Below are 115343 nucleotides of genomic sequence, written 5' to 3' on the forward strand. Positions count from 1 at the left end.
ATCCATGAGCACCGTCGATCTGATCCGGCACGTCAAGCTGTCCACTGCCCGCCTTCCCCTCGTTGTCCCCATCAGCGATGCCAAAGTCTTTACCGGCCGGCAGAAGCCCATGACCGAGGTGGTGTTCCTGTTCGCCGAAATCACCACGGAACTGGGCCACTCGGGCATCGGCTTCAGCTACTCCAAGCGCGCCGGCGGTCCCGCCCAGTACGCGCACGCCAAAGAGGTTGCCGAGGGCCTCATCGGCGAAGACCCCAATGACATCGCAAAGATCTACACCAAGCTGCTCTGGGCGGGTGCCTCGGTGGGCCGCTCCGGCGTCGCCACCCAGGCCCTCGCCGCCGTCGACATCGCTTTGTACGACCTCAAGGCCAAGCGCGCGGGACTGCCGCTGGCAAAGTTCCTGGGTTCCTACCGCGACTCAGTGCGGACCTACAACACCTCCGGCGGTTTCCTGAACGCCACCCTCGAGGAGGTAAAGGCACGTGCCACGCAGTCCATCGAAGAGGGTATCGGCGGCATCAAGATCAAGGTGGGCCTCCCGGACAGCAAGGAGGACCTGCGCCGCGTCGCGGGCATTAGGGAACACATCGGCTGGGACGTTCCGCTCATGGTCGATGCCAACCAGCAGTGGGACCGGGCCACCGCACTCCGGATGGGCCGCCGCCTGGAGGAGTTCGACCTCGTCTGGATCGAGGAACCGCTCGATGCCTACGACTTCGAGGGCCACGCCCACCTGGCGCAGGTCCTGGACACCCCCATCGCCACCGGGGAGATGCTTGCCTCGGTCGCAGAGCACAAGGGCCTCATCGCCGCGAATGGCTGTGACATCATCCAGCCGGACGCCCCGCGCGTGGGGGGCATCACCCAGTTCCTCCGCCTCGCGGCCCTTGCGGACGAACGGGGGCTGGGTTTGGCCCCGCACTTCGCCATGGAAATCCACCTCCACCTGGCCGCTGCCTACCCGCGCGAGCCCTGGGTGGAACACTTCGACTGGTTGGACCCCCTGTTCAACGAGCGCCTCGAAACCAAGGACGGCCGGATGATCGTTCCGGACCGCCCCGGCCTGGGCGTTACCCTCAGCGACCAGGCCCGCGCCTGGACCACGGAGAGTGTGGAGTTCGGCGCGTAATCTTGTGCCATGAGCCGGAACCTCACCGCGGACCTCGCCGCTGACCTTCGCAACCGCATTGTCGACGGCGTGATCCAGCCGGGCGAGAAACTGCCCAGCGAGAACACGCTGATCAGCGACTTTGGCGTCAGCCGTACCGTGGTGCGGGCAGCCCTCACCCGGCTCCAGGCCGAGGGACTCGTCGAGACCGAACGCGGCCGCGGCAGCTTCGCCCTCACTCCCCCCACGGACGGGGCCCAGGCAGTGCCGGGTGCCCGTCCTGTGGCCACCACCGAGGACAGGCTGCAGCTTCTGGCGTTCCGCCTGGGCGTGGAAACGGAGGCGGCGGCGCTGGCGGCGCGGAACCGCACCGACAGGCAGCTGCGGGCCGTGGGCACTGCGCTGGAAGCCTTCACCGAAAGCGCCGGCCACCCGGCGCATGCCATGAAGTCGGATTTCGAGTTCCACCGGGCCGTAGCGGCAGCATCCGGCAACCCCTATTACTCCGATTGCCTGGCAGCCCTCGGCCAGACCATGATTGCCATGCCGCGCACCCGCCTGATGACCGGCGTCGAACACTATGCCCGGGACCATTTCGACCAGGTGGTGCAGGAACACCGGTCCATCATGGACGCCATCGCCGAGGGTGACGAGGCTGCCGCATCCGCCGCCATGCGCAGCCACCTTGCCAATTCACGACGCCGGTTCAAGGCTTCGGCGCGCCCGTCCAGTTAGGCGCTTCCCGGGCTTGTCCGCGGATCCGAACGGTTTAGGGCCGGATTTGCGAACAAGACCATGAAGGGAGCAGAACGCAAAAGAGCCCCGGTCCAAGACCGGGGCTCTTTCATCTGCGTGCGCGAGGGGGGATTTGAACCCCCACGCCCTTTCGGACACTGGCACCTGAAGCCAGCGCGTCTGCCGTTCCGCCACTCGCGCGCAACTTCTTCCACTCAGCCGGACAGGTTTCCCGCATCCGCGCCTCGTAAAAGCAGCGAGATCAAGCATAACGGACAGATGCCGCAAATTACCAATTGGCCGCTGCTGCCCCTCCCGCACCCCGTTTCCGGGCAGGATAAAACCCCAGCAGAACCAGCCAAAGACGGACGGCCGGAGCCGCCGAAAGCCAGCGCGGCGGAGGGCCCGAAGGGTCACGCATCTGAACTTTTGCCGGCGCCCGGCCGTTGTGGATTAAGGTCATGTGCAGGGCTGGACAGTAGTATCGGGTGTAGGAGTGGCCGCTGCCGGCGCGCATACCGCGCAGTTGCGGACCGCACTGCACGTGCTGGTCAGCAACAACTACTGCCCCGGAGCCGGGGGGAAAGGAGAAGAACCATGGGTCTGCTGGACAAGGTTGAACGTGGCATCGAAAAGGCCGTCCGCGGTGTCTTCTCCACCGGTTCCAAAGCCCAGGTTGAACCTGTGGAGATCGCCAGCAGGCTCCGCCGGGAAGTGGACCACAAAGCCATCACCGTCGCGGCCGGACGGACACTTGTGCCCAACGTCTTCGACGTCCAGCTCAGTGACGACGACTTCGGACGCGCACAGGAGTGGGGCACGCCGCTGGCCGAAGAACTCTGCGACGTCGTCATCAACCACGTCCGGAGCCAGGGCTATATCCTCCAGGGCCCGGTCCGGATTTCCTTCCGCCGGGACGCCGAGCTTCGCGCCGGTGATTTTGAGATTGCTTCCTCCACCGAAAAGTCCCAGGGCGCCGGCGGTACTCCGCCCAGGTCCAACGTTCCGGCAGCACCGAGCCGGCCCCCTGTGAGGCTGCAGCCCGCATTGGACATAGACGGCCAGCGCTATTCGCTGAACGCCCCGTCCATCGTCCTGGGCCGGTCATCCGAAGCAGACATCCACATCGAAGATACGGGCGTATCGCGGCGGCACCTGGAAATCCGCACGGCCAACGGCGTCACCAGCGCCGTGGACCTGGGGTCCACCAACGGCAGCTACGTCAACGGCCAGAAGGTCTCCGGAAGCACCGAACTCACAGACGGCTCCACCATCACGATGGGACGGACAAAGATCATCTTCCGCCTGCTTCCTGCCAACCCGGGTGGCCGCGCATGAGCGACCTGACCATCACCGCGCTGCGGTTCGGCTTCCTGCTGCTCCTCTGGGTACTCATCTTCAGCATCGTCTCCGCCATGCGCCGCGACCTCATGTTGGGCCGGAAGGCCGCCGCCGGCGCGCCCACGGCCCGCCAGGTCCGCCGGAACCCGGAATTGGCCGAGGCGCCGCCGCAGCCCGTAAAGCAGCAGGCCCGGCAACTGGTAGTCGTCGAAGGCCCGCTCAAGGGCAGGACCCTGCCACTGGCGGCCAGCCCCATCCTGCTGGGCCGCGCCCAGGAAGCCACCCTGGTACTGGAGGACGATTACGCTTCGGGCCGCCACGCCAGGCTCTTCCCGCAGGGCAGCCGGTGGTTCATTGAAGATCTTGGCTCCACTAACGGAACCTACCTGGGAGACCAGCAACTTACCCGTGCCCTCCCTGTCGAGCCAGGGGTACCCGTGAGAATCGGCAAGACGGTCATTGAATTGAGGCCGTAACCGTGGCCTTGGCTGAAAACCCCGCAACCGGCTCCAGCCCGGCGCAGCGGCCTCTCATCATGCGCTTCGCCGCGAGGTCCGACGTCGGCAGGATCCGTTCCAAGAATGACGATTCCGCCTACGCCGGGCGCCACCTCGCCGTCGTCGCCGATGGTATGGGCGGTCATGCGGGCGGTGACGTCGCCTCTGCCGCAACCGTCCTGGACATGATCCACCTGGACCGGCCCGACCATGGTGACGAAGCCGGGACGATCCTCGCCGACGAAATCCAGACCGCGAACTCACTGCTCTCCGAACTGGTGCATATCAACCCGAAGCTGGCGGGCATGGGCACCACCGTGACCGCGCTCCTGCTGGCTCAGGGGAAGCTGCATTTCGCGCATATCGGTGATTCACGCGCCTACCGGCTCCGCGACGGTGAATTCAAGCAGATCAGCGTGGACCATACCTTCGTCCAGCGGCTCATCGACGAGGGCCGGCTCCGGCCGGAGGAAGCGGAAACGCATCCGCACAAGAATGTCCTCATGCGCGTCCTGGGCGATGTTGATGCGAGCCCCGAGCTGGACCTCGACACCCTCGACGCCCGGCCCGGCGACCGCTGGCTGCTGTGCTCCGACGGACTGAACTACGTCGCCGCGCACGCCGTGGAGCGGACAGTCCGTGAAACCCACAACCTGCACGAATGCGCCGAAACCCTGGTTGAACTGACCCTTGAGGCCGGATCGCCGGACAATGTCACCGTGGTCTTGGTGGACATCCTGGAGGAAACGCCCGACGACGTCAGCACCGCCGCCGTCGAAATCGTTCCTCCGGTGCAGGACAGCAAGCCCGCTGCCGCGGCAGGAGGCGTACCCGGCGCCATGGCTGCATCCTCTGTTCCGGACGACAGGAAAGAGCCGGCCGGGAAAGCCGGTTCCGCCCCGGAAGACGACGAGCAGGACCCCGTACCAGGGAAGGAACCGGCGGACAGCGGCGCCAAGGCAGCGGACGCCGGCTCCGGGGATGCCGGGAGCACCGACCCCCACCTGGGCGAACATCTTTCCGCGGAGGTCCTGCGGGAAGAACTTGCCTCCCGCCCCCACGAGCTGGTGGGTGCTGCTGCTGCCGCCGCGGAATCCGGCTCCATTCCAACCGTTGCCGGCCGCACCGTAGCCCGGCGCGCAGCCACGCTCCTCACCCACAAGGCAGAACCTGCCGGTGACACCGAGGACACCCTTCCGCCGCTGCGTCCGCGCCGATGGATCGCCTGGTCCGTTGCAGCCGCCGTGCTGGTTGTGGTGGCCGTTGGCCTCTGGCTTGGGTACGCCTGGACCCAGACCCGCTACTACGTGGGCGAATTCGATTCCCGCGTGGCGATTTACAACGGGGTGTCGCAGCGGCTGGGTCCCATCCAGCTGTCGTCCCTTGAAGCAGTGACGGATATCAAGTTGGACTCCCTCCCGCCGTTCTCGCAGCAGCGGGTGCGCCAAACGGTCCCCGCCAATGATCTCTACGACGCGCAGCGGATTGTCAAGAACCTGGAGCTCACGGGAACAACCTCACCCGAGGAGGAGTGCCCCCAGCCTTCGGCCTCCGCTTCTGCGGTTGCCCCGTCCGCCAACGCAGCGCCGTCGGCCAGCGCAGGCGCTCCGCCGCCCGCTTCGGATGCGCCTGCGCCCGCGTCGGGGGCGGCTTCTCCCTCCCCCACTCCCACGATCACCTGCGAGGCGGCCAAATGAGCCAGGTAAGCACCATGCCCAAGCCTCGCCGCAACGTCGAGCTTGCGTTGCTGCTGCTGGCCCTTGCGGTCGGCATCGGCGCCAACATGCTGGTGGGCGTGGACCAGGAAAAGGCCTTTGACACCGACTTCTGGTTCCAGTCGAGCCTGCTGGCGGTGGCATCCCTGGTATTCCACGGCGTCCTGCGCTTCCGCGCGAAGTATGCCGATCCGGTAATACTTCCCATCGTCGTAGCCCTGAACGGCCTGGGCCTGGCGATGATCCACCGCCTCGATGCTCCCGGCGACGATACGGGAAACAACCAGCTCCGGTGGACTCTCATCGCCATGGCCGTGGCAATCGCCGTCATCTTCTTCCTCAAGGACCACCGCATCCTGCGCCGGTTCACCTTCATTTCCCTGGCTGCGTCTGCCCTGTTGCTGATCCTGCCCCTCGTCCCGGGAATCAGCGCCGGTGAGATCCTGGGCGCACGCGTGTGGATCAGGTTTGGCCCCATGACGTTCCAGCCGGGCGAAGTAGCCAAAATTACCCTCGCTATATTCTTTGCGGGGTATCTCTCGTCCAACCGGGACCTCATCCTGCTGGCCGGCCGCAAGATCGGTCCCCTGCAGTTTCCGCGGTTCAAGGACATGGGCCCCATGATCACCGCCTGGCTGGTAAGCATCGGCGTGCTCATCTTCCAGCGCGACCTGGGGTCCTCCCTGCTGTTCTTCGGCCTGTTCATCGTCATGATCTATGTAGCCACCAGCCGGATCAGCTGGGTGGTGATCGGGCTGGCCCTGATCATTGGCGGCGGTTTCGTGGCAGCCCAGGTGTTCTCCCATGTCCAGCAGCGCGTCTACGGCTGGCTTAACGCTTTCTCCCCCGACGTCTACGAGAACGGCAGCCGGCAGGTCATCGAGGGCCTGTTCGGCATGGCCAACGGCGGGCTGGTGGGCACCGGCCTTGGCCAGGGGCGTCCGGACCTGGTTCCTTTTGCCAACAGCGACATGATCATCGCCTCCCTGGGCGAGGAACTGGGCCTGATCGGCCTGTTCGCCGTCGTCCTGCTGTACCTGTTGTTGATCACCCGCGGATTCCGCGCCGCGCTGGGCACCCGCGATGCGTTCGGGAAACTACTCGCCTGCGGCCTGTCGTTCGCCGTCGCCCTGCAGTGCTTCGTGGTCATTGGCGGCGTCACCCGGCTCATCCCCCTGACCGGGCTCACCACGCCATTCCTCGCGGCCGGTGGATCATCCCTCCTGGCCAACTGGATCATCGTGGGACTGCTCCTGATGATCTCCCACGCCGCCCGCGGCCCGGTGGACACCACACCGCTCCCGCCAGCCGGGACAGCAGCAGCAACTGGCATTGACACTCCAACCGAGGCGGTGACGCAGGCATGAACCAGGCAATCCGGCACTCATGGGTAGCCGCAGTGGCCATGTTTGCGCTGCTGTTCGGCGCCCTCAGCTTTGTGCAGGTGGTGGGCGCCGACGACCTCAAGACCAACCCGCTGAACCAGCGCGCCATCCTCCAGAACTACTGCAATGACCGCGGCGCCATCATTGTTGGCGGGACTCCCGTGGCCGAATCGGTGGAAACCGGGTCGGAGACCTGCAAGTTCCAGCGCACCTACCCGCAGCCGGAGCTGTACGCCGGGCTCACGGGCTACTTCTCCAAGAACTATGGAGCCACTGGCCTGGAACAGGCCATGGGCGAGGAACTGGCGGGCAACTCGGACCAGCTCTTCCTCGACCGGGTGGGCCAGCTCTTCCTGGGCAACCAGCCCAAGGGCGCATCCGTGGAACTCACCATCGATCCCCAGATCCAGCAGCTTGCTTACAGCCTGATTCCGGACGGACAGCGCGGCTCCATTGTGGTGACCAACCCCAAGACCGGCGCCATCCTGGCCATGGTGTCCAAGCCCTCCTACAACCCCAACCTGGTGGCCACCCAGGATGCCGCCGCCGAAGGCGCCAGCATGAATGAGCTGGTGAAGGTCCCGGGCATCAACCTGAACCAGAACGTCAGTGGCCCTACCGGCGCGCTGCTCGCTCCAGGGTCCGTCTTCAAACTCGTGGACACAGCCGCTGCGCTTGCCTCGGGGAAGTACAACAAGGACAGTGTCCTCCCCAACCCCGCGGAGATGCCCTTTGACGGCATCCAGTACAAGCTGCCCAACTATGCAGGCGGCAACTGCTACACCAGGGATACCGCCAGCTTCGCCTTCGCGCTGCAGCAGTCCTGCAACACCCCGTTCGCGAGCATCGCCCTGGACCTGGGCCGCGACGCCATCGCCGAGCAGGCCAAGAAGTTCGGCTTCGGCGAGGACATCGGGGACCAGATGAAGCTGGGCCATGCGCTGGGCAACGGCTTCCCAGACCAGTTGGATGCACCCGGCCTGGCCCAGTCGGCGATCGGCCAAAAGGATGTCCGTGCCACGCCGCTGCAGATCAACATGATGACCTCCGCCATCGCCAACGGTGGCAAGCAGATGCAGCCCAACCTCATCAAGACCCTGCGCTCCCCGGACCTCCGGGTCATTGACGAACCGCAGCCGCAGCAGCTGCGCACCTCCACCACCCCGCAGATTGCCAGCCAGATCACCGAGTGGATGGCAAGCGCAGTCAGCGAGGGCATCGCCAAGGGTGCAGCGGTTCCCGGAGTGCAGGTTGCCGGCAAGACCGGAACCGCAGAGCTTGGGAACGGAACCAACAATTCATGGTTCACCGGCTTCGCCCCCGCAAACAATCCGCAGGTGAGTGTCACGATCGTCATGGAAGGCACGAACATCATCACCGGCGCACAGCTGACCAGTCCTAACGCGAAGAAGATTTTTGAGGCGGTGTTGAATAAGTGAGGCCTACAACGGGAATCACCCTCGGCGGCAGATTCCAGCTGACCACGCGGATTGCGATCGGCGGCATGGGGGAAGTCTGGAAAGCCAAAGACCTCGTCCTGGGCCGCATCGTCGCCATCAAGGTGCTGAAGGAGGAGTACACAGGGGACCCCGGATTCCTCCAGCGCTTCCGTGCCGAGGCCCGCCACACTGCCCTCCTGAACCACGTGGGAATCGCCAACGTCTTTGACTACGGCGAAGAGGAAGGCTCGGCGTACCTGGTCATGGAACTGGTTCCGGGCCAGCCGTTGAGCAGCATCATCGAGCACGAGCAGGTGCTGTCGCCCGACCGTACGCTTTCGATCATCGCGCAGACCGCCCGCGCCCTGGCCGTTGCGCACGCCCAAGGGCTGGTCCACCGCGACATCAAGCCCGGCAACCTCCTGATCACCCCGGACGGACGGGTCAAGGTCACCGACTTCGGCATCGCGCGTCTCGCCGACCAGGTGCCGCTCACCCAGACCGGCCAGGTCATGGGAACAGCGCAGTACCTGGCACCCGAGCAGGCCACCGGACAGACCGCCACCGGATCCTCGGACATCTATTCACTCGGCGTTATCGGCTACGAGTGCCTCAGCGGGCACCGTCCTTTCTCCGGTGAATCGCAGATCGCCATTGCCCTGGCCCAGGTGAACGACGCTCCACCGCCCCTCCCTGAGACCCTGCCCTCGCCGGTCCGGGCTCTCCTGATGTCCATGCTGGCCAAGGACCCCAAGGACCGCCCGGCGAACGCCATCAAACTGGCCGAGGCAGCGGAGGCCATCCGCAACGGCGATATAAGCGCCGCACGCGCCGCCGTGCCGGGCATGTTTCTTTTCGACGCCGACACGGGGCCCATCACTGCCCCCGTTGACACCGCTACCGCCCCTACCGGAGTCATTGGCTCGCAGCAGGATTCCACGCCCGCCGCCACGTCGGCGCTGCCAGTGCTTGGTGCCGGTGCGGCAGGGGCTGCCGGGATGGCTGCAGGGGCCGCAGGTTCCTCCGCCACCGAAGGGGATGTCCCCCAGGGGCCGCTTGCCCGCGCGAATGCGCTGGCTGCCCAGCGGAACTGGGACCAGGAGGAGGAAACGTACGACGACGGGCCCTCCGATGAGCCCCGGCGCAAGGGACGCAGCCCGTGGACATGGCCCCTGGTCGCCTTGATCCTGCTGCTCCTGTTTGCGCTGGCGGGTTTCCTCCTGAACCAAATGGGTCTCTTCTCGCCGTCGGGCAACCCAACCTCCAGCGCCACCGCCAGCAGCGCGACCCCATCATCGGCAACGCCCACACCCACCACCCCGTCGGCTACGCCTACGCAAACCCGCAGCACACCAACGCCCACGCCCACGCCCGAACCCACGCAGGACACGGTCAACGTGATACCTGCGGCCTACCTGGGCAAGGACTACCGCCAGGTCCAGGCTTCCCTTGCAGGTTTGGGACTCCAGGTGACCGTCCTGCCACAGGAGAGCAGTTCCGCCGCTCCCGGTACCGTCCTGGAACTGAATCCCACCGGCGTAGTGCCCAAGGGTTCGCTCATCACCGTCATCTACGCAACGGCTCCATCCCCCGCGCCCACCACCACGGCGCCCAAGCCGACGCCCGTTCCCACCACGTCGTCGCCGGTGGCGGGGCCCACGCCCATCTCGCCCCTGGCAACCTGCGCGGCCGGCGCAACGCCGGGAACGCCGCCGACCTGCACGCCCTAAACGCCGGGACAACCTGTGAATGAGTCAGCACGCACACCGTCGCACCGGGAGGACAGCCTGCCGGTGGATAACCGGCGTGTCCTGAGCGGCCGCTACGAGCTGGGCAGCCTCATTGGCCGGGGCGGCATGGCGGATGTCTACCGGGGAACCGATACCCGCCTGGGCAGGACGGTAGCCGTCAAGCTGCTCCGGCCGGACATGGCCCGGGACCCGCAGTTCCAGGCACGGTTCAAGCGTGAAGCGAAGGCGGTGGCTGCCTTGAACCACCCCTCCATCGTGGCCATCTTCGATACCGGCGAACACCTGGTCCATGACGGCTCTGCCGAGGACGTGCGGGTGCCCTACATCGTGATGGAATACGTTGAGGGCAAGACCCTGCGCGATCTGATCCGTGCCAACGAGATCAGCATCGACCAGGCCATCGACTATTGCCTGGGTGTCCTGGGCGCCCTCGAATACAGCCACAAGGCCGGGATCGTGCACCGGGACATCAAGCCCGCCAATGTCATGTTCTGCCAGGGCACCGATTCGGTGAAGGTGATGGACTTCGGCATTGCCCGTGCCATCGCCGATTCCTCCGCCACCATGACCCAGACCCAGGCAGTGGTGGGAACGGCACAATACCTCTCACCGGAACAGGCCCGCGGCGAAACCGTCGACGCCCGCAGCGACCTCTATTCCGCTGCATGCCTGCTCTATGAAATGCTGACGTCGCGGCCGCCGTTCATCGGCGACAGCCCGGTATCGGTGGCCTACCAGCATGTGCGCGAAATCCCGGAACCTGCCAGCAGCCTCAATGCCAAAGTGTCACCGGCGCTGGACACCGTGATCGCCAAGGCCCTGCAGAAGAACCGGGACGACAGGTTCCAGGATGCAGCAGCCTTCCGGCGCGCCCTCCGGGCGGCGAAAGCCGGAGTCCCCGTCCCCGCCGTGCCGGCTTCCGAGGCGCCCACCGATCCCAACGACCACGTTCCCGAAGCGTCACCGCCCACCGAGGCGTTCGCCGCAGCGGGGGCGGGCTTTCTTGATGACGCGCCCACCGGCCGCCTGCCAGCCACGAATGCCCATCACGACGGTGGAACCGCCGTTCCGCTGGGGCTCGCCAATATACATGCCGCTGATGAGTACGGTCCGGACGACTACAGGGCAGATGGTTACAGGTCCGCCGGGCAGCTCCCACTTGGCCTGCCGCCGGAACGTGAGCGGACCACACGGCAGAAGTCCCGCCGTCGTGCGTGGATTGCAACCCTGGTGATCTTTACACTGCTGGTACTCGCGGGCGGCGGCCTGTGGCTGTACCAAACGGTCAACCGCCCGGCTCCCGCTACGCCGAAGGTGCCAATTCCCGCCGTGGCCTCCATGACAGAAACCGCAGCACTTCAGGCTCTGTATAACGCCGGCCTTCGTCCCAGCATTGCGCGGTCGGCAAACGACACGGTGCCCAAGGGAACCGCCATCGGCACCGATCCTGCGGCGGGGGGTTCGCTGGATCCCGGTGCCGAGGTAATCCTCAATGTCTCGGACGGTCCCAGTTCGGTGAAGATCCCGGACAGCCTTCCCGGCAAGACCGAGGCAGCGGCACGGGACATCCTGCGCCAGGTGGGACTCGTCGGCGCCCCCTCAACCAGCACCGCCAACAGCGCCACTGTACCGGCAGGAATCGTCATCACCTCCAACCCGGCGCCGGGGCAGAGCGTTGGCGTTGGCACCAGCGTGGAGCTCATCGTTTCAACCGGCAAGGTGGTTGTCCCGGAGCTGCGCGGAGTCACCCGTGAAGAGGCCGAGGCAGCCCTCAAGGAGCTTGGCCTGGTCCCCTCAGTGATCGAGACCGAAAACTCGCAGGTGGAGCCGGGCAAGGTCACGGACCAAAGCGACCCCGCCAACGCCGCCGTTGACCAGGGAAAGACCATCACCATCGTGGTGGCCAAGGCTCCGCCACCGCCACCGCCGCCACCGTCTCCAACGGAAACTGCCACACCGACGCCCACGCCCACGCCGACGCCGACGCCCAAACCCACCAAGAAGGGCTGACGTCCTTCCGCCTGGTTGAGGAGCCCGGCTAGTGCTGGATAAGGGGGCTCAGCTTGGCCGCACGCGCAGCCGCGCCTTTCATCCCCAGGGACTCCAACCAGTTTCCGAGCATCTGGTACCCGCCTTCGGTAAGCACCGATTCGGGATGGAACTGCACCCCGCACAGCGGTGCCGTCCGGTGCTGCAGGCCCATAACCACGCCGGACGCGGTCTGCGCCGTGACTTCCAGGACATCAGGGATGGATTCCCGGACCGCGGCCAGTGAGTGGTACCGGGTGGCCGTGACGGGGGAGGGGAGCCCGGCGAAAACGCTGGTACCGATGTGTTCCACCTGGGACGTCTTGCCGTGCATGAGTTCAGGGGCGTGGGTGACCTTGCCGCCGAAGGCCTCAGCCAGCGCCTGGTGGCCCAGGCACACGCCGAACATGGGCACACTGTTTTCACCGCACCACTTGATCAGCTCAATGCAGACACCGGCTTCAGCAGGATTTCCGGGACCGGGAGAGATGAGGACGCCGTCCCGGGTGCTGGCAAGCTCGATCGCCTCTGCCAGGGTTACGTCATCGTTGCGGACGACTGTGGTTTCGGCGCCGAGTTCCTGAAGGTAGCCCACCAGGGTGTAGACAAAGCTGTCGTAGTTATCCACTACAAGGATCTTGGTTGTGGTCATGGCTGGTCTGTGGAACCAATCGTCGAGTCGGTGAATTGGGTGAAATGGGACATCCAGGGGAACAGGAACTGGACCATCAACACCAGGGCAATGAAAATCAGCACCAGCGAAATGATGATCCTGAGCCACAGCGGTCCGGGAAGGTTCCGGAAGATCCATGCGTACACGGTCAGCTCCTTCCAGTGGCTGCTGCAACCTGGGCCGCGATCTCGGCCGGCGGTCCGGCTGCTGACGGCCGCCAGCTGTCCAGGAGGGCGTAGGCGATGATGCGTTCTTCCGCGCCGAAGCGGGGGTTGCAGCTGGTCATGGTGAGGTAGCTTTCGGTGGGCGCGGTGCCAGGCTGGGTCGGTACCGGTTCCAGGACGTCGGTACGCGATGGCATCACAATCTGGTTGTTCCGGAAAACGTAGACGTAATAGCCATCCTTCGTCTGGACGTAGATCTTGTCACCGGGCACCAGCGTGTGGATGTTGTCCAGTACTGCACCATGAGTCTGGCGGTGGCCGGCCACTGCGAAGTTGCCTACTGCCCCGGGCATTGCCGTGTTGCCGTAGTGCCCCAGGCCCAGGGTGTCCAGGACGTCCTGGCTGGTCCCCTGGACGATCGGGCGCGTATACGTGGGGCCGAACCGCGGGATGTAGATGATGCCGATGGTGCCCGCATGGCCGGGGGCAGTTCCCACCACGGGCCTGCCGAAATCTTCACCAGCGGCAGGTGGTGCGGAGGGAGCCGTTGCTGCGGGAGCGGGGGCGGCGGTGCCAAGGTCCTGGGCGAATTCCTTGATGACCTGGCTCTGTTTGGCGTCGGACTCGACATTGGTCCACCACAGCTGCCACGCCACAAAGAGAAGGAGGATGACGCCGGCGGTGATCAACAGCTCGCCCAGCACCTGGACGGTGCCGCGCAGCAGGGCATGACGGGGCACGGGTGCAGTGCCGGCCCCCGCCTTCTCCTGCAATACCACGCGTTCTCCTCCGGGCGTTTACCCTGGGCACGGCTGCCCATCAACTGCGGCTAGAATTGGCTGCTAGTAAGAATCAAGATTTGACCAAGATCGCGCAGACCGCTTGCAATTTCCTTCTTGCAGGATACCAAGCCCGGGCCGCCGAGCTTGGCCAGCCCGCCAAGGAGAGCCAGTGCCCGAGTCAAAGCCTCGCAAGAAGACCGCCAGCACCGCCCAGCCGGCTTCCCCCGAGGCCTACAAGCCCAACCCCGTGTGGTTCAAACCGGTCATGTTTGGCCTCATGATCATTGGCCTCTTCTGGATCATCACCTTCTACATCAGCGAGGGACGCTTCCCGGTGCAGGCGTGGCAGTCCTGGAACATCGTGGCCGGCTTCGGCATCGCCATCGTCGGCTTCCTGATGACCACCCGCTGGCGCTCCTAGCAGCTTCACGCACTCACTGTTCCAAGGAGGACCGCACTGGCTCCCGAGTCTGCCGGAGTAATCGTTGGCGAGGATGGCCTGGCCCGGCCTGCCTGGGCTGCCACAGATCCGATGATGCGGAGCTACTACGACCAGGAATGGGGGCTGCCCGTCACTGACGAGCAGGGCCTGTACGAGCGGATCTGCCTGGAGGGTTTCCAGGCAGGGCTTTCCTGGGCCACCATCCTGCGCAAGCGTCCGGCGTTCCGTGCCGCCTTTGCCGGGTTCGATCCTGACGCTGTGGCACTTTTCACCGACGCCGACGTCGAGCGGCTGATGCAGGACCCCGGCATTATCCGGAACCGGCTGAAGATCGTTGCCACCATCAGGAACGCCCGGGCCACCTTGGAGCTTCGAAACGACGGCGGCCTGGTGGATTTCGTCTGGGGTTTCCGCCCGGAAAGCACTCCGCGTCCCCGCATGGCCGCCGACATCCCCACACAGTCGGCAGAGTCTATTGCCTTGTCCAAGGCACTTCGTAAACGCGGCTTCTCCTTTGTGGGACCCACCACCATGTTCGCCCTGATGGAGGCAGTGGGAATAGTGGATACCCACCTCCTGGCGAGCCACCGCCGGGGATCCTCCGGAATCTGGCACGAGTAGGGCTGTCCCACACCTTTGGTTATCCCCAGCTGTTGGCAAGGTTGTCCACAGTGTGGAAAACCTTTCCCCATAGTTCCAGCTAAAGCAGCCGCACCCCGGGCGCAAGCGCCGGTCTGCTTAAATCTGTCGCAAAGATGTGGTTATTAACAGTGTGGAATACCTGTGGATAACGCTGGCCGGAAAGGGCCTGGGCCCCAGCCCGGGGGTTGGCAGGCTACGGGCGGTCCCGCCTGACGGGGTGGTGGCTGGTTATGGAAACCCGGTTGAAGGCATTCATCGTCACCGCAAGCCAACTCACTGCCGAGAACTCCTCTGCCGTCAGGCATTCCCGCGCGGATGCCTCCGCATGCTCCTGGGTCCGCTGGTCCGGGAGCTCCGTGATGCTCTCCACCAGACCCAGCGCGGCCCGCTCCTTGTCCGTGAACAGGGCCGTTTCACGCCATGCGGGCAGTACCGCCACCCGTTGGCCGCTCTCTCCTGCCTCAGCCGCCCTTCTCACATGCAGGTCCAGGCAGTAGGCGCAGCCGTTGATCTGGGAAATACGCACGTTGAGGAGTTCCAGCAGGCCGCGCCCGATTCCAGCCTCTTCCGCTGCTTCCTGCACCTTAAGACCTAAGCCGCTGATCGCCTTCCAGAGGTCCGGATGCTGTTTGTCCAGGTACAGGTGCTCGGTGACGCCCACGGGATTCCTTGTCGGTAGAACGGCTTGGCAGGGAACCATCATAGGCAGGAGGACCAACACCCATTTGCCGTTTATCCACTTACCAACATTGCAATACCCACAAGTTATCCACACCTGTGGGAAACGGCGTGGAAATCTTGCCCCCGTGCGCCCTGCCACCTACTCCTGCGGGGTCTACCGGCCCAAAACTACAGGCCTGTCACTTATTAACAGTGTGCATAAGGCTGTCAATAACGTCCTCGCGGGGCTGGCAGACAGGCCAAAGGGGCGGGCTGGTGAACCAGTTATCCACGCAAAGGGGCCAGAATCTCCTGCTTATCCACTTACACACACCAATATCCCCACAGGATATCCACAGATGTGGAGAACAAGCGTCCAAGTTCCGGTTCTGTACCGATCCCACGGCTTCACGGCGCGGAGGAGCAGTTGAACTACAGGCGTGTAAGTTACCAACACTGTGGATAAGTCCTGTGGAAAACAGATATGCCCCCGACACCAACGGTGTCGGGGGCATGTCTGGTGCCTTGGGATAACGGACGGGCTAAAGCGTCACACGTACCCAGCTCACGGCGATCAGCAGCGCCAGCACAGCCGCAAGACCCAGAACCTGGATAAGGGTCCGCCGCCGTCCGCGCGGCGCGTAGGCAAGGGCTGCGGCGCAGAGTCCGCCCGTGATGAGGCCGCCCAGGTGGGCCTGCCAGGCAATCTGTGGGATTAAGAAACCAATGACGCCGTTGATGGCAATCAGTATCCACAACTGGCGGGTGTCGCCGCCACGGTGCCGCTGAACCAGCAGCATCGCGCCGAAGAGCCCGAAGATTGCCCCTGAGGCGCCAACCACCCCATAGAGGGGCCTGCCGGGTTCGTACAGGGGAGTCAGGAGCAGGTAACCGACGGAGCCGCCGATGGCGGAGATCAAATAGAGCGCCAGGAAACGGATCCGCCCCAGTATCGGTTCCAGCGCCTGCCCGAATGCCCAGAGCATGTACATGTTCAGGGCAATGTGAAGGATAAACCCCTGCGAATGCAGGAAAGCGGCCGTTAACATCCGCCACGGCTCGAACTGGCCATAGCGGGGCTCCGCGTAGATGTTGGCAAAGCCCAATGCCTGGTAAATCGCATCACCCGGGACCAGCCACTGGAGGACGTACAGCACGGCACAGCTCGCGATGATGGCGAACGTTGCCAACGGCTTGCCGGTGGCAACGGCTCCGCCATAGACGGTCCGTACCTCCGGCGTCGTCCGTTTTGTTTCGTTGACGCAGTCAACGCATTGGAATCCGACGGCGGCCGCCCGCTGGCAGTCGGGGCATGCCGGGCGCCCGCAGCGCTGGCAGCGCACATAGGACGGGCGGTCCGGGTGCCGTGGGCAGACCGGAACCTGGGCGGACGGCTCGGCCGACGGAATTCCGTAACTCATGGTGGGGCGTTACAGCTGTTCGATGTCGATGCTGTTGATGGTGACGTCCTCTACCGGGCGGTCGCCCATGCCGGTGCGCACACCCTCGATGGCGTCGACGACCTTCTTGGATTCCTCGTCAGCCACTTCACCGAAGATGGTGTGCTTGCCCTGGAGCCAGTCCGTGGGAATGGTGGTGATGAAGAACTGTGACCCGTTGGTGCCCTTGCCCATCTGGATGCCCGCGTTGGCCATGGCCAGCTTGTAGGGCTGGTTGAAGGTCAGTTCCGGGTGGATTTCGTCATCGAAACGGTAGCCGGGGCCACCGGTTCCACGGCCCAGGGGGTCTCCGGCCTGAACCATAAAGTCCTTGATGATGCGGTGGAAGATGGTTCCGTTGTAAAGCGGGGTGCCGGTCTTGTCCTCGCCGGTTTCCGGGTGGGTCCAAGCCTGCTCGCCGGTGGCAAGGCCAACGAAGTTCTTGACCGTCTTGGGCGCGTGGTTGCCGAAGAGGTTAACCACGATGTCGCCGAGGCTGGTGTGAATGGTTGCTTTTGCGGTTGCGATTGCAGTCATAGGCCTCATTCTCCCATGACCGTTATGGGCGGCCACGGCTGCGGGCGCAGTTCCGCGCTGGGTGAAATCCCCCTGAAATCCGCAGAGTGAATAGCCCGTGGTGATCTGGGCACGTAGGCTAACGACAGAACCGTCACATTAATCGGGAGGTAGTTGTGAAGAAATCGGATCGTATTACCCGTGACCTTGAGCAGTCGGTCACCACTGCGGTGGAAAACGCCAAGGACTGGGCCGGCCCCCGGGTGGAAGCTGCTGTGGATTGGGCTGTTCCCCGTCTCCAGCAGAGCCTGGATACCGCATCTCCCAAGATCCAGGAAGGCCTGAAGACGGCTGCACACAGCCTGGCCGACGGTGTTGCCACCGTGACTCCCCGGATCCAGGACGGTCTGGCCCAGCTGGCACCCAAGATCAATGACGTCGTCGAAGGCGCGTCACCCAGGCTGCACGAAGCGCTGGACAAGGCCACTCCCGTTGTCCTGAATGCCCGTGACCGGGTAGTGGTGGAGTACCTGCCCAAGCTCTCGGACCAGATCGGAGTGGCATCCGGTGCAGTGCACCGCACCCTGGAAAACACTCCGGCACGGGTGGACGCGGTAGCGCAGAAGCTGGGCGATGTGGGAATCATCCATGCCATCCAGGAACAGGCACAGGCAACCGGTACCCAGCTGAAGGCAGCCGCAGCAGGAGCCAGCCGGGCAGTGGATGTGCAGCTGGCCCAGCCGGAGAAGCCCAAGAAACGTGGGTGGCTGGTCTTCGGCGTTGTGGCAGCTGCCGTGGCCGCTGGTGTCGCCGCGTGGAAGGCATCCAAGCCGGTGGAGGACCCCTGGAAGACCCCCTCGCCGGTCACGCCAACTCCTGCTCCGGTTCCCGCCACGACCGTCAGCGACGTGAAGGAAGACTCCGCAGACGCCGCCGGCAAGACTGCCTCCGCTGCCGGATCCGCCGCAACTGCAGCTGCAGAGAAGGCCGGTGATGTGGCAGAAACCGTAAAGGAAAAGTCCGAGGACGCCGCGGACAAGGCCAAGCACGTGGCCGGGGATGCCGCTGAAGGTGCCAAGAACGCCGCAAACGACGCCAAAAAGGCCACCGAGGAAGGCAAGGACAGCACGCAGGCCTAGTTGTCCCGCCGCACATTAAGGGGCTCCGTTTCGCGGGGCCCCTTTTTGTGTGCCTCGAACAGGCCCTCCGGCCAGCCCCCCGCAGATTCCGAAGCACGGCCCTGTACCCATGGCAGGGCATGGCCCGGATGCTAGATTTGTAGTGATGTCAGCCGATCGACCCTCTGGGGATGCCGTGAACGACGCAGCCGTACAGCTCCGCGTGTCCATTGTCATCCCGGCATACAACGAGGAAAGCGTAATTAGGCAGTGCCTCATAGCTGCCATCTACCAGTCCGTTCCCGCCCACGAGATCATCGTGGTGGACAACCTTTCGAAGGACCGGACCGCTGACATTGTCCGCCAAATGCAGCTGGAGTATCCGGAAAGCCCCATCATCCTGCTGAGCCAGGACCGGGAACAGGGCCTTATCCCCACCCGCAACTTCGGGCTGGACAGTGCCACCGGGGACATCCTGGGGCGGATTGACGCAGACTCCATCGTGGAACCCGACTGGGTGGAGCAGGTGCAGAAGGCCTTCGCGGACCCGTCCGTGCAGGCTGCCACCGGCCCCGTGGTGTACTACGACATGCCGATGCGCCGTTTTGGGCTCAAGGCGGACGACAAAATGCGCCAGCTCATGTTGAAGCTGGCCAAGCACCAATACCATTTCCTGTTCGGCTCCAACATGGCCCTGCGCGCCACTGCCTGGGAAATAATCCGCTCCGAGACCTGCCGGGACGAGAAGGACGAGATGCACGAGGATATCGATTTGTCCCTGCATCTGGCCGACCATGAGCTTCCGGTCCGCTACTGGCCGCAGATGGTGTCCGGGATGTCGGCAAGGCGGCTGGAGGATTCGCCGCGGGACTACCGCTACTACGTCACCCGGTTTGACCGGACCTACAAGGCCCACAATGTCAGGAAGATGGCGCTCAAGGCCCCCATGGTGGTCTTCTTCTCGGTGTATTTCCCGGCCAAGCTCCTACGGGCCATCCACACCGTCAATACAGCCCAGCCAGTGCGCCGCGGCGGTCAATAGCTCAGTCCGTCCCCAGCTCCGCGAGGCGCTCCGACGGCGGCTCGCCCCCGGGTGCCGATCCGCGCCGGTTTGCCCGGCCGGACCGCCTGCCCGCGCTGCGTTGCCCCAGGACCACGACGGCCAGTCCGGCCAGGATCAGGCCGAGCCCCGCGTATGTGCCCGCCGGCAGGGTCTCTTGCAGGAACACAGCCGCCAGCAGCGCAGCCCCCGGGATCTCCAGGAGGATGATCATGGAGACGATGAGCGGGCTCATGGTAGCCAGCAAGTGGTTGAACGCCGTGTGGCCGACGAGTTGCGCGCACACGGTGATGGCTGCGATGCCCAGCCATCCTGCGGGCTCGAAGCCCGCCAGGGGCTGTCCGGCGATCAGGGCCAGCACGGCCACAATGGCGGCGCACATCCCGTAGCAGAGCGTGGTATAGGTTCCGGTGGTCATGCTTTGCCGTGCCTTGCCGCCAGCAAGCGTATACAGGCCTGCCAGCGCGCCGCCGGCCATGGCCAGCAGGTCTCCGATGAGGGCCTGCGGGGAGGCTCCCAGGTCGAAGCCGGTGATGGCCACAACGCCGCCGAAGGCGATGCCCAGCCCGGCCAGAACCTGCCAGCGGTGGCGGGTTCCCCGGAAAAGCTGGAAGACGGCGATCCAGGCGGACTGCAGGCAGACCAGGGCTGTGGCTGCCGCTACAGAGGTGAGCTGCAACGAGGTGATGAAGCAGGCGAAGTGCAGTGCAAGGGCGACGGCGGCCAGCGACGACCAGCGGAACTCACCGCGGGTCACCATGCCAAACTGGCGGGGCTGCCGGACCAGGGTGGGAGTGGCCATGACAGCCGCTCCGATGGCGTTGCGCCAGAACGCAATAGCCAGGGCGCTGACGCTGGTGGCGCCGAGCGTAGCCGCAATCAGGGGACCGGATGAAGCGACACCAAGGACGCCGAGGGCCGCCAAGAAGAAGTTCATTGCACGCCCCTGATGCTCGTCCCTCGCGGAGATGGAAAGCGAAAAGTCCCGGCCGGCGTTTCCGCTGACCGGGACTTTCTTATGGTGGAGGCACGGGGACTCGAACCCCGAACCCCCTGCTTGCAAAGCAGGTGCGCTACCAATTGCGCCATGCCCCCATAAGAAGCAACCCGTCCATCATACCCTAGAACCATCAGAGCCTTGACAGCTCCCGGAACGGGTGTCCGTGCTAGTCAACCGTATCGGTTGACTTGCTCCAGACTGTCTTCTGGGCTTCGGATTCCTGTGCTTTCCGGTAGACCAGGAAGCCCGCGATTGCCGCTGCCAGTACAAGCAACTTCTTCACATGCTCCCCGTTCCAGCCATGCCCGGTGAAACCGGACCAGACCCTTTATTGAAACCTGCACAGGTTCCGTGGGCGTACCAGGACTTGAACCTGGGACCTCTTCGTTATCAGCGAAGCGCTCTAACCGCCTGAGCTATACGCCCCGATGCCTCATCGGGCCGAGATATGACTGTACAGCACACCCCGGCCCGATCTCAAATCGGGCTGTTTCGGCCGGTTGGACCGCCGGAAACAGCTTCCTAATCGTCAGTGAGGGTAACGCCGATGCCGCCCACCAGGGTGGCAGAAATGTTGTAGAGGACAGCGGAGAGCATGGACAGCGCCGTCAGCAGGACGACGTTGACCACGGCAATGATGGTGGCGAAAGAGGCCACCTGTCCCAGCGAGGCCACCTTCTTCAGTTCGAAGCCGCCGCTCTCGGAGCCGGCGAGGGTACCGAGCAGGCTGTCCACCTGGTCAAAGATCCCCGTCAGGTCCAGGACCGTCCAGAGGACAATGGCGGCCACCACGGTCACGATTCCGAGTGCCACGGAGAGCAGGAACGACATCTTCAGGACGGACCACGGGTCCACCCTGCTGATCAGCAACCGGGCCCGGCGGACCTTCGCCTTCGGCGCCGGCTTGACCAGCCCTGGGGTCCCCTGGCCAGGACGCTGCCCTGCCGGTGCCGGACGCTGCCCCTGCTGGCCCTGGGAGGGACGCTGGCCGGGCTGCGCGGGACGGTCTCCCTGCTCCGGGCGCTGGCCCGGGGCCGCAGGGCGCTGGCCTGGAGCGCCGGCAGGAGCGGCCGGCCGCTGCTGCGGACGTACGGGGGCGTTCACGCGGGGTGCCGCTGAGGGGCGGTTCCCGTCGGGAACAGTACTGTTCGGCTTGGGAAATGAGTCGGAATTACTCACTCGTTACCTCCGTGTTGTCTTCGTTCGGCTCAGCGTCGCCCGAGGCGTCCTCTGACTCAACGGCCGGTGTTTCTTCTGCCATTCCTGGGGCGGCGGATTCCCCAGCGGTCCCGCCATCTTCAGCCAACGTTACGTCATCCCCCGTGGATTCATCGTCCTCAAGACCGCGTTCACTGTTGCGCGCCACCTCAATGATCCGGTCATTCTTGTCCGGTTTGGCGAAGATGACGCCCATGGTGTCACGGCCCTTGGCCGGAACACCGGCAACGGAGGACCGGACAACCTTGCCGCCCTCCATGACCACCAGGACTTCATCCTCCTCATGGACAATAAGTGCCCCTACGAGGTGGCCGCGTTCTTCCTGGTACTTGCCCACCTTGATGCCCAGGCCGCCGCGGCCCTGGAGCCGGTATTCCTCCACCGCCGTGCGCTTGGCATAGCCGCCCTCGGTTACGACGAACACAAACGAACCGTCGGTGACAACATCGGCGGCCAGCAGTTCGTCATCCTCACGGAACTTCATGCCGGTAACGCCGGATGTGGCACGTCCCATGGGGCGCAGCGCGTCATCGGTGGCGGTGAAGCGGATCGACTGGCCCTTGCGGGACACCAGGAAGAGGTCGTCGGTTTCCGAGACAAGCTGGGCAGAGACCAGTTCATCGCCGTCGCGCAGGTTGATGGCGATCACCCCTGCGGAACGGTTCGTGTCATAGTCCTCCAGCCTGGTTTTCTTCACCAAACCCCTCTTGGTGGCCAATACCAGGTAAGGCGCCTGCTGGTAGTCCTTCAGGTCCAGGACCTGGGCGATGTGCTCATCCGGCTGGAACGCCATCAGGTTGGCCACGTGCTGGCCCTTGGCGTCCCGGCCCGCTTCCATCAGCTCGTATGCCTTGGCACGGTAGACGCGTCCCAGATTGGTGAAGAACAGCAGCCAGTGGTGGGTGGTGGTTACGAAGAAGTGCTCCACCACGTCGTCGCCGCGCAGCTGGGCACCCTTGATGCCCTTGCCGCCACGCTGCTGTGAGCGGTAGTTGTCGCTGCGGGTGCGCTTGACGTATCCGCCGCGGGTGATGGTGACCACCATCTCCTCTTCGGGGATCAGGTCCTCCATGGACATGTCGCCGTCGTAGCCCATGAGGATCCTGGTGCGGCGGTCATCGCCGTGCTTGTCCACGATCTCACCCAGTTCAGCACTGATGATCTCGCGCTGGCGCTGCTCGGAGCCCAGGATCTCCTTGTACTCGGTGATCATGGCTTCCAGCTCAGCGTGCTTTTCCTGGATCCGCTGGCGTTCCAGCGCGGCCAGGCGCCGCAGCTGCATGTCAAGGATGGCCCGGGCCTGAAGCTCATCGATGTCCAGCAGTTCCATCAGCCCGTCACGTGCGGCCTCGGTGGTGTTGGAGGCCCGGATGAGGGGCGATGACCTCATCCAGCATGTCCAGTGCCTTCAGGAGGGCCCGCAGGATGTGGGCTTCTTCCTCGGCCTTGCGCAGGCGGTACCGGGTGCGGCGGGCAATGACGTCCATCTGGTGCGTCACCCAGTGTCGGATGAACGCATCAAGGCTCAGGGTCCGCGGGACACCGTCCACGATGGCCAGCATGTTGGCGGAGAAGTTGCTTTGCAGCTCGGTGTGCTTGTAGAGGTTATTCAGCACCACCTTGGGCACGGCGTCACGCTTCAGGACGATGACCAGGCGCTGCCCGGTGCGTCCGGACGTCTCGTCGCGGAGGTCGGCGATGCCCTGGATCTTGCCGTCCTTGACCAGTTCGGCGATCTTGATGGCCAGGTTGTCAGGGTTTGCCTGGTACGGAAGCTCTGTGACGACCAGGCAGGTGCGGCCCTGCAGTTCCTCAACGGCAACCACGGCGCGCATGGTGACGGAACCGCGGCCGGTCCGGTAGGCATCTTCGATGCCCTTGTGGCCAAGGATGGTGGCGCCGGTTGGGAAGTCCGGGCCCTTGACCCGTACCAGCAGTTCCTCGAGGAGTTCCTCGCGGGTGGCACCGGGGTTGGACAGGTACCACTGGACGCCTTCGGCCACTTCCCGGAGGTTGTGCGGCGGGATGTTCGTGGCCATGCCAACGGCGATGCCCGACGAGCCATTCACCAGCAGATTGGGGAACCTGGCCGGCAGGATGGTGGGTTCCTGGTTCTTGCCGTCGTAGTTGTCCTGGAAGTCGACGGTTTCCTCGTCGATGTCCCGGACCATTTCCATGGCCAGGGGGGCCATCTTGGTTTCGGTGTACCGCGGCGCCGCGGCGCCGTCGTTGCCCGGTGAACCGAAGTTGCCCTGGCCCAGCGCCAGCGGGTAGCGCATGGTCCAGTCCTGGATGAGGCGCACCAGTGCATCGTAGATGGCGGTGTCGCCGTGCGGGTGGTACTGGCCCATGACCTCGCCCACCACGCGGGCGCACTTGTTGAAGGAACGCTCGGGGCGGTACCCGCCGTCGAACATCGCGTACAGCACCCGGCGGTGTACGGGCTTGAGGCCGTCACGGACGTCGGGGAGGGCACGGCCCACGATGACGGCCATGGCGTAGTCCAGGTAGGAACGCTGCATTTCCGTCTGCAGGTCCACCTGTTCTACACGGTCGATCAGCACGTCGCCTTCAAGAACGGTGTCCGGAGTTCCGGCCTCGGGGGCGGGAATCTCGGGGGTTTCGTCGCTCATTCTTTATTTTCCGTTTCAGGTATATGTCTAGTTCTGAATACTTTGGAGCGGGTCCTTAGATGTCCAGGAACCTGACGTCCTTGGCGTTCTGCTGGATGAAGTTGCGGCGTGATTCCACGTCTTCGCCCATGAGGACGGAGAAGATCTGGTCGGCGGCAAGGGCGTCGTCCATGGTTACCTGCAGCAGCGTGCGGTGGTCCGGGTCCATGGTGGTGTCCCACAGCTCGGTATAGTCCATCTCACCCAGGCCCTTGTAGCGCTGGATTCCGTTGTCCTTGGGTATGCGGCGTCCTGCGGCCTGCCCCGCCACCAGCTTGGCGTCGCGTTCACGGTCGCTGTAGACGTAATCGTGCGGTGCGTTGGACCACTTGATGCGGTACAGCGGGGGTTGTGCCAGGTACACGTAGCCGTTCTCGATCAAGGGCCGCATGTAACGGAACAGCAGGGTCATCAGCAGGGTGGTGATGTGCTGACCATCCACGTCGGCATCCGCCATGAGGACAATCTTGTGGTACCGCAGCTTGGCGAGGTCGAAGTCTTCGCCGATGCCGGTACCGAATGCGGTGATCATGGACTGGACCTCCGCGTTGCCGAGTGCCTTGTCCAGGCGGGCACGCTCCACGTTCAGGATCTTGCCGCGCAAGGGCAAAATGGCCTGCGTCTCCGGGTTGCGGCCGCGCTTGGCGGAACCACCGGCGGAGTCACCCTCCACGATGTAGACCTCGCACTTTTCCGGGTCCTTGGAAGAGCAGTCGGAAAGCTTGCCGGGCATACCGAAGGACTCCAACGGGCTCTTGCGCCGGGCGTTGTCGCGGGCCTTCCTTGCTGCCATCCGGGCCTGCGCGGCGGAGATAGCCTTGCGGATGACGTCGCGGGCGGGACCCGGGTTGCGCTCCAGCCAGTCGCCCAGGCCGTCGGTTACGACGCGCTGGACGAAGCCCTTAACCTCGGAGTTGCCCAGCTTGGTCTTGGTCTGGCCTTCGAACTGGGGCTCAGCCAGCTTGACGGAGATGACGGCTGTAAGGCCTTCACGGATGTCGTCGCCGGTGAGGTTGTCATCCTTCTCCTTGATGATGCCCTTTTCCCGGGCGTACCGGTTGATGAGGGACGTCAGGGCAGCGCGGAAACCTTCTTCGTGGGTGCCGCCCTCATGGGTGTTGATGGTGTTCGCGTAGGTGTGCACGCTCTCCGAGTAGGCGCTGGTCCACTGCATCGCCATTTCAAGGGCAATCTTGCGTTCCGTGTCCTCGGTTTCGAACGCGATGACGTCCTCGTGGACCACCTCCACCTTCTTGCCGGAATTCAGGTGCTTGACGTAGTCCAGCAGGCCATCGTTGTACTGGTACACCACGGTGCGGTGTTCGGCCTTGACCTCACCCTCGGTGCTGAGGTCGTCAAGGTCCAGATCGCCGTCCGCGTCATCGCCGGCTTCCTCGCGCTCATCCGTGAGCGTGATGCGCAGTCCCTTGTTCAGGAACGCCATCTGCTGGAAACGGGCACGAAGCGTCTCAAAGTCGAACTCGGTGCTTTCGAAGATCGCCGGATCCGGATAGAAAGTCTGGGTGGTGCCCGTGGCGTCGGTCTCTTCGCCCTTGACCAGGCTGCCATGGGGCTTGCCACCGTCGGCAAACGACATTCTCCACACGTGCCCCTGGCGCCGCACCTCGGTGTCCACGCGGCTGGAAAGGGCGTTGACCACCGAGATACCCACGCCGTGCAGGCCACCGGAGACGGCGTATCCGCCGCCCGCCGAACTTGCCGCCGGCATGCAGGATGGTCATGACCACCTCGACGGTGGGTTTGTGTTCGGTGGGGTGCATGTCCACCGGGATGCCGCGGCCGTCATCCACCACCTTGACGCCGCCGTCAGCCTGCAGGACTACCTCAATATGGCTGCAGTAGCCGGCCAGCGCCTCGTCCACAGAGTTGTCCACCACTTCGTAGACCAGGTGGTGCAGGCCACGGGGTCCCGTGGAGCCGATGTACATACCGGGACGCTTGCGGACAGCTTCCAGGCCCTCAAGCACAGTGATGTCACTGGCCCCATATTCCCGTTGATTGCCCACGGCAGCCGGGGTATCCGGGGTGCGGCCATCCTCGACTGCTGTATCTGCTGCCAGAATATCTGTATTGTCGTTAGCCACAGGCGCTGCGACTCCTCTGTTCTCGATGATGGCCGGCCGGTTTCTCTTCCCCCAGGGAAAAGCCACCGCCAACAGGCACAAACTTATGGCGCCGGTGACTTGCTGACGGTTGGTGATCCGCGCTCCACACGCGGAAAGCGCGCGGAGAACGGACTGAAGTCAACGTTTCATCCGCGCCCAGTTATCTACTCAGATTCTACCGCGAACAGCCTCATATCCCCGCATTCCAGGGCCTCCGGCACCAGCGAACATGGCTCTGCGAGGCTCTCCGTCCTGCCTAGGGCGGCCCAACGGTACGCCCTCCGGGTGCCTATACACGCTTCGGCCCTTGCAGCGCCCTACACGCCTTCGAACGCAGTTTCAAGAGGTGCCGGCCGGACTATCCGTACGTGTCCCGGGGGCCGCGGCCGTTGACACTGCGTCCACCCTTGCGCCAGCTCGGTGCCGAGGGGCCCAGTACCTGGATGCTGGTCACCACGCCGTCTCCGAGTTCCCGGCGGAATTTCTCGAGGAGGCTGCTGCTCAAAAGCCTGAGCTGGGTGGCCCAGGCAGTGGAATCGCACCGCACGTGCAGGGTGGTGTCGGTAAAGCTTTCGGGTGTGCAGTGGGCCGAGATTTCGGGTCCCACCAGGGTGGCCCACTCCGCCATGACGGAGCCGACGGCCACCGGCGAGGTCCAGCCGCGCTCTGCCACGAGCCGTCCAACAACCTTTCCCAAGCCCAATGGATCGCGGCCGGTGGCATGGAACTGGCTGAAGCCCCGGGTGTCACGGATACCGCCTTTAGCCTTTTGCGAGCCCGGCCGGGCCACCCTGCGGCGGACTTCACCACGCGCGGCCGCGGCTTCGCGCATCCGGTTCAGCGCGGCCTGCGGGGCATCGATGTTGTCAGGCTCGCGGCCGGGCTGCCGCCCGCCGTCCTGCTCACTGCTCATCAATACCTCCCGGGATGACTTTCACCCGCCGCCCGGACAGCTCTTCCGGAATATCGGCGTCGACGGCGGCGGTCACCAGGACCTGTTCCGCGCCGGAGACTATAGCCGCAAGTTTACGCCGGCGCTGGACGTCCAGTTCAGCAAAGACGTCGTCCAGGATGAGGATGGGAGCCGAACCGCCGGTCCGGGCATCGTCCAGCATCACGTAGTAGGAGGCCAGGCGGAGGGACAGACACATCGACCAGGTTTCCCCATGGGAGGCATATCCCTTGGCGGGCGCCTGGCCCAGCATCAGCTCAAGTTCGTCGCGGTGCGGCCCAACGAGGGATATGCCCCGTTCCAGTTCCTTCTTCCGGGACTCGGCAAAGGCCTGGACATACCGTTCCGTCAGCTGCTCCACCGAGAGAAGACGCAGGTCATCCTGCTCATCCGAAGAACCTCCGGCAGCGGTGCGCTGCGCACTTCCGGCCGGAACGCCGTCGTCGTCCATCTGGTTCTGCAGCGTTGAGCGGTAGGTGGCATCAGCCGCTTTGGTTCCGTCCGTGAGCCCCGCGTAGGCCCGGGCCAGGTGCGGCCGGAGCCGTTCCACCAGCTCCAGCCGGGCGTGCAACAGCTCCGCTCCGGCCCGGGCCATGTGCTGGTCCCACACGTCAAGGGTCGATTCATGCGCGGCAGTGAACTTTCCGGCCCGCGCGGACTTGAGCAGTGCATTGCGTTGTTTCAGGACACGGTCGTAGTCACTGCGGGTGGCGGCGTGGTGCGGGATGAGGCTGGCCAGCAGCTCATCCAGGAAACGGCGGCGGTTGGACGGATCACCCTTGACCAATGCCAGGTCCTCCGGGGCGAAAAGGACAGTCTGGCAAATGCCGAGCAGGTCGCGGGCACGCACCGGGTTGCTGCGGTTGATACGTCCCCGGTTGGCACGGCCTGCGTTGATTTCAAGCTCAAGGACCGTGGTCTGGGTGCCGCGTACCAGCCGGGCACGCACGAGGGCCCGGTCCGTGCCGAACCTCAGCAGCGGTGCATCGGAACTCACCCGGTGTGAGCTGAGCGTGGCCAGGTAGCCGATGGCCTCCATGAGGTTGGTCTTGCCGATGCCGTTGTACCCCACCAGGACGGTGACGCCCGGGCCCAGCGCGAGGTCAACCTGGGCATAACTGCGGAAGTCGGTCAGTGAAAGGTGTTCCAGATACACGCGGTTTTCGGCAATTCTGGGAACACTTCTGGTTCCCGGTGGGTGCTACTTGGCGGGACGGGTCGCGTGCCCGCCAAACTGGTGGCGCAGCGCGGAAACCATTTTCATGGCAGGAGAGTTGTCTTCCCGGGATGCGAACCGGGCGAACAGCGCAGCGGTGATGGCCGGCGCGGGGACTGCGTTGGCAATGGCTTCTTCCACTGTCCACCGGCCCTCGCCCGAATCCTCCACGTAATCATCGATCGAGGACAGTCCAGGATCCTCATCCAGTGCCTTGACCATGAGGTCAAGCAGCCATGAGCGGACCACCGTACCCTTTTGCCAGGCCCGGAATGTGCCGGGCAGGTCGGTGACGATGTCTTTGGCCGCGAGAAGTTCATAACCCTCGGCATACGCCTGCATCAGGCCGTATTCGATCCCGTTGTGGACCATCTTGGCGTAGTGGCCGGCACCGACTCCGCCGACGTGTACAAAGCTGTCCGCGCGCTCACCTTCGGGGCGCAGCGCATCAAAGACCGGCAAGGCGCGCTCGATGTCCGCGGCGTCGCCGCCGGCCATCAGACCATAGCCGTTCTGCAGGCCCCAGACGCCGCCCGAAACACCGCAGTCCGCGAAGCGGATCCCTTTGGTGGCAAGCAGTTCACCGTGCCTCTGGTCTTCGGTGAACCGGGAGTTGCCGCCATCGATGACCAGGTCGCCCGGCTGCAGTTTCTCACTGAGTTCCGTGATCACGGCATCAGTAATGGCCCCGGACGGAACCATCACCCAAATGATCCTGGGCGCAGGGACAGCGGCTATCAGGTCATCGACGCTGGGGGCATCAGTGACGTCGGGGTTCCGGTCGTAGCCAGTGACCTCCACTCCGCCCTTGCGCAGCCGCTCACGCATGTTGAATCCCATTTTGCCGAGGCCGATCAGTCCAATGTGCATGATGGAACTCTTTTCTGCGCTAGTGGGAGGGTGGGTAGCCAAACTGCGTGGGCCCACGCGGCCAGGGAACCCTGGCCGAGCTTGCGAGGCGAGGGTGGCGGTGGGGACTAGTTGGGAAGGCGGACGGGCATCACGAGGTAGCGGTAGTCGTCCTGGTCTTCGCCATCGGCCTCTGCCTGGGCCGTGATCATGGCCGGCTTGGGCGCCGTGGTGAATGAGAACCGGACAAACTTGGTCTCGATGACGCTGAGGCCCTCGATCAGGTAATGCGGGTTGAAAGCCACGGTGATGTCATCGCCGGACAGCTGCGCCTCGAGCTCTTCGGATGCCTGGGCGTCCTCGCCGGTGCCGGCGTCCAGGTTCAGCAGGCCCGCGGTGAAGGCGAGCCTGACCGGGGTGTTGCGTTCCGCAACGAGCGAGACACGGCGCACGGCTTCCACCAGTTCCTGGGTCTGGACCGTGGCGTGGATGGGGGTGGACTCGGGGAACAGGGAACGGATCTTGGGGTAGTCACCATCCACCAGCAGCGACGTGGTGGTGCGGCCGCCGCTTTCGAATCCGATGAGCCGGCTGTCGTCGTCGGAGAGTGCGAGGTTGATGTCCCCGCTGTTGCCCAATGTCTTGGCTACCTCGTTCAGGGTTTTGGCCTTAACCAGGGCACTGGTGGAGATGCCGGGAGTGACTGGCTTCCAGGGTACTTCGCGCATCGCCAGCCGGTAACGGTCCGTCGCCAGAAGCGTGATGAGGTCGTCCTCTATCTCCATCCGCACGCCGGTGAGGATGGGAAGCGTGTCGTCCTTGCTTGCGGCGATGATGACCTGGGAAACGGCCTGGGCAAAGGCGTCCCCCGGAACGGTTCCGCTGATCGCAGGCAGGGCAGGCAGTGGGGGGTATTCGGCTTCAGGCATTGTGGCCAGGTGGAAGCTGCTTCGACGGCAGGTAAGCGTGACTTTGTTGCCATCGGTTTCGACGTCCACCGGCGCAGAAGGCAGGCTTCGGCAGATGTCGGCGAGCAGCCGGCCCGAAACCAGAATGGTGCCTTCGTCCCTGATATCTGCCGTGATTTCCAGCCTTGCCGAGGTCTCATAGTCGAAGCTGGAGAGGCTGACGGTTCCTGCTTCAGCCTTCAAAAGCAGGCCGGAGAGGACAGGCACTGGCGGCCGCGGAGACAACGACCGGGCTGTCCATGTGACGGCTTCTGCCAGGACGTCCCGATCGACTCTGAACTTCACGGAAGGGTGCCGCCTTTCATTGCTGCTGCCATGTGAACCCGGGAATTTCGCTGGGAAACTCCGGAAGAAGTTGGGCGCGCCCTGGTTGGTGCATGGTCCATGGATACCGAAACCACACGAAAACCCAAGGATGGGAGCGCTGCTGACAGCTTAGCCGGAAGATCCGGGATTAACCCATCCCCCGGGGTCCGGTCCTGCTCCCCACCGGGGCCGGCAGGCCCCTCGTCGGACGTTCGGATTGGTCTTGTTGTTTGAGGGATTTCAATTTCTTGGGATTTGTAGTGTTAATAACTGCTGTGGAAACTGTGGATAACCCCATCCTGCCCCGCGGATTGGCGGTTAAGCCCTGTTCACGGGTTGTGTGTTAAGGGGTTTTAAACAGGGTGTGGATGGGGACAACGGGAAAGCCCATTTTTAACGATCCACAGGCGCCTTAAGGGTTTTAAGCCCATTAACCGCGCTTGTCCCCTTAACTATCCACAGGCTTATCCACATGCCCCTGTTAATAAGGTATAGAGCAGGCCGCGCACTGTGGATCAGGAGTCCCGTTGTTGCTGCTTGATCCGGTTGGTCAGCTCCGTCACCTGGTTGTAAATCACACGGCGCTCGGCCATCAGTTCGCGGATCTTCCGGTCGGCGTGGATAACCGTGGTGTGGTCGCGGCCGCCGAGTTCCTGCCCGATCTTGGGAAGTGACATGTCCGTCAGCTCCCGGCACAGGTACATGGCGATCTGCCTGGCGGTCACCAGCGTCCGGGTGCGGGACTTGCTGCACAGTTCTTCCATGCTGAGCTTGAAGTAGTCAGCCGTCTGCTGGAGGATCTGGGCGGACGTAATCTCCTGCGCGCCATCGTCCGTGATCAGATCCTTGAGGACCATCTCGGCGAGGGCGACATCCACGGGCTGGCGGTTCAGGCTTGCGAAGGCCGTGACCCGGATCAGTGCACCTTCAAGTTCGCGGATGTTGCTGGAAATCTTGGAAGCGATGTACTCCAGGGCATCATCCGGGGCCGACAGGCCCTCGCTCAGTGCCTTCTTGCGGAGGATGGCGATGCGGGTCTCGAGTTCCGGCGGCTGGATGTCCGTCAGCAGCCCCCACTCGAACCGGGACTTCATCCGGTCCTCGAACCCTGCCAGCAGCTTGGGCGGCTGGTCCGAGGTGATGACCACCTGCTTGTTGTTGTTGTGCAGTGAGTTGAAGGTGTGGAAGAACTCCTCCAGCGTCCGGTCCTTGCCGGCCAGGAACTGGATGTCATCAATGAGCAGCACGTCCACATTCCGGTACGTGGTCTTGAAGCTCGCACCTTCGTCGTCGCGGATGGAGTTGATGAAGTCGTTGGTGAATTCTTCGGAGTTGACGTAGCGGACGCGGATGCCGCTGTACAGCCGCCGGGCGTAGTGGCCGATGGCGTGCAGGAGGTGCGTCTTGCCCAGCCCCGAGTCGCCGTAGATGAAGAGCGGGTTGTACGCCTTGGCCGGAGCTTCGGCGACGGCGACGGCGGCGGCGTGCGCAAAGCGGTTCGAGGAACCGATCACGAACGTGTCGAAGACGTACTTGGGGTTCAGCCGGCCAAACTCGTGGGAAGTGCTGGGCAGCATGGGCTGCGGCTTCTGCTCGATCAGCTGGTCGGGTGCGTAAGCGGGTTCGACGACCGGCTCAGGCTCCTTGTGGACGGGAACCAGATCGGTGTCGACATCGATGGCGCAGCGGATGTCTTCGGAGAAGACGTTATGGAGGGCATCGTCCAGCGCGTCCTTGACCTGGGTCTGCAGCACTTCCCTGGTGAGCTCGTTGGGAACGGCCACCAGGAGGGTGGATCCGATCAGGCCCTGCGCCTGGGCCAGGATGACAAAGCCCCGCTGGCGTGGTGAGACGCGGTGGTCCTGTTCCAGCAGGCTGACAACCCGGCGCCAGGAACTTCCGACAGTATTGGCGTGGTTGGCTTCGTCTACTGTCATCAATCGGTTCCCTCAAAACTTGAAATGCCTGCATTGCCTGCAGCCCAAGTCCGGAACCAGGGTGCTGGCCCCACTTAATCCACAGGGTTATGCACAGTCCGTGGATAATCGGCTACTGGGACACTCTAGGGGATGAAAAGCCTAGAAGATAGCTGGCTATCCGGCTGTGGATAATTACATGGTTGTGGTTCTCCAAACGTCCCTGTGAGCCACTTCATCCACAGGCTGTTGGGGATAGTTAGACACAGCTGGGGACAGGCGGCAGGGGCGCTTCCGGTTTGACTAAGGACCGCGAATTGCCCTAACGTTGTGAAGTCCTTTGTGTCCGCTTTTTGGCCCCATCTGAACTCTCCAGACGCAGTGCGTGTGGTCAGCCGGGGGAAGCGTGCATATACAAAACTTAGCGTCGGCCAGTTCTTCCCCATACTGATCGGGTGGGCGCACCTTTGATCCACTGGAGTAACTAACGTGAGCAAGCGGACTTTTCAGCCGAATAACCGCCGTCGAGCCAAGAAGCACGGCTTCCGCCTTCGTATGCGTACCCGTGCCGGCCGTGCCATCCTGGCAGCCCGTCGTGGCAAGGGCCGCACCGAACTGTCGGCCTAAATAACTGGCTTGTCGGTAGACATCCCTTTGCGAGTTTAAGGTGCTGGCCACCCGCAACCGCCTGAGGACCTCAACCGATTTTTCAACAACTGTACGTTCCGGTGTCCGCAATGGGCGCCGGAACGTAGTGTTATATGCGGCAGCTATCGATGCCGACGAACCCAGCCGGATCGGGTTCATTGTTTCCAAGAGTGTAGGGAACGCTGTGGTCAGGAACCTCGTTAAGAGGAGACTGAGAGAAGCAGGTGCTGCATCGTTGCGTGAGCACGGTACGGGACTCGCTATCGTGGTGCGGGCGCTTCCTGCGTCCGCTTCCGCCAGCTGGGACCAGCTGCTGTCGGACTACAACGCTGCACTGGAATCTACGGTGAACCGGCTGGCTGGCCGCCCTCCACGGGCTGCCGCGAAAGGTTCAGCCGGTACAACACAGGAGGGGACAACGCGTGTCTAACGCCACCGCCGTCGTCGCCCGTTTCCGTGAGGTGCCTGCCGCCGTCGGGAAGTTCCTCTGGAACCTGCCCCGGAACGTCCTCATTCTTCTGCTGATGGCCTATCGCAAGGTGGTTTCGCCCTTGTACGGGCCGGTCTGCAGATTCTTCCCTTCATGCTCGGCCTATGCCCTTGAAGCGGTCACCGTCCATGGCGCCGTCAAGGGAAGCTGGCTCGCAGTCCGGCGCCTTGGCCACTGCCATCCATGGAACGCCGGCGGAGTGGACCACGTCCCCGCCGGTCACAGGGAATGGCCCGCAGGCCAGACCCCCACAATTGTTGTGCTGAACAATCCGGACACGTACCTGGTTGCTCGGACTGATGAAGAAGGCCGCAGTGCGGCCTGACGAATAGGGATAAGTATGGACTTCTTTGAAACAATCATGTTTCCGTTCAAGTGGCTTGTGTCCGTCATCATGGTGGGCTTCCATGAAGGCTTGAGCGCAATCGGCCTGCCGGAAGCGTCGGGCTGGACGTGGACGTTGTCCATCATCGGTCTGGTGCTGGTGATCCGCGCCGCCCTGATCCCGGTATTCGTCAAGCAGATCAAGGCGCAGCGCGGTATGCAGCTGCTCCAACCTGACCTGAAGAAACTGCAGGACAAGTACAAGGGCAAGACCGACCAGCTGTCCCGCCAGGCAATGGCGCAGGAACAGATGGCCATGTACAAGAAGCACGGAACCAACCCGTTCTCCGCGTGCCTGCCCATGCTGATCCAGATGCCCTTCTTTTTCGCCCTGTTCCAGGTTCTTTCCGGCATCAGTTCCGCCAAGACGCAGGGCAAAGGCATCGGTGCCATGAGCCAGGAACAGGTGGTGCAGTTCGATGAGTCCAGCATTTTCGGGGCTCCGCTGTCTGCCGCCCTGCTGCACGGCGGTGCCACCAACGTAGCCGTGGTGGTCCTGAGCATCGTGATGATCATCGCCATGACGGCCTCGCAGTTCATCACCCAGAAGCAGATCATGGCCAAGAACATGTCTGAAGAGGCCATGGCAAGCCCGTTCATGCGCCAGCAGAAAATGATGCTGTACATCCTGCCCATCGTCTTCGGTGTGGGCGGCATCAACTTCCCCATCGGTGTCCTCATCTACTGGACCACCACCAACCTTTGGACCATGGGCCAGCAGTTCTTCGTCATTCGCCGCATGCCGACGCCGGGATCCCCCGCAGCAAAGGCCCTCGCCGAACGTCGCGCCGCCAAGGGCCTGCCCGCCCTGTCTGTGCTGACCGGCAAGCGGGATGAAGCAGCCGATGCCGCCGCGGCTGCCGCAGTTGAGATCAAGGGACAGCGCGTTCAGCCCCAGCGTAAGAACAGGAAGAAGAAGTAATGTCAGCCGAGAGCACCGAGCACGCCTTCTCTGAAGAGATCGAAGATCAGGACGAGTCCGTGAACCAGGATGCTTCGTCCGCCAAGGGTTCGGCTGTCAGCCGCCTCGAGGAAGAGGGGGACGTGGCTGCGGACTACCTGGAGGAACTGCTGGACATCGCCGATATCGACGGCGACATCGACATTGAGGTCCGTAACGGCCGGACGTACATCTCCATCGTGGCCGAAGAGGAATCCGAAGGGCTGGAAGGCCTGGTGGGCGAAGACGGCGAGGTCCTTGAAGCCCTCCAGGAGCTCACCAGGCTGGCCGTCCTGTCCGCCACCGAAAACCGTTCCCGGCTTGTCCTGGACATCAACGGCTACCGCCAGGAACGCACCGGGCATCTGCAGAAGATCGCCGAGGATGCCGCAGCTTCCGTGAAGGAAACCGGCAAGTCGGTGGCCTTGGAACCGATGAGCGCCTACGAACGCAAGATCGTGCATGATGCCGTGGCCGACCTCGGCCTGGTCAGCGAGTCCGAGGGCGAAGGCGCCGGACGCCACATTGTTGTTTCCGCAGACTAGAGAATGCTGACCCGATAACCATGGTTGACATCACGGCAGCAGAGCTTCGCGCTGCTGAGAAGATCTTCGGCGACCGCCTGGAACTTGCCAAGCGCTATGTGGAGCACCTGGCCACTTCCGGTACGGAGCGCGGCTTGATTGGCCCGCGCGAGGTTCCCCGGCTGTGGAGCCGCCACGTGCTCAATTGTGCTGTCATCGAAAGCGAGATCGCCCACGGAAGCCACGTTGCCGACGTCGGAAGCGGCGCCGGACTGCCGGGCCTGTGCCTTGCCATTGCGCGCCCCGACCTTGAGTTGACGCTCATCGAACCCCTGGAGCGCCGGGTGATCTGGCTTCAGGAAGTGGTTGATGACCTTGGCCTGGACAACGTCACAGTCATGCGCTCCAGGGCCGAGCTTGCCGTGGGGCACGTGGAGGCTGACGTGGTCACGGCCCGGGCGGTATCCGCGTTGACCAATCTTGCCGGCCTCACCATCCCGCTTCTTGGCGGTCACGGTGAAGTTGTTGCCATTAAAGGCCGCAGCGCGGGCGAGGAAATCGAGAAGGCGGCCAAGACCATCCGCAAACTGGGTGGCGTCGAGACTTCTGTGCGGACCGTCGGTGACAACCTCCTGGAGGAGCCCACCACGGTGGTCCGCATCGTGGTGAAGAAGTCCCAAAAGAAGTCCTAATGCGGGCCCGCTGACGGCTGTCAGCAGGCCGGAGCAGCTAGGCTAGACAACGGCAGCAAATTTGGCTGAACGAGAGTGAGTGTGCCCCAGTGACCAGTAGTGAAGCCTCCGCACAACGGATCCCGCCGTTTGTGTCCTTGGGGTCGGCACGTTCTGTCGCTGGTTCGGGGCTGGCAGGCACGGCCATGGCTCCCGGGAGAGGTGGAAATCACCCCAAGACGGTTGCGAGCTCCTCCGGCAATGCAGTTTCACGTGAAACAACCTCTTCCGGTCGATCGAACGTCATTGATGCGATTGATGACTCAAGCCCTATTGCCCGTGAGCTTGCGCATGAGACGAAGCGCCGTGAGCGATTGGTGGGCCGTCAGCTCCCGCGCCCTGAAGAGACCCGCATCTTCACCGTTTCCAATCAAAAGGGCGGTGTTGGTAAAACCACCACCACCGTGAACATCGCTGCTGCACTGGCGGCGGCCGGACTGAACGTCCTGGTCATCGATATTGATCCCCAGGGGAATGCGTCCACCGCGCTGGGAATTGAACACCATGCCGACGTGGACAGCATTTACGACGTGCTCATCAACGACCTCCCGCTGGCCGATGTTGTTGCCCCGTGCCCTGACATTGGAAAACTCATCTGTGCCCCGGCCACGATCCATCTCGCAGGTGCCGAGATTGAACTGGTTTCGCTCGTTGCCCGCGAACAGCGGCTGCGGAGGGCCATCGACGTCTACGCGAAGACGCGTGAGAAGAATGGTGAAGAGCGCCTCGACTACGTCTTCATCGACTGTCCGCCGAGCCTGGGGCTGCTGACGGTCAACGCCTTTTGTGCTGCCAGTGAGGTGCTGATCCCTATCCAATGCGAGTACTACGCGTTGGAAGGCCTCAGCCAGCTCCTCAAAAACATCGAGATGATCCAGAAGCACCTCAACGCGGACCTCGTTGTTTCAACCATCCTTTTGACGATGTACGACGGCCGAACCAACCTCGCTGCACAGGTTGCCGCGGAGGTACGTCAACACTTCCCCGACCAGGTGCTCTCGGCTGTGGTTCCGCGCTCGGTGCGGATTTCCGAAGCTCCCAGTTACCAGCAGACCGTCATGACGTACGATCCGTCGTCCAGTGGCGCACTGTCCTACCTGGAAGCCGCAGCCGAAATAGCGGAACGCTAAAATCTTCAATACCGCAACGCACGGAGCCAGGCTGGTCCTGGGCTCTACCACTGGAGGGATTTACCCATGAGCGAGAAGCGACGGGGCCTAGGCCGCGGTCTTGGCGCGCTGATTCCTAGTTCCGCCGCAACCAATGGGTCCGGGAACGGTGGGGCGGTATCCCGGCCTGTGGATCTGTTCTTTCCGGAAGGCCGCAAGAAGACGGAGCCGCTGGAACAACCTGCAGAGGCGCCCGCTGCCGAGACGCAGGACAGTGAAGCCACAGTTCCCGACCCGCGGCCGTCTGCAGCTAAGCCAGCAGCCGTCGAGTCCGTATCAGACCAGGACAGCGACGGTAAGAAGTCGGCTTCTGCAACTATCGGGGCTCCGGCAAAAAAGTCTGCTGCAAAGAAGACTCCCGCGGCAAGCTCCGTGAGGGGACGCGAAGCCTCCCCTGCAGTGGATGAAACTCCGGTTGCGCCTGAGGCTGACAGTGCGGCCGGCAACGCAGGAGCGATGCTGACTGCCGGAGCGAAGGCGCCGGAGGACACCGGTGTTGAGCTGGTTGAAGTACCCGGTGCCCGCTTTGCAGAAATTCCGGTCTCCGACATCCATCCGAACCGGAAGCAGCCCCGGAATGTCTTCGATGAAGACGACATGGCTGAGCTGGTGCACTCGGTTAGGGAAATCGGCGTCCTTCAGCCAATTGTGGTTCGTAGTTCAACCGAACCCGGTAGCGAGCCGTACGAACTTGTCATGGGTGAGCGCCGCTGGCGTGCCGTGCAGGCAGCGGGGCTGGAAACCATACCCGCCATCATCCGGGACACCACCGACGATGACCTTCTCCGGGACGCGCTGCTTGAGAACCTCCACCGGAGCCAGCTGAACCCCCTTGAAGAGGCTGCCGCGTACCAGCAGCTCCTCGAAGACTTCGGCACCACCCACGAGCAGCTCGCGGACCGCATTGGCCGTTCCCGGCCCCAGGTGTCCAACACTCTTCGCCTGTTGAAGCTTCCCCCACTGGTGCAGCGGCGTGTTGCTGCTGGTGTGCTGTCCGCCGGCCATGCGCGGGCGCTTCTGGCACTTCCTGACGCTGCCGCCATGGAGCGCCTTGCGCAGAAGATTGTTGCTGAAGGAATGTCTGTTCGTGCCACGGAGGAGGCAGTCACCCTTTACCAGGATCCGACCAAGCCCGCCAAGAACAACGTTCCGCGTCCTGGCGCGCGGCATGAGCGCCTGGACTACCTTGCCTCCTCGCTCTCGGATCGCCTGGATACCAACGTCAAGATCTCCCTTGGGGTAAGGAAGGGCAAAGTCAGTATCGAATTTGCCAGTGTAGAGGACCTCAACCGGATTATGGATGTACTGGCTCCCGGTTCAACTAACTAGCCTGTCCGCAAAAGGCCCGATTCATTGCGAATCGGGCCTTTTGTTGTTCCTCTGAACATCTGCGGGCTCCACCTGGTTCAATTCATCGTTTGCCTGCTCCACGTATGACTCCCCTTCCGTCGGGCGGGGACGCCCGTGGCTAGTGGATACGCCTCCGGGTAAGGAACGGCAGTCCTCAGATGTCGGTTTGTAAATGTCCGGCAGGTCTCAACGTGCATCCATGTACTGTGCTTTGCATCTTCGGTCTTCAAGCGGTTGGGCGCCACGAACACCCAACAATGCACCTTTATCTCGCAGCAGTGACTGCAATTGGGTGCTTGAGGTTCGGTTGTTGAGCCGTTCCCCTAAGCCGGTGGCAGGTGTTCACTGCGCTCGTGAGACGGCAAGCTTCCTAGGTGCGTGCTCGCCTGACAACCTGCACCGAAGTACCGGTAGTGTTTCACGTGAAACGGCCTCTTGAAGCCTCGGACGTAGCTGGCTCCGCTTTCGAGGGTGCGCCCTTCTCGTTTAGCGGCTTCTGCTCAAAGCCGGATGCTCCGTGAGTAGCGGAATAGCAGGATGGGAACTGTTTCGCGACGGTGTTGGTGCAGCGAGTGAGGGCCATTTTTGATTTCCGGGTTCGCCTACGGACCTGCCGGGCCTGTTCTAATTCGGTGCCCGGCGGACTGTATCGCGGTCCAGTTTTCTGAGCTTCGTAACCTGGTTGCTGCCTGGTATCGCTTGTGCGGCACGTCTTTGAGGCGGTGTTTGCAATAATAAAGATTCGAAGATGAGTTTTCTCGAGTTTGGGCGCCGGGGTCCCGTTCATTCTCACGACGAGCGAGTCCACCTCTACCGTCTTCCCGCGGACCTTTCGCTAGTATGTCGGGTGCCCGTGCGGCCCTGGGCCGGCCTACTGGGGTAGTCAGGCGGTCAGGGAGGCCATGCTGGTGGAAGGTACCGGCGCCCGCCGCCGCCACACGGATGGTCCGTGCTCTGCTTTATAGGCGTGACCAACAGCTTGTGCCCGCCGAGATTGGTGGTATTCACCAACCAAGCAGAGCTTGCAGTCAGCTTCGTCTGACTCCATTATCGGTTTCACGTGAAACGATCCTGTTCCTTTGGGCTTACACTTCATCCCAATTCGCTTTGATGTGCGCCCGCTCCTGCGGATCTTTGGGGCAGCGAGCGTTTCACGTGAAACACCGTGCGACTCCAACGACAGATAGCGCGGCGGTCGGTTATGCCACCTTTATCCGGTACTCGCCCTCATCCGCGTAGTCTCTTCTTGAGACACCGCCTGATGTAGAGCTGCATACATGTCGCTGATCGTGGCGGCCCTGTTGCTCAGCGTCTTGTATGGTGCTTGTGAGCGACTCCCCGACCTAGTCGCGTTCGTTCGTGGGTCGCCCCCTTCAGGAAGCTCCCCGGATTTCGTTTCACCTTCTCGGAGCTCATCGACAGTGTGGGTGTGCGGCTTCTCAGCAGCATGCCAGCCTACAGTGTCAGCCTTCCCGGCGACATTACACCATCGGTCGTGGCTGCTAATCACAGGTCCTGGTCAGCACTAGGAGGAATTCCAGGTTGTGATCACTGGTGCCTTGTTTCTGTTTTCAGCTGGCTCTTAGACTCACGTGGAGGGCCGTCCCAGGAAGTAGCGATGCGCTCCCCCGTCACTTCCTGGCCATCGGACGTGCGGTTCATTCTATAGCGGCTACTCGCGGGACTTTGTCGGGTGGCCATAGCCAATTGCCCCATCGGGTTTGGACAGTCGGACGGGAGGCAAATAGCGGGCTCGTTACCAGGGCTAGGGCCTCAGCGGCGGTTCACAGGGGGTCTTTTGCTTGTCCAACTTAGGCGGCAGCGCGGCGGATGGAGGCCCATCCGTTTACAGAAGGTACGACGCCCCCACATACCTTATTCGCTGCTAGGTGACTTCCTCGAACCATCTGCCGCTTGTGGTCCATTGTGGATAGCCGTGTGGATAAGTCTGTGAAAAAAACTCCCAGCCTATCCACAGCAGGCTTGTCCGGGTTCGCGGCTGTGTTGCCGCCCGGCCCACCTCCAGCCGCAGCTTGTGCCGGGGCGTACGGTTGCACCAGTACCTGTTTCACGTGAAACACGCGCAGGGGGTGTTGTCCGCCCTACCCGAACGCCGAATCAGACGACTTTTGTTTGTTTTCCCCCGATCTCGGTGGGCCCGGGCCGCTGTCGACCGGTGCGCGCTGGGGTCGATCCTGCGCCTCGCCCACGTTAGCCCTGCCTAGACTCCCCGCACCCGCGCCAGAGGGCGCCTCATAGGCGGGTGGGACCCCAAGCATGGCTGTGGATAAGTATGTGGACGCCGCCCGATCGCCCTGTGGATAACAATGTGGACAAAGTGGCCCGGTCCGGTGCCGGGACTGAACATCGGACTGCTGGGCGTGTCGAAGTAGCTATGGCGGAGCAGTGGCAGGTGTCTGACCAGACGGAGTACCGCTCTTGCTGCTTCGTTAGGTATCTGCCACGGCATGCTTTGCCGTAGTCAAACTAACGTCCCCTGCGCTCTCACAGTAGGGAGCGAAAGTAAGCGCATAGACCGAAAGTTGCGGCTGGGTCAGCAGGATCATCAACGGTGACGGGTGGGATGGCGCCTGGACTCTCCCGTCATGTCGCACACCACATCTAAAGGAGGCTTCGCAACTGTGCTGCCTCCGCATGGAGCGCTGGCCATGAAGAAAGGGCGCGGAACGTACCGCTATTGCGCCTTCAAGGATTGGAATTGTAACGTGCCGCATCAGCAACGCCGGTAGGCGGTTGGAGGAACATTTTCTAGACCGGCCGCCACGGCGCGGCATCTCCGTTGCGATGCCGCTGTACAAGGTGCTCTCATGCACGTGCAGCGGGCTTCGACGGCGACCAGTCTTGGACCGGCTGTTTCACGTGAAACGCTCCCGGCGCGGAGCCGCAGCATGCAGGCAATGCGCGTGAGCTCTCGCCTGTTTCCAGCAGGCGCTCGTGCTCGTAGTTGAGCAAACTTTCTCTGCTGGAACTACACAAATGCCGCTTCGCTCTCATTTGCGCCTTGCGCCGCATTAGGTCCTTCCCGATAGTGCAATGATTGGGGTCCGCGCTCCGTTGGACTAGCAGCCTTTGCGAATGTGTGGTGCTGCGGCTCCGTGTAGCGGTGGTGGGGGATAGATACGGAGGCGCGGGCTGCCGCCCGAAGGTACGTGGCCGACCCATCGCCGACAAAGAAGCTTGGTCGTCCATGGACCCTGCGGGGAGCGTGCCTCAACGCGCCAATGGGACGCAGGCTGGGCTCTTGATGAGTCACGCATAAGCGGACAGTGTGGGCGGTGGCGGTGTATCTGTCTACCGGCAAACATTCCTGGCGCCGGAAGGAATTCAAATTGACTCCCGGTCCATCCCGGGCATTTAGCAGTGCGGCGTATGCGGTACTGCCTACTCGGGTAGCCTTGTTTTCACGAGGAATATTTTTTAGTCGGGCATGCTCCGCGCTGGGGATCCCGGAGTCGGGTGCCGATTGCCGTGCAAGCACGGCAAAACGGGTTGAGGATCTTTCCGGGCGGGCATGCACCTACATGCAGACTGACTTTGAGGCACGTGCACTTAGGTTGTTGGCTCAGCCGGCGTAGATGAACCGCGTGAACGTCAGCCTGTTTCACGTGAAACACGAGCTGGCCGAAAGCTCCGGTATCGGGATCAATAATTGGGAAGTCCCGTGCGGGCAGGGGGGTCTGTGCGACGCGCAATGCAAAGTGCGGACCCGGCACTATCCAGGGCCTCGGACACTGTAGATGGTTCGCTCGCAGTCATTTCGATGCGTGATCTCAATCTTGTAAGCGCGCGCTGATGGGGAAGTCATGCAGCACGCACGTTCGACAGCCCTAGGCTCACGCCTGCCGGTTAAGAGTCAGCCCAGCCAATCCGCTATCGGAGTCCACAAACCCGGGAAAAGGGAGCGTCCACGCAGCAGCGCACCTGCGTAGCGCGCGTTTCACGTGAAACATGCGTCCCTTAACCATGAGCCTAAGAGAGGGACGCTCTGGAACAGGCGCACTTGGACAGCTACGACCCTATTGCGCGCATGAAGCAAAGAATGGCCATCGCCCGAGGGCAATGGCCATTCTTGCTGGTGCACCACTCCCGTGGTCACCAAAGGGTCAAGGACTCAGGACAAAACGTCCGCGAATTCCTTCTCAAAGAACTGTTTCGGCTTGGCACCAATAACCGTGCTCTTCACTTCGCCGCCCTGGAACAGGTAAACAGCGGGAATGGAGGTGATTCCGTATTCCGCAGCGATCGCCGGGTTGTCGTCAACATTAACCTTGACGACGTCCACCTTCTCGCTGTATTCCACGGAAATCTCGTCCAGGATGGGGCCAAGCTTGCGGCAGGGGCCGCACCATTCGGCCCAGAAATCCACGATGACAGGCTTGTCGGCGGACAGGACGTCGGTGCCGAAACTTGCGTCAGTTACATCTTTGGCGTTGCTCATAACCTTATCTTTCTCTTCGGATAGTAATGGGCAGACTATTCCGGCAGATCCGCCAGGTAGTGTTCGACGTCGATTGCCGCCACGCATCCTGAACCGGAGGCGGTGATGGCCTGGCGGTAGGTGGGGTCGACAACGTCACCGGCGGCGAATACGCCGGGAAGGCTGGTCCTGGAACTGCGCCCGTCCACGGCGATGGTGCCCTCCGGCGTCAACTCGAGGACGTTCTTGACGAGGTCGGTGCGCGGGTCATTGCCGATGGCAACGAAAACGCCGGTAACGGGCAGGTTAGACAGTGAACCGTCCAGCAGGTTCTTCAACCGCAGACCGGTCACTTTATCGGTTCCCAGGACATCATCCACGGTGCTGTTCCACACAAAGCTAATCTTCTCGTGGGCGAGTGCACGGTCCGCCATGATCTTGGAGGCCTTCAGTGCATCGCGCCGGTGAACAACCGTTACTGATTTCGCAAACTTGGTGAGGAACAAAGCCTCTTCCATTGCAGAATCCCCGCCCCCGATGACCGCGATGTCCTGGTCCTTGAAAAAGAAACCGTCACAGGTTGCACACCAGCTGACGCCGTGCCCGGACAAGCGCTTCTCGTTGGGCAAACCGAGTTCCCGGTAGGCCGAACCGGTGGAGAGGATGACTGCCTTCGCCCTAAAGGTCTCCCCCGTGGCGATGGTCACCGTCTTGACGGGACCGTCGAGTTCCAACGCGGTTACGTCTTCGAATTGGATCTCGGTTCCAAAACGGGCCGCCTGCTTCTCGAAGTTCTCCATCAGGTCCGGTCCCATAATGCCGTCGGGGAATCCGGGGTAGTTCTCCACATCGGTGGTGTTCATCAACTCGCCGCCGGCGGTCACTGACCCTGCCAGCAGCAGAGGCTTGAGGTTCGCCCTGGCTGTGTAGACGGCCGCCGTGTAGCCCGCCGGGCCTGAGCCCACAATGATGACGTCGCGAACGGCGGACGCCGTCTTTTCTTCGATGGTCACTGGACCGTGAACCTCTTCCTTGTTCGACTCGCCTCCTTGTGGAGGCCGGCCACATGGCACAACTGTGTCCGCCTGCTGAATATTCCGGCGCCCGGGCTAGGTGAATCACCGGGCAAGACAGAGAACCAGCTGTCGCAGGGCGCCTTTTCCAGACTACATTCCCCGCTGCGGCTGCCTGGATGGCAGCGGAAATATCCGCAATGGTGCGGGTTCCCTACTGGACTTTGATTTCAGCCAGCCGAACGCCATAGCCGTAGCGGGTCTTGGGCGCCGCCAGCTTGGGGAGTGAGTTGATGGAAACAATGACGTACTGCGCCTGCACCGGCTCCGGGAGGGGCATGTTCAGGTCCGTGGACGTGAAGCTGGTGGTTCCCACTGTCTTGGCTCCGTCCATTGAAGGCCGGTCATTCGTGTAGACGGTGATATTGCCACCCGATCCCCCGAGCTGGGAGAGGGTGATGGAAGAGATAGTGGCCTTGCTCTTGAGCTTCACCACGAGGGGAACACCCTGCGGGGCCAGACCACCCCAGTTTTCGGTGGCGAATTCCATGTCAGACCAGTAGCTGGCGGCGTTGCCGTCGTAGGCCTTGATGAGGTCTCGATCGAAGGTGGCGGCAAAGTCGAAGTTCCCCTGCCGGCTGACGCTCTCGATGGCTGGCGGAACAACCGGCGGCGCCGACGGAGATGCCTCTGTTGCGGGCGCGGAGGCCTGGGCGTTGGTGGTTACCGGCGCGGCCGTCGGCTTGGCCTGGGGTTCGGAGGTAAAGAGACTGCCCAGGTTGGTGACGGCGAAGATCAGGCCGGCGATCAGCACTACGGCCAGGAGACCGCCAACCAACCAGCGCATGGAACGGGGCTGGTTTTCGGACTCATCGCGGTCATCGTCGTAGTCCTCACGGTCAGCGAACGAAACACCGGCAGCAGCGGGTGCTGCCGCACGGGCAAAGAGGGCAGACTTGCTTTTGGCCTGACGCTCTTCCTGCGCAGCTTCCTCAGTATCCTCATACTGATCCTGTTCCCGTGTCTGCGTGTAGTCGTCATCGGACCACAGGGAAACCTTCGGCTTGCGTTCCTCGGTGGACGGTTGGACCTGCGGCTGGGAGCTGCTCGCAGCAGCCATATCGTTCGGGCCTGTATCTGCCTCTGCAGAGCCAGCGCGTCCGGACGGAGCTGGAGCAGTATGGGTCACAGGCTGCGCGGCGGTGGCATCAGGGTCGATCCGGGAGGCGCCGCCCCCCGGCCTCGAAGCAGCTGCACCAGCGGCGGCAGCTGGGCCAGCGCCGGCAGCGGTTGCGCCGGTGCGGCCGGGCGAAGCGGGCTGCTGGGCAGCAGGACGGACAGAAGGCCGGGGCGGTACGGCCGGAGCCGAACGGTAAGGATCAACCTGGCTGGGGTGCGAATCGGCGTAGTTGATATATCCGGCATCGACGTGGTCTTCCTCGTCGTACGGCTCGGGCTCGTGCGAGCGGGGCTGGCCAAAGATTTCACTGCCCAGCGTGTCCGTGAAGAATGGCTCCACGTAGGGTGGGTTGGAGGCTACTGCCAGGTCCAGCAGGTCGGCGGCTGAAGTGTGGTTGGTAATCAGGTAGGTGGCATCCTCGGTGACGCCAAGGTCCAGGACCTGCACGGTGCCGGGACGTTCGCCGGTGGCGACTTCGCGGGCACTCTGGGCAACCTGTTCGGTGTTCTCCGGCCCGGCAACGAGGATACTGACGGGGCGGTTGAGGACCTGGTCCACACCGTCCAGCACCAGATCGTGGTCGTGCGAGGCCAACACTGTGGCGGTGACCTTGTAGCGGCCGCCCAGTACTGATCCGACATCGATCGGGTTGGACACGTGTTCCTCCTAGACTGTCCGGGATTGCCGGTCTGATGACGCAACCGCCGTTCGGGTGCCGCGCGCGGCAAACCCTGAATGCAACTACCCCTGTATCTGTTCGATCCTAGCCGATCCGCCCTGAACGGCTGTGGAGAAGACATGCGCCAGACCGGATGCGACTCACTTTTTCCGCTTGCGCCGGGTCTTGAAATACGGGTTCTCGCCGGCCTTCCCCTGGTAGGTACGGCGGCCGGGAAGCGGGATCTGTTCGTTCAGCAGGCCCCCGCGCGCTGTGCCCGGCTGGTCCTCACCCGGCAGGTACGCGCCGTCAGCTTCCTGCCTGGTGCCGGCGTCGTACGTGTCCTGACGGGGCGTCCCGCGCTCCGGATCCGGGCCGGCACGGAAGGAGACGGCGTCGAACTCGCCGGAGATCCGGGGGATCAGGCCGGTGTCAACGGACGTAGTGGCACGCTCGGGACGGTGTCCCGGCTCCACGTCGGACCCGTCAGCGGGAGAGGACGACGGCGTGTCCCCGGCTTCAGGAGCAGCGGCCCGGCTTCCGCGGCCAAACCTGCCCAGCAGCGGCCGGAGCATGTCGCCCAGCTCAGAGACCCGGAACAGCCGGAGCAGGAAGAAGTAGACCACCAGCATGACTGGCCCCACCACAACGAGGGTCACCAGTGCCTGAAGGCGCCCGCTCCACGCGAAACCGTCCGGGTTGTAGCTGCCCATGAGCCACAGGGCGCCTGCGCCGGCGACCGCCGAACCCAGGGCCGCGTAGCCCATGCGGATGTAGGAGTTCGCGATCCTCGGGCCATCCAGATGGCCCAGCATGCGCCGCAGGAAGAACGCACTGATGACCACCGAGAGGATGTTGCCCACCATGTAAAGGACCGCGATGGCGTAGATGATCTGACCCACCGGCAGGAACTGGATGGCAAACGCGCCTGCCACGTACACCACGGCCAGCAGCAGCTGAACATAAAACGGTGTGCGGGCGTCTTCGTTGGCGTAGAACACCCGGGACATCATGAAGTTGGCGCTCATGAACGGGGTACTAAGGGCAAGGATGGTCAGCGTCTGGGCCAGCATCACGCCGTCCTGGCGATCGCCGCCCGAGAAGAACATGCCCAGCGGCCCGGCGAGGGCGAAGAGCGCCAGGGCCCCGAACACCGTGGCGACGGCCATGGTTCGCAGGCCGTGCGAGAGAGCGTCGCGCAGTTCGGCCCGGTTGCCGTCCTGGGACGCCCGGGTCATCCGGTTGAACAGGACCGTGGCCAGGGACAGGGCAATGATGGAGTGCGGCAGCAGGTACAGCTGGCTGGCCACCTCAAGGACCGCGTTGCCCGGCAGCATATCCGCTGCGGGGTCGCCCGCCTGCTGCAGCCGGATACGTTCGGCTCCGGGAATGGTGGCTATGCGCATAACGTACAGGAAGGCGAGCTGCCCGACGGCGGCCGTCAGCAGCGTCCATACGCTTAGCCTGGCTGCATGGCCGAGTCCCACGCCCCGCCAGCCGAACCGTGGACGGAGTCCAAGCCTGAGCCGGAAGACCGGAACCATCAGGATGGCGGTCTGGGACAACACACCGATGGTGGAGAACCCGGCCACCAGGAGCGTTTGGGTGGGCCCCCAGTTGTCGAGCGTGTGAGGGCTCAGCTCGTTGGTGCCAAAGATCCAAATGAACATGCCGAGGCCGGCAATGGCAACAACGTTGTTAAGGATCGGCGCCCACATGGCCGGCCCAAACGCGCCGTTGGCGTTCAGGACCTGGGTGAGCAGGGCATAGAGGCCGTAGAAGAAGATCTGCGGCAGGCACCAGAACGCGAAGGTGACCGCAAGGGCTTTCTGCTGCGGCGAGTAACCCTGCGTGGTCAACTCGATCACACCCGGCGCTGCCAGGGTGACCAGCGCCGTCAGGCCGAGCAGGAGCAGGACCGCCAGCGTCAGCAGCCGGCTGATGTAGTCCGCTCCCCTGTCCGGGGCCTTGCTGGCCTTAATGATCTGAGGGACCAGGACGGCGTTGAACACGCCACCGGCCACCAGGAGGAAGATCAGGTTGGGCAGGTTGTTGGCGTTGATGAACGTGTCATTGACCGTCGAGCCCAGGCCCAGGGCGGTGCCGAGCATCCAGGTCTTGCCGAAGCCCAGGAAACGCGACACGAGGGTGCCGGCGGCCATGATGGCGCTGGAACGGGTCTCACTGGCGGCCGCTGCTGTGGGCTGGGCAATGTCCGGAGCCGCGGGCTCCGGGGGCACGCCGTCGGGTGCCGCGTCATCGGGCCGGCCGGACCGGTCGGAAGGAAAGTTGGTAGCTGACATCGACTTCATCGTCTCACCCGGCGGCGCTTAACACCGCAACGGCGACGGCGGAGTCCGGGCTTAAAGGTGTCCGGGCAGGACCTCGCGGGCGAGGTCGGCGATGCGTCGTTCGTTGGGGAACGACAGCTTCCGGGCCAGCTCCTGGATGGGCACCCACGCCACGTCCACGGCTTCCTGGTCGGGATCGTTCTCGATGGTGAGTTCGCCGCCTGTGGCGCGCAGGAGATAGTGGTGCACGGTCTTGTGGACCCGGTGGCCGCTGACCGTGAACCAGTAGTCAATGCTGCCAAGCGGCGCCAGGATAGTGCCCTCGATGCCGGTTTCCTCGGCAATTTCCCTGACCGCGGCCTCTTCGTTGTTTTCCTTGCCCTCCGGGTGGCCCTTGGGCAGGCACCACTCGAGGCGTCCGCCCCGATTAAGGCGGGCGATGATCGCAACCCTCAATTCGGCGTCGGACGTATCCACCACAACGCCGCCGGCCGAGACTTCCTCAACCGTGGGCAGCGATGCCGGTGCCGATTGCTGGACAGGGGCAACGTGCGCCCCGATTGCCGACGGCAATGGTGCGTTTGTCCTCCTGCCGGGAGCGCTCGGTACTGGATGGGCCATGGAGTCCACTCTAACGACTGTTGCCCTCCGGTGATGACCGGAACATGACACCAACATGGACGGGATATGACGCACTTAACGGCGGGAAACGTCAATCAGCACGGATCGTGACGCTTTTTTGGACTGCCGCGGCGCCGGTTTCTGCCAAGCTTAATGAACTATGTCGCACGCACATCACAAGATTGATTCCCACACTGTCGACTTCAAGGTGGCCCCGGTGGTCCTGGAGCTCGGACAGCGCTTCGTGGACGCCGGCCACGAGCTGTCCCTGGTGGGCGGTCCGGTGCGCGACCTGTTCCTTGGCCGGACCTCCCCCGACCTTGACTTCACCACTGACGCCACCCCGGACCAGACGGTGGCGCTGATCAAGAAGTGGGCGGACAACTTCTGGGAAATCGGCCGGGCCTTCGGCACCATCGGCATGCGCAAGGCAGGCTTCCAGATCGAGATCACCACATACCGGGCCGAGGCGTACGATCCCGATTCCCGCAAGCCCGTGGTGGCGTTCGGCTCTTCCCTGACCGATGACCTGCTGCGCCGCGACTTCACCATCAACGCCATGGCACTGAAACTGCCCTCCATGGAGCTGGTGGATCCCTTCGGCGGCGTCCGCGACCTCCACGCCTCCGTGCTGGCCACGCCCGGCGCTCCGGAAGCGTCCTTCTCGGATGACCCGCTGCGGATGATGCGCGCCGCCCGGTTTGCTGCGCAGCTGGGTGTCTCGGTCTCCGACGACGTGCGGGACGCGATGACGGGCATGGCGGACCGGATCAAGATCATCTCCGCCGAGCGGGTGCGGGACGAACTGGTCAAACTGATCTGTGGGTCCCGCCCCCGGGTGGGCATCGACCTGCTGGTGGACACGGGGCTGGCCGAGCACGTGCTGCCCGAAGTCTCCGCCCTGCGGCTGGAATCCGACGAGCACCACCGGCACAAGGACGTCTACCAGCACTCCCTCCAGGTCCTGGAGCAGGCCGCCGAGCTTGAAACCGACGCGGAGGGCCCCGTGCCCGGCCCGGACTTTGTGCTGCGCTTCGCAGCATTAATGCACGACGTCGGGAAGCCGGCTACGCGCCGCTTCGAACCGGGCGGCGCGGTGAGCTTCCGGCACCACGACATGGTGGGTGCCAAACTCACCACCAAGAGGATGAAAGCGCTACGGTTCGACAATGACACCACCAAGGCCGTTGCACGCCTGGTGGAGCTCCATATGCGCTTCTATGGCTATGGCGACGCCGGCTGGAGCGACTCGGCCGTTCGCCGCTATGTGACGGATGCCGGTCCCCTGCTGGAGCGGCTGCACCGCCTTACCCGCTCCGACGTCACCACCCGGAACCAGCGCAAGGCCGAGCGCCTGGCCTTCGCCTACGACGACCTCGAGTCCCGCATCGCCGCACTCCGCGAACAGGAGTCCCTGGAGGCAGTGCGCCCGGACCTCGACGGAGCCAGGATCATGGCGCTGCTGGGACTCAAGCCTGGGCCTGTGGTGGGCCGCGCCTACAAGTTCCTCCTGAATGAACGGATGGAACACGGACCGTTGCCCGCCGGGGAAGCTGAGGCGCGCCTGCTCCGCTGGTGGGCGGAACAGCCTGAATCTGCGTCCGCCGAACCTGGCGCTGAAGCCTCTCCCGCCGCCGTCGAACCTTCACCCGTTGAGGAGTCCAAGTGACCAACCCCGCCTTTGCCCCGCGCCCCCAACTCTGGATCCTCCGCCACGGCGAAACCGAATGGTCCAAGAGCGGACAGTACACGGGCCTTACCGACCTCCCCCTGACGGTGGAAGGCGAGCAGCAGGCCGTGGAGGCCCGCAAGGTGCTGGACGGCGTCGACTTCGACCTGGTGCTCACCTCCCCGTTGCGGCGGGCACGGCGGACGGCCGAACTCGCCGGCTTCCCCGATGCCCGGCACGAACCGCTCGCCGTCGAATGGAACTACGGGGACTATGAGGGCATCAGTTCGGACCTGATCCGCAAGGACAATCCCGACTACCTGATCTGGACGCACGGCGTGCCCAACGGCGAAACGCTCGATGAGGTTGCTGCGAGGGCGGACAAGATCATCGGCCGGATCCTGGAATCAGGGATGGATAACGTGCTGATCGTGGCGCACGGACACTTCTCCCGCATCCTTACAGCGCGCTGGCTGGAATTGCCGCCCACGGAAGGCCGGCACTTTGTCCTGGGCACGGCCAAGGTCTGCACCCTTGGATGGGATAAAAAGACGCCCGCCATTGTCCGGTGGGGCCTTTAAATCCCTCTTATTACAAAACTTTCTTCTTTTCCCCGCAAATTGCTGGTCTTCCGCAGATTCCTGCGGTACCTTTATTCCTGACCCCGCGGCGATCTGCCCGGGTCAAGGACCGCATTGCAAACCACGCAGCGGACAGCGGAAAAGGAGGTTGGGATAATGATGACTTTGACTGGCGAATGGAATGCCTCCATCAATGCGTTCCCGGCCTTTGCTGATGATGCACGCGTGGCTTCGGTCAACTCCGGTTCCTGGCGGCCTGCCGCCTTCCCGGGCCTGCTGCGACGCCGCTAACCCGCACCAGCTTCCCCGGAACGGATGCCACCACCGCTGATGCCGGGCTTCCGTCCAGGCCGTAACGCCGTGCTTCCTTGCTGACTTCCCCGGAACTGCTCCTGCCATAGCCCCCGTTTCGCAGCCCAATAGTCCTGCATTCGCCAGGGCACCGGGACCGGTTTCCCGGAACTTCGGCCGTGGCTCCATGGACGTCCGCATTCAATTGTGCTTTTCGCAATTTGCCCTAATTCCCCTTTGGAATTCTTCGCGCCCTGAATTGCCCTGCTTTTGCGCGCCGAAAGGCGGCGCTTATTTGCCATGCACTTTTTAGTGCCTTACTACCGAAGAAAGGAGGTGGCTCCCTTTGATGCAAAAACTCAGGGCACTCCTGTCCCGCCCCCTGCAGCGCCGCAGTTCCATCAACAGCGCCCTGCTGGAGCAGCACCGGAACGACGTTTTCCTGGTTATGCACCAGCAGCTGGGCGGGCTGCGCTGACGGCCGGCCCCGATCCGGCGGGACGGGGCCGGCTGTAAGCTCGATGCCATGCACGAGACCCGAGCGCCGGACGGTGGACGACGGTATCGAATCGTGGTGCCCAGCCGCAGCGATGCCCTGCTGCGGAATTTCACCGAGGTGGTTGGCGGCCCGCTGGGGACCAGGGCAGATCCCGGCGTGGCCTCCCCCGGCATCTATTCCGTGGAGCGGGTGCTCATCCTCCTCACGACGCTGGCAGCCCTGGTGGGGATCCTGCTGAAGGGCTATTGCAGGGTCAACGGCTGGGAGACACCCACGCAGTTCTATGCAACCTGCTACTCGGATTTCCCTGAACTGTTCCGGAACCGCGGCATGGCGGCGGGGATCTTTCCCATCGTGGGCAGCGGCAGCCAGTTCGAATACCCGGTGCTCATCGGGCTGATCGCGGGTATGACGGCCTGGCTGGTGCCGGGCGGTGATCCCAGCGCCCGGGCGCTGGCCTATTTCGACATCAACGCCGTGCTGCTCGCGGCGGTGGCCATGGTCACCGTGCTGGTGATTGCGCGCATGCCCGGCCGCCGCCCCTGGGATGCCGCCATGGTGGCGGTGGCCCCGGGGATCGTGCTCGCCGGAACCATCAACTGGGATCTTTGGGCGGCGTGCCTCCTTGCAGCGGGCATGTACTTTTTCGCCCGGCAGCGGCTTGTTCCTGCCGGGGTCCTGATCGGCCTCGCCACTGCTGTCAAGCTGTATCCGTTGCTGGTGTTGGGCGCCATTCTGCTGCTTGCCGTGCGCACGGGAAGATGGCGCCCGCTGCTGGTGACCGTCGGCAGCGCGGCCGCCACCTGGCTGGTGGTCAACGTGCCGTTCGCGGCCGCCAACCCCTCCGGGTGGGCCTACTTTTTCCAGTACAGCGCCGACCGGGGTGCCGGGTACAGTTCAGCCTGGTTCGCCTACAACCTGGTGGCGGACCGGCTGGGCTGGTCGGGGCTGAGCGCCGAAGCCGTCAGCGTCCTGTCCGCCGTGTTGTTCGTCCTGGCCTGTGCAGGCATCGCCATCGTTGCCTTGACGGCCCGCCGCCGCCCCCGCCTGGCGCAACTCGCCTTCCTGATCGTCGCGGCGTTCATCCTCACCAGCAAGGTCTATTCGCCCCAGTACGTGGTGTGGCTCATTCCGCTGCTCGCGCTGGCCAGGCCGCGGTGGCGCGACTTCCTGGTCTGGCAGGGCATCGAAGGCCTGCATTGGGCCGCGATCTGGATGTACCTTGGACAGGTGACCAGCGCAGGTTCCTCCCAGCACAACCTGGACATGCCGTACTACGTCCTGGCGGTGGCTGCGCACATGGTTGCGGTGGCGTACCTGATGACACGCGTCGTCAGGGATATTTACGACCCCTCGTACGATCCCATCCGCCGCCACCACCTGGATGATCCGCACGGCGGCCCCTTTGCCAACGCACCGGACCGGATCCGGCTGGAGCCAATGCGGCCGGCGGCTTCGCTCCGCACTTCGAAAGCGCGGTCCCATGCCTGACGTCGTGGTAGTCGGCTCCGGCCCCAACGGACTTGCCGCGGCAGCGGTCATGGCCCGGGCAGGGCTGTCAGTGGAGGTCTTCGAGGCAGCAACAAAGATTGGCGGCGGAACGCGGACCACCGAGCTGATGCAGCCCGGACACTTCCATGATGTCTGTTCAGCGGTGCACCCAATGGCCTTGGCGTCACCTTTCTTCCGGGCCTTCGAGCTGCCCCGCAGGGTGGACCTTGTCACCCCTGAGGTGTCCTTCGGGTCACCACTGGAAGGCGGCCGGGCTGCCTTGGCCTACAAGTCGATGGACAGGACGGTTGCGGAACTGGGCCGGGACGGCCACGCGTACAGACGGCTCATGGAACCGCTGGTCCGCCACATTGACGACGTCATGGACTTCACCCAAAACCAGCTCCTCCGGATTCCCCGGAATCCCCTGATGGCCGGCGTTTACGGACTGCGGACCCTGGAACAGGGGACCGGACTATGGAATCTCAGGTTCCGCGAGGAACTGGCACCGGCCCTCCTCAGTGGAGTGGCCGCCCACGCCATCTCCCATTTGCCCTCCCTCGCAGCCGCCGGGGCCGGGCTGATGCTCGGAGCCCTGGGGCATGCCGGCGGGTGGCCCATCCCCCGGGGCGGTTCCGCTTCCATCGCGGCAGCACTCGCGGACGACATCCGCGCCCACGGAGGCGTCATCCACACCGGGACCCCGATAGACCGGCTGGAACAGCTTCCCGCCACCCGCGCCACCTTGCTGGACGTGGCACCCCGGGGGCTGCTGGACATGGCAGGGGAATCCCTTCCCGGCCGCTACCGGCGCGCCCTGGAGCGTTTCCGCTACGGCAACGGCTCGTGCAAGGTGGACTTCATCCTGTCCGGGCCCGTGCCGTGGCAGGCCGGCGGACTTTCCGACGCCGGCACGGTGCACGTGGGAGGCACGCGGGCCGAACTGGCGCGCTCGGAGAACGAGGTCAGCGCCGGACGCCACCCCGAACTGCCGTATGTGCTCGTTGCGCAGCCCTCCCGTTTCGACCCCAGCCGCGCCCCTGAAGGCCGGCACACACTGTGGACGTACTGCCATGTACCCTCCGGTTCAACGAAGGACATGACCAGCCAGGTGGTGGCGCAGCTGGAACGGTTCGCGCCTGGCTTCCGCGACCTGGTGGTGGAATCGCACGCCATCACCGCAGCGGAGCTGGCTGACTACAACCGCAACTACATCGGGGGTGATTTCAGCGCCGGCATTATGGATGTACGGGGGCTTGTCCAAAAACCCGTTGTGTCCCCGGTCCCGTGGCGGTCGCCGTTGCTGGGTGTCTACCTTTGTTCGTCCTCCACACCGCCCGGCCCCGGGGTGACGGGCATGCCCGGGATGCACGCGGCAAAGTACGCCTTGAAGGACGTCTTCAAACTGCCGGTGCCGGACCTGGGGCTCTCATAAGCCTTCGCCGCCGGTTAGGACTGAAGGCAGGGTTGGCGCGTCACGCAGCGGTCCGGGGGATAATGGCGCCATGGGGAAATCAACAAAACTTTCGCTTGCCATAGCTGCGCTCATCCTGGGAACCTCGCTGGTGGCCTGTGATGACGGAAAGTCCGGGGCCGAGGCCGCGGCACAGCAGCTGGCCGGCGCAGTCTCGGCGCTGGACGTAGGGTCCGTGGCCTTTGACGGCAAGGACGCCGCCGCGGCCAACGACCAGTTGCACCAAATCTTCGCGGCCCTGGATCCGCAAAAGCCCGAGGTCCAGGCAGGCGGACTCACGCTTGATGGGGACAAGGCCTCCGCACCCTTGAACTACACGTGGAAGTTCGGTGACGCGGAGTGGAAGTACACCATCGCGGCGAACTTCAGGAAGTCCGGCGACAAGTGGCTCACGGTCTGGGATCCGGCCATCCTGGCACCCGGCCTCGCGGACAGCGAAATCGTGACCAAGGGCTCCCAGTCCCCGCAGCGCGCCGACATCCTCGGTGCCGGTGACGTCCCGCTGGTGACTTACCGTCCCGTGGTGAATGTGGGCATCGATAAGCCCCGGTTGGGCGGCGCGGATCCCGCCGATTCCGCCGGCAAACTGGCTGCACTGGTAGGGGTGGACCCTGCCGCCTATGTACAGCAGGTCAAGGGGGCCGGCGCCGAGGCCTTTGTTCCCGCGATCACCCTGCGTGAGGAAGGGCGGACCATCTCCGACGAGCAGATCCAGGCCATCCCGGGCGCCCGCGGGATCCCGGCATCGATGCCACTGGCTCCGAGCAGGACGTTTGCCCGTGCCGTGCTCGGTTCGGTAGGGGAAGCTACGGCGGATCAAATTGAAGCGTCAAAAGGTGCGCTGGCCGCGGGCGATGTTACGGGCGTCGGCGGGCTCCAGCAGCAGTACGACGAACAGCTCCGCGGATCCGACGCCGTCGTCATCAGGGCGCAGCGCGCCGACCTGACCCGCGAACAGATCCAATCGGCAGGCACCGACCCCCGGCGCGTCCTTTTCCAGGTGGCGCCCAAGCCCGGCACACCGTTGAAGACCACCCTTGATCCGCGGCTGCAGACGCTGGCGGAGAGCATCCTGGAAAAAGTGGGGCCGGCGTCAGCCATCGTGGCCCTCCGCCCCTCCACCGGGGCCGTGCTGGCAGCTGCTTCCGGACCGGGCAGCAACGGCTACAACACCGCAATGCTGGGACAGTATGCCCCGGGTTCCATCTTCAAGATGGTGGATTCCCTGGCCATGTTCCGCAACGGGATGACGCCGGACTCCACCATCCAGTGCACCCCCACGCTCACGGTGGACGGGCGCACCTTCAAGAACTCCGAAGGCTACCCCGAGACCTCTTTGGGCGCGGTGACGCTGCGGGACGCCTTTGCGCACTCCTGCAACACTGCCTTCATTTCCCAGCGCGACGCCGTATCACAGGGCCAGCTTGAAGCCGCTGCCACGTCCATGGGGGTGGCGGTCGAGGCGCCAAAACTCGGTGCCGAAGCCTTCCTGGGTTCCGTTCCGGGCCAGGCCCAGGGCACCGAACACGCAGCATCCATGATTGGCCAGGGCAAGGTGCTGCTCTCCCCCTTGGCCGCAGCGATCATGGCCGGCTCCGTGGCCAAGGGCGCCCCGGTTTCCGCGCAGCTGGTCCTGAACCCCGACGACGGCGCGCCGGCTGCCGGAACGACTGCGGGGTCCACTGCTCCGGCAGCCGAACCGTCCGCCACCGCCACCGCCGAGGCACCCTCCACCGCCTCGGACAAGCCGATCACTGCCGCGGAAGCGGCATCGCTGGCAGACATGATGCGCGCCGTCGTCACGTCCGGCCACGCCGGCTTCCTTTCCAGCGTCCCCGGCGCACCTGTGGGGGCGAAGACCGGAACCGCCGAGTTCGGCACCGAAAATCCGCCTAAGACCCACGCCTGGATCGTGGCCGTCCACGCCGACCTTGCCGTGGCCGTCTTCGTGGAGGACGGCGGCCTGGGCGCCACCACCTCGGGTCCGTTGCTGAAACAGTTCCTCACCGCCGCCGGCTAGAGTTTTTGGGCAGATACGGGGACTTCCTGACGGTTTATGCCCCGGTATCTGCCCAAAAACTCCAGGGGCGGGGCGTGGGAGGATTGATGGCGTGGCCCATATTGACGTTTCCGGCATCGACTACTTCCTCTCCGACGGCACCCAGCTCCTGAACGGGGTGACTTTCAAGGTTCCCGACGGCACCAAGACCGCCCTGATCGGCCCCAACGGCACGGGTAAAACCACGCTGTTCCGCATCATCGCCGGAGACCTTGTCCCGGACGAGGGCGTCGTTGGGCGCTCCGGAAACATGGGCATCATGCGCCAGTTCGTGGGGCAGGTGCGGGACGGCTCTACAGTCCGTGACCTCCTGGTCTCCGCCGCTCCCCCGGCCCTGGCTGCCGCTGCCCGCGAGGTTGATGATGCCGAACTGGCCATGGTGGAATACGACGACGAACCCACCCAGATGCGGTATGCCCAAGCGATCGTGGACTGGGGGGATGCCGGTGGCTACGACGTCGAGACGGTGTGGGATGAGGTCTGCATGGCCGCGCTGGGACTCCCGTTCGACCGCGCGCAGCACCGCCCGGCGTCGACCCTTTCCGGCGGGGAGCAGAAGCGGCTGGTGCTGGAAGCACTGTTCGCCGGACCTGACGACCTGCTGCTGCTCGACGAGCCGGACAACTACCTGGATGTGCCGGGCAAGCGCTGGCTCGAGGAGAAGCTGAACGAATCCAGGAAAACCGTCTTCTTCATCAGCCACGACCGGGAGCTGCTGAACAACGCCGCGGGCCGCATTGTCACCCTTGAGCCGGGGATCAACGGTGCCGGAGCCTGGATCCACGGCGGCGGCTTTGGATCCTATGTTGAGGCCCGCGCAGACCGGAACGCCCGCTTCGAGGAATTGCGGAAGCGCTGGGACGAGGAGCACATCAAGCTCAAGGAACTCGTCAACATGTACAAGAACAAGGCCGCCTTCCGTTCCGACATGGCCAACCGCTACCACGCGGCCCAGACCCGCCTGGCCAAGTTCCTGGAAATGGGGCCGCCGGAGGCGCTGCCCATCGAGCAGAACGTGCAGATGCGCCTCAAGGGCGGCAGGACCGCAAAGCGCGCCATCGTGGCTGAGAAGCTGGAGCTGGCTGGGCTCATGAAGGCGTTCTCCACGGAAGTCTGGTTCGGCGACCGTGTGGGCGTGCTGGGCTCCAACGGCTCCGGCAAGTCCCACTTCCTGCGGCTGCTCGCCACCGGCGGCACCGACCCCGAACGCGAGCACCTGCCCGTCTCCGAGGTGGAGATCGCGGAGGTTCCGCACGAAGGGACCGTGAAGCTCGGTGCACGCATCCGGCCCGGTTTCTTTGCCCAGACCCATATCCGTCCCGATCTCCTGGGCAAGACACTGCTGGAGATCCTGCACCGAGGCGACGAACACCGTTCCGGGTTGGGCCGGGAGGCAGCCGCGGGCGCCCTGGACGGCTATGGCCTGGCAGGACAGTCCGAACAAAAGTACGAGTCCCTCTCCGGCGGCCAGCAGGCACGGTTCCAGATCCTCCTCCTGCAGCTCAGCGGCGCCACCCTGCTCCTGCTGGACGAGCCAACCGACAACCTTGACCTGCACTCCGCTGAAGCGCTGGAACGGGCCATTGACCACTTCGAGGGAACGGTCCTGGCGGTCACCCACGATCGCTGGTTCGCGCGGACGTTCGACCGGTTCCTGGTGTTCGGATCAGACGGAAAGGTATACGAGTCGGCGGAGCCGGTCTGGGACGAGCAGCGGGTGGAGCGCGTCCGCTGAGTTGCCTTCACTTAATGATCAAGTGATCATAAATTGATAGCATTTGCTCATGAAAACGGATGACCGGCATCGCATCATCGCTGAAATCCTCCGGCGGCAGCCGGAGGCCAGCGTCGAAGAGCTGATGCAGGCCTGCGGCGCCTCCGGGGCAACAATCCGCCGGGACCTTGAGGTACTGGCCGGTCATGGCGTCCTCCGCAGGATGCACGGCGGCGCCCGCAGCCTGATAGGCCACGGGCAGAATCCCGGCTACGGACAGCGTGAGCTGGAGGACCGGGATGCCAAAAAGCGAATCGCCGCTGCCGTAGCGGGCCTATTGGCAGAGCGGGAACACGTCTGGCTGGACAGCGGCAGCACGGCAACCGAGGTGGCGCGGGCCGCGGCCGGCCGGGAACTGACCCTGATGCCCATGTCCCTGCAGGCCCTTAACGCGGCAGCGGGCGGGGACAGTGCTGCAGGTTCCCGGCCTGCGCTGCTGCTCCCGGGTGGAAGCGTGATGCCCGGCGAACTCTGTTTCCGGGGACCCCTGGCCGAGTCCAATATCAGGTCCCTGCGCTTTGACACCGCTGTGGTCACGCCATGCGCCGTGGATTTTCAGGGCGGCCTTCTGGCCCACGACCTCGACGACGCCGCAATAAAGAAAGCCGGCCTCGAATCGGCGGCACGCGTGGTGGTGGCCGCCTCGGCCGGAAAGTGGCAGGCCAATGCCAGGGTGCTTGTCGCCGGCCTGGACCGCGTGGACGTCATCGTAACGGACCGGCAATTCAGCAGCCAGGATCATGCCCAACTCGAAAAATACACTGTGGAAGTAGTGACCGTATGAGCACCAACACCGGCACGGAACAGCAGGCAGGCCTGAAAGCCGCCGCTGTGGCAACGTTCATCGTCTTCGGCATCAACGGGCTTGTCTTCGCCAGTTGGGCGGCCAGGATCCCCGCGGTGACGCAGACGCTGAACATCACCTCCGGCCAAATGGGCACGCTGCTGCTGTGCACGGCCATAGGCTCACTCCTGGCCCTCCCCACCGCGGGACTGGTGGTTGGCAGGATCGGTACCGCCAACACTGTCCGCTTTGCCGGCCTGCTGGCGGCGGTAGCAGGCGCGGGCATTGCCGTGTCACTCTCGGCCGCGTCCATACCCGGAACGGCGGTGTCACTGTTCTTCTTCGGCATCGGCATCGGCCTCTGGGACGTGGCACAGAACATCGAGGGGGCCGACGTGGAGCACAAGCTCCGGCGGACCATCATGCCCCAGTTCCACGCGGCCTTCAGCGGCGGCGCCTTCGTGGGGGCCCTCGTGGGGGCGGGGCTTTCCACCCTGGGCGTGGATCTTCCACTGCACCTCCTGGTCATCTCAGCCGTGGTGGTACTGGTGGCCTTGACCGTGCCACGCTATTTCCTTCCCCACGTATCAACGGCCACCGCGGAAGGGGAACCGAAACCCGCCAAGGGACCATCAGCGTGGCGGGACAGCCGGACCCTGCTCATCGGCGTCGTGGTCCTGGGCGCCACCCTTACGGAAGGGGCCGGCAACGACTGGATCGCCAAGGCCTCGGTGGACGGACTCGCGACATCCGAGTCAACGGGCGCCCTCATGTTCGCCCTCTTCGTCCTGGCCATGACGGCCATGCGGTTCCTCGGCGGCCGTGTCATTGACAAGTACGGACGCGTGGCGGTGCTGCGGGCCAGCATGGCTGCCGCCGCTGCGGGGCTGGGCCTCTTTGTGCTGGCTCCCAATATCTGGCTCGCAGGCATCGGCGCAGCCCTTTGGGGTGTTGGTGCCGCCCTCGCCTTCCCCATGGGCATGTCTGCAGCCTCTGATGATCCACAGCACTCGGCAGCGCGCGTCTCCGTTGTATCCACCTTGGGTTATATATCCTTCCTGGCCGGACCACCGCTGCTGGGCTACCTGGGTGACCTCACCGGTATCCACACCGCGCTGCTGGCGATCATGGCACCCATCCTGGTGGCCCTGCTGCTGGCCGGAGCTGCCAGGCCCCTGCGGGTCGGGCAGGAGTCCACCCAGCTGGAGCCAACTGAGCGGGAATAGCGGTTGGGGTTAGGGTGATCACATGCAAAGCGCCAGGCCGGGAGGCCGTACTTGGATCAGCCGCCTGGATCGATACCTCGTCAGGCATGTATCCCACCTGCCAGGCGGCAACCATGACGTTTTCTTCCGGCGGCTTTCCGCCTCAGCCAACCAGGGAAAGCTCTGGCTGGGGACGGCGGCAGTCCTGGCACTCTTCCCGGGCAGGACCCGGAGGGCGGCACTGCATGGGGTGATCGCCCAGGGCGTGGCATCAGCCGTCACCAACGTGGTGTTCAAGACGCTGCTCCCCCGTACCCGCCCGTTGCCCGAGCATCTGCCGGTTTTCCGCTTCGTGCACCCGCAGCCCAAGAGTTCCTCCATGCCATCCGGGCATTCAGCCTCTGCCGTGGCGTTCGCCGTCGGAGTGGGCCTGGTCCGCCCGGCCTTGGGTGCTGCCTTGGCTCCGGCTGCCCTCGGAGTGGCCTACTCGAGGGTCCACACCGGTGCACACTGGCCCTCTGACGTCCTTTTCGGGTCAGCGCTCGGCGCGGGCGCCGCCTTGGTGACCCGGCGCTGGTGGCCGGTCCGCCCGCCGATCCCACAGACAACGAGGGCATGGACCACCGCGCCCGAGTTGCCGGACGGCGAGGGCCTGAGCATCGTGGTCAACACGTTGGGCGGATCCTTCAAGGAGGAAACCGCGTCAGCCCTCAGGGAAGTATTTCCCAAGGCGCATATAACCACCGTGCAGCCGGATGAGGACCTGGTGCAACGCATCAGTGCCACCGCTGATTTTCCCGGGACCAGGGCCTTAGGTGTGTGGGGTGGCGACGGAACTGTGGGCGCAGCGGCCGCTGCCGCCGTCGATCGCTCCATTCCCTTGCTGGTCCTGCCCGGCGGAACCCTGAACCATTTTGCCCGCGACGCCGGGACGGGAAGCCTGAAGGATGCAGTTGCGGCGGCAAGCAAAGGTGAGGCGGCCTTGGCCGACATCGGAGTGGTGACCGCTGAACGCGGGCTGGCGGGAAGCCCGGAAGTTTCCGAATTGGTCATGCTGAACACGTCCAGCATCGGTCTCTACCCAAACTTTGTCCGCCGGCGCGAACACCTGCAACCTGCGCTCGGGAAACCGCTGGCCGGTGTTGTGGCGATGTTCCGGACCTTCGCCGCCGGCACCCCCATCACCCTGGCCGTGGACGGTGTCCGGCACAAGGTGTGGATTGCGTACCTGGGACGCGGCCGGTATTTCCCCCGGGACCATGCGCCCCTGATCCGGCCGGTGATGGACGACGGGGTACTGGATGTCCGCCTGATCACCGCGGACGAATCCTTCGCCCGGTTGCGGCTGCTCTGGTCCGTGCTGACGGGAACGGTGGCAAGCTCGCGCATCACCCACCTGCGGGAGGCCACGGAGGTCAGGATCGACGCAGGCGGCGCGCCCATGGCGCTGGCGGTTGATGGAGAAGCGCTGGCCGGAGTCCGGAGCGTCTCGTACAGGGTCCGGCCGAGGACGCTGGCGTATTACTCACCGCGCCGCTGACCAGGGGGACGCGGCAGGAGGCCGACCCTGATTCTCCCCTGAATCATCCCTGATTCCGGCGAAAAGCTGCGCCGGCGTCGGTAGCGTAGGGCAGGAACACCACCGAACGTCGTCCGCAGCCGCGCGCTGCCGTCCAAAGGATTCTTCATGATCGAGGCAAACGGGCTGACCAAGGTCTACGGCGCCAAAACCGCCGTGGCCGGCGTCAGCTTTACCGTCAGGGCAGGGCAGGTCACGGGCTTCCTGGGCCCAAACGGGGCGGGAAAGTCCACCACCATGCGCATGATCATGGGACTGGACCGGCCGACGTCGGGATCTGTCACCGTGAACGGCCTGCCGTACGTCCAGCACAAGGCACCCCTGCGCGAAGTAGGTGCCCTGCTGGATGCCAAGGCGGTCCACACCAGCCGGAGTGCCTACAACCACCTCTTGGCTATGGCTGCCACGCACAGCATCCCCAAGGCCAGGGTGCATGAGGTGATTGAGATGACGGGGCTTGACACGGTGGCACGCAAAAAGGCCGGCGGCTTCTCACTGGGCATGGGCCAGCGGCTGGGCATTGCAGCGGCCCTGCTGGGGGATCCCCAGACCCTCATCCTCGATGAACCGGTCAACGGCCTGGACCCGGAGGGCGTGGTCTGGGTGCGGAACCTGGTCCGCTACCTCGCCGGGCAGGGACGAACCGTGTTCCTCTCAAGCCACCTGATGAGCGAGATGGCGCAGACCGCTGACCACCTGATCGTCATCGGACGCGGCCGGGTGATTGCCGACGCACCGATCCGTGACATCATCACCGGCAAGGGCCAGTCACGTGTCCGCGTCCGCACCGATGAACCTGACCGGCTCTACCAGCTGCTTGCCGGACGGGGGGCATCCATTGACGTCCCGGAGCGGGAGCTGCTCGAAGTCACGGGCCTGGAGCCCAGGACCATCGCCACAACCGCCCTGGAAAATCAGGTCATGGTCTATGAACTCACGCCGCTCGTGGCCAGCCTCGAGGAGGCCTACATGGAACTGACCAAGGACGACGTCGAATACCACTCCCTGCCCGCTGCGGAGGTAAGCAAGTAATGAGCGCAATGACCACTGAATCCACGTCCTCGCCCGAACCTGCGTCCTCCCGCGGGAACCGCAGCGCCCGTAACGGTGGACGGACCCTGCCCGGCCCCACGTTCTTCCGGGTGCTCAACTCGGAAATCATCAAGTTCCGCAGCCTCCTTTCCACGCTGATCCTGCTCGCTTCCACCGCGGTGGTCATGGTCGGATTCGGCGCCCTGTCCGCCTGGGGGACGGGCCAGTTCGCGGATGCGGCCACGCGCGATCCGCAGGGCGCGGCGCGGATGGCATCCCAGGGTGGCGACCTTGCCGTCAGCGTGCCCACCTCGGGCATCGCCTTCGCCCAGCTGATCCTGGGGTCACTCGGCGTGCTCCTGATGAGCTCGGAGTTCACCACCGGCATGGCGCGGTCCACCTTCGCAGCCGTGCCCAAGCGGCTTCCTGCGTTCGCTGCAAAGCTGGTGGTGGTCATGGTTACATCGTTCGTGGTCACGGCGGCATCCACCTGGGTGGCAGGACTGATGGCCGTGCCCATCCTGGACAACTATGGACTCAAGCTGGATCTTGGCAGCTCACAGTCGGTGAAGCTCCTCCTGGTCAACAGCATCTACGTGGCAGCCGTCGCTGCCATCGGCATGGCCCTGGGCACGCTGATCAGGAATTCCGCCGGCGGAATCATGAGCCTGGTGGGCATCTTCTTCGTGGCGCCCATCGCTTTCCAGCTGATCCCCGGTGACTTCTTCAAGGAAGCCCGCAAGTACCTGCCCGGCAACACGATTGATCCGCTGACGGCCGCGCAGCACGTTCCGGACACCCTGGAGGCCTGGCAGGCGGCGCTGGTCCTTGGTGCCTGGGTGGTCATCCCCGTCCTGCTCGCCGCAGTCCTGCTGAAACGGCGGGACGTCTAGGGCGAAACAGGCTCCCACAGCCAGTCCCGGGACCAGTGGTTTCCGGCACATTACAAATATTCCTCAGAGAAAACTTCTCTTGCCTATGGTTGCCTCTGCTTGGAGCCCCGTCCTGTTGTACATATCAAGATCTGTCGGACTGCACAAAGCCTGGTGCGGGACTGTGGACCTAGGGTAAAACGACGATGTGGCGCATCACACGGTCTACCGGTGGTGTGCCCACGCACGTCGAACCACCTCTGCTATTTCCCAACAGGACGGCGCTTCCATGCATGCTGACCAGCAACTCTCCAAGTCCCTGAAACCCAGGCACCTCTCCATGATCGCCATCGCGGGCGTCATTGGCGCAGGGCTCTTCGTCGGCTCGGGGGCCGCAATCCAGCAGGCCGGCCCCGGCATCCTCGTCGCGTATGCGGCCGCGGGGCTGGTGGTCATCCTGGTGATGCGCATGCTGGGGGAGATGGCCGCTGCGAACCCGGAAACGGGCTCCTTCTCCACCTACGCGGACAAGGCGCTGGGCCGCTGGGCAGGCTTCAGCATCGGCTGGCTCTACGCCTGGTTCTGGATCATCGTCCTGGGCATCGAGGCCACCGCCGGCGCGGCCATCATGCACCGGTGGGTTCCGGGCATTGACCAGTGGGTCTGGGCTCTTGCCCTCATGGTGCTGCTGACGCTCACCAACCTGGGCTCGGTGAAGTCCTACGGTGAGTTCGAGTTCTGGTTCGCGTCCATCAAGGTGGCGGCGATCGTCCTCTTCCTGGTCTTCGGCGCCGCCGCCATCCTGGGCCTTATCCCCGGCGTCCCGGCTCCCGGCCTGAGCAACCTGGTCAATAACGGCGGCTTCATGCCCAACGGTCCGGGCGCTGTCCTGGCCGGAATCCTCGTGGTGGTCTTCTCCTTCTTCGGCGCCGAGATCGCCACCATTGCCGCCGGCGAATCCGAAAACCCCGTGGACGCCGTGAAGAAGGCCGTGAAGTCCACCGTTTGGCGGATCCTGGTCTTCTACATCGGTTCCATTGCCGTGGTGGTCACCCTGCTGCCGTGGAACTCGGCCTCCGTGGCCAAGAGCCCCTACGTTGCGGTCATCGAACTGTTCGGCATCCCGGGCGCCGGAACCATCATGGACGTCGTGGTGCTGACCTCCGTGCTGTCCTGCCTGAACTCCGGCCTCTACACGGCCAGCCGCATGCTGTTCTCGCTCTCCACCCGGGGTGACGCGCCGCGCTCATGGATGCGCATTTCCCGGCGTGGGGTTCCCGCCACCGCCGTGCTCGCCTCCACCGTGGTTGGCTTCGTCACGGTGGGCCTGAACTACGTTGCCCCGGACACCGTGTTCCTCTTCCTGGTCAACACCTCCGGTGCCATCGCACTGTTCGTGTGGCTGGTCATCTCCGCCTCGCAGCTGGTCCTCCGCCGGCGCATGGGAGCCGCGGCGAAGGACCTGCAGCTGAAAATGTGGCTTTTCCCGTACCTCACCTGGGCAGCGATTATCAGCATCGTGGCCCTGCTGATCGGCATGGTGATTGTGGAATCCACCCGGGAATCCCTGCTGCTGTCCCTGGCCCTGGCGGCCGTGGTGGTGGCGGTGGGCGTGCTGCGCTACCGGCGCAAGGACCAGGCTGCTGGACAGCCGGCCGGAGCGGAGGCTGCGGCGGCACCTGCAGAGCAGGCGCGGCGCTAGACTCGGGACCATGCCTTTGCCTTCCTCTGCCACAGACCACATCCAGGACCTTGGGGCCTATGTGAGCGCATCGCCGTCGAGCTTCCACGCTGCGCATGAGGGGGGCCGGCGGCTGGAGGAAGCCGGGTTCACGCGCCTGGACGAGCTGCAGCCGTGGGAGGGCGGGCACGGTTCCTTCTTCATCATCCGTGACGGGGCCCTGATCGCGTGGGTGGTGCCCGAGGGTGCGGGACCGGCCACCGGATTCAACATCCTGGGTGCCCATACCGATTCACCGTCATTCAAGCTCAAACCCAAGCCCACTACAGGTGCCCACGGCTGGCTCCAGGCCGGAGTGGAGATCTACGGCGGCCCCCTGCTGAACTCCTGGCTGGACCGCGAGCTGCGGCTCGCGGGCCGGCTGGTGATGCTGGACGGTACGGAGCACCTCACGGCCACCGGGCCGCTGCTCCGCTTCCCGCAGCTGGCCATCCACCTGGACCGCGCCGTGAACGAGGGGCTCACCCTGGATAAACAGCGCCACATGAACCCGGTGTGGGGACTCGGGAATCCCTCAGACTCCGACCTGCTGGGCGTGCTGGCGGCTTCAGTTGCCGGCGAGTCCGTTGATCCGGGGCAGATTGGCGGGTACGACGTCGTCATTGCGGACACGCAGGCACCTGCGGTTTTCGGGGGCAAGGGGGAGTTCTTCGCATCAGGGCGGCTGGACAACCTTTCGGCCACGCATGCCGGGCTGGCAGCGCTGGTTGCCCACGCAGGGTCCGAAGCTGCCGCCGGGCCGATTGCGGTCGTAGCAGCTTTCGACCACGAGGAAATCGGCTCCAACTCCCGCTCCGGTGCGTGCGGACCAATCCTTGAGGACGTGCTGGTGCGCATCTCTGACGGCCTGGGCGCAACGGTGAGCCAGCGGCGGCAGGCCCTGTCGGCGTCGTTCTGCCTCTCTGCCGATGCCGGGCACGCGGTCCACCCCAACTACCCCGAGCGGCACGACCCCGCCAACCACCCCGTGTTGAACGGCGGGCCGCTGCTGAAGATCAATGCCAACCAGCGCTATGCCACCGACGCGTTAGGAGCCGCATTCTGGGCGCGGCTCTGCGGCGAAGCCGGCGTTCCGTACCAGGAATTCGTGTCCAACAACGTGGTGCCCTGCGGTTCCACCATCGGGCCGCTCACCGCCACCCGGCTGGGGATCCGGACGGTGGACGTCGGCGTGCCGCTCCTGTCCATGCACTCAGCCCGCGAGCTGTGCGGGGTGGAGGATCCCCTGCGCCTGGCCGGCGTGACGGAGCTGTTCTTCCGGACAGCGGCCTAGTTTTTTCGCTTTGTGGCCCCACAGGTGCCGTGCGGATACCCACATGCCCGGCCTTATTCGCTAGTTCGTGCCTGGACCCGCCTCTACTGTAAGAGTGCAGACGACTGCAGGGCGGACCCCGCTTTGTTGCAGTTGCGTGGCGGCCAGGGAAAGGCTGGAACTCATGGGGTTGTTCACCGAAGCTCTCTACCTTGGTGTGGGATTCGCTGCCGTCGCGCTGGGGCTGGTCGCTGCCCTCACGCATCCGGGCCGCCGGAACATTCTCGCGTTCCTTCTTGGCATTTCCGCGGGACTCGTTGCAGTCCAGATTTTCAGGGTCCATATCTTCACGCTCCTCGCCGTAGCCTGGGTCTTCCTGCCCGGCCGGGCAAGGAACAGAAGTGCCTTCAAGCTCGTTGCGGCGCTACTGGCCGCCGCATTGCTGCTGGCCTCAACCACGCTTTCCGGCGACCTGGTTAACAGTCCAACACTTGGCCTTCAGCTTCTGGGTCTCGCGGGGTCGGCCGCGCTCGTAGCCCTGACGTCAACCCGTAAGGATGCGACGGCCATGATGTGGGGCCTGCTGGCCGTCTCCACCGTGGGCAGCGGCGTTGGCGTACTGCAGGTCTTCCAGGTCATCCCCATGGATCTCTGGCACCTTCACGTCAGTTCCATCGGCCGCCCCACGGGAATCTACCCTGAACCCGATTGGCTGGGAATGTTCTCGGGTATGGGGGTGCTGCTGAGCTGGCGGCTCCCCATGTCCCGGCCGGCAAAGGTGGGATTCTTTCTGCCGAACATCATCGTCTTTGTCCTGGCCATGGCCCGGGCATCATGGATCGCACTCCTAATCTGTGTGGCTGCCGCAGCAGTAGCATCGATGGTTCACAGGCGTCGGGGACTGACCACTGTCGCAACGGGCCCAAGACGGGGGCGACGCGCCGCCATTGTTGTTGCCTCGGTCGCTGCCGTTGTCGCCCTGTCGGCCGTTCCCCAACTGCAGGAGGAAGTGGCAGCCCGGGCGTCCACGATGCTGGGGACGGTCCAGGAGGACGATATCTCCGGGCAGGCCCGGATCAGGCAAAACGATTCTCTCGTCGAGCTGGCCAGGTCAATCCCCGTCTATGGTCATGGTCTTAGCTCCGCGGGAAGGGTAGGGGTCTGGGGCCAAATCGATACTGTGGGTGAGTCCCAAAACAACGTAGCCAGCAATTGGGTCCTGGGCATGTGGGTCGACGGCGCGCTGTTTGCGGTGCCCCTGATGGTCTGCCTCATAGGTCTTGCGCTGGTATGGGTGCGCAGCATCCCCGGCCAACTCCTGCTCTTCACGCTCGTGTGCAGCTTGTTTTCCAACGCCATCTTCTTCCCCGTGACGTGGCTCCTTGTCGGGCTGGCGATCATCGCTGCCCAATCCAACAAGGAGGCCTTACCGCGTCCCCGCCACCGCTTGGACGGCATGTTGAGCGACAAGGAGTAAGAGCCCTGGGGGCAGCGGGGGACAGGGGCTAAGTCAGCGGATTCCGAGGGGCCGCCAGGAGGGCCCAATCGTCCGCAGCCTGGCGATGGAAGGATTCGGCAGCCCAGTAGGCTTCTGCCCGTCCGTTGGTGGCAGCGAAATCAATGGCGCCGAGCCAGGCGTCGACGTCCCCGGCGGCGCCGTACTGTTCGCCGACCAATAGCCCTGACTGCGGCCCAAACAAATCCCCCAGGCTCGTTTCGGAACGTCCTACGACCGGAACGGCCTGCTCAAGCGCCCGGATGGCGATCCCGCTCTGGAAGAACCGTTTGTAGGGTATGAGTATGACCGTGCTGCCCGCAATCAGATGGTCCAGCTCGTCTTCCGGGACGAAACGCGCATCCACCCGCCACCCCTTGACTGTCGGCCATCCACGGCCAATGATTTCGCAGTCGTAGCGGGATCCAAGGCGCACGGCCAGAGACTCCAAAAGGTCGAGATCCCGGTCCGGCTTGTATTGCCCCAGGACGCGTATCCGGGGACGGCGGTCAGGGTCATGTTTGACGGTTTCGGTGGGGGGCCGCTCCGATGGATATGGAAGTACTGGGTGGCGCACTACGGTCAATCCGTCCGCGAATCCCCTTCCACACATGGCTTCGGCAGCCTCCTCGCTGTGCACCAGAGCTTCAGGTAGGCCTTTCACCTTCCCCACGAAGGCGGAAACCGCCCTGCCGCTTCCGGTTGACCTGACCAGCGGGGTGGGGTCGTGATAGACCACCCATGAGGAACTCCCGCACAGCACCTTGACGAGGAGAAGGTCCCAAAACCCCAGAACGGGCCAGGTGACCAGGATTCTGGGCGGAACGCTGCGACGGCGTTTGTGCCAACCCACCCACCCCAGCAGTTCCACGTATTCCAGAAGCCAGGCGAGGCGATGCTTGCCGGAGACCGAGGGTTCGTCCAAGGACTTCACCTGCACTGGAATTCCTGCGTCCACCAAGTGTTGATGCAATGCTTTGGTGTAGTGCCTTAGGGCCCCTCCCAAAGGGTTCACGATGATGACGCCCACCGGTTGCTTGGCCCGGGCGGCGCTAGCCAGTACCCGGCCGGATTGTAGCCCGGCCAGCAGGGGACGGAACGTGCCCATGTGCTGTTGTTTGATGAGGTCTCGGCCCACAGACCGTGCCAAAAGATATGGTGCGGATACCAGGGCCTGAAATCGTGACCCGTTCTTCGCATGGAAAATCTGGATGTTGCGCGTCAGGTAGAACGGTGGGACCCCGTTTGATTGCTGCCAGGCGAAGGCCCGAGGGTTCACCTTCACCTTCCAGCCATGGCGCTGGAGGGTTTGGTGGTGGTCCGCTTCCTCCATGTAGAGGAAATAGCTTTCATCAATGGGGTACTGGGCCAGTATGCCGCGCCGGAACATCAGGAGGGCGCCATCAAGCCACGACACGGGTTGCGGAAGATCGACGGCCAGGCATGACCGTGCCTGTAAGTGCCCACGGTGGCGGGGCAGTCCCAAGACCCTGGTGAAATGTCCCCCCCGCGACCAAATAGTCTTCCCTTCATCGCCCGTGACCAGGACCGGCCCAACCACGGCTGTCCCGGGATCCTCGGCGAGGGCGGCACGAAGGAGCCCGAGGCAGTCCGCCTCGGGCTTCGACTCATGGGTGGCGACCAGAAGGTATTGCCATTTGTGCGTGTTTTCCTCATGCCAAGAGGCTCCGCGGTTTACTGCCGCACCGTAACCGGCGTTCGCGCAGTAGATGGCGTGTGCGCCCGGAGGCAGGAGTCTGTCCACTTCGGCACGTCGGCCGGGTTCCTCACTGTTGTCGACCACGAGGAGGCGGTCCGGGGCCACACCACCGGAGACCAACGCGGCGAGGGTCGCTCCCAACGTTTGGTAGCTGCGGTGGTGGACCACCAGGGCAGCCAGGTCCGGAATGATCACTGGGCATGCACGACAGGGAGCAGGCGTGCCATTTTTCGGGCCGGACCAGTCGCCGCCATAAGCGCCTGTTCGTACTGCCCGCAGACGTCGTTCCAGTTGTAGTGGGAAGCGGCCCGCTCCTTGTTGGCCTGTCTCGCCTTCGAACGGAGGTCGTGGTCCGAAAGCATGCGGCAAAGCGCCCTTCCGATAGCGAGTGGTTCCGGATCCACGAGGTGCTCGGGGGTATCAAGTACTTCGCTGTTGTATGCGGTACGCCGCGCCACCACCGGTGCTCCACAAGCCATGGCCTGGACCAAGGCAGGATTTGTCCCTCCGACGCTGTGCCCGTGGAAGTAGACCCCCGCGTGCTGCCACAGCGACAGCAGCTTGTTGTCGTCGCTGAGGTGCCCGAGCCATGTGACATTCGGATGTCGGGCGCTCAGGGCTTTCACGTCTTCGTCGAGGGAACCTCTATATCCGCTGGACCCTACAATGACAACTGGGTGCTCGCGCGCTATGTCCTCTACTGCCTCAAAGAACTCCGCCACCGTGTTTTCGGGGACGAACCGGGCCACCATAAGTACGTACGAGTCGTGATCGAGACCCGGGACAACTTCCAAGGGAACCGAAAGTTCACCCCCGTACGGAATGAAGAGGGAGTCCCGGCCAAAGTCCACTTTCCAGCGCCGCTGTATTTCGACGGAATCGCTGACCAAAATGGTCCCAAAACGGGCGGTAAGACGGGCTCCAAGCTTGAAGACGAGTTTTGCGAACCCGTTCCACTTGGCACGTTCCCATTCGATTCCGTCAACATTTACTACGGTTGGTATTCCACGGAGTCTCAGCAGCGGCAGCCAGAAGCCGTTCGCCACGTTCATCACCAGCGCGACGTCTGGTTTCTCCCGGAGGCAGTGGAGAACCGAGGTGAGACCGAATGACAGGGTGCTTAGTGACTTGCTTTCCAAACCCGGAGTTGTGGTGGTCCGGACACGGGGGTCGCGCGCGGCATCATCATCTTTGGTGGAACCGGGCCGGCAGTACACGTTGACATCCCAGCCCTTGTCGGTGAGGAAGGGGGCGATCTTCCTGACGGCAGTTTCAAATCCGCCGTAATAGCTTGGATAACCGCGCGTGCCGACGACTGCCACTGTTTTGGGCATCTTTTTCTCCTGTATCCCGTTTGAGCTACTGCAGAATTCCCGGTTGGGGCGCTACGAAGTTTCCCGGCTGTCGGCGGCGGTATGAAGTTCAGCGATGTCCGCTTTTCCGGGGGGTGTAGCGTCCGGGGCAGCAAGGTAGGAGCCGTAGTAGGCGTAGGAATCCACACCCTTTGTGGGAACACAGTTGAATATCACCCCGAGGACAGTGGCATTGACCGTATGAAGTGTCTTGAGCGACCGTTCAAGTTCATCCCGCGTGGTTTGACCGGCCCTGGCCACCACAATGACCCCGTCGGCGGCCCGTGACAGGACGGCGGCGTCTGTGACGGGCAGCAGAGGGGGAGCGTCAATGAGAACCGTGGCCCCGGCCGAAAGGGTGGTCAGCAATTGTTTCATGGCGTTTGTGCCGAGCAGTTCGCTTGGGTTAGGCGGGGTGGGTCCTGAACCCAGGATGGAGAGGTTCGACAGGACGGTCGGGGCCTGGATAACGTCGACCAGTTTGGCCTGGCCGCTAAGGACATTGGTCACCCCGACCCCTGGGACGAGGTTGAACGCTCCGGCGATGCGTGGACGGCGGAGGTCCCCATCGACGATGACGACGGGCTCACCGGTCGCGGCCATCGTTACGGCCAGATTCCCGGCGACGGTCGACTTGCCTTCGGATGTCATGGGACTTGTCACCAGGATAATGCGCGGACGATGATCAACGTCTAGGAATCTCAGGTTGGTCCTGAGCGCCCGAAGAGCCTCTATGAAGGCACGGTTCTGTACTTCTGTTTTCTGGAGTTCGTGGCGCTCCGTGCCAAGTATCTTGAAGGTACCGCTGATGTCCGGGTCATAGGGGAGAGTGCCGATCACGGGAACTTCGAAGAGCCGTTCTATCTGGCTGGAGCTCCGCAGCCGACGATCAAGATGATGGCGGAGAAGCGCTGCGGCGTAGGCCAGGAGGAGGCCACCAACCGCACCGAAGAGGAGCGCGAGTTGGATGTTTGGGGAGATTGGTGCGGCTGGACGGACCGCTTTATCGAGCGGAACCAGGCCAACGGGGAGATTTGGGGAGGCCGGCTGGCCGGCGGTCACGGAACTTTCAAGTAGTTGGACTTGCTTGGCCAGCTCGTTTACCCACGCATCGGCCACCCGTTGAGCGCGTAGCGGATCCGGCGAGGTGGCAGTGATGCGAATCTCAGCCGTCTCGACCGGGACTTTTACCGAGATCGTAGAGAGCAGGGCGTCAGCAGTGGTATCCATCCCCACTGATGCAATGACTTGATCTGCTATCAGGCGGGATTCGGCAATCGACTCGTAATTCTTGATTTTGGACTTTGCCAGCGCATCGCCCGTCAGGAGCGTGTTCACATTCTCTGAACCCACTGTGAGGACAAGGGCGCTGGACTCCGCCGCATAGATTCGTGGCTGGAGGGCCCCCCAGAGTGTGACTATCGCCGTGACCACAATCGTCGCCACGGCGATGGACCGCCAGTAGAGCCTTGCCACCCGGATGTACTCGCGCACCCCCATCCCCGTAACGGAGTCACCGCTGTTGACTTCGTACTTGCCTGTCACGATGTCGTCCCTTTCCTTTATCGTGCGCCTGCAGGGGGTGAACCCATGGGCTTGGGAGCAAAACTAGCGCGGTGCTGCTTGCCGCAGGGACGAACCGTTGACGCTTTGTGGACTCACCCCGATAACGGTGTGGAAACTGCGGGCCCCCGCGCCGCGTTTCCCCCAACCGGCGTCAGCCTGTCAGGAGAACTTCGTCTTCCACCGGGCGGCGGGCTTGAGGAGGGCATGATGCGTGAGGACTGCCAAGACGGCGCTTGCCGGTATGGCATACCAACCTACGTTGATCAGCTGATTTGTCCCGATGGCGAGCATGAAGAGGATTGCCACCGGGTAGTGCCAGATGTACAACTCGTAACTAATCTTTCCTATGTAGACGACAGGTGGCACTGAGAGGACCGACTTCAAGGCAAAGCGGCTGCGGGTGCCCGCCACTATGGACGCAATGATTGCAACCGTCCCGGCCGCAGCCGCCACATAGGCCAACGAGCTGAAAGCGGGCCAGACCCCAGCTACGACCACTCCCACGCTCAGTACCAGAACCCCCACATAACCCCACGATGGGGCGACGCGTACGTCCCTATGCTGCGATAACCACAGAGCGAAACTGCAGCCGAGAAACAAGCCTCCGGCACGAAGGAAATAGCTCGCATCTTGTCCGGTCGAGGCCAGCCATACCTGCGCGCCGTCCAGGATGATCCCAAGGGCCAGCGACATGATCCACTTCGCGGGGACGCGACGCGAAAAGAGGACGATCAATGTGAAGGGCCAGACCAGGTAAAAGATTTCCTCAATTCCGAGACTCCAGGTTTGAAGCCAGGTGAGTCCCGACTTACCGAAGAATTGGCCTGCCACTGGTGTCAGATATGTGGCCGCCAAGGCGACCTCAAAGAGATGCTTGCTCCCCCGTATAAGTAGGCCGAAGGGAAGGATGGCCACTATGGCGATCAGCAGGGCAGGGTACAAGCGAATAGCCCTGCGCCAATAAAAGAGACCCAGCCGGATGCGGTGATGACGGTTCAGTTCCGCCAGCAGGATTGTCGTAATGAGGAACCCGGACAAGGCAAAGAAGATATCGACACCTAGAAATCCCGCGAATGGCAGGGGCTGGAGTCCGTGGTGCACCAGGACAAGCAAAATGGCGACAGCGCGCAGGCCATCAAGGGCAGGAAAATACTGCAGCCCCTGCGGAATAAGCATTGATTTCGACGGCTTGATGGAACTTGTCACCGGTGCTTCGACAATAAGGGCAGTCGAAAACCGCGAAAAGACTGTGGGCATCCGCATCCGTACTCTCCTCTGACACGTTCGATTCTTGTGATACCGGCACTGGGGAGGCTAGCCAGAGCGCAAGGGGCTGAACTCGCGACCGGTCAGCGCCTCGGCAAAGCTGGCCTGGGTTTCGGCCCATGTGTGTTCGCGATGCGAGGCAGCCCTTGCTGAGCGTTCGGCCGTATCGGCGGCAGCGACAACGTCACTTAGGGTGCTGGCTAAAACGGTGGGGCTGGGTGCAGCCCAAACGGCCTCCGGGTTGGTCAGGACCGATCGGGAAGACCGGTCATCGTTGAGGACCGGGACGTTGCCCGCGGCCAGCATTTCCGCTGCGACCAGAGTGATGTTAGTGAAGCTAAGGGCGAGTCCGGAAATGGTTCGGTTATAGAGCTCATTGAGCTCTCGGGGAGAAACCCTTCCATGCTGCTGTACTGGAACACCCCATCCAGTCACGCGTGCTCCATAAATGTGGATCTCCTGTCTGGGGTGCATCCGATGGAATTCCTGTAGTGCCAGGCGACCCAAATCGTAACCTCTGCGTTCAGCCTCGGGTTTGGCAAAGAATACGACTCCGGAGCGGCCGCTCGTGTTCGTCAGCCGATACGTACTTACGTCACTGCCAAAGGGCAGGATTTTTGCCTGGACGCCGACCTCCCGTTTCAGCACGTCTGCAACCATCGGCCCAAGAGCTAGTAGCTTGAAGCCGAAGCGGTAGCTGTCCTCAGCGAGTGCGTAAAGTGACCCGCGAGGGTGAAAGTACGGCTCGTAGTCCTGGATGAAGTAGTAGGGTGCAAGGCCCCCGAGGCGGGGCATGCGGGCTGCGAGAACGTGAGCAGTTTCCCATGAACTGGCCACGCAGGCATCAAAACCATCGAAACTTGCGGGGACAGGCTGGATATCAGCCGTTACACCAGGCCAGCATTTCCTGATGACCGACCGGTGCCGGTCCATCGCTCCATCGCTCCGGTTGTAAATCAAAATCGTGCAGCGGTGGCCCCGCTCTTCCATCCCCTGGACCATCCGGAAAAGAGTCGTATGACCGCCCGCGCCCGGGATGGGCGGCGTAATGAGCCAGCCAATGTTCAGTGGCCCCTCGCGGGTCCCGGGCTCTCCCAAGCTGATATCGACGGAACTGGACACGTCTTCCGAATTCAGCGGGAAGTTAAGGGACTGCAGACCCATACGAGCATCCAGTTCACCGTAAAGGCGGCGGACTACTCGGCGCGAGGTATCTGCGATTCCGCAAGCTACCGTTCTTGCAATAACCTCACCCAAACTCACCCGCGTCACTTCGACCCCCCCGCCAGTGCGTCTTTTAACGCCGTCGCCACACGCCGCTGTTGTTCCGGTGTGATGTGCGGATAGATGGGGATGGACAGAATCTGCCGGGCGGCCAATTCGGCGACTGGGAAGCTCGCGCAGGGCAGGCCCAGTCTTTTCCAGGCGTTCGTTCGATGGATGGGTACCGGGTAATGCACTGCGGTAGAGATGCCGGCCTGCTCGAGGCGGTCTGCAATGACGTCACGATTGGCTAGGCGGACGACGAATAGATGCCAGACGTCGGAATTTCCTGGAGATGACCACGGCAGTTTCAGTTGGTCGATATCAGCCAGGAGGTGGTGGTAGTTGGTGGCTGCTTCTCGGCGTAGTTCGTTCCACCCCGCCAGACGTCGCAATTTGCACGAAAGAACGGCGGCCTGGATGGTGTCCAGGCGGGAATTACGGCCCATGATCTCGTGCTGATATTTGTGTTCGCTGCCGTGAGCACCAAGCAGCCGTACATGTCGGGCCGCTGCGTCATCGTCCGTGGTGACCGCTCCAGCGTCTCCGGCTGCTCCTAAATTCTTGCCCGGATAGAAGCTCGTGGCCGCGAGGTGCCCGAGCGTCCCTGCGGCCCTGTTGAACCTGGTGGCGCCCTGAGCCTGCGCCGCGTCTTCGATGATGACGGCCCCGAACTCTTCGGCGATGGGCACCAAGCGTTCCACGGGGGCAACTTGTCCGAAGAGATGCACCGGGATGATGGCGGCCGTCCGGCTCGTTACTGACTTCCGCACCGACTCGGGATCCAGCAGCAGATGCTCCTGATCTACATCGGCCAGGACTGGCCGCGCACCGATTCTGAGGACCGCCTCGACGGTAGCGATAAAAGTGTTGGCCGGGACGATTACTTCCTGGCCAGGTCCTACACCCGCCGCGCTTAGCGCCATTTCCAATGCGTCCGTGCCATTGCCCGAGCCGATGCAGTGACGAGCGCCGAGAAACTCGGCGTACTGCTGCTCGAACAGCTCCACCTCTTTGCCGCCTATGAACGCAGCCCGCGTCAGAATATCCAACAGTTGGGGTTCGAGTTCCTCCCGGATCTCCTCCTGCTGTGCTGTGATGTCAACCAAAGGCACACGGAGTTGTTGTTTTGGCTCGTTCAATTCGGGCTCCTGGTGGTTGTCTGGACGGCGATTGTTGTCGTCGGAGGTGGGGCGGCCTCCACCTCGGGCCTCTCGCCCTGATCCGGCCCGGTGTCGCTCAACAGTCTCAGGCGTGAGTACGTCCGCCTAGCGGCCCGCAGTGTCAGTGCCAGGTAGAGCACAATGCCGGCGAGGCAACCACAGGCAAGCGCGAGGAACGGCGGGGTGACCCAATTTGAGGCGAGCCAGCTGATGGTTCCGGCTCCGGCAGCCGCACCAAGCGGGACAAAGGATGGCGCAAGCATTCGTTTAACGGATGTTTTGATAACTCTCCCGACCAGGAAGAAGTAGACCGGGAGGACTGCCAGCCAGATCACAACAGCGTGGGCCATTCCTGCACCGCCTACCCCCGAAGAGGAAACACCCGTTAAGAGGGCTGGGATGAGGCAGGTCAACCAAAGCATCTGCACCCAGAACAGGCCTGCTGTCCGGCCGCCGCCGACGCACAGGTCCGCCAGGATTTCCGATACGATCCTGCCCGCTCCAAAGATTCCCAAGCCGATCATGGCGGCTGCAGCGCCCTGCCAGGTGGGGCCGTATAGCACCTGAACGATCGGACCTGCCAGTGCTACCAACAACGCGGAGATCGGCATAGCCAGGAATGCGGCCAACGCCAAGACATCGGGTGCAGCCTGGTCCAGGAGACCTGCCTTATGGAGCCGGCCGAATGTAGGCACCGCGACCGTGCGGATAATGGCGGTAATCAAACTGCTGGGCAAGTTCGCCAGGCTGAAGGCGAGAAGGTAAACGCCCAGCTCCGCGGGTCCGAGCTGCCGGCCGACGATGACGTAGTCAAGGTTAAGCGTGGCGAAAACCACGAGGTTGGCCAAAGCCAGTGGTAACCCAAGACGCAGGACGTAGGCTGCCGCTGCCCGGTCAAAACCGGGACGAAAGCGGGTGGGAGTAATTATCCAATACCCAATTGTCGAAAGAACCTGTCCGGCCACCCGGGACCAGACGAGCGCGTAGGCTCCCATGCCGTCCTGTGCCATCGGAATCGCCGCTGCAAGGGTGAGTGCCGCTCCAGCTACTTCGATAAACGCCCGAGGCCGCTGAAGGTAGTTTCGCCATACCATGGCCGCCGGCACTCCCGAACACCCAGACAGAAGGATGGTGATCGCCAGGATTTGAATAACTCCTACCGCTCCAGGATCCCCCATCAGGTTGGCCAGGGTTGGCGCAAGGATGACCACGCCGCCCGTAATCACCGCACTCGTCACCAAGCCCAGAGTCAGAATCGTCGGCGCGATTTCGTGCGGGTCCCTGTCACCACGGGCCAACGCTGCGGTAGCACCGAGTTCCGTCACGTTGACTGCGATGGCTTGAATCACCTGGGCTACTGCCAGCGCACCGAAATGCTCCGGAGCCAGGATCCGGGCCAGGACGAGCATCGTAACGAACTGCAGAGCCCTCCCGGATGCGACACCTATGGCTCCCCAGGCGAGGCCTCCTTTGAGTCCTGCCTTAACTGTTTCGACCGGGCCCGCGTCGGCTGGTCCGGAACTCATGAAATCCCCACTTTGCGCCACGCTACCCAACGCGCACGATTCAGCTGGTGCCTGTAGCTTTCCGTGAAGCTCTGGAATCCGGTCGGTGCCGCTCCAGTCTGGGCACGTCGGATCCTGGAGCGGACACTTCGGCCGCGTAATGTGCTGGCAGCAACCGGATGGGCTGCGGTCGCGACGGTAAGAAACTCGAGGGAAGCCTGAGCAGGTCCGCCACTGTCCAGGTTCCGCTCCGCCAGCAGGAGCGCTTCCCGGCAAATCCCCCTCCTAGCGAGTTCAAGGAGGTGAGCACCATTGGGCAGACGATGCTCAACTTCAGGTGTTGCCAGCACCAGGAAGGCAGCAAGCCTATGCTCCAAGTCCAACTGCAGAGTGTTGTAAGTGGTGACATGCATGTTGCTGTCATGGACCCTGTAATAGGCTTGGGAGGGTCCGTTTATTCGTCCGATATCCCAACGTGCAGCCGCGCGGATCCAGTATTCAAGGTCCGCTGAATGTGGAAGTTCCTTGTTGTATGCACCCACTTGCCGCATGGCAGTCGTGCGCATCACCACCTCTGGCGAAAAGATGAAGTTCCTCCCACGGAGGCAGGCCCACCACAGCCACTCCTTACCTGGCCAGATAATCCAGCTGCTTCTGTGCGCGCCATCCGCATCCCAGGTAGCCTTGGGTTCTCCACGGAATTCCGACGGCAAACCGTAGACCAGGCCCACGCGGGGGTGGGTCATCATCAGGTCCGTTGCCCTGGACAGGGCCCCTGGTGCCACGATGTCATCCGCTGACACCAGTGTCACAAATTCTGTTTCCACCCTCGCGAGGCCATCGTTGTAGCTTGCAATGTGCCCCATGTTTTTCTCATGGGCCACAACATTGATCCTGGGATCGCCCTCGGCGAGGGCGTTGGCTATCTTGACCGAACCATCCGGTGAGGCGTCGTCAACAATGATGATCTTCGCCTCAACCCGCTTCTGCATCAGTACGCTATGAACAACTTGGGGGAGGTACTTTCCGTAGTTGTAGCAAGGAATGACAGCGGTGACAGTTGCAAAATCTTTGGCCTCCCGAGGCCATGAGACCCTCATGACATCCCGCCAATCCGGAAGCTGTCCCTGTCAATCTCGTGCGCTGGCACGCCCACCCAGGTCTGGCCGTCGGGGACGTTGCTCAGTACCGCCGCGCCCATCCCCACTGTGGCGTAGGCGCCCACGGAAGTCCGCTCGCGCACGCTGGAGTTCATGCCCAGGTACGCTGCCCGGCCAATCCGGACTCCGCCGCCCAGTGAAACTCCCGCAGCGAACGTCGCGAAGTCCGCCACGTCGTCGTCGTGCGTGAAGGTAACAGAAGGCATGGCAACGACATGTGATCCCAGCGTGACGGCGGCGGTGAGCGTGACGTTCCGCAACAGGATGCTGCCTCTTCCCACGTGACAGCCATCGGGGTATTGGACTGAAGGGTCCACCGCCGTGGCGTACCTGTCCTCGGTGAGGCCTTGCGCAGTCAGGCGTTCCACCACCGCTTCCCGCACCTTCCCGGAACCGATGCATACCAGCACAAACGCGTGCGTGTACCTGGCGGCGTCATCGATAATCCCGAGGACCGGGGCCCCGTCCACGCTTACGCCGGTCATTTCGACGTCGTCGTCAAGCAGGCCGACGACGTCGTACTCACCACTGCTGCGTACCATCGCCAGGACTTCGCGCGCCAGGCCGCTGGCAGCTATCAGGATTAGCTCACCCATTTGTTTGCATCCCTGCAGCCGCACCACGGATGGTGCTGATGATCCTGCTCACCCCTTCATCGTCCAGTTCGTGGTAGACGGGAAGGATCAAGGTCCTGTCGTTTAGCCGTTCTGTCTGCTGAAGCAGGGAATCGCCTGCATCGCGCCAGCGGTAGGCAGGCTGACGGTGGGCCGCCATAATGCCGCGTCGGGCCGAGATCCCGGCTTCTGCCAACTGTTCCATTAGCCCGTCCCGCGTGGTTCCAAAGCTGGGAAGGACCTCCACCCAGAACGACTGGAAGTTGGTGGTGCCGTAGGGCGGGTCTGACACCATCCGCAGGCCCGGCACTCTGGAGAGGCCGGCAACATACCGTGCGGCGATGTCCCGCCGCCGTTCCAACACCTCCGGCAACCGGCCCAGCTGGATGATTCCGACGGCGGCCTGAAGGTCCGTCATCCGGTAGTTGAACCCCACCTCGAGATAGGCCTCAGGGGCGGCCAATAGTGATCCGTGCCGGTCCGCGGCTGACACGCTCATGGAATGCTCACGCAATGTCCTGGCCCTGGCTGCCCAGTCGGCCCGATTGCTGGTGAGCATCCCGCCTTCACCAGTGGTGAGGATTTTGCGCGGATGGAAAGACCACACGGCGACATCCGCCCCGACACCCACGGGCCTGCCCTTGTACGTTGATCCCACAGCACACGCGGCATCCTCGATCACGGTGATTTCGTGCCGGTCGCACAGCTCGCGGATGGGGTCCAGATCCAGCGGCACGCCGCCCTGGTCCACCACGATCACCGCACGGGTGTCAAGAGTGAGCGCGGCAAAAATGGTTTCAGCGGTCACGTTCCCGGTGGTAGGGTCCACGTCGCAGAACACCGGCCGGGCACCGACGTACGTCACCGCGTTGGCAGTGGCGATGAAGGACAGGGACGGCACCACAACGTCGTCCCCCGGTCCAATCCCTGCCACCACCAGGGCCAGGTGCAGGGCAGTGGTGCAACTGGAGGTGGCCACGGCGTGGCGGACGCCCTGGTACTCGGCAAAGCGGGACTCAAACTCCTTGACCCTGGGCCCCTGTGCCACCCATCCAGATGCCACCACTTCGGCCAATGCCCGGGCTTCCTCGTCACCGAGCCATGGCTTCATCACATTGATCCGGGCGAGGACTGGTTCAACAGTCATTAGGCACCAACCTTTCGCGCAGCGGCAATCTCATCCCGCAGCGGCGTCCACCAACTGACGAGTTGCCGGAGTCCTTCTTCGAGTTCCACCTCTGCTTTAAAGCCGAGGTCCCGGGCGGCCGCTGAGGTATCGGCCAGCCGGCGGACAACGCTGTTCACGGGCCGCGCGGGCCCATGTTCTACCTCAAGGCCGGAGTCCATCACCCGCAGCAGTGCCTCAGCCATTTCCAGCAGGTTCGTTTCAGTGCCGCTGGCCACGTTGTAGATTCCCGCGGCGATGTCACTGCCGGCCGCCAGCACGTTGGCGCGGGCCACGTCGGCGGTGTGGACGAAGTCCATGGTCTGGAGGCCGTCACCGAAGATCAGCGGTGGTTGCCCGTCCATGATCCGCTCCATCCACCGGACCAGGACTTCGGTATATAGGCCATGCACGTCCATCCGGGGCCCGTAGACGTTGAAGTAGCGCAGAACCACGTAGTCAAGGCCGGTCATGGCGCGGAAGCTCCGGGCCATGCCTTCGTTGAAGGACTTGGCGGCGCCGTAGAAGGTGTCGTTGTTGGCGTGGTGATGCCGTTCGGTGGTGGGAAATTCCTCGGCCATCCCATAGACGGAGGCGCTGGACGCGGCCACCAGCTTGGTCACCTTGTGTTCTGCGGCGGCCTCCAGGACGTTGAACGTTCCGTCTACCAGCACCTCCAGGGCCAGCCGGGGCTCCTCCGCGCATTGGGTGATGCGGATGGCGGCCTGGTGGAATACCAGATCCTTTTCCGTGGTGAGGTCGTGCACCAGGTCCCGGTCCTGGATGCTCCCCTGCACCAGTTCAACCCGTCCCGAGGCAAGGGCGCTGGCGAGGTTGTCCAGCCGACCACGGACCAGGTTGTCCAGCACATCGATCCGGCTTACGCCGGCGGCCAACAGCACGTCCACGAGGGTGGACCCGATGGTGCCGGCTCCGCCGGTGACCAGGACGTTGGCTCCCTCCAGCCGACTCACAGCGCACCTTCCAACGCGGCACCGGTTCCAGCCATGGCGGAACCAATCACTGGGGCAGGCTGCCCGTCGCGGGCCAGGCTGCGGGTAACGGCTTCGAGGACGGACAACACCCGAAGTCCGGATGCGCCCCCGGTCCGGGCCTCCTGGCCACTGCGGATGCAAGCTGCCAGTTCCTGCACCACCTCGCCGAGGGCTTCACGCTCCGGCAGGGCGGGGGACCAGGTATCACCCAGGCGGTAGGAAACAGCCGTGGACGCTTTCTCGCCAGTTGATTTAGGTTGCCCGTCCAAGCTCACGCCGCGGTCATAGACGCTGAGCCGCTGCTGGGGATTAAGGTCGTCCCAGACCAGCGTCCGCAGGGATCCGCCGATCACCATTTGGCGGATCTTGGTGGGGCTCAACCAGTTCACATGCACATGCGCGGTGGCATCATTGGGCAGCCGGAAGTTCAGGTGTCCCACGCAGTCCCGTCCGGTTCCGAGCGGGTCCGCGCCGAACGCGGACACTTCGGCAGGGTTGAGGCCTCCCGGAAGGACGAAGTCAAGGATGGCGAGATCATGCGGGGCCAGGTCCCAAAAGACGTCCACGTCTGGCTGCACCAGTCCCAGATTGATCCGGGTGGAATCAACGAACAGGATTTCGCCGAGCGATCCGGACTGCACAAGCTCCTGCATTTTGAGGACCGCCGGTGTGTAGCAGTAGGTGTGGTCCGCCATCAGGACCAGCCCGTTTGCCTGGGCTTCGGACACCATCTCCAGCCCATGTTCCCTGCTGTCTGCCAACGGCTTTTCCACCAGGACGTGCTTTCCGGCGCGTAACGCCGTCATGACCGTTCCATGGTGGGTGCGCGCCGGCGTCGCGATTGCAACCGCGTCCACCTCAAACGTGTCCAGTAACTCATCAAGGGATTCGACGCAGGCGATGTCCCCGATGGTGGCGGCCAGTTTGCGCGCCCGTTCGATGTCCAGGTCGCAGATAGCCACCAGATCCCAGTCCGGGCTGGCCTGGAGGTTGCGCGCCAGGTTTGGTCCCCAGTAGCCGGCACCGACGACGGCGATCCGGAGTTTTGGCGCAGGCTGCGGATGGGTGCCGGCGTGGAATGAATTGTTGAATGCTCTCATGTCACTTCTTCCCTGTAGGTCTCGTGTCAGTAGGCGCCGGACGGCTGGACTATTGCCCGGAGCGTCCGCCAAAGAATCAGCAGGTCCCCTGCGAGGGACCAGTTTTCTACGTAGTAAAGGTCCAACCGGACTGCTTCCTCCCAGGGGAGGTCTGAACGGCCGTTGATCTGCCAGAGCCCGGTGATGCCCGGCTTAATCAGGAGCCGGCGGTGGATATGGCGTTCATAAGCGCTGACCTCACGGTCCAGCGGCGGCCGGGGCCCCACCATGCTCATGTCACCCAGCACCACGTTCCAGAGTTGGGGGAGCTCGTCCAGAGAGTATTTGCGCATCCAGCGTCCGCAGTGCGTGACCCTCGGGTCATCCTTCATCTTGAAGAGCACCCCGGCCCCCTGGTTCTGCGGGTTGAGGGCAGCCAGCCGCGCCTCGGCGTCGGCCACCATGGAACGGAACTTGAACATCCCAAAGGCGTGGCCATCCTTGCCAATCCGGTTCTGCCGGAAAAGCACTGGACCGGGGCTGTCCAGCCGTACGATGACAGCTAGCAACAGGAGCACGGGTGCAAGCAGCAGGAGGGCAGTCAGTGCGGCCGCAACATCCATGACCCGCTTCAAGGCGTGCTTCGCTCCGCTGTATTGCGGGATATCCACGTGCATGAGGGGCAGGCCATCTACCGGCCGCCAGTGGATGCGGGGACCTGCAACGTTGGTGAGGGTTGCCGCGAGAATCAGTTCGGTCGATGACTCCTCAAGTTGCCAGCCCAGCTCGCGGATGAACCTGCTCCCGCCTGGGAGAGGGCCGGCGATGATTACCGAGTCGGCCTCAACCAGGCGGACGGTACGGGCAATGGCATCGGTGGAGGAGAGTACGGGCACCGTGCGCTCGTCCACCCGCAGGCCGGCTCCGCGCCTTGCCCCGGGAAGGCAGGCCCCAAGAATCTCATACACGGATCCTGACTTCCGGACCTGCTGCACCACGTAACGGACATCCTCCGGCTCGCCCACCACCACGGTGCGCGAGAGGTGGTGGCCTTTCGCCTTTTCAACGGTGAGCCGGTGGCGGAACGCTCGACGGTTTGCCGTCAAGGCCACCAAGCCAAGCGGGAGGGAAACCGTTACAAAAGCGCTGGCACCGTGGACGGAGAAGACCACAGCGGCGAGGGCCAGGAGGCCGAAGATGCGCAGCGTGGCCGATGCCACCCGCTTGTACTCGTCGGCACCGATGCCCAGGACCTTCGGGTCCCTGGTGTGGTAAAGCTCCAAGGCGGCCAGCCAGGCGAGTGTCAGGACGGCTGCCGCAACTGCGGCTCCGCCGTCCCTAGGACCCTCGGGCGAAAACCCAGCCTCCGAAAGAAGGAAACCGGTGTATGCCGCACCCGTCACCATGGCGGCGTCCGCGCACCGGAGTAAGTGGATGTGCCTGACGATCCAGGCTGCCGTCGACTTCGGGGTCCGTACTGTGGCTGCGGGGCTGGTCCCGGCCGCTGGCGGCAGGGGAAACCGGGTTCCGAAGGTGTATGCTGCTGGCAGCCGCTGTGTTGCCGCCGGCTGTGCAGCAGTGGGAGCAACCGGCCAGCCGAGCGCAGCAGGCCGAGTCTTGGCTACTGGTATTTCTGCCATGGTGCCCCTTCCCGGCGTAATCGCACGTCCTCTGGCCGTGAAGTAAAACTAGTCTCCGAATGGCGGACTTAGACGGGGATTGGTGGGACCCTGTGGGTTCCGGGAACGAAGGCTGTGGAAACTGCGGTCACCGCAATTGCAGGAAACTCGGCTAGAGAACGGGCATGACGTACGGCTCGGCCGTTGCGATTAACCCGCCCGCGGCGGCGAGGGCAGTCAGTTGCGCACGGGACTCAACGCCGAGCTTGCGGTAGATGGCCGTGAGCCGCACTTCGACCGTACGCACAGAAACATACAAAGAGGCCGCTATTTCCTTGTTGCGCATACCCCTCGCCACCATCTTCGCCAGGGAACGCTCCTGGTCGGTGAGCAACAGCATCGCCGGATTTCCATTCGGGGGAACAGGCTCCAAGCGGTCGTCCAACAGGAGGCTATCAACGTGACGGCTCCAAGCATCCGCCCCAATCTCCTCAAACATCACTTTGGCCCGGAGGAATGCATCCCGGGCGTCCCGGAGCCTGCCAAATGCATGCAGCCGTTCCCCGTAGCACATGCCAGTCCTTGCCAGTTCAAGTGTTTGCCCGTTCCTGCCATCAAGCGCCCGACTGAAAAACTGCAGTGATTGCTCACCATCCGCAAGCATGGCGCGGCTCCTGGCGACCGCCGTCATCAGCCACGGTGACCTCAGGCCTACGGAACGGCCCTCAAGGCGCAAGAGCGCCTGCGTGGCCTCGTGGTGCCGGCCCAGGCGGACCAATACCTCCACCAGGTCCGCCTCACACCGCAGGAGAACTGGGTTGCCAAACCGCAGGCCAACCTCCGCGGCCCGGGACAACTGGGCAACCGACTCCGCTAGATCACCGCGCATCAGCGCGAAGTGGCCCTGACAGGCGGCAAGCTTTGCTGTAAGGGCAGGGTAGCTTTCCGCACCTGCATAACGAAGCGCGTCGGTGCCGCAAACGCGGGCCTGTGCATCATCGCCAAGGGAGTGCGCACGCCATAACCGGAAGAGGTGCCGCGTCCCGCGGTGGTACTTGAGTTCGGGCTCGGAGAGCTCAAGCTCGTCGATTAGCCTGACGGCTGCGCGTACGTTCCCGGCGCGGATTTCATTGTCCGCGGCCATGAAGGCTGCGGTTTCCCGCCAGTTGATGTGGCCCGGCTCAGCCGAGTTGCGCAGCATCGCGAAGGCTTCCTGAGCGGTTTCGTATTGTTCTGCGTACGTGAGGACACGTCCTTGAACCATGAGGCCGGCTATGCGGGCGGTGCCCGACTGCTCGTACTTTTGCCCAGAGTCGGCCGTTTCACCGCTAATGGATTCGATCAGCAGCTTGGCATGGTCGGCAATTTCCAGGCATTGTGCCGAGGCGCTCCCGCGGAAGGCGCTGGTCTGGCGCAGCAGTTCGGAGGCTTCCTGCAGTTCCCACCGCTCGGCATAGTAGAGGGCACCGATGGCCAGCAGACTGGCAGAATATGCGGGATCGTGCTGGCCGAACTCCTTCACGAGCCGAAGCACCATGCTCGAACGCACGGCGGCCCCTTGGGTGAACTGAATTTCGAAAGAAAGCCCCGTCAGTCGCAGGATTAATGCGGGGTTGCGGGTTACTCGCTGCGCCCACTCAAGGTAGCGGCGTGCGTACACAAACTCGCCCCGGTTGAATAGCAGCTCCGCCAGGCTGGTGAGGCGCGCCGCCGTTTCTGCTTCCCAAGGGTTGATGGTGAGTGCCCGCTCGATATATTCCACAGCGAACGCCACCTCACCGCCCCGGATCAGGTCCACGGCGTGCCTCAGCAGCTGGAAAGGGGTTTGCCGTTCCAGGGCGGTGAAACTCAGATGCCACCTGCGGGCGTAAGGATCTGTATCGCTGGCTGCTTCCGCAAGGGCACGGTGGTCGGCGGTGCGTACTGCAGGTGTCATGGCCGTGAAGACGTATCCCCGAAGCAGTTGGTCCCCGATCCCCAGATGAGGTCCCGATCTCTTAACCAGGCCTGTAGCCAGCAACTCATCGACGCTCGTCCAAACGTCTCGATCCATTTTCTCAATGGTGGAAATGTCGCTCCGGAAGGAAAGGGCGAGCAGGTCGAGGACATTGCGTGCTCCGGGGGTCAGCGCGCATACCACCGAAGCGAACTCTGTATCAAAGCTTCCCTTGGAAGGTAGCGGGACGGGCAGCGCGTACTTGCCCTCGGCGTGCCTCTCCATCAGCCGTTCGTAGAGGTCGACGGCGGCAAGCGGGTTGCCGCCGGTAGCTGCGGCAACCGCATGGGCCGCCGCTGTCGTCCTTTTTGCGGGAATGCTCTCAAGCATCCGCACGGTGTCGCTGTAACTAAGAGGGCCAAGCCGTAGGGTTGACAGAGCACCAAAGGGGCTGTCCGGGAAGTCCTCCCGCACGCTGACAAACAGCGCGATGTCCGTGCCGGTTAGCCGCCTGGCCATGAATCCAATGACAGCCTGACTGCTGGAATCCAGCTGGTCGGCGTCGTCGATCACAAGGATGGTTCGTGATGAGGAGCGCTGATGCAGGCCATTAAGCAGCATGCTGGAAACAATGGGCACGCTTATGGGGCCGGCTGTGTCCCGCAGGAGATCATCCGCGAGGCGGTTCAGGACAGGATCGTCCATGTCATTTAGGAGCGCGGTCAGGCCGGACAAAGGCCAGTCCGATTCGGCAGCAGCGGCCGCCAGGAATACTGTCCGATTATCGGAAAGGGCGGGAATTTCCGACAACAGGGCAGACTTTCCCGTGCCCTTGCGGCCGATCACTGTAAGTGCGGTGTCTTTGGGACCGCGAATTATGGACTGAATGCAATCCAGTTCTTTGCTTCGGCCGATAAGCGGCAAGGCGTCCCCAATCGTCGAAGAAGGAGACCGCATTCTTTCACTACCAGGTCGCATCGAGGCATCCGCTCCCCAGCGCGGATTCTGCCGTACATGCGAATATAGCGCTGAAATCAACCGCGGCGCCATCGGCTTGCTGCTTTATTTCATCAAGATAGCATCCTGCACTTGCACAGGGGTCCCCCCCAGGCCCCCTCGGGGGATGCCCTTGTCAGCCAGAGGCAGCGGGCCTGCCGTTCGAAAACATCAGCGCTGGCGCATGTCGCGTCCGACTGCAGGGTCTTCTGTTCCAGAATCCCGGTCCGGGATTGCGGCCCTCCCCTGCCTACAACTCTTAGGGCATTGCAATCCCCTATACCTAACGAATTCTCAAATCCTAGAGCCCTTTACTTGCCTAACAGGGGATGAAAGGTAGGAAAAAGCGAGTACCTACTACTCGTGATACCTGTACTAGGTAGGCGATAGTCTTTCGGAACGGCCAGAGGATTGGCGATGGGTTGCTGGGGGACAGCGACCAGACCATGACCGGATTAAGCGTTGGTGCCGCCCCTAACGGTGGGCGGCATTGTCAAGAATCCGAACTGTCATGAAGTGGTGAGGCAATTGTCGATTTCGCCCCAACTTCCAGCTCTGTTTTCCGAGCCGGGACTTTTATCATCGCAGGCATCAATCAGCGTAGTTATTCCCACGTTGAACGAGGAAAAGAACCTTCCTTGGGTTCTGCGCCGGATGCCCTCCTATGTCGATGAGGTGATCATCGTGGACGGCCGCTCGCAGGACAACACTGTTGAAGTGGCCAAGGCACTGCGTGCGGACGTTGTAATTGTCAATGAAACCCGAAAAGGGAAAGGTGTAGCCCTGCGCTCCGGCTTTGCGGCAGCATCCGGCGACATCATCGTCATGCTGGACGCGGACGGGAGCATGGACCCGCAGGAGATCGGGTGGTTCGTTGCGCCCCTCCAGCACGATTTTGATTTCGTGAAGGGATCCCGGCACGTCACCGGAGGTGGGTCGGAAGACCTGACCCGCCTCCGGAAAGCAGGTAACAGGGCGCTGACCCTGCTGGCCAACGCTGTCCTGCACAGCAATTATTCGGATCTCTGTTACGGATACATCGCCTTCCGACGGGAATGCCTGGAAGTACTGGAGTTGCAGTCCGACGGTTTTGAGATCGAAACAGAACTCATCGTCAGAGCAGCCAAAGCGGGATTGCGGATTGCCGAGGTCCCCAGCCTTGAGTTGGACAGGATTTCCGGGGCGTCCAACCTCCAGACATTCCGGGATGGTTGGCGCGTGCTGCACACGCTGGCCCGGGAGTGCGCGGTTTGGGAAGCGCCCACCGCAGGCGCACGCCCCGAAGCCCTCCGCCGCGTGAAGTACACCTACTCCAACGTTCGTTTCACGCGACTGCCTGTGGATCCGCACAGCGTTCTTGCGCCGGCGGTGAGCCAGCATGCTTGACCGTATCAAACCACTGTCGGTGACTGTCGTCATTTGCGCCTACACCTCGAAACGGTGGGGCATGCTGTTGGACGTGATCGAATCCGTCCGCCATCAGACGATGGCCCCCGACGAGGTGTTGGTTGTCATCGACCACAATAAGGACCTGTATGAGAGGCTCGTCGAGATTGTCGACGACGTCACGATCGTGGAGAGCACCGGACTGCCCGGGCTGTCCGGTGCCCGCAATACGGGCGTGGGGCTCGCTGAGTCTGACATCGTCGCCTTCCTGGATGACGACGCTGAGGCGGCGCCGGATTGGCTCGAACGCCTCGTGGCGCTGTACGACGATCCCGACGTCCTGGCCGTGGGCGGGAAGGTTGTTCCGCTATGGGAATCCGGCCGGCCCGGCTACTTCGCGGAGGAATTGGACTGGATTGTGGGATGCAGCCACAGGGGATTGCCTCGAGTGGCCTCCGAAGTCCGCAACGTCATAGGCGCCAACATGTCGTTCCGGCTCGAGGTACTGCACCAGGTGGGTGGCTTTAACCAGTCGCTTGGCCGGAAAGGTACGTTGCCGCTCGGCTGCGAGGAGACTGAGATCTGCATCCGTTCCACGATGGGCGCACCTGGATCTCGCATTGTTTACGAACCCGCTGCCCTGGTTCGGCACCATGTACCGGCGGAAAGAGGCAGCCTGCGTTATATGCTCTCAAGGTCCTGGTCCGAGGGTATTTCCAAGGCGCAGGTCAGCCAGATTGTGGGACAGAAGCGGGCCTTGGGCCCGGAGCGGCGATATGTCCGCAGCACGTTGCCGCGTGCCGTGTTTTCCGGAATCCGCGATTGGAGCCGAGGTGCCAACCCCTATGGACTGGGCCGGGCGGCCTCCGTCCTCGCGGTGCTGGCCTTCACGTCCGCCGGCTACTTACGGGGGCGCCAGATGGCTCATGTCTCTACAACCCAGCCGGACGGCTTAGTTCTCAAGGGTGCACCCTGGCGGGAAGTCCAGTGAGCGAAGGCGTGAAGGTATCGCTCTTGGCAGACGACGGCACGGCCTCGGAACCAGTTGCGGCTACTGAATTGGTCCAGAAGTTGGAGAGCCAAGAAATTCTAAGCCTCAGGGGCCTGGGGCCGGTATCGAACCGGTCCCAGGCCCCTGAGGCTTAGTTGAGATTCTTTCGTTGATGCTCCTATTTGGTGTCAATTGGTGTTGAGCCAGTCTGAATACCGTTGGAAGAAGTGGTCGCGGGTCAGTCCACGCTCGAATCTGGACTGTGGTGTTTGGTGCGCGGGTAACAGCTCATGCGGACCAGTGCGATGTGATGGATGGCTTTTGTTGGCTTGCCGGTCTCTGCTGCGGCTGAGACGCTGGCGGGTGTGCTCACTGGGTCGGTCAGGGTGCTGGCGGGGCGGGACTCTTCCGGTGTGGCAATCATCGCGGTGGTGATGCGGCCCAGGGTAGCGGGCGTGCAAGGCTTCGGGAGCGGAGACAAGGAATGCTTTTGATCTGAGCCATCACCGCTACGCTGGGGCGCGTCGCGGTTAATCTCTCGGCGCACAGTACGCACAGTGCCTCAACGGCGCCGTTGTGCGCTTTCGGCATCGACGTCCTGCTGCCTGCCACCGCGGCTTCGGCCGACTGGTACGCCGTCCAGCGGGTCTTACTTGCCGTGCAGGCGGCGGCTCTGCCGGTTCGGACGCATTCCTTAGGCGACCTGCATTCCTTCGCGCGTCAAGACGGGCAAGCTCCGCACCGTAGGTGCCGGCGCCCTCGACCCCTATGGCACGGACTGTACCGCATGCGGTGATGAAATCGATGATCCTCCGGTATCCGGCCCCCAACAGCGGCAGGCGCGCTGACGTCGGTTCGGCTCTCAACCGGCGTCGGTTGGACGCCAGTACCGCAGTCCGCCGCTGGTGGCGCCGTCATCGGCGACGTTGATCAGGGCATATGGGAAAGCTTTACGGTCCGACTGGTCCGGCCCGTCCCCGCGGATGTCCGAGGACCAGGTGCCGGTGTTGACGTACCGGGTGGGAGAGGTTTCCAGCGCCGATTCGAGGGCCCGGTGGGTGTGGGCTGAGATGTACCAGGCCACAGGGGAGCCGTGCGTCTCAAGGATGCGGGTGAAACGGGCAGCTGAAGCAGGAGCTTTCCCGCCATTTACCCTGCGTCCGGTGGCCGCAAGAAGCATGCGGGTGGCGGTGAGAGGCAGCGCTGACACCGTCCGGAACCGGGACAGCCGCGCGAGCTCCCGCACTGCCGTCCCGTCGAGTGTGAGCCGCAGCGACTCGTTCTGCAACAGCTCGTCATAAGCGAGCCCTCGGACCCGGCGTTCCGCCCGTTCCGAAGCCAGGCAGGCCCGGGCAACGGCTCCGGCGCGGCTCAGGCGCGACTTCGCCGGGTCTGCGTGCCAGGCGGCCAGTGGGGGCAGGTCCAGTTCGTCAGTGCCGTTGACCCCGGTCCGGAGCACCTCGGGTATCCTGTGCAGCGCGTGGTGCAGGTGGCCGTGCTCGGCCACGAGCACGGAGGGGACGTGCAGGAACCACGGGTGCACGTGGACCCGTGTGGAATCGTTCGGTGCCAGCAGCGCCGATAGTCGCGCGGCCACCGCCGGCCGCGCCAACTCCACATCATGGTTCCCGCACACAAAGTGCAGCTGCACGCCGGACGCCGCGCACGACTTCAACGCCTGGAACGTGTCAGGATGCCCGGAGAGAATGGACCCGAGTCGAGCCAAGCTCTCGCCCTCGGCCAATCCTGCAAGCTCAAAGGTGTCACCGTTGAAGACAACGTGCTGCTGTGGACCTGGGGCTGGGCGTACCTCGCGGCCGATGAACTCCGGCAGCACTCTGCCGGGGTGGCGGGGGTCGTCGTCGGACACGTCCAGGTGCAGGTCGCTGAGGAGCACCCATCGCGCCGCCCGGCTCACGTAAGCAGTCCCAAAACGCGGGGGAACAAGAGAGCCACAAACAGCACCCACATGACGCCGACGACGACCCTGGTACTCCGCGCCCTGCGCTGGAGGGCCGCGTCGGCGGGTTGCCCCGTGCCTGGTTCCGAGACTGTGCCGACCCGTCGGACCTCGAGTGTTACGAGCGTGACGAGCAGCACCGCGGCCGCTATTAATCCTGCCAACTCAATCATGGTGTGACCTCCTGCCGTGCCCGTGCTGCGCATGCTAGGACAGTGACGACGCCCATGGTGATGACGCATGCCTGCCAAGACCACACGGTGAGGTAGAACATGGCCGTGGACACTGCAGTGAGTGTGGCCAGACCGAGCCCCAGGACGAGCAGCACGCCAAGTGCGGCGTCGCTAACAGGTATGAGCCGGGCCAGTGCCTGGCCCGGGAGCAGGACGAGGACGCCTATAGCGGCGACCGCCTGCAGCGGCGTCGGCAGCCCGACCAGCGTGACCAGTGACAGTGCCACGGCGGATACACCCAGCACCAAGGTGGTCCGGCTCATTCCACGGGCGTTCATGGCTTCACCCGGTATACGCGTGCATCGCTGTTGCTGTAAGCGAGCTGCACGCCGTCTTGTGAACTGAGCCAGTCCTCCAGCTCCTCGAAGCCGCGCTGGGTGGTTTGGCCCTGCACGACGAGACTCGACTCAGCGGAGCTCATGAGTAGCAGGTAGCCACCAGCAGAATTGTGCTTGGCGAAGTGGTAGACGAGTGGCCCGCACGTTGCAGCCGACAGGTCGGAGGGACACAGGTCCTCGATCGTTCGGTACCGGTGGCCCAGGTAGTCCTGGCTGCGCCATGGCGTCGGGTGGGCAGCCGCGATGATTGCTGATCCGGGCGGAGCGAGCTGGTCAACAGCTGCGACAGCGGCGACTTCATTGTCTGCAAATACGTCATACTGCGCATTACCGAACCGGCTTGTTACGGCCAGCACAGCGAGTAGGAAGCAGATTGGGACAAGGACGAAAGTACGACGGGAGGCGGGACCTGCGCTGCCTTTCGTGGGAAGCAGGACCGAAGATGCCTGCATCGCAATGAACGGGAGCGCGAACAGCGATATGCGGATAAGCATTTCACCTCCATAGGCCTGCACGGGGAAGAGCAACAGTGGAGTGACGGCGAGGAGGACCACCCGGATGTCCAGGCGCCGTCTGCGCCAATCGCGGATCGTTCCGGCCGCGGCGAGGGCCCAGAGAATGACGGTCAGACCTATCCGGATCTGGACTACGAGCATGTGCCCGGCGGTCCCCGCCGCGCGGTGGACAACGTTCGCCTCGATCGCTGTCTGCAGTCCTCCATCGGCCAGGGGTGGGTGCCCCGCAAGGTACGTACTCGCCGGGTAGACGAGCCAGAGTACCAGGAGGATCCCGGTGATTAGCGGCAGCCGGCTGGGCCAAACCCGTCCGCTAAGAGTCAGGGCAGTCATGGCGATAAGCGCCAGGAACGGCGTTAGCTGATGGCTGGCGCAGATGACCGTTATCAGCAAGAGGGTCGCCACCAGGGCGCCGAGCCGGTGGCCCGGCCGACCTTCGGCTGGCGTCCGTGCCCGCCACCACGCCGTCAGATCGGCGCGCTTGAAGCCACGGAATATAGGTGTCTTAGCGGCGAGTGGGCCCATGAGCAACACGACCAGGACGAGGTACAGGAAGAAACCGAAGGCTTGGGGGGACAGATAGTCCTGGTCCTGCCAATTGCCAAGGCAGAAGATCCAGAGCACCAGCCACCGCCGCCGCGGATCATTCGTCAGGTAACGGGTCAGCACGCTCAGGGCAGTGAGCCACAAGCCGATATTGAGTACCGGTGCCCAGAGGGCAACCGTGACCGGGTCTATTCCGGCCGCGCCCAGCACGGTCGCCAGGAGTGCAAAGAAGCCCGGCCAGTTGAAGTACGCGTCGATGTTTGGGTCGATCCCCCCGGAGCTTGACAGGACGTCAGCGATACCAAGGTGCCGGAATGCGACCTCACCCCGTGGCGCATCCGTTACGAAGGCTGCCGTGCCAAAAAGAATAAGCACGAGGACCACGATGAGCCACAGCATGACCGGGCGGCTCGCGGGGCCCGCAGAATCCCCCCGTAGCGCCACGAAGAAGGCGAGGTTGAGGATCAGGACCCCAACCCAGAACGGGTAGGGCAGCACGCCGACGAGTCCCAGGTCGCTGCTCACGGGTACTGACACAGTTGAGGCGGCCCACGCTGCAAGCGCGAGCGACACAGCGCCCGCCGCGGCACACCAGAGATCACGGGGCTTCCAGCGCGCCCTGGGGCGGATAGTCTCCTTGAGCGTGCTGGTCATGATGCCTCCTTTTTGGTGCGGCGGAGAATAGCAATGAGCCGGAGTCCGATGACGATGGCCCCGACGGTGAGCACCACCAGCCACGCAAGGGCCATGGCACTGGAGCCATTGCTGGCGGCCACCAGGGCTGAGACGCAGAGGGCGGCTCCGAGCGCGACCCCGACCACGATGGATTCTGTATAGCGCCCGAGGACCCGGCAAACGGAGTTGTAGGCCTGCAGCACTGCATATGCCACCACTCCGGCGGCCAACAACCGCAGGGTGACGGTGGACGCATTGGCGTACCTGTCACCGAGCAAATGGAGCAGTGGGTGGGCGAGGACGATGAGGACCACGGCAGCGAGGCCGCCAACGAGGAGCGACCAACGGAAGCTCGCCCAGGTAGTCGCCGCCAGGCGGCCGGGTTCACGGACACCCTCCGAGAATTGGACGATGCCCATCAGCATTGGTGCAGTGTAGGCAGCCCAGGCCATCATCCATGCGGGATACCAGTAGGCTGCCACCTCTGGTGACACCATGTGCGCAAGCAGGAGCGGCAGCACCAGTCCCGGGGCGCGCTCGGTGAGCGTAAGAAGCTGGTTGGGAATTCCCATCTTGAGCAATGAACGTCCGCGTGCGGGGTGCAGGGACGGCCTTGGCCGGTAGCCGACCAGCCTTCTCAACTGGACACCACCGATGATACATGAAACGGCCGAGCCGAGGGTCCAGCAGGCCATTAACACGTCGGCCGAGGCACCGTGTGCCTGCCACGCCACGAGCGCTGCGGCACCAAGGGAAACCAACCCGCCCAGGGTGTACCTGAGCGTCGCGCTGCTGCCGCGTCCCAGCGCTACGAGCGCCTGGTCCAGCACGGTACACATGGTTCCTGTGACGGCAGCCACCACGAACGTCGCCCAGAAGAGAACAGACATCGAGGCCGTGTCCGGCGCCACGAACAACTCCAGCACAAGGTAGCCGAGGGCCAGTACCGTGCCGGCTACCCCCACGATGCCGAACGCCGCGTCCAGCACCCGTGCGGGCGGCTCCCCCCGCCCCACCGAGACGATTACGGCGGATCCAGTGCCCAAAACGGCTAGCTGGGTGCAGATCATCACAGCCGAAACGGCAGCAGTGGTGAGCCCGACCTCACGATCGAGCGCCGCGTGCGCGGCCACGACCCAGAAGGCGAAGCCCGTGCCCGTCTGGGCAGCCTTCGCCAGGACGAGGCCGAGCGAACTGCGCAGGGGGGAGTGCCGGACGACGGGCACGGTCTCCGATGGGGCGAGCTCATGTTCAGCCGTCACGACCTAAACCCCTCGCCATACCCGCATAGTTGTACCAGCAGAAGGCGATGTAATAGCGCAACCATTGGGGTTGGCCGGCAGCGAGGCTCAGCGCGCTGCCGCGGACTGCCGCGGCAGCGGGCAGGAGTGCTAGCCGTGCGCCGCTCCAGCCGTGCTTGCGGACCATCCGTCCGAGTCCTGTACCGTCCATGAGGAACTGGTCGAGTGCGAAGTCAAAATCGTCCGCGGCGAACCGGTGTTCGACCATGACCCGCTGCGACACTCCCGTCTTCATTCCTGATTGCCGCATCCGCCAACGCAGTTCGATGTCCTCACCGGACTTGAATGAGTCATCGAAACCCAGGCTAAGCATCACTTCCCGGTCGACGAGCGTCGCGACGAGTCCGAACCAGTTCCGGCTGCGGCCGGTGCGATGGTGATGTGCCAGCGCCTGCCCCCAGTAGCCCGGCCCGGCGACGCTCTCCAGGCCGGCCTGGAGAGCGTCGTACCCGTCCTCCACCATCTCAATGAGCAAGTCCGCGACCCCCGTGGCGCCGAACACCACGTCGGCATCCACGAGCAGGACCCAACGGGTGCTGCTGCTCTGGACACCGAGCGTTCGGGCCCAGGGCAGGCCGCGTCCTTCGTCACTTAGGACACGGGCACCGGCCGCCCGGGCAAGTTCGACAGTGCGGTCGGTGGATAACCCGTCCACCACGATGATTTCGGCGACACCGGACTGACGCAAGGCTTCCAGACAGCGCGGAAGCAGTTGCTCCGCGTTGCGGGCCGGAACGACCGCGGTGACGTCTGCTGTACTGTAGCCCACGGTGTCCCCCTCAGACCTGCTCGTCGAGGATCGACGGCAGCAACTCGTCCAGGTGCCGGACAATATCGTCTGACGCCTGGTCCGCGGAGTAGGCGGATGGGATTTGGAACAGGTGGCAGGGGCGTCCGTCAAGAGCTTTGCTCAAAACAAGCCCCTTCGCCGCAAAGTGCTCACGCCATGGGACGACGGACGTGGCAGCCAGTCCGGTCACGACCCGCTGCGAGAAGCCGGCCATCTCGATGTGGAAGTTGCCGATCATGCGGTCGACCATCCAGTCGCGCGACCTCTCGACAACCCGGGAGCGTGCGCCCTCGTACCGCTCGACATAGATGGCGGCCGCAAGCGGGGCCGAAGTGGTCACTTTCCGCCCTGGAAACGCGGCCTCCGCGGTGACCATCCGGTGCTCCGGCGACCACCGCCGGGAGAAGTCTGCCAGGCGTGGATAGCGGATAACGAACGGGTGCACCACGGTAGTGAGTCGCCCAATGCTCCCGGAGAACCGGGAAGGGACGAGTGGCTTGCGTGCACCCTCGAAGAGGTGCGGATAAATTGCACGGTGATGCGGCTTGATAAACATCGGCTTCGCGTAGCCGAGCAGCGTGGCATCCTCGGCGAGGAATGCCCAGTCGTCGCCCATGAACGACCACCCTTCACGCCGCATCAACTTGGCCGCGGTGCTCGTCTTACCGGTCCCGCCGGCAGCCGGAAGTGCGATCGCGTGGCCTCGGTAGGCCATCGTCGCCGCGTGGATCATGGCCGCTCCACGAGAGATCATGGCGGCATCGAGAACCGGTACCACGGAGGTCAGCAGCTCCCCCGGCCCGTGAACGCGCCACTGATCTCCATCCCTTACGACCTGGACGCGGTCAGCCTGGAAGCGCACACTGTTGTCCGTGTACGCCAACTCATGCTCGACCAAACCCGCGTCCGGCATGGGTTCCGGCCGGTCATCGACAATAATGTCAGGCTGCCGTTCAGTGTCGGAAGCGAAACACGCCAACATGCTCTGAAGCTGCCTCGCTGTGGGGGCCATCGCGTCGACGCTGATCGTGACGCGGCCGTGAATGTCGAAGTGCAGAGACTTCGCCCGCCTGGTGCTCATAGTCCTCCCCTGTCTGATTGGTGTCGGCCGAATGCAGCTCCGGCCCGGGCCAATCCACCCAGTGCCCGTAGACGGATTCGTAACCCCCGGCCGTGAAACTTCGCCGGCAGAATCGAGCGTAGGTTAGGCCTGCCAGGTAAACACCGGTAGTGAGTACTCGCCTTTTGCGCCGCCTCCTACGTGGGGAACGGCGCGCTTTCGGCAGGGCTGGGGGTGGAGGGACAGCTTTGAGTGCCGCGTTAAGTACGTTGGGGGTTTGCCTGGTTCAGCACGTCAGGTAGAGGGGGTATCCTGCGCATAAACGCGAACCCAGTCCACCCGCATCTCGCCTGGTCCGTCGGGAGTGCCGTCCGGGAACCAGTCCAGTTGCAGCGTCTGGTGCATCGATCCCGGCGGCTGGTGAGCGGGGTCGTTGTCCTCAAACCACTTCACCCCATCGACGTAGCCGACGATGCCGGCCGGAGACCAATCAACCGCATAATTGTGGAACCGGGTGAGATCCAGGGCCTTGGAAACTGACGTCTTCGAGTCCGAGCAGCCATAGTGATGGAAGAATTTGACGAGGTTCCAGTCCCCGGTCGTCTCCGTGTAGTCGACTTCGCCGTCACACGGCCAGTTCCCGCTGTCCGGCCACAGGATCGACACCATGTGGTACTCGTCGTCACCGGAGCCCGCCGCGCGGACCTCCCAGCGGCCGTACTTCTGGAGGCCGAACTTGGCGCTGATTCCGGCGGAAGTACCGTCCGATGTTCCGGTTATCACCATTTTTGATCCGTCCACCGCCACCTGGCGGGGGCTGCGCATACCGTTCCCTGCGTGTCCGGCGCTGTCGTACACGGACCACTTGGTGGGGTCCGGTGCGCCCGTGTAGTTGAATTCGTCGCCGGCGATCGGCGTGCCCCAGTCCAGACGTGCAGCCGCCGACCCGGTGACAGCCGACTCCGATGAAGGAGCCGGGCAGCCGGCCAGGAACAATGCCGCCATCCCGAGGGCGATCCAGCGTCGACGCATACCTCAGATGATAAGGGGCCCGGTACCTGCAGCGGGTTTTCCACATAGCCTCCGCGCCGGCTTCCTCCTCCGTCAGGGACGCCTAACCTTGAGTCAAGCGAATCGCCTATCCGGTCCAGATGCACTAAGATAGTGAAGTCTGTGCTGCGTCCCGCCTCCTTTCCGAGGCAAGACGTTGCACTGACTCGCAAATGAACCTCCTGTTACGGAAATACCGTAACCGCTTAGCCCAAAGGAGGTGGGTTCACATATGCGTCCTTACGAATTGATGGTAATCATCGACCCCGAGGTCGAAGAGCGTACCGTTGAGCCGTCGCTTCAGAAGTTCCTGAACGTCATCACCAACGATGGTGGAACCATCGAGAAGGTTGACATCTGGGGCCGTCGCCGCCTGGCTTACGAGATCAAGAAGAAGTCCGAAGGTATCTACGCCGTGGTGAACTTCACCGCCAAGCCGGAGACCGCCAAGGAACTTGACCGCCAGCTGTCTCTTAACGAGACCATCATGCGCACCAAGATCACCCGCCCCGAAGAGCAGAAGGTTGTTGCTGAGTAATACAGCACCGGTCTTCATTCTTTACCCCGCAGGAAACGCACTCTTCACCCAGGATCGAACAAGGAGGCAGTAGATGGCAGGCGAGACCACCATTACGGTCATCGGTAATCTCACCAATGACCCGGAATTGCGGTTCACACCGTCCGGTTCGGCAGTAGCGAACTTCACCATCGCTTCCACTCCCCGCACCTTTGATCGCCAGTCCAACGAGTGGAAGGACGGGGAAACCCTCTTCCTCCGCGCCGCTGTCTGGCGTGAAGCAGCCGAGAACGTTGCCGAATCCCTGACCAAGGGAATGCGCGTCATCGTTACCGGCCGTTTGAAGAGCCGTTCCTACGAAACAAAAGAAGGCGAAAAGCGCACCGTTATCGAGCTTGAGGTCGACGAAATCGGCCCCAGCCTGCGGTATGCCAATGCCAAGGTCAACCGCACCCAGCGCTCCGGCGGACAGGGTGGCGGCGGCTTCGGCGGCGGCAACAGCGGCGGTGGGTTCGGCGGCGGCAACTCTGGTGGAAACCAGGGCGCCAACGCCGGCGGAGGCTGGAGCGGTGGCAACCAGCAGGCTGCACAGGACGATCCCTGGGCCACGCCCGGCGTGTCCAACGCAGGCGGCTGGGGCAACGGCCCCGATTCTGAACCTCCCTTCTAAAACCCAAACAACGGCCCGACGCCGGGGTGCCGGGGTGCTGAAAGGCACCCAAGGGTACTGCCGCCGTCGGACCACCACCATCCCGTGGATCAATATCCACGGGCTCCCTAGAATAGGAGCTCCACGATGGCTAAGGCTGAACTCCGTAAGCCCAAACCAAAGTCCAACCCCTTGAAGGCCGCTGACATCACTGTCATCGACTACAAGGACGTAGCATTGCTGCGCAAGTTCATCTCCGACCGCGGAAAGATCCGCGCCCGTCGCGTTACTGGCGTTACGGTGCAGGAACAGCGCAAGATCGCCCAGGCAATCAAGAACGCCCGCGAAGTTGCTCTGCTGCCTTACTCCGGCGCTGGCCGCGGCTAAGGAAGGGATTAACTAACATGGCAAAGCTCATTCTGACCCACGAAGTAACCGGTCTCGGTGCTGCTGGCGATGTTGTCGAGGTCAAGGACGGTTACGCACGTAACTACCTGCTGCCCCGCAACTTCGCCCTGACCTGGTCGAAGGGTGGCGAGAAGCAGGTTCAGTCCATCAAGGCTGCCCGCGCTGCCCGCGAGCACGCTTCCCTGGAAGATGCTCAGAAGCAGGCCGCTGCACTGTCCGCCAAGCCGGTCAAGCTGGTCGTCAAGGCCGGCGAGTCCGGCCGCCTGTTCGGCACCGTCAAGCAGGGCGACGTTGCCGACGCTGTTGAGGCCGCTGGCCTTGGCAAGATCGACAAGCGCAAGGTTGAACTGCCCGCCCACATCAAGTCGGTTGGTTCCTACCAGGCCAACGTCCGCCTCCACGCTGACGTTGCCGCTGTGATCGAACTGGACGTGGTTGCAGGGAAGTAATTCCTCAACCGCACCAGAAGACCCCCGTTGCCGGATTCCGGCGGCGGGGGTCTTTCGCTTTCCAGTGATAGCCTGCTCCGAGTGAATCCGACACCACGCAGCCGTCCTTTCCACCAAGTGGATGTATTCGCCAGCCAGGCCTACCGGGGCAACCCCCTCGCCGTCGTTCTTGATGCCCGGGGCCTGGATACGGCAACGATGCAGCATTTCGCCAACTGGACCAACCTTTCCGAAACCACCTTCCTCCTGCCCCCCGAGGATCCCCGCGCTGACTACCGGGTCCGGATCTTCACCGGCAGTGAGGAGTTTCCGTTCGCAGGCCATCCGACGCTGGGGTCGGCCCATACCTGGCTGCAGGCAGGGGGAGTGCCGCAGACCGATGGCTACGTGGTGCAGGAGTGTGCTGCGGGGCTGGTCAGGATAAGGCGCGATGGCGGGCGGCTGGCCTTCGCGGCACCGCCCCTGACGCGCTTCGGGCCGGTGGAAGCGTCCATCCGGCGGCAGTTGGCGGCGGCGCTTGGGGTATCTGCTTCTGACATCATCGACGCATCCTGGCTGGTAAACGGGCCCGAATGGATCGGTGTCCTGCTGGAATCCGCGGAGCAGGTGCTGGCCCTTGAACCGGACCAGGTGGCGATGGGTGACCTGAAAGTGGGCGTGATCGGCCCGCGCGCACCGGGCGCTGGTACCGACTTCGAGGTCCGCACTTTCCTGCCCGGGGACGCCATGGCGGAGGATCCCGTTACCGGCAGCTTCAACGCCGGTGCTGCCCAGTGGCTCATCGGCAGCGACAGGGCGCCCAAGCAGTATGTGGCCTCGCAGGGCACCGTCCTGGGGCGGGCCGGGCGCATCCACATCAGTTCTGAAGACGGGGACATCTGGGTGGGCGGTGACTCCACCACCTGTATCCGCGGGACTGTCCTTCTCTGATCCGCCGTTGGGGGATAAAAGTCCCGTAACCCAGGTCTCGGATTCAAGTTGCGGGAATACATCGGCGCCGGCCGCAGTTCAGGGGAATAGATGCATACGCATGTATACTGATTGAACGAATACCAGGAGAATGCCATGGAAACCCGCCGTCTCACCGTCCTTTCCGCTGGACTTGGCGTACCTTCATCCAGCCGGCTGCTGGCCGACCAGCTGGCAACAGCCGCGGAACAGCAGCTTAAGGCGGTCGGCCTCCATGTGGTGGTGGACGTCGTCGAACTCCGGGACCTGGCTGTGGACATCGCCAACAACTTCGTTACCGGCTACGCCGCACCACGCCTGGCAGAGGTGATCGCCGGCGTGGAGGCGTCGGACGGCATCATCGCCGTGACGCCCGTCTTCAGCGCCTCCTACAGCGGCCTCTTCAAGTCCTTCATCGACGTCCTTGACCCGAAGTCCCTGGACGGCAAGGCGGTCCTGCTGGGTGCCACCGGCGGTACGGACAGGCACCAGATGGTCCTGGACTACGCGCTGCGACCGCTGTTCAGCTACCTACGCACGCGCATCACGGCAACCGGCGTGTTCGCAGGACCCCAGGACTGGGGGACTGCCGAAGAGGGCGGGCATTCACTAGCCGACCGGATCGAGCGCGCTGCGGTCGAGTTCACCGGGCTGTTGGAGGGCCCGCAGCCCGGCCGGAAGCCCGCCCCGATGGAGTCCCTACCGTTCGAGCAACTGCTGGCCGGCATTTCCGGGAACTCCTGACTCGCGGACCGGGGTTAGGGGGCAGGATGCCCCGGGTTTAGGGGGCAGCCCGGGGGTTGTTTTTGATGCTTCCACCGCCAACACTGGGCAATCTGGGGGTTGACTGAGACCAACACCGGGGAGCGAAGTTGAGAAACCATCAAATATCCAACGTGGACGAGCGTGATCGCGGTGCCAGGAGTTCCTGGCCTTTTTTTAGATGGGCAGTTGCCGGCCCTGGGGGTCCCCGTCCGCGTCGGTTGCGGCTCGGTCTTCCTGCACTGCTGACAGCTCTGCTGGTTGTGCTTGCTGGCCTTGTGGCGCCCGTGGCGGCTTCCGCCGCTACGGGTGATGTGGGGGTCGAGGGCCCGTCGCACTCAGGGACGGGGACGCCCACCGGTACCAAGCGGCAGACGAATTCGCTGTGGTTCAACGACGGGATCTGGTGGGGAAACCTTTGGGACACCGGCAGTTCCAGCTTCAAGATATTCCGCTTCAATGCCTCCACAAACTCGTGGACGAGTACCGGCGTGGTGACGGAGTCGCGGGCGAACACCCATCATGACGTGCTTTGGGACGGAAAAACGCTGTATGTCGCGAGCTTCCGGTTCGTCAACGACGGCCTCCCTTCCGAGGCGGGTTTCCCCACCACCATGCGCCGGTACAGCTACAACGCAAGCACCAAGACGTACTCCAGCCTGGGATCCAGCCAAGTCAACAATCAAAAGGTCGAGACCATATCGATTGATAAGGACTCGACCGGGCGGGTTTGGGCCACGTGGCAACAGGGGAACAAGATCTATCTCAACGTCACCGGCACCGATGGGGCAACGTGGGGGACACCGTTTGCACATCCTGCATCCTTGAGCAACGTGTCCGTGGACGACAACTCGGCGGTGATCGCCTTCAGCGGGAACAAGATCGGTGTGATGTGGAGCCGGCAGGTGGGGGACACCACCGACGGCATGTATTGGAGTTACCACGTCGACGGAGCCTCGAACTCGTCCTGGACCACGCCTGTGGCGGCGGTCAAGGGGCAGCGCAGCGGTGACGACCACATGAACCTGAAGTGGCTGGACGCTTCGTCAGATAAGGTCTTTGCTGCCATCAAGACCTCTTTTACGTCGGCGTCCCAGCCGTTGATCCAGTTGCTGGCCCTGAATACTTCAACGGCGACATGGTCTGCGCACACGATCGCGACAGTTGCGGAATGCCCCAACCGTGTGATCGTCCTGATCGATGAAAGCACCCAGACGCTGCGGACCTTCGCTACGTATCCGAAACCGAGTGGAACAACGAATGCGGGTGTCTGCACAAGTAGCGGTGGGGCGATCTATGAAAAGTCCACACCGCTGGACGCCATCAGCTTCACTACCTCCAAGACGCCCCGGATCGTGGACGCCGACCAGTATGTGCACAACGTAACTTCCACAAGGCAGAACCTGAACAGCTCCAGCCGCGGCACAGCCAACAGTGGCCTGCTGGTACTCGCTGATGTGAATGCCACAAACAGGTACTGGCACTTCTACGATGGCAGCGGCGGTAGTGGGGGCGGCAGCACAGATACAACAGCTCCGACCGTGACGGCTACGTCGCCGAATGGCGGTGCGACCGGGGCGGCCGTCGGTGCCGATGTGACCGGGACGTTCTCGGAGGCGATGAATGCGTCCTCGATTTCATCGAGCACGTTCACGCTGACGGCTGCAGGGACGACGACGCCGGTACCGGCTGCCGTTACCTACGCAGGCAACGTAGCTACCTTGAATCCTAATTCGGATCTGGCGCCGAGCACTCAGTACACGGCGACGATCAAGGGCGGCGCCAGTGGCGTGAAGGATGTTGCCGGTAACGCGTTGGCCTCGGACAAGACGTGGACCTTTACCACTGCTGCGGCCTCAGGCGGGGGCACGTCCCAGACGGTTACACTCACTACCACCGCAGACACCTACGTTTCAAGCGGGGCCACAGGGACGAACTATGGCACGAGCACAATGCTGGGTGTTGACAACAGCCCGGTGGAGGTTTCGTACCTGAAATTCGATCTCTCGGCCTATGCGGGCAGGGCGATCCAGAGCGCCACGTTGCAGCTTCGCAGCGCCGGGAGCGGATCCACCGGTACTCAGAACGTCAAGCTGGTTGCTGACGACAGTTGGACCGAGGGCGGGGTGACGTTCAACGTCCGTCCAACGCTGGGGAGCAGCATCGGCACATTCGGTCCGACTGCTACCAACACCAACTACAACATTCCGCTGGCCGTCAACGGCCTGGCAGGTGAGCTCGGCCAACAGCTCTCGCTTGGTCTGGATTCCAGCAGCAGTGATGGCCTGGACCTCAACTCCAAGGAGGCAGGCAGCACCGTGGCACCCAAGCTGGTCCTCACGTTCCAGTAGACAGGCAAAGGCGACCTAAGCAGGCCGGGACTGCATCCGTCAGGATGTGGTCCCGGCCTCGTCCTGTTGCCGGGCTCTCACGGCAGGCAGGCCATGGAGCTCCCGGCTTCGGCCAAGTTCGGTTGCTGCACTTAGTCGTCCAGCAGCTCGATGAACTCCCTGGCCTGCTTCAGGGTGATATCCGAGTGCCTGGTCAATGCGTTGGCTGCAGCTTCGGTCTCGCCGCTGCGGGCCAGGGTACGGATCCTGCCGTAAATCTCGTCGTTAAGCATGTTGCTGCTCACCTCGCGGGTTACGTCGCCCTTGCTGGCGATCGCCCGGTAGCGGTACGCAAACCGCTGCGGCTCGTCGTCGTCCTCCTGGAGCGCCTGCACCGGCTCCGGACTCCGGTAGGGCTGGGGGTGGGCTGCCAGGGCCCCTACAGCGTCGCGTGAGGCCCGCAGCCCCTCTCCAGTGGACTCGTAGTAGAACTTGATGGCGGCCATTGCCTGGCCCTGCGCGATCAAGGCGTAAAGCCGCCGGTGCTCGTCCTCCGATAACCGGCCTGCTGCTGCCCGGGCCAGCTCCTGGGGTGTGGCAGCGGGCCGGGACCGGGAAGCGCCATGCGCTGCTTTGCGCCTCCGGGCGGCGCGGTAAGCCACCGTGACCCCCGCAACCACCGCTAGCAGGATAAGGGCCGGGACCACAAGCGATTCCATTTTCACGAGCCGTTCTTATGTACTTCCTGGCCCTCGCCAGGTGCGATTGCTTTGCAGGCCATCCGCCCGGCCATGTTCCTGCTGTTGGTTGTACTGCTGCTGGTTCTGGCTTGGGTGGGTAGCCGCCTCCAGGCGGGCGCGGGCAGCGGTGGCTGCCTGGACCTGGGCTGCGTAGTGCCGGGCAGACCGCTCCGCGAGTTCGCGCTGGTATTTTTCGGCCTCGGACGTCCCCGCGTCACGCGGCCGCAGGGCGGTGGCGATGCCCCACAGGAGCGCCACCAAGACTATCGCCGGCAGTACCAACAGCAGTAGATCGCCCATACCTAGAGCCTAATCCAGATAGTGGTTATCCACAGCAATATTCACGGCTTCGCATACAGTGCCACCGCTGCCTGGTCAAACTCCCGGACCGGAATATGAGGAGCACCACGGCGTTGATGCGAGACTCTCTCCCGGCGCCTTCTTTGACGCTTCCCACGGTGGATCTGCGCGAGGACCTGTGGATGAAATTCCTTGAAAGAAATATTTGCTCCACATGCTGTGATGAGTGTTTTCGCAGGTGAAACGCATGCTGGCCGCAAAAAAACTTTGATATCCACAGAGTTCCCCACAGACTGTGCACAAGGTATGCCCCGTACTGCACAGGTTATCCACAGCACCCGCGGCATGCTGGCTTTGCGGCTGGCACCGGGGCGGCTAGCGTAGCGGGGTACCTGTTCTCCGCGGTCCAAACAGGGCCGCGCCTGCCCTGGTTGGGAGCCCTGCGCACCACCTTTCACGAGTCTTTGTGGAAAACCTGTGGATAGTGGGGATAACTTTTGGCCGGAGTGAGGTTTCGGAGCAGCCGACGCTTGATTGTCAGGGCCTCCGGGTAAACCTGGACAGGTGGCGGAGCCGGTTATCGGATGCCGTGAACAGGATGGATCGCCGGGCCCATAGGCCCGGCACAAATGGAGGACGGCAGCTTTGTCAATCGCGCATCTGGACCCCGTCGAGACAACCCGTGGATCGGATGCCAGCCGGAAGCCTCCCCAGGACATCCCGGCCGAACAATCGGTACTGGGCGGCATGATGCTGTCCAAAGATGCCATCGCGGACGTGGTTGAGATCCTCCGCGGGCAGGATTTCTACCGGCCGGCGCACGAGACCATCTATGAGGCCATCATCGACCTTTACGGCCGCGGGGAGCCGGCGGATGCCGTCACCGTGTCCGATGAGCTGACCAAGCGCGCCGAGATCAACAGGATCGGTGGCCCTGCCTATTTGCACGAGCTGATCCAGACAGTGCCCACGGCAGCCAACGCCGGCTACTACGCGGAGATCGTGGCCGAACGGGCGGTACTTCGCCGGCTGGTGAACGCCGGAACCAAAATCGTCCAGCTGGGCTACGGCTCGGACGGTGAGGTGGAGGACCTGGTCAACCAGGCACAGGCCGAGGTCTACGCCGTGGCGGAACGCCGGACGGCCGAGGATTACGTGGTGCTGAAGGACGTCATGGAGTCCACGGTGGACGAAATTGAGGCCTCCGGCCACCGCGGCGAAGGCATGACCGGGGTACCCACCGGCTTCTACGAGCTCGATGAACTGACCCACGGACTGCACCCGGGCCAGATGATCGTCATCGCGGCGCGTCCTGCCGTCGGTAAGTCAACCTTCGCGCTGGACTTCGCCCGCTCCGCGGCTATCAAGAACAACCTCGCCACGGTCATGTTCTCGCTGGAAATGGGCCGGAACGAGATCGCGATGCGCCTGCTGTCCGCCGAGGCCACCATTGGGCTCCAGGACCTCCGCAAGGGAACCATCAAGGACGAGCAGTGGTCCAAGATTGCCACCACCATGGGCCGGATGAATGATGCCCCGTTGTTCATTGACGACAGCCCGAATATGTCGCTGATGGAAATCCGGGCCAAGTGCCGCCGCCTGAAGCAGCAGCACGATCTCAAGCTGGTCATCCTCGACTACCTGCAGCTCATGAGCTCGGGCAAGAAAGTGGAATCCCGCCAGCAGGAAGTCTCCGAGTTTTCGCGTGCCCTCAAGCTGCTGGCCAAGGAACTCCAGGTCCCCGTGATCGCCTTGTCCCAGCTGAACCGCGGATCGGAACAGAGGCAGGACAAGCGCCCCATGGTGTCTGACCTCCGCGAGTCCGGCTCCATTGAGCAGGACGCCGACATGGTCATCCTGCTTCACCGCGAAGACGTTTATGACAAGGAGTCCCCCAGGGCCGGGGAAGCGGACATTCTGGTGGCCAAGCACCGTAACGGTCCCACCAAGGACATTGTGGTGGCCTTCCAGGGCCACTACTCCCGCTTCGCCAACATGGCGGGGGACACCGGCGGCGGCGGCTTCTAGGCGTCCCGCGAAGCCTTGGTTCCCCCGCCGGCATGCCCTGCGGCGGCCAGCAGGTGGTTCGGCAGGCGGTTCCCTGGTGCCGTTCCCCGGATCTCCAGGAGTTCGCGGGCATGCGCGTGGAGCCGCTTGTCTTCCTCGCTGACCGGCACCCAGGCGGGGACAGGCACCGAGTTGCCGTCGTCGTCGCGGGCCACCATAACGGTGAGGCAATAAGTGGTGAGGTTCAGTTCCCGGCCCTTGGGGTCACCGGAACGGACGTGGACGGCGATATGCATGCCCTTGGTGCCGGTGTACACCAGCCGGGCTTCCACCTCAACCACGTGGCCAATGAGCAGCGGCCGGTAGAAGCGCACGCCGCCGGAGAACACCGCAACGGTGTCCCTGCCGCAGTACCGTGAGGCGCAAACGTAGGCGGCCTCGTCGATCCATTTCATGACGATGCCGCCGTGGACCTTGCCGCCCCAGTTCACATCGGTGGGAGCGGCCATAAACCTCAGCGTCACGCGTTCGGCGGTGCCCGCACCGGTATATTCCTGGCGGTTCATGGCTTCAACGATCTGCTCACGGATTTTGATGCGGGCCAGCGCATGGTCGCGCTGCTCGATCTCTTCCGCAGTGACGGGCTCGAACTGCTTGACCGGGATGGGTTTTCCATCCTCGCCAACAGCAACAAAGATCACCATGCACTGGCTGCGCATGGTGGCCGGGCCGCCCCTGGGATCCCCGGAGGACACAACGGTGCGGATATGCATGGATGACCGTCCGGTGTAGACGATGGTGGCTTCCACCTCCACCATGTCCCCGCTGTTGACGGGATCGGCGAAGTGGATGTTTCCCACGTAAGCGGTGACGCAATACGACTTGGCCCATCCCACCGCCGCGGCATACGCGGCCTTGTCCACCCACTCGAGCACCGTGCCTGCGTCCACCGAGCCGCTGTGCCCCACGTCGGTGGGGGCGGCGAGGAAGCGGAGGGTCACAGAGTTGGGGCGGCCGGTCTCAGTCATGCTGCGATCTTACTGATGGCACCGGTTACCGGCCGGTTGGGCGTGAAACAAACTGCCCCGCCCACCAGAGCGGTGGGCGGGGCAGTTTCGATACTAGTTACCTCAGTCGCGGGTGTATACGATATCCGGCTGGGCCGGCAGCTCCATGCCAACCCCGATGAAGAAGCCCGGGTGCGGCGGCTGGTTATATGCCACGTTTTCGCGGGCCACCGACTGCCGGTATACAGGATCGTGCATCAGCGTCCGCAGGCGGACGTCCGTACCGGCTGTAGTGGTGTAGATCCGCAACTCAGTGCTGTCGGCGGAAGGCCACGCGATTTCCTCCCGCCAGTCGCCCAGGAGATCAGCCTGGATGGCAGGCGTGCCCTTGGTACCGTTGTTGGATTTGGCGCCCGTTGCGGTCAGCAGCCGGTCGCTGGACTGGGTTTCCCAGTTCCATTTGGCGATGCTGGGTGTTCCGCTGTTGGTTGCCGCGTCCCAGTCATGGTCGACGATTTCACGCAGCAGGTCCCCGTCCCACCACGCCAGGAAGTTGGCCGCCGGAATCTTCTCCGAGATCAGCTCACCCTTGACGGAACGGAGCTGACCCACTGCGGAATTCCAGGCAGCGTCGCCGCCGACCGCCCACCCTTCCGCGCCGGGAAAGCGCGGGTCGATGTCGCCCATGGCCCCGCGGCCGGTGTCCTTGACGGCGGGAATGCTCCACAGCACCTCGCCGGTCCTCGAGTCCCGGAAGGTGGCTCCGAGGTTTCCGCTTGCACCCATCTCCTCGTGCACGGCAAACGTCTCCAGTCCCGGCCTGGACGGATCGAAGTCGCTCGTGTGGATGGCGTCCCCATGGCCCAGGCCCGTGCTGTAAAGGGGTTTGCCGTTGTCATCGATGGTCATGGATCCAAAGACGAATTCGTCCTTGCCGTCAGCATCCACGTCGAGGACCGACATGTTGTGGTTGCCCTGGCCGCGGTACTGGGTACCGGCGATATCTGAATCGAACGTCCAGCGCTTGCTGATCTTTCCGCCCACCAGGTCATAGGTGGCCAGCACGGTCCGCGTGTAGTAGCCGCGGCTGAACATCATGGACGGGTGCTCGCCGTCCAGGTAAGCCACTGCCCCCAGGAACCGGTCCACACGGTTGCCGTAGGTGTCTCCCCAGGCGCCCACGTCCCCGCGAGGGGGATCGTAGGCCACGGTGTCCATGATGGTCCCGGTGGCTCCGTGGAACACGGTGAGGAATTCGGGTCCGGTGAGGACATAGCCGCTGCTGTTCCGGTAATCAGCGCCGGCGTTTCCGATCACGGTGCCGGCTGCGTCCCGGGTGCCGTCCGCCGTCTTCATGGCCACCTCGGCCTTGCCGTCGCCGTCGAAGTCATAGGCGAGCAGCTGGGTGTAGTGGGCCCCGGCGCGGATGTTCGGGCCCATGTTGATGCGCCAGAGCTTGGTGCCGTCCATCTTGTACGCGTCTACGTACACGGTTCCGGTGTAGCCGGACTGTGAATTGTCCTTGGAATTGGACGGGGACCACATCTGGAGGATCTCGTAGGACCCGTCCCCGTCCAGGTCCGCCACGCTGGCGTCCCCTGCGGAGTAGGTGTAAGGCTGCCCGTCTTTGGTGTAGTCGTCGGCGGGCTTGTCGAGTTTGATGGCCAGGTAGTTCCGGGACATCGGCTGGAACTCCGCGGTCAGTTGGTCGCCGCCGTTGCCCACCGCCTTGATGACGTACTTGGAGGAAGCCGCGCCTGCCGGATCCAGGAAGGTGGTGCTGTTCCGGATTGGCTCATCGGTGAGCTGAACGCCGTCGCGGATGACATGGAAGCCCACCTGCTCCGGGTCAAGGCCCAGCATCCGCCAGCTTAGCCGCACGCCTTCACCCGTCAGCAGGGCTACTGGTGCGCGGTCCAGGTTCTCCATTTGCCGGTTCACCACAGTTACCTTCCCGGTCCCCACAACAGCGGACGGCGCGGACTCGCCGCCCTTGTTCACCGTGGTCACCCGGTAGTAGTACTTGATGGTTGTCAGCACCGTGTAGTCGGTGAAATTCACTTCGGTGGCCCGGCCCACGTACTCAAAAGGCCCGTCCGGGGAAGTGGAGCGGTACACCTGGTAGGCGGCAGCGTCCTTCACCTTCTGCCATTTCAGCGTCACGCTGGTCTTCTCCACGGCTTTGACGTCCACTTTGCCGGTGGCGGCGGGGACGGGGGTGGCGGGATCAACCAGGGCGGTTTCCACCGTGTTGGAGGGAACCGACTCGAGGCCCGTGCTGTCCAGGGCGGTCACGAAGTACTTGTACTTGAGCCCTGCGAACGCCGTGGTGTCATGGAAGGCAGGAGCCGTCACGTCCGCGGCAACGAGTTGGGGTTCGGTCTCGAAGGACGCCTGCCGGAAGACCTTGTAGGCGGCGGCGTCGGGCACCGCATCCCACGCGAGGTCCACGGTGGGCGGTTCAGCTGCGGCGTTGACAGCGGTGGGGCGCAGGTTGGCCGGTCCCACCAGCAGCGGGGTCACCTCCAGGCCGTTCAACCGCTGGCCGGAACCGCTGATGCTGAGGTTCAGCTGGCCGTCCGTGACCAGGACCTGGTTAATGATCTTGGTGGCGGAGGAAGCCTTGCTGGAGGACACCTGCCCGAACGGGGTACCTTCGGCGGCCACGTCCGTCCTGGTGGAGCCGATCCAGTCGCTGTGATAGGTCTTGAGCGCGTAGGTGCCATTGGGTACGTCAAGCTGGAATTCGAAGCTGGACCCGCTCAGCACGAAGTCGCGCAGGAGGTTGCTGGTGACGGCGCCGCGGTCCCGGTCACTGAGGACGGAGGTGTCCTTGAACCCGAACCCGCGTTCCGCGGTGTAGGGCATGGTCCGGTTAACCTCGGTGTAGCCGGGCTCGACCGGTGCGCCGGCCGGCCCGAAGTCGAACTTGTACTTCGCCTGCTTGGTGGTCAGGGCCAGGGGAGTGCTCGGCTCTGAGAGGCCCTTGCCGTTCATCGCGGCCACGCGGATGCTGTAGGCCGTGCCTTCCGCAAGGCCGGTGAGGTTGGCCGTGGGTACCGTGGCAGTGGTGGTGAGCTTGTAGGCGCTGTCCGGCTCGCCGGCCAGCTTCCGGTACACCTTGTAGATGTCCGCACCCTCAACTGCCTGCCACTTCAGGAGCGCCCCGGCGTTGGAGATGCTGCCCGCCACCAGGCCTTGCGGCTGTGCGGGAACGGACGACGGCGGTGCGATCTCCTTGACGCGCGCCGCCAGCGGCAGGTTGAGCTGCTTCACCCCGTTGGCCACCAGGCGGGCGATCTGGATGGCGCCGTACTCCTGGAAGTGGGTGTTGTCCACGGTTCCGGTGGGCCGGTTGGGATAAACACCCGCGTCCACGTGGAGAAATACGGACTTGGTGTCCTCGGGGCCAATGGCGTCGTAGTACGCACGGCTTGAGGCGGAGAGGTCCACCAGTGCAACGCTTTCTTCGGCGGCCAGTTCCTGCATCTTCGCCACGTATTCGGGGAAGCTGACGTTGAACTTGCCGGTGGCCTCGTCGTAATCGCGCCGGCCCACAGGGGTGACCAGGACGGGGACGGCGCCGCGTTGGCGTGCCCCATGGACGTAGGTCCGCAGGTATTCCTTGTAGTCCGCGGGGGAGGCGTAGCGGTCATCCACGCCGATGGTGGCGTCGTTGTGGCCGAACTGGACCATCAGGTAGTCGCCCGGGTTGATGACGCGCAGGATCTCGTCCAGCCTGCCCTGGCTGATGAAGTTCTTTGAGCTCCGGCCGCCAATGGCGTGGTTCCGGAATGTCACCGCAGTGTCGAAGTAGCGGTCGATCATCTGTCCCCAGCCGGCCTGCGGAACATAACCGGCGTCGTAGGTCTGGACCGTGGAGTCGCCCGCGAGGTACACGCCGGGATCCGTGGTGGCCGTGCGGGGAGCCCGTGCGGCGATGACCAGGGAGTTGATCCTGGCGGCTGTGCCGGTGAAGTCAAGGTTGAGCTGCCCGTCCACCAGTGAGATGGGGAACTCCATCTCCAGGTACTGTCCGGCGGGCTTGTCAGTGGCCTGGACTTTTGCCATGCTTTCCGCCGTAATGGCGATGTTGGTGGCTTCCGCGGCGTCGCCGGCAATGAGTTTCACGGTGTAGTCGCCGTTCGGCAGGTCCACCAGGAAGGTGCTGCCCTGGGCCTGGACAAAGTCCGAACGCAGGGCATCCCCTGTGCCGCGGTCGGCGCCGGAGGTGACGGCGGTGTCCGTAAAGCCGAATTTCGATGCTGCCGAATACTGCGTGTCCGCGTTAACGGCGGTATAACCCTCTGCGGTGGCACCGGGGCCGAAATCGAATTTGAAACCACTTCCCACGGGTGGCAGCGCAGTTTCGGCATGGGCGGCGGGCAATCCGGTGAGGGCCAGGGCGGCACACGCTGCTGCCGCCGTCAGGGCACGCGTTGCACCGTGGCCGCGGCGTTGCCGAGGGGGTGGCCCTTCCAATGACCGGGGGATCGCTTGCTGGGGTTTGTTCACTGACATCTCCTTCGATGAGCGGCAAGGTTGTTCCCAGGAGCGGTATTGGAACGATTCAAAAGGGCGCCGGCAGAATGCTGTTGAGCGCGGCGGGACCGATGAAGTTCCGGGGAATACCCGTTGTTGAAAAACTGAGACCTGGGTGCGGGTGATGCAGCTTTCACTGCACCACTCACTGGTTTATCAGGCCCCGCGATGCTGCGGCAAGCGTTTTCCCAACTTTCCCGGCCCGGGGCGCTGAAGGTCCTGCGGTGCGCCGGCTGCCAACCGTGGCAGCCGGGACGGCAGGCCTTAGTGCTCGACGGCGACCGGCCACCTTGGGTGACCGGCCGCCGTCGGGCTCCCTGGAGGGGAGGTTCCTAGGCCAGTGCGGCCAGCCGGGACTTGCTGCGGCCGAAGAGGGCGCGGTCCAGGGAAAGCCGGCCGGCTCCCGTGAGTGCCAGCGTGAACGCCGCCGCGGCAAGGAGCAGGACGAGTTCGTAACCGCCCTTCGCCGCGAAGACGCCGGCGGGGGCGTGCACCAGGACGAGGGCGCCGAGCATGTCCAGGACGAGGAGTGCGGCCACCACGCGGGTGAGGATCCCCAGGATCAAGGCAATGCCGCCCGCCAGTTCCAGGGCGGCGATGGCGGGGGCCATGAGATCGGCTGCCGGAATGCCCATCTTGGCAAAGGAGGCCTGGGTGCCGGCGATGGTCCATTCATTGAACTTCTGCCATCCGTGGGCTGCGAAGAGGAAGCCGAGGACGATCCGCAGGGCGGCGAGGGCGGTGGTGGTCAGTGCTGACTGGTTCATGCATTCCACTCTTCCGGATCAATGGTTGAAGTGTCAACAAAATCGCGCGGGTTGTGGGCTTTCTCATGCCCGGCCGCCTCCTGGCAGTGGCCGAGGTTAAGCTGGCAGCGTGCCCCAGCAACCTCCTCCTGCCGCCATGACCGGAACCCAGGGCCATGCCCGGGAAATACTCCGCCTCGCCGTCCCCGCCTTCGGAGCGCTGGTGGCCGAACCCCTCTTCCTGCTCGCGGACTCCGCCATTGTGGGGCATCTCGGTGTTGCCCAGCTCGCGGGTGTTGGGCTGGCATCAGCGGTGCTGCAGACCGTCGTCGGACTGATGGTCTTCCTGGCGTACTCAACGACGCCCGCTGTAGCCCGCGCCATTGGTGACGGACAGTTGGGCAAGGCCCTTGCGGCAGGGCGCGACGGCGTCTGGCTGGCATTGCTCCTCGGCTTGCTCCTCGCCACGGCAGGCTTCGCAGCCGCCGGGCCGCTGATTGACCTTATGGGCGCCGACGGCAGCGTGCGGACGTTCGCGGTCGACTACTTGCGGTGGTCCATGCCGGGCCTGGTGGCCATGCTCTTGATCTTTGCCGGCACCGGCGTGCTGCGCGGGCTGCAGGACACCAGGACCCCGCTGGTGGTGGCCACGGCAGGATTCGGCGCCAACATCGTCCTGAACCTCTGGCTTGTCTACGGCCTGGGCATGTCCGTGGTCGGATCGGCGATGGGCACCAG

General features: G+C 63.6%; 93 protein-coding genes, 3 tRNA genes and 2 pseudogenes (1 of these 98 only partly in view). 48 read left to right on the forward strand and 50 right to left on the reverse strand.

The genetic code is table 11. The annotated features are described in order from the left end of the window. Positions 1 to 4: 4 nt before the first annotated feature. Positions 5 to 1132 carry an L-talarate/galactarate dehydratase gene (locus QFZ57_RS04810; RefSeq protein ID WP_306898391.1) on the forward strand — a complete coding sequence of 376 codons (1128 nt, stop codon included), beginning with the start codon at positions 5 to 7 and terminating at the stop codon, positions 1130 to 1132. Between the two features lie 9 nt (positions 1133 to 1141). Further along, complete coding sequence (locus QFZ57_RS04815; protein WP_306898393.1) at positions 1142 to 1846, forward strand: FadR/GntR family transcriptional regulator; 705 nt, start codon at positions 1142 to 1144, stop codon at positions 1844 to 1846. Positions 1847 to 1964: 118 nt separating this feature from the next. Here the strand turns inward: QFZ57_RS04815 and QFZ57_RS04820 are convergent. Continuing rightward, a tRNA-Leu gene (locus tag QFZ57_RS04820) sits at positions 1965 to 2047 on the reverse strand. Positions 2048 to 2443: 396 nt separating this feature from the next. Here QFZ57_RS04820 and QFZ57_RS04825 point away from each other — a divergent pair. The 7 genes from QFZ57_RS04825 to pknB are packed head-to-tail and all read left to right on the forward strand — an operon-like array spanning position 2444 to position 11984. Continuing rightward, the gene (locus QFZ57_RS04825) at positions 2444 to 3184 is read left to right on the forward strand and encodes an FhaA domain-containing protein (protein ID WP_306898395.1); all 741 of its coding nucleotides are present in this window, start codon (positions 2444 to 2446) and stop codon (positions 3182 to 3184) included. Next, a complete protein-coding gene (locus tag QFZ57_RS04830; RefSeq protein WP_306629313.1) occupies positions 3181 to 3663 on the forward strand; it encodes an FHA domain-containing protein FhaB/FipA in 483 nt (160 codons plus the stop codon). The genes QFZ57_RS04825 and QFZ57_RS04830 overlap by 4 nt, the downstream gene beginning before the upstream one ends. A 2-nt stretch (positions 3664 to 3665) precedes the next feature. After that, positions 3666 to 5381: a PP2C family protein-serine/threonine phosphatase gene (locus QFZ57_RS04835; protein WP_373461182.1), complete on the forward strand. Its 1716-nt coding sequence runs from the start codon at positions 3666 to 3668 to the stop codon at positions 5379 to 5381. After that, positions 5378 to 6766 carry an FtsW/RodA/SpoVE family cell cycle protein gene (locus QFZ57_RS04840; protein WP_306898397.1) on the forward strand — a complete coding sequence of 463 codons (1389 nt, stop codon included), beginning with the start codon at positions 5378 to 5380 and terminating at the stop codon, positions 6764 to 6766. The genes QFZ57_RS04835 and QFZ57_RS04840 overlap by 4 nt, the downstream gene beginning before the upstream one ends. After that, positions 6763 to 8223, forward strand: coding sequence for a peptidoglycan D,D-transpeptidase FtsI family protein (locus QFZ57_RS04845; protein WP_306629315.1), 1461 nt, complete (start codon positions 6763 to 6765; stop codon positions 8221 to 8223). The genes QFZ57_RS04840 and QFZ57_RS04845 overlap by 4 nt, the downstream gene beginning before the upstream one ends. Then, entirely contained in the window at positions 8220 to 9953 is a 1734-nt protein-coding gene (locus tag QFZ57_RS04850) for a serine/threonine-protein kinase (RefSeq protein ID WP_306898401.1), read from the forward strand. The genes QFZ57_RS04845 and QFZ57_RS04850 overlap by 4 nt, the downstream gene beginning before the upstream one ends. A 15-nt stretch (positions 9954 to 9968) precedes the next feature. Continuing rightward, positions 9969 to 11984: a Stk1 family PASTA domain-containing Ser/Thr kinase gene (pknB, locus tag QFZ57_RS04855; protein ID WP_306898403.1), complete on the forward strand. Its 2016-nt coding sequence runs from the start codon at positions 9969 to 9971 to the stop codon at positions 11982 to 11984. Positions 11985 to 12012: 28 nt separating this feature from the next. Here the strand turns inward: pknB and QFZ57_RS04860 are convergent, their stop codons facing one another. The 3 genes from QFZ57_RS04860 to QFZ57_RS04870 are packed head-to-tail and all read right to left on the reverse strand — an operon-like array spanning position 12013 to position 13618. Next, the gene (locus QFZ57_RS04860) at positions 12013 to 12654 is read right to left on the reverse strand and encodes an aminodeoxychorismate/anthranilate synthase component II (protein ID WP_255173846.1); all 642 of its coding nucleotides are present in this window, start codon (positions 12652 to 12654) and stop codon (positions 12013 to 12015) included. After that, positions 12651 to 12821, reverse strand: a complete 171-nt coding sequence (locus QFZ57_RS04865) for a hypothetical protein (RefSeq protein ID WP_306898406.1) — start codon at positions 12819 to 12821, stop codon at positions 12651 to 12653. The genes QFZ57_RS04860 and QFZ57_RS04865 overlap by 4 nt, the downstream gene beginning before the upstream one ends. Before the next feature lie 2 nt (positions 12822 to 12823). Beyond that, entirely contained in the window at positions 12824 to 13618 is a 795-nt protein-coding gene (locus QFZ57_RS04870; RefSeq protein ID WP_306629320.1) for a class E sortase, read from the reverse strand. A gap of 172 nt (positions 13619 to 13790) precedes the next feature. Here QFZ57_RS04870 and QFZ57_RS04875 point away from each other — a divergent pair, with 172 nt between their 5' ends. Beyond that, positions 13791 to 14042 (forward strand): cell division protein CrgA, encoded by a 252-nt coding sequence (locus QFZ57_RS04875; protein WP_306629321.1) that lies wholly within the window; start codon positions 13791 to 13793, stop codon positions 14040 to 14042. Between the two features lie 36 nt (positions 14043 to 14078). Continuing rightward, the gene (locus QFZ57_RS04880; protein ID WP_306632432.1) at positions 14079 to 14684 is read left to right on the forward strand and encodes a DNA-3-methyladenine glycosylase I; all 606 of its coding nucleotides are present in this window, start codon (positions 14079 to 14081) and stop codon (positions 14682 to 14684) included. A gap of 214 nt (positions 14685 to 14898) precedes the next feature. Here the strand turns inward: QFZ57_RS04880 and QFZ57_RS04885 are convergent, their stop codons facing one another. From QFZ57_RS04885 to QFZ57_RS04895, 3 genes are all read right to left on the reverse strand, one after another. Beyond that, positions 14899 to 15366, reverse strand: a complete 468-nt coding sequence (locus tag QFZ57_RS04885; RefSeq protein WP_306898408.1) for a carboxymuconolactone decarboxylase family protein — start codon at positions 15364 to 15366, stop codon at positions 14899 to 14901. 541 nt (positions 15367 to 15907) lie between these two features. Continuing rightward, the gene (locus QFZ57_RS04890) at positions 15908 to 16786 is read right to left on the reverse strand and encodes a rhomboid family intramembrane serine protease (protein ID WP_306898411.1); all 879 of its coding nucleotides are present in this window, start codon (positions 16784 to 16786) and stop codon (positions 15908 to 15910) included. A 9-nt stretch (positions 16787 to 16795) separates the two neighbouring features. Then, positions 16796 to 17341, reverse strand: a complete 546-nt coding sequence (locus QFZ57_RS04895) for a peptidylprolyl isomerase (protein ID WP_306629324.1) — start codon at positions 17339 to 17341, stop codon at positions 16796 to 16798. Positions 17342 to 17496: 155 nt separating this feature from the next. On the opposite strand from QFZ57_RS04895, the gene QFZ57_RS04900 reads away from it, so the two are divergent. Beyond that, complete coding sequence (locus QFZ57_RS04900) at positions 17497 to 18459, forward strand: hypothetical protein (protein WP_306898414.1); 963 nt, start codon at positions 17497 to 17499, stop codon at positions 18457 to 18459. A 145-nt stretch (positions 18460 to 18604) separates the two neighbouring features. After that, entirely contained in the window at positions 18605 to 19480 is an 876-nt protein-coding gene (locus tag QFZ57_RS04905; RefSeq protein WP_306629326.1) for a glycosyltransferase, read from the forward strand. A 1-nt stretch (position 19481) separates the two neighbouring features. Here the strand turns inward: QFZ57_RS04905 and QFZ57_RS04910 are convergent, their stop codons facing one another. The 12 genes and pseudogenes from QFZ57_RS04910 to dnaA all read right to left on the reverse strand — a co-directional run bounded on the left by QFZ57_RS04910 (position 19482) and on the right by dnaA (position 32742). Next, complete coding sequence (locus QFZ57_RS04910) at positions 19482 to 20435, reverse strand: DMT family transporter (RefSeq protein ID WP_306898417.1); 954 nt, start codon at positions 20433 to 20435, stop codon at positions 19482 to 19484. Positions 20436 to 20517: 82 nt separating this feature from the next. After that, positions 20518 to 20593: transfer RNA gene (locus tag QFZ57_RS04915), tRNA-Ala, on the reverse strand. Positions 20594 to 20664: 71 nt separating this feature from the next. Next, a complete protein-coding gene (locus QFZ57_RS04920; protein WP_306629327.1) occupies positions 20665 to 20781 on the reverse strand; it encodes a DLW-39 family protein in 117 nt (38 codons plus the stop codon). A 69-nt stretch (positions 20782 to 20850) separates the two neighbouring features. Then, positions 20851 to 20924, reverse strand: a tRNA-Ile gene (locus QFZ57_RS04925). A gap of 96 nt (positions 20925 to 21020) precedes the next feature. Next, positions 21021 to 21677, reverse strand: coding sequence for a DUF3566 domain-containing protein (locus QFZ57_RS04930; protein WP_306629328.1), 657 nt, complete (start codon positions 21675 to 21677; stop codon positions 21021 to 21023). Next, positions 21670 to 24349, reverse strand: a pseudogene (gyrA, locus tag QFZ57_RS04935) (DNA gyrase subunit A). The gene QFZ57_RS04930 and the pseudogene gyrA overlap by 8 nt, the downstream one beginning before the upstream one ends. 55 nt (positions 24350 to 24404) lie before the next feature. Next, positions 24405 to 26493 (reverse strand): annotated as a pseudogene (gene gyrB, locus QFZ57_RS04940) (DNA topoisomerase (ATP-hydrolyzing) subunit B). A gap of 379 nt (positions 26494 to 26872) precedes the next feature. Beyond that, complete coding sequence (locus tag QFZ57_RS04945) at positions 26873 to 27427, reverse strand: DUF721 domain-containing protein (protein ID WP_306629330.1); 555 nt, start codon at positions 27425 to 27427, stop codon at positions 26873 to 26875. Then, positions 27417 to 28622 carry a DNA replication/repair protein RecF gene (gene recF, locus QFZ57_RS04950; RefSeq protein WP_306898421.1) on the reverse strand — a complete coding sequence of 402 codons (1206 nt, stop codon included), beginning with the start codon at positions 28620 to 28622 and terminating at the stop codon, positions 27417 to 27419. The genes QFZ57_RS04945 and recF overlap by 11 nt, the downstream gene beginning before the upstream one ends. Before the next feature lie 45 nt (positions 28623 to 28667). Next, entirely contained in the window at positions 28668 to 29552 is an 885-nt protein-coding gene (gnd, locus tag QFZ57_RS04955; RefSeq protein ID WP_306898423.1) for a phosphogluconate dehydrogenase (NAD(+)-dependent, decarboxylating), read from the reverse strand. A 107-nt stretch (positions 29553 to 29659) separates the two neighbouring features. Then, positions 29660 to 30784, reverse strand: coding sequence for a DNA polymerase III subunit beta (gene dnaN, locus QFZ57_RS04960; protein ID WP_306898425.1), 1125 nt, complete (start codon positions 30782 to 30784; stop codon positions 29660 to 29662). A gap of 536 nt (positions 30785 to 31320) precedes the next feature. After that, complete coding sequence (gene dnaA / locus QFZ57_RS04965) at positions 31321 to 32742, reverse strand: chromosomal replication initiator protein DnaA (RefSeq protein WP_306629334.1); 1422 nt, start codon at positions 32740 to 32742, stop codon at positions 31321 to 31323. 468 nt (positions 32743 to 33210) lie between these two features. On the opposite strand from dnaA, the gene rpmH reads away from it, so the two are divergent. The 8 genes from rpmH (at position 33211) to QFZ57_RS05005 (ending at position 38936) form a co-directional block, all read left to right on the forward strand. Then, on the forward strand, positions 33211 to 33348 hold the full coding sequence (gene rpmH, locus QFZ57_RS04970; protein WP_003800212.1) for a 50S ribosomal protein L34: 138 nt from the start codon (positions 33211 to 33213) through the stop codon (positions 33346 to 33348). Positions 33349 to 33388: 40 nt separating this feature from the next. After that, entirely contained in the window at positions 33389 to 33799 is a 411-nt protein-coding gene (gene rnpA / locus QFZ57_RS04975; RefSeq protein WP_306629335.1) for a ribonuclease P protein component, read from the forward strand. Beyond that, positions 33792 to 34184: a membrane protein insertion efficiency factor YidD gene (gene yidD, locus QFZ57_RS04980; protein WP_306629336.1), complete on the forward strand. Its 393-nt coding sequence runs from the start codon at positions 33792 to 33794 to the stop codon at positions 34182 to 34184. Before rnpA ends, yidD begins: the two co-directional genes overlap by 8 nt. 15 nt (positions 34185 to 34199) lie before the next feature. Further along, entirely contained in the window at positions 34200 to 35165 is a 966-nt protein-coding gene (gene yidC, locus QFZ57_RS04985) for a membrane protein insertase YidC (protein WP_306629337.1), read from the forward strand. Next, positions 35165 to 35728 carry a Jag family protein gene (locus QFZ57_RS04990; protein ID WP_306629338.1) on the forward strand — a complete coding sequence of 188 codons (564 nt, stop codon included), beginning with the start codon at positions 35165 to 35167 and terminating at the stop codon, positions 35726 to 35728. Before yidC ends, QFZ57_RS04990 begins: the two co-directional genes overlap by 1 nt. Before the next feature lie 20 nt (positions 35729 to 35748). Beyond that, positions 35749 to 36399, forward strand: coding sequence for a 16S rRNA (guanine(527)-N(7))-methyltransferase RsmG (gene rsmG, locus QFZ57_RS04995; RefSeq protein WP_306629339.1), 651 nt, complete (start codon positions 35749 to 35751; stop codon positions 36397 to 36399). An 89-nt stretch (positions 36400 to 36488) separates the two neighbouring features. Beyond that, positions 36489 to 37568: a ParA family protein gene (locus tag QFZ57_RS05000; protein WP_306898451.1), complete on the forward strand. Its 1080-nt coding sequence runs from the start codon at positions 36489 to 36491 to the stop codon at positions 37566 to 37568. 66 nt (positions 37569 to 37634) lie between these two features. After that, complete coding sequence (locus QFZ57_RS05005) at positions 37635 to 38936, forward strand: ParB/RepB/Spo0J family partition protein (RefSeq protein ID WP_306898453.1); 1302 nt, start codon at positions 37635 to 37637, stop codon at positions 38934 to 38936. A 4153-nt stretch (positions 38937 to 43089) separates the two neighbouring features. Here QFZ57_RS05005 and trxA read toward each other — a convergent pair. The 5 genes from trxA to QFZ57_RS05030 all read right to left on the reverse strand — a co-directional run bounded on the left by trxA (position 43090) and on the right by QFZ57_RS05030 (position 49110). After that, positions 43090 to 43416, reverse strand: coding sequence for a thioredoxin (gene trxA / locus QFZ57_RS05010; protein WP_306629342.1), 327 nt, complete (start codon positions 43414 to 43416; stop codon positions 43090 to 43092). A 35-nt stretch (positions 43417 to 43451) separates the two neighbouring features. Then, the gene (trxB, locus tag QFZ57_RS05015; RefSeq protein WP_306898458.1) at positions 43452 to 44408 is read right to left on the reverse strand and encodes a thioredoxin-disulfide reductase; all 957 of its coding nucleotides are present in this window, start codon (positions 44406 to 44408) and stop codon (positions 43452 to 43454) included. Between the two features lie 214 nt (positions 44409 to 44622). After that, entirely contained in the window at positions 44623 to 46245 is a 1623-nt protein-coding gene (locus QFZ57_RS05020; protein ID WP_306898460.1) for an ABC transporter substrate-binding protein, read from the reverse strand. Positions 46246 to 46407: 162 nt separating this feature from the next. After that, the gene (murJ, locus tag QFZ57_RS05025) at positions 46408 to 48549 is read right to left on the reverse strand and encodes a murein biosynthesis integral membrane protein MurJ (RefSeq protein WP_306898461.1); all 2142 of its coding nucleotides are present in this window, start codon (positions 48547 to 48549) and stop codon (positions 46408 to 46410) included. Between the two features lie 60 nt (positions 48550 to 48609). Continuing rightward, the gene (locus QFZ57_RS05030) at positions 48610 to 49110 is read right to left on the reverse strand and encodes an NUDIX hydrolase (protein ID WP_306632433.1); all 501 of its coding nucleotides are present in this window, start codon (positions 49108 to 49110) and stop codon (positions 48610 to 48612) included. A 208-nt stretch (positions 49111 to 49318) separates the two neighbouring features. Between QFZ57_RS05030 and QFZ57_RS05035 the strand changes: the two genes are divergently transcribed. From QFZ57_RS05035 to QFZ57_RS05110, 16 genes are all read left to right on the forward strand, one after another. Next, entirely contained in the window at positions 49319 to 50827 is a 1509-nt protein-coding gene (locus tag QFZ57_RS05035) for a CCA tRNA nucleotidyltransferase (RefSeq protein WP_306629346.1), read from the forward strand. Beyond that, positions 50824 to 51408 (forward strand): histidine phosphatase family protein, encoded by a 585-nt coding sequence (locus QFZ57_RS05040; RefSeq protein ID WP_306629347.1) that lies wholly within the window; start codon positions 50824 to 50826, stop codon positions 51406 to 51408. The genes QFZ57_RS05035 and QFZ57_RS05040 overlap by 4 nt, the downstream gene beginning before the upstream one ends. Before the next feature lie 156 nt (positions 51409 to 51564). Beyond that, entirely contained in the window at positions 51565 to 51699 is a 135-nt protein-coding gene (locus tag QFZ57_RS05045) for a hypothetical protein (RefSeq protein WP_306898463.1), read from the forward strand. A gap of 349 nt (positions 51700 to 52048) precedes the next feature. Further along, on the forward strand, positions 52049 to 52177 hold the full coding sequence (locus tag QFZ57_RS05050; protein WP_306629348.1) for a hypothetical protein: 129 nt from the start codon (positions 52049 to 52051) through the stop codon (positions 52175 to 52177). A 48-nt stretch (positions 52178 to 52225) separates the two neighbouring features. Continuing rightward, the gene (locus QFZ57_RS05055; RefSeq protein ID WP_306898465.1) at positions 52226 to 53689 is read left to right on the forward strand and encodes a glycosyltransferase family 87 protein; all 1464 of its coding nucleotides are present in this window, start codon (positions 52226 to 52228) and stop codon (positions 53687 to 53689) included. After that, positions 53682 to 55124 carry a phytoene desaturase family protein gene (locus QFZ57_RS05060; protein WP_306898468.1) on the forward strand — a complete coding sequence of 481 codons (1443 nt, stop codon included), beginning with the start codon at positions 53682 to 53684 and terminating at the stop codon, positions 55122 to 55124. The genes QFZ57_RS05055 and QFZ57_RS05060 overlap by 8 nt, the downstream gene beginning before the upstream one ends. 70 nt (positions 55125 to 55194) lie before the next feature. Next, positions 55195 to 57183 (forward strand): penicillin-binding transpeptidase domain-containing protein, encoded by a 1989-nt coding sequence (locus tag QFZ57_RS05065; RefSeq protein WP_306898471.1) that lies wholly within the window; start codon positions 55195 to 55197, stop codon positions 57181 to 57183. A 91-nt stretch (positions 57184 to 57274) separates the two neighbouring features. Further along, complete coding sequence (locus QFZ57_RS05070; protein WP_306898473.1) at positions 57275 to 58957, forward strand: ABC-F family ATP-binding cassette domain-containing protein; 1683 nt, start codon at positions 57275 to 57277, stop codon at positions 58955 to 58957. A gap of 49 nt (positions 58958 to 59006) precedes the next feature. Next, positions 59007 to 59780, forward strand: coding sequence for a DeoR/GlpR family DNA-binding transcription regulator (locus QFZ57_RS05075; RefSeq protein WP_306898475.1), 774 nt, complete (start codon positions 59007 to 59009; stop codon positions 59778 to 59780). Next, complete coding sequence (locus QFZ57_RS05080; protein ID WP_306898477.1) at positions 59777 to 61006, forward strand: MFS transporter; 1230 nt, start codon at positions 59777 to 59779, stop codon at positions 61004 to 61006. The genes QFZ57_RS05075 and QFZ57_RS05080 overlap by 4 nt, the downstream gene beginning before the upstream one ends. A gap of 22 nt (positions 61007 to 61028) precedes the next feature. Beyond that, positions 61029 to 62525, forward strand: coding sequence for a bifunctional phosphatase PAP2/diacylglycerol kinase family protein (locus QFZ57_RS05085; RefSeq protein WP_306629355.1), 1497 nt, complete (start codon positions 61029 to 61031; stop codon positions 62523 to 62525). A gap of 147 nt (positions 62526 to 62672) precedes the next feature. After that, a complete protein-coding gene (locus tag QFZ57_RS05090) occupies positions 62673 to 63596 on the forward strand; it encodes an ABC transporter ATP-binding protein (protein ID WP_306629356.1) in 924 nt (307 codons plus the stop codon). Continuing rightward, positions 63596 to 64489 (forward strand): ABC transporter permease, encoded by an 894-nt coding sequence (locus QFZ57_RS05095; protein WP_306898480.1) that lies wholly within the window; start codon positions 63596 to 63598, stop codon positions 64487 to 64489. Before QFZ57_RS05090 ends, QFZ57_RS05095 begins: the two co-directional genes overlap by 1 nt. Positions 64490 to 64757: 268 nt before the next feature. Further along, positions 64758 to 66170, forward strand: a complete 1413-nt coding sequence (locus tag QFZ57_RS05100; RefSeq protein ID WP_306898482.1) for an amino acid permease — start codon at positions 64758 to 64760, stop codon at positions 66168 to 66170. Positions 66171 to 66180: 10 nt separating this feature from the next. Beyond that, complete coding sequence (locus QFZ57_RS05105) at positions 66181 to 67482, forward strand: M18 family aminopeptidase (RefSeq protein WP_306898484.1); 1302 nt, start codon at positions 66181 to 66183, stop codon at positions 67480 to 67482. Positions 67483 to 67645: 163 nt separating this feature from the next. After that, entirely contained in the window at positions 67646 to 68938 is a 1293-nt protein-coding gene (locus QFZ57_RS05110) for an O-antigen ligase family protein (protein WP_306629360.1), read from the forward strand. Positions 68939 to 68966: 28 nt separating this feature from the next. Here the strand turns inward: QFZ57_RS05110 and QFZ57_RS05115 are convergent, their stop codons facing one another. The 14 genes from QFZ57_RS05115 to QFZ57_RS05180 form a co-directional block, all read right to left on the reverse strand. Beyond that, positions 68967 to 70871, reverse strand: coding sequence for a glycosyltransferase family 2 protein (locus QFZ57_RS05115; protein ID WP_306629361.1), 1905 nt, complete (start codon positions 70869 to 70871; stop codon positions 68967 to 68969). Then, positions 70868 to 72010, reverse strand: a complete 1143-nt coding sequence (locus QFZ57_RS05120; protein WP_306629362.1) for a glycosyltransferase — start codon at positions 72008 to 72010, stop codon at positions 70868 to 70870. The genes QFZ57_RS05115 and QFZ57_RS05120 overlap by 4 nt, the downstream gene beginning before the upstream one ends. 51 nt (positions 72011 to 72061) lie before the next feature. Further along, entirely contained in the window at positions 72062 to 73573 is a 1512-nt protein-coding gene (locus QFZ57_RS05125) for a polysaccharide biosynthesis tyrosine autokinase (RefSeq protein WP_306898489.1), read from the reverse strand. 180 nt (positions 73574 to 73753) lie between these two features. Next, positions 73754 to 74857: an acyltransferase family protein gene (locus QFZ57_RS05130; protein ID WP_306629364.1), complete on the reverse strand. Its 1104-nt coding sequence runs from the start codon at positions 74855 to 74857 to the stop codon at positions 73754 to 73756. A gap of 51 nt (positions 74858 to 74908) precedes the next feature. Continuing rightward, a complete protein-coding gene (locus QFZ57_RS05135) occupies positions 74909 to 76024 on the reverse strand; it encodes a rhamnosyltransferase WsaF family glycosyltransferase (protein ID WP_306629365.1) in 1116 nt (371 codons plus the stop codon). A gap of 104 nt (positions 76025 to 76128) precedes the next feature. After that, the gene (locus QFZ57_RS05140; protein ID WP_306629366.1) at positions 76129 to 77265 is read right to left on the reverse strand and encodes a DegT/DnrJ/EryC1/StrS family aminotransferase; all 1137 of its coding nucleotides are present in this window, start codon (positions 77263 to 77265) and stop codon (positions 76129 to 76131) included. Further along, positions 77262 to 78812: a lipopolysaccharide biosynthesis protein gene (locus QFZ57_RS05145; protein WP_306629367.1), complete on the reverse strand. Its 1551-nt coding sequence runs from the start codon at positions 78810 to 78812 to the stop codon at positions 77262 to 77264. Before QFZ57_RS05145 ends, QFZ57_RS05140 begins: the two co-directional genes overlap by 4 nt. Further along, positions 78809 to 79891 (reverse strand): glycosyltransferase family 2 protein, encoded by a 1083-nt coding sequence (locus QFZ57_RS05150; protein ID WP_306629368.1) that lies wholly within the window; start codon positions 79889 to 79891, stop codon positions 78809 to 78811. Before QFZ57_RS05150 ends, QFZ57_RS05145 begins: the two co-directional genes overlap by 4 nt. Next, positions 79888 to 80547: an acetyltransferase gene (locus QFZ57_RS05155; RefSeq protein ID WP_306898495.1), complete on the reverse strand. Its 660-nt coding sequence runs from the start codon at positions 80545 to 80547 to the stop codon at positions 79888 to 79890. The genes QFZ57_RS05150 and QFZ57_RS05155 overlap by 4 nt, the downstream gene beginning before the upstream one ends. Next, positions 80540 to 81712 (reverse strand): DegT/DnrJ/EryC1/StrS family aminotransferase, encoded by a 1173-nt coding sequence (locus QFZ57_RS05160; protein WP_306898497.1) that lies wholly within the window; start codon positions 81710 to 81712, stop codon positions 80540 to 80542. The genes QFZ57_RS05155 and QFZ57_RS05160 overlap by 8 nt, the downstream gene beginning before the upstream one ends. Beyond that, a complete protein-coding gene (locus QFZ57_RS05165) occupies positions 81712 to 82704 on the reverse strand; it encodes an NAD-dependent epimerase/dehydratase family protein (protein WP_306898500.1) in 993 nt (330 codons plus the stop codon). The genes QFZ57_RS05160 and QFZ57_RS05165 overlap by 1 nt, the downstream gene beginning before the upstream one ends. Further along, on the reverse strand, positions 82701 to 83825 hold the full coding sequence (locus tag QFZ57_RS05170) for a Gfo/Idh/MocA family protein (protein ID WP_306898502.1): 1125 nt from the start codon (positions 83823 to 83825) through the stop codon (positions 82701 to 82703). The genes QFZ57_RS05165 and QFZ57_RS05170 overlap by 4 nt, the downstream gene beginning before the upstream one ends. 26 nt (positions 83826 to 83851) lie before the next feature. Beyond that, positions 83852 to 85444, reverse strand: coding sequence for a sugar transferase (locus QFZ57_RS05175; protein WP_306898504.1), 1593 nt, complete (start codon positions 85442 to 85444; stop codon positions 83852 to 83854). 151 nt (positions 85445 to 85595) lie between these two features. Continuing rightward, positions 85596 to 88409 carry a LuxR family transcriptional regulator gene (locus QFZ57_RS05180; RefSeq protein WP_306898506.1) on the reverse strand — a complete coding sequence of 938 codons (2814 nt, stop codon included), beginning with the start codon at positions 88407 to 88409 and terminating at the stop codon, positions 85596 to 85598. A 426-nt stretch (positions 88410 to 88835) separates the two neighbouring features. Between QFZ57_RS05180 and QFZ57_RS05185 the strand changes: the two genes are divergently transcribed. Then, complete coding sequence (locus QFZ57_RS05185; protein WP_306629375.1) at positions 88836 to 89741, forward strand: glycosyltransferase family 2 protein; 906 nt, start codon at positions 88836 to 88838, stop codon at positions 89739 to 89741. Between the two features lie 19 nt (positions 89742 to 89760). Continuing rightward, positions 89761 to 90732: a glycosyltransferase family 2 protein gene (locus tag QFZ57_RS05190; protein ID WP_306898509.1), complete on the forward strand. Its 972-nt coding sequence runs from the start codon at positions 89761 to 89763 to the stop codon at positions 90730 to 90732. A gap of 862 nt (positions 90733 to 91594) precedes the next feature. On the opposite strand, the gene QFZ57_RS05195 is transcribed toward QFZ57_RS05190, so the two are convergent. The 7 genes from QFZ57_RS05195 to QFZ57_RS05225 form a co-directional block, all read right to left on the reverse strand. Beyond that, complete coding sequence (locus QFZ57_RS05195; RefSeq protein WP_306898511.1) at positions 91595 to 92650, reverse strand: hypothetical protein; 1056 nt, start codon at positions 92648 to 92650, stop codon at positions 91595 to 91597. Between the two features lie 211 nt (positions 92651 to 92861). Then, complete coding sequence (locus QFZ57_RS05200; protein WP_306898513.1) at positions 92862 to 93203, reverse strand: hypothetical protein; 342 nt, start codon at positions 93201 to 93203, stop codon at positions 92862 to 92864. Then, positions 93200 to 94978 (reverse strand): glycosyltransferase, encoded by a 1779-nt coding sequence (locus QFZ57_RS05205; protein WP_306898515.1) that lies wholly within the window; start codon positions 94976 to 94978, stop codon positions 93200 to 93202. The genes QFZ57_RS05200 and QFZ57_RS05205 overlap by 4 nt, the downstream gene beginning before the upstream one ends. Further along, complete coding sequence (locus QFZ57_RS05210; protein WP_306898517.1) at positions 94975 to 96261, reverse strand: polysaccharide biosynthesis protein; 1287 nt, start codon at positions 96259 to 96261, stop codon at positions 94975 to 94977. Before QFZ57_RS05210 ends, QFZ57_RS05205 begins: the two co-directional genes overlap by 4 nt. Next, entirely contained in the window at positions 96251 to 97069 is an 819-nt protein-coding gene (locus QFZ57_RS05215; protein WP_306629381.1) for a glycosyltransferase, read from the reverse strand. Before QFZ57_RS05215 ends, QFZ57_RS05210 begins: the two co-directional genes overlap by 11 nt. Before the next feature lie 10 nt (positions 97070 to 97079). After that, entirely contained in the window at positions 97080 to 98171 is a 1092-nt protein-coding gene (locus QFZ57_RS05220) for a hypothetical protein (protein WP_306629382.1), read from the reverse strand. A 273-nt stretch (positions 98172 to 98444) separates the two neighbouring features. Continuing rightward, positions 98445 to 99182 carry a glycoside hydrolase family 16 protein gene (locus QFZ57_RS05225; RefSeq protein ID WP_306898521.1) on the reverse strand — a complete coding sequence of 246 codons (738 nt, stop codon included), beginning with the start codon at positions 99180 to 99182 and terminating at the stop codon, positions 98445 to 98447. A gap of 250 nt (positions 99183 to 99432) precedes the next feature. Here QFZ57_RS05225 and rpsF point away from each other — a divergent pair, with 250 nt between their 5' ends. From rpsF to QFZ57_RS05260, 7 genes are all read left to right on the forward strand, one after another. Beyond that, the gene (gene rpsF / locus QFZ57_RS05230) at positions 99433 to 99738 is read left to right on the forward strand and encodes a 30S ribosomal protein S6 (protein ID WP_013602900.1); all 306 of its coding nucleotides are present in this window, start codon (positions 99433 to 99435) and stop codon (positions 99736 to 99738) included. Between the two features lie 73 nt (positions 99739 to 99811). Continuing rightward, positions 99812 to 100387 (forward strand): single-stranded DNA-binding protein, encoded by a 576-nt coding sequence (locus QFZ57_RS05235; RefSeq protein ID WP_306629384.1) that lies wholly within the window; start codon positions 99812 to 99814, stop codon positions 100385 to 100387. A gap of 126 nt (positions 100388 to 100513) precedes the next feature. After that, positions 100514 to 100753 carry a 30S ribosomal protein S18 gene (gene rpsR, locus QFZ57_RS05240; protein ID WP_003800144.1) on the forward strand — a complete coding sequence of 80 codons (240 nt, stop codon included), beginning with the start codon at positions 100514 to 100516 and terminating at the stop codon, positions 100751 to 100753. Between the two features lie 17 nt (positions 100754 to 100770). Continuing rightward, positions 100771 to 101223 (forward strand): 50S ribosomal protein L9, encoded by a 453-nt coding sequence (gene rplI, locus QFZ57_RS05245; protein ID WP_306629385.1) that lies wholly within the window; start codon positions 100771 to 100773, stop codon positions 101221 to 101223. An 81-nt stretch (positions 101224 to 101304) separates the two neighbouring features. After that, on the forward strand, positions 101305 to 102153 hold the full coding sequence (locus QFZ57_RS05250; RefSeq protein ID WP_306898524.1) for a PhzF family phenazine biosynthesis protein: 849 nt from the start codon (positions 101305 to 101307) through the stop codon (positions 102151 to 102153). Positions 102154 to 102288: 135 nt separating this feature from the next. Then, positions 102289 to 102915: an FMN reductase gene (locus QFZ57_RS05255; protein WP_306898525.1), complete on the forward strand. Its 627-nt coding sequence runs from the start codon at positions 102289 to 102291 to the stop codon at positions 102913 to 102915. 152 nt (positions 102916 to 103067) lie between these two features. Then, entirely contained in the window at positions 103068 to 105284 is a 2217-nt protein-coding gene (locus QFZ57_RS05260; protein WP_306898526.1) for a CBM96 family carbohydrate-binding protein, read from the forward strand. 131 nt (positions 105285 to 105415) lie between these two features. Here the strand turns inward: QFZ57_RS05260 and QFZ57_RS05265 are convergent, their stop codons facing one another. Beyond that, on the reverse strand, positions 105416 to 105982 hold the full coding sequence (locus QFZ57_RS05265; protein WP_306632434.1) for a hypothetical protein: 567 nt from the start codon (positions 105980 to 105982) through the stop codon (positions 105416 to 105418). Between the two features lie 15 nt (positions 105983 to 105997). After that, positions 105998 to 106303, reverse strand: a complete 306-nt coding sequence (locus QFZ57_RS05270) for a hypothetical protein (RefSeq protein ID WP_306629389.1) — start codon at positions 106301 to 106303, stop codon at positions 105998 to 106000. A gap of 645 nt (positions 106304 to 106948) precedes the next feature. Here QFZ57_RS05270 and dnaB point away from each other — a divergent pair. Next, positions 106949 to 108331 (forward strand): replicative DNA helicase, encoded by a 1383-nt coding sequence (dnaB, locus tag QFZ57_RS05275; protein ID WP_306629390.1) that lies wholly within the window; start codon positions 106949 to 106951, stop codon positions 108329 to 108331. On the opposite strand, the gene QFZ57_RS05280 is transcribed toward dnaB, so the two are convergent. From QFZ57_RS05280 to QFZ57_RS05290, 3 genes are all read right to left on the reverse strand, one after another. Then, entirely contained in the window at positions 108328 to 109338 is a 1011-nt protein-coding gene (locus QFZ57_RS05280) for an acyl-CoA thioesterase (RefSeq protein ID WP_306898527.1), read from the reverse strand. The two genes, dnaB and QFZ57_RS05280, sit on opposite strands and share 4 nt — an antisense overlap. Before the next feature lie 102 nt (positions 109339 to 109440). Then, positions 109441 to 113832: a rhamnogalacturonan lyase family protein gene (locus QFZ57_RS05285; RefSeq protein ID WP_306898528.1), complete on the reverse strand. Its 4392-nt coding sequence runs from the start codon at positions 113830 to 113832 to the stop codon at positions 109441 to 109443. Between the two features lie 359 nt (positions 113833 to 114191). Then, positions 114192 to 114626, reverse strand: a complete 435-nt coding sequence (locus tag QFZ57_RS05290) for a DoxX family protein (protein ID WP_306898529.1) — start codon at positions 114624 to 114626, stop codon at positions 114192 to 114194. A gap of 136 nt (positions 114627 to 114762) precedes the next feature. On the opposite strand from QFZ57_RS05290, the gene QFZ57_RS05295 reads away from it, so the two are divergent. Then, positions 114763 to 115343, forward strand: the start of a protein-coding gene (locus QFZ57_RS05295) for an MATE family efflux transporter (RefSeq protein ID WP_306901535.1). Its footprint extends 745 nt past the window's final position; only the first 581 of its 1326 coding nucleotides appear in the window; the start codon lies at positions 114763 to 114765; its stop codon lies off the right edge, out of view.

The organism is Arthrobacter sp. B1I2 (assembly GCF_030816485.1).
Taxonomy (GTDB): Bacteria; Actinomycetota; Actinomycetes; order Actinomycetales; family Micrococcaceae; genus Arthrobacter.

What these genes read in the sequence shown, in the direction of transcription:
- QFZ57_RS04810 (WP_306898391.1), top strand. Translation starts at nt 5, where the DNA reads ATGAGCACCGTCGATCTGATCCGGCACGTCAAGCTGTCCACTGCCCGC.
- QFZ57_RS04815 (WP_306898393.1), top strand. Translation starts at nt 1,142, where the DNA reads ATGAGCCGGAACCTCACCGCGGACCTCGCCGCTGACCTTCGCAACCGC.
- QFZ57_RS04825 (WP_306898395.1), top strand. Translation starts at nt 2,444, where the DNA reads ATGGGTCTGCTGGACAAGGTTGAACGTGGCATCGAAAAGGCCGTCCGC.
- QFZ57_RS04830 (WP_306629313.1), top strand. Translation starts at nt 3,181, where the DNA reads ATGAGCGACCTGACCATCACCGCGCTGCGGTTCGGCTTCCTGCTGCTC.
- QFZ57_RS04840 (WP_306898397.1), top strand. Translation starts at nt 5,378, where the DNA reads ATGAGCCAGGTAAGCACCATGCCCAAGCCTCGCCGCAACGTCGAGCTT.
- QFZ57_RS04845 (WP_306629315.1), top strand. Translation starts at nt 6,763, where the DNA reads ATGAACCAGGCAATCCGGCACTCATGGGTAGCCGCAGTGGCCATGTTT.
- QFZ57_RS04860 (WP_255173846.1), bottom strand. Translation starts at nt 12,654, where the DNA reads ATGACCACAACCAAGATCCTTGTAGTGGATAACTACGACAGCTTTGTC.
- QFZ57_RS04890 (WP_306898411.1), bottom strand. Translation starts at nt 16,786, where the DNA reads ATGAGTTACGGAATTCCGTCGGCCGAGCCGTCCGCCCAGGTTCCGGTC.
- QFZ57_RS04895 (WP_306629324.1), bottom strand. Translation starts at nt 17,341, where the DNA reads ATGACTGCAATCGCAACCGCAAAAGCAACCATTCACACCAGCCTCGGC.
- QFZ57_RS04905 (WP_306629326.1), top strand. Translation starts at nt 18,605, where the DNA reads ATGTCAGCCGATCGACCCTCTGGGGATGCCGTGAACGACGCAGCCGTA.
- QFZ57_RS04910 (WP_306898417.1), bottom strand. Translation starts at nt 20,435, where the DNA reads ATGAACTTCTTCTTGGCGGCCCTCGGCGTCCTTGGTGTCGCTTCATCC.
- QFZ57_RS04945 (WP_306629330.1), bottom strand. Translation starts at nt 27,427, where the DNA reads ATGAGCAGTGAGCAGGACGGCGGGCGGCAGCCCGGCCGCGAGCCTGAC.
- gnd (WP_306898423.1), bottom strand. Translation starts at nt 29,552, where the DNA reads ATGCACATTGGACTGATCGGCCTCGGCAAAATGGGATTCAACATGCGT.
- dnaA (WP_306629334.1), bottom strand. Translation starts at nt 32,742, where the DNA reads ATGACAGTAGACGAAGCCAACCACGCCAATACTGTCGGAAGTTCCTGG.
- yidC (WP_306629337.1), top strand. Translation starts at nt 34,200, where the DNA reads ATGGACTTCTTTGAAACAATCATGTTTCCGTTCAAGTGGCTTGTGTCC.
- QFZ57_RS04990 (WP_306629338.1), top strand. Translation starts at nt 35,165, where the DNA reads ATGTCAGCCGAGAGCACCGAGCACGCCTTCTCTGAAGAGATCGAAGAT.
- rsmG (WP_306629339.1), top strand. Translation starts at nt 35,749, where the DNA reads ATGGTTGACATCACGGCAGCAGAGCTTCGCGCTGCTGAGAAGATCTTC.
- QFZ57_RS05005 (WP_306898453.1), top strand. Translation starts at nt 37,635, where the DNA reads ATGAGCGAGAAGCGACGGGGCCTAGGCCGCGGTCTTGGCGCGCTGATT.
- trxA (WP_306629342.1), bottom strand. Translation starts at nt 43,416, where the DNA reads ATGAGCAACGCCAAAGATGTAACTGACGCAAGTTTCGGCACCGACGTC.
- murJ (WP_306898461.1), bottom strand. Translation starts at nt 48,549, where the DNA reads ATGTCAGCTACCAACTTTCCTTCCGACCGGTCCGGCCGGCCCGATGAC.
- QFZ57_RS05035 (WP_306629346.1), top strand. Translation starts at nt 49,319, where the DNA reads ATGTCGCACGCACATCACAAGATTGATTCCCACACTGTCGACTTCAAG.
- QFZ57_RS05045 (WP_306898463.1), top strand. Translation starts at nt 51,565, where the DNA reads ATGATGACTTTGACTGGCGAATGGAATGCCTCCATCAATGCGTTCCCG.
- QFZ57_RS05050 (WP_306629348.1), top strand. Translation starts at nt 52,049, where the DNA reads ATGCAAAAACTCAGGGCACTCCTGTCCCGCCCCCTGCAGCGCCGCAGT.
- QFZ57_RS05055 (WP_306898465.1), top strand. Translation starts at nt 52,226, where the DNA reads ATGCACGAGACCCGAGCGCCGGACGGTGGACGACGGTATCGAATCGTG.
- QFZ57_RS05060 (WP_306898468.1), top strand. Translation starts at nt 53,682, where the DNA reads ATGCCTGACGTCGTGGTAGTCGGCTCCGGCCCCAACGGACTTGCCGCG.
- QFZ57_RS05065 (WP_306898471.1), top strand. Translation starts at nt 55,195, where the DNA reads ATGGGGAAATCAACAAAACTTTCGCTTGCCATAGCTGCGCTCATCCTG.
- QFZ57_RS05075 (WP_306898475.1), top strand. Translation starts at nt 59,007, where the DNA reads ATGAAAACGGATGACCGGCATCGCATCATCGCTGAAATCCTCCGGCGG.
- QFZ57_RS05080 (WP_306898477.1), top strand. Translation starts at nt 59,777, where the DNA reads ATGAGCACCAACACCGGCACGGAACAGCAGGCAGGCCTGAAAGCCGCC.
- QFZ57_RS05085 (WP_306629355.1), top strand. Translation starts at nt 61,029, where the DNA reads ATGCAAAGCGCCAGGCCGGGAGGCCGTACTTGGATCAGCCGCCTGGAT.
- QFZ57_RS05090 (WP_306629356.1), top strand. Translation starts at nt 62,673, where the DNA reads ATGATCGAGGCAAACGGGCTGACCAAGGTCTACGGCGCCAAAACCGCC.
- QFZ57_RS05095 (WP_306898480.1), top strand. Translation starts at nt 63,596, where the DNA reads ATGAGCGCAATGACCACTGAATCCACGTCCTCGCCCGAACCTGCGTCC.
- QFZ57_RS05100 (WP_306898482.1), top strand. Translation starts at nt 64,758, where the DNA reads ATGCATGCTGACCAGCAACTCTCCAAGTCCCTGAAACCCAGGCACCTC.
- QFZ57_RS05105 (WP_306898484.1), top strand. Translation starts at nt 66,181, where the DNA reads ATGCCTTTGCCTTCCTCTGCCACAGACCACATCCAGGACCTTGGGGCC.
- QFZ57_RS05110 (WP_306629360.1), top strand. Translation starts at nt 67,646, where the DNA reads ATGGGGTTGTTCACCGAAGCTCTCTACCTTGGTGTGGGATTCGCTGCC.
- QFZ57_RS05120 (WP_306629362.1), bottom strand. Translation starts at nt 72,010, where the DNA reads ATGCCCAAAACAGTGGCAGTCGTCGGCACGCGCGGTTATCCAAGCTAT.
- QFZ57_RS05130 (WP_306629364.1), bottom strand. Translation starts at nt 74,857, where the DNA reads ATGCGGATGCCCACAGTCTTTTCGCGGTTTTCGACTGCCCTTATTGTC.
- QFZ57_RS05135 (WP_306629365.1), bottom strand. Translation starts at nt 76,024, where the DNA reads ATGGGTCTGCAGTCCCTTAACTTCCCGCTGAATTCGGAAGACGTGTCC.
- QFZ57_RS05145 (WP_306629367.1), bottom strand. Translation starts at nt 78,812, where the DNA reads ATGAGTTCCGGACCAGCCGACGCGGGCCCGGTCGAAACAGTTAAGGCA.
- QFZ57_RS05150 (WP_306629368.1), bottom strand. Translation starts at nt 79,891, where the DNA reads ATGAGGGTCTCATGGCCTCGGGAGGCCAAAGATTTTGCAACTGTCACC.
- QFZ57_RS05155 (WP_306898495.1), bottom strand. Translation starts at nt 80,547, where the DNA reads ATGGGTGAGCTAATCCTGATAGCTGCCAGCGGCCTGGCGCGCGAAGTC.
- QFZ57_RS05160 (WP_306898497.1), bottom strand. Translation starts at nt 81,712, where the DNA reads ATGACTGTTGAACCAGTCCTCGCCCGGATCAATGTGATGAAGCCATGG.
- QFZ57_RS05170 (WP_306898502.1), bottom strand. Translation starts at nt 83,825, where the DNA reads ATGAGAGCATTCAACAATTCATTCCACGCCGGCACCCATCCGCAGCCT.
- QFZ57_RS05175 (WP_306898504.1), bottom strand. Translation starts at nt 85,444, where the DNA reads ATGGCAGAAATACCAGTAGCCAAGACTCGGCCTGCTGCGCTCGGCTGG.
- QFZ57_RS05180 (WP_306898506.1), bottom strand. Translation starts at nt 88,409, where the DNA reads ATGGCGCCGCGGTTGATTTCAGCGCTATATTCGCATGTACGGCAGAAT.
- QFZ57_RS05200 (WP_306898513.1), bottom strand. Translation starts at nt 93,203, where the DNA reads ATGAACGCCCGTGGAATGAGCCGGACCACCTTGGTGCTGGGTGTATCC.
- QFZ57_RS05205 (WP_306898515.1), bottom strand. Translation starts at nt 94,978, where the DNA reads ATGACCAGCACGCTCAAGGAGACTATCCGCCCCAGGGCGCGCTGGAAG.
- QFZ57_RS05220 (WP_306629382.1), bottom strand. Translation starts at nt 98,171, where the DNA reads ATGAGCACCAGGCGGGCGAAGTCTCTGCACTTCGACATTCACGGCCGC.
- QFZ57_RS05225 (WP_306898521.1), bottom strand. Translation starts at nt 99,182, where the DNA reads ATGCGTCGACGCTGGATCGCCCTCGGGATGGCGGCATTGTTCCTGGCC.
- rpsF (WP_013602900.1), top strand. Translation starts at nt 99,433, where the DNA reads ATGCGTCCTTACGAATTGATGGTAATCATCGACCCCGAGGTCGAAGAG.
- QFZ57_RS05235 (WP_306629384.1), top strand. Translation starts at nt 99,812, where the DNA reads ATGGCAGGCGAGACCACCATTACGGTCATCGGTAATCTCACCAATGAC.
- rpsR (WP_003800144.1), top strand. Translation starts at nt 100,514, where the DNA reads ATGGCTAAGGCTGAACTCCGTAAGCCCAAACCAAAGTCCAACCCCTTG.
- rplI (WP_306629385.1), top strand. Translation starts at nt 100,771, where the DNA reads ATGGCAAAGCTCATTCTGACCCACGAAGTAACCGGTCTCGGTGCTGCT.
- QFZ57_RS05255 (WP_306898525.1), top strand. Translation starts at nt 102,289, where the DNA reads ATGGAAACCCGCCGTCTCACCGTCCTTTCCGCTGGACTTGGCGTACCT.
- QFZ57_RS05265 (WP_306632434.1), bottom strand. Translation starts at nt 105,982, where the DNA reads ATGGAATCGCTTGTGGTCCCGGCCCTTATCCTGCTAGCGGTGGTTGCG.
- QFZ57_RS05270 (WP_306629389.1), bottom strand. Translation starts at nt 106,303, where the DNA reads ATGGGCGATCTACTGCTGTTGGTACTGCCGGCGATAGTCTTGGTGGCG.
- QFZ57_RS05280 (WP_306898527.1), bottom strand. Translation starts at nt 109,338, where the DNA reads ATGACTGAGACCGGCCGCCCCAACTCTGTGACCCTCCGCTTCCTCGCC.
- QFZ57_RS05290 (WP_306898529.1), bottom strand. Translation starts at nt 114,626, where the DNA reads ATGAACCAGTCAGCACTGACCACCACCGCCCTCGCCGCCCTGCGGATC.